This window comes from Solibacillus palustris, from assembly GCF_022549215.1.
Classification (GTDB): Bacteria; Bacillota; Bacilli; order Bacillales_A; family Planococcaceae; genus Solibacillus; species Solibacillus daqui.
On record NZ_JAKZFC010000001.1, the window covers coordinates 865,070 to 980,412 of the forward strand.

Below are 115,343 nucleotides of genomic sequence, written 5' to 3' on the forward strand. Positions count from 1 at the left end.
GTACATCAATATGAAATTAGTAATTTTGCGCATGAAGGATTTGAGTCAACGCATAATAAAATCTATTGGGATAATGATGAATACGCAGGTTTTGGAGCGGGTGCACATGGCTACTTACGAGGTGTGCGCTATTCTAATGTTGCCCCGATTAAAAAGTACATTGAACTTGTGATGGAAGGCCATCGCCCTTTATTGCAAGAGCATAGTGTTACAAAAGATGAAAAGCTTGAGGAGCAAATGTTTTTAGGCTTGCGTAAATCAGCAGGTGTAACGCATGGAGAGTTTGAACAAAAATTTGGTCAGTCAATGGCTTCGGTATATGGAGAGACGATTCCTAAGTTACAGCGGGAAGGTTTGTTAGAAACAGACGCGCAAGGAGTACGTTTAACACGCAAAGGTCGCTTTGTTGGCAATGAAGTTTTCCAACGCTTTTTAATAGAAGATGAATGACTTAATTCAGCCGAGATTCAAACCCCGGCTGAATTAAGGAACTTAGGCTAAGGACGCCGCATCGTGCGGCAACGCCTAAGTGACCAACATCGTGTTGGCCCAAGCCCCCGGCGGATGTCACAGATTTTTTAGAGGGGTTTTCAAGCAAGCTTGAAAAAAATCTGGACGCAATTACGCTGAGGCGTAATTGATTGAAAAAGATTTGAAAAAAGTTGGGCGATTTCGTTGACATCAATTTAGGGATTTGTTAATTTATATAATATATTAGCACTCCATTTGAACGAGTGCTAACAGAGGTGAAAAAGATGTTAACAAATCGGCAGTTACAAATATTGCAAGTGATTGTAGATGATTTTGTGATGTCTGCTCAGCCTGTTGGTTCGCGTCAATTATCTAAAAAGGAAGGCATTACGTATAGTGCAGCTACGATTCGTAATGAGATGGCAGATTTAGAGGAATTAGGCTTTTTAGAAAAAACGCACACTTCTTCAGGACGAGTTCCATCAGAAAAGGGCTACCGTTATTATGTAGACCATTTATTACAACCACAGATTATTACATCTGGGGAAGTTGAACAAATCCACTCACTATTTGAAAAACAAATGTTAGAAGCCGAACAACTAATTAAAGAATCGGCCAATATTTTATCAGAACTAACAACCTATACAACGATTTTACTTGGTCCAGATGTTGCTAAGCACCGTGTAAAGAAATTTCAAATTGTTCCATTAACCGAACAAACTGCGGTTGCCATTATAGTGACAGATAACGGACATGTAGAAAATCGCACATTAACATTACCACCTGGATTTAGCCCAGTTGACATTGAAAAGACCGTGAACATTTTAAATGAACGCTTAGTGGGGATTCCGTTATTTGAATTGCCAATAAAACTTCAAACAGAGGCATTGTCTGTCTTGAAACAGCATGTAAACGCATCGGAATCAGTTGTGCGCTCATTGCTATCCATTTCATCAGGTCAATCGGAAAACAAAGTGTATTATGGTGGTAAAACGAATATGTTAAATCAGCCTGAATTCCATGATTTGAATAAAATGCGCATGCTGATGGATTTAATGGATAAGGACAGCCAAGTGCAATCTTTATTTAATCCGCAAGACTATCGTATTAGTAACAACCTGGGTATTCAAATTCGCATAGGCTCAGAAAATAATCATTTGGCTATGGAAAATTGTAGCGTCATTACCGCTTCGTTTTTAGTTGGTCAAGAACAGCAAGGAGCGATAGCCATTATCGGCCCAACACGCATGGATTACCGTCGTGTTGTGACGTTACTTGATGTGATGCGCAACAGTTTATCACAGGCCTTTTTCGAACAGAAAAAATGATGTAGATCCGAGGAGGAAAAGAAGTGACAGAAACTACAAAGACACCAGAAGAATTGCAACAAGAAACAACTACAGAAACAGAAGTAGTAGAAGAAATTGTTGTAGATGAAAACGAATTAAAAATTGCTGATTTAGAAGCAAAAATAGCAGAAGAAGAAGCACGTTACTTACGTTTACGTGCTGACTACGATAACTTAACTCGTCGCAATCGTTTAGACCGTGAAGCATCAGAAAAGTATCGCGCACAAAGTTTGTTAACAGAGCTTTTACCAGTGTTAGATAACTTAGATCGCGCTTTACAAGTAGAAGTAACATCAGAGGAAGCGACTTCATTATTTAAAGGTGTAGAAATGGTCTACCAACAATTACTAGCTGCTACCGAAAAAGAAGGCTTAGAATTAATCGCATCGGAAGGGGAAGCATTTGATCCAAACTTCCACCAAGCAGTAATGCAAGAACAAGATAGCGAAAAAGAAGCCGGTACAGTTTTACGAGAGCTACAAAAAGGCTACAAGCTAAAAGACCGCGTCCTACGACCATCAATGGTTTCGGTGAATGAATAAAATTCTTTAAGAGGAAAAAACATTTGCTCCTGTGGTAAGCGTAACAAGTTACCCTTATCCTCGTCGCAAGAAAATTAACACAAACAAGTTTGAGTTAATTTTCTTGCCATGCTTAGAGCAAAGTATGGCAACATTTGAATATAAATTGTAAATAAACACAGTAGTGTTTTAATAATAGGAGGAAAACGAATTATGAGCAAAATTATCGGTATTGACTTAGGTACAACAAACTCTTGCGTATCAGTATTAGAAGGCGGCGAGCCAAAAGTAATTCCAAATCCAGAAGGTAACCGTACAACTCCATCTGTTGTAGCTTTCAAAAATGGTGAAAAACAAGTTGGTGAAGTAGCAAAACGCCAAGCAGTTACAAACCCTAACACAATCATCTCAATCAAATCTAAAATGGGTACAAATGATAAAGTAACTGTAGATGGCACTGATTACACACCACAAGAAATTTCGGCAATGATTTTACAATACTTAAAAGGTTATGCAGAAGATTACTTAGGTGAAAAAGTAACAAAAGCTGTTATTACAGTTCCTGCTTACTTCAACGATGCACAACGTCAAGCAACAAAAGACGCTGGTAAAATTGCTGGTTTAGAAGTAGAACGTATTATCAACGAACCAACAGCTGCTGCACTTGCTTACGGTTTAGATCAACAAGATGTTGACCAAAAAATCTTAGTATTCGACTTAGGTGGCGGTACATTCGACGTTTCGATTCTTGAGTTAGCTGACGGTGTATTCGAAGTATTAGCAACAGCAGGTGACAACAAGCTTGGTGGCGATAACTTTGACGACAAAATCATTGAATACTTAGTAGCTGAATTCAAAAAAGAAAACGGCGTTGATTTATCAAAAGACAAAATGGCAATGCAACGCTTAAAAGATGCAGCTGAAAAAGCGAAAAAAGACTTATCAGGTGTAACTGCTGCACAAATTTCATTACCATTCATCACAGCTGGCGCTGAAGGTCCATTACACTTAGAAATCAACTTAACTCGTGCAAAATTCGATGAGTTAACACATGACTTAGTAGAGCGTACAATCGTACCAACTCGCCAAGCATTATCAGATGCAGGTCTTTCTGCTTCAGAATTAGATAAAGTGATCTTAGTTGGTGGTTCTACTCGTATTCCTGCAGTAGTAGAAGCAATCAAAAAAGCAACTGGTCACGAGGCATACAAAGGCGTAAACCCAGACGAAGTAGTAGCAATGGGTGCTGCTGTACAAGGTGGGGTATTAGCTGGTGACGTACAAGGCGTATTATTATTAGATGTAACACCATTATCATTAGGTATCGAAACAATGGGCGGTGTTATGACAAAATTAATCGACCGTAACACAACGATTCCAACTTCTAAATCTCAAGTGTTCTCAACAGCTGCAGATAACCAACCAGCAGTAGACATTCACGTATTACAAGGTGAGCGTTCAATGGCTGCAGACAACAAAACATTAGGTCGCTTCCAATTATCTGATATTCCAGCAGCACCACGTGGTATTCCACAAATCGAAGTAACATTCGACATTGATGCGAACGGTATTGTATCAGTAAAAGCAAAAGACTTAGGTACTCAAAAAGAGCAAACAATCGTGATTCAATCTGATTCTGGTTTAACAGAAGAAGAAATCGAACGCATGGTGAAAGATGCAGAAGCAAATGCTGAAGCCGATGCAAAACGTAAAGAAGAAGTTGATCTTCGCAACGAAGCAGACCAATTAGTGTTCCAAGTGGACAAAACTATTACAGACTTAGGCGAGCAAATTTCAGAAGATGAGAAAAAATCTGTTGAAGATGCACGTGATGAGTTAAAAGCTGCTTTAGAAGCTGGTGAGTTAGAAGGCATCAAAGCTGCTAAAGAAAAATTAGAAGGCGTATTACAACCATTAGTAATGAAAGTTTATGAGCAAGCTGCGGCTGCGCAACAAGCAGCTAGTGGTGGAGCTGAAGGCTTCGATGGTCAAGCTGACACTGGTAAAAAAGACGACAGTATCGTAGACGCTGATTTTGAAGAAGTAAAAGACGATAAATAATCAACGTACACATATTTAATTGAAAGCCAAAGACCGCTCGCGGCTTTGGCTTTTAATAATTAACTTACTTCTGCAGAAGCAAGTTAGCCGAGGCGTAATTGATAAAATATGATGTATCAAATGGTATACATCATTTTTTTAACATGTTAAAATAGACGTTATGTAAATAGAGCGGAGAGTGGACTATGAGTAAGCGCGATTACTATGAAGTGCTAGGCATTAGCAAAGGTGCCAGCAAAGACGAAATTAAAAAAGCGTATCGTAAATTATCAAAACAATATCACCCTGACGTTAACAAAGAAGAGGGTGCAGACGAAAAATTCAAAGAAGTAGCAGAAGCATACGAAGTGCTTTCAGACGACCAAAAACGTGCACGCTACGACCAATTTGGCCATGAAGATCCAAATGCTGGCTTTGGTGGTGGTGGTTTCGGAGGCGGCGGTGGTTTCGGTGGTTTCGAGGACATTTTCAGTTCATTCTTCGGTGGTGGACGACGCCAAGATCCAAACGCACCTCGCAAAGGCGATGACCTACAATTCCGTATGAACATCACGTTTGAGGAAGCGGTATTCGGTAAAGAAACAGAAATTGAAATTCCGAAAGAAGAAGCGTGTGATACGTGTCACGGTTCAGGTGCAAAACCTGGAACACAACCACAAGCATGTTCACAATGTAATGGAGCAGGTCAAATTAACCAAGCGGTGGATACGCCATTTGGTCGCATGATGAATAAACGCACATGTCCAAGTTGTCGTGGTGCAGGTAAAATCATCGTTGAAAAATGTACATCTTGTCGTGGTGCGGGTAGTGTAACGAAAAAGAAAAAAATTAAAATCACAATTCCTGCAGGTGTGGATGACGGTCAACAATTACGTGTAGCGGGTCAAGGTGAAGCCGGCTTTAACAATGGCCCAGCTGGTGATTTATACATTATTTTCTCTGTTCGTAAGCATGAATACTTTGAACGTGACGGTGACGATATTTTATATGAGTTAAATTTAACATTCTCACAAGCTGCATTAGGAGATGAAATTGAAGTCCCAACAATTCACGGGAAAGTGAAGCTGAAAATTCCAGCAGGTACACAATCAGGAGCACAATTCCGTTTGAAAGATAAAGGGGTTAAAAACGTACATGGCTACGGTCTAGGTAACCAGTATGTAGTGGTGAAAGTAGTCATTCCGAAAAAGCTAACAGAAAAACAAAAACAATTATTACGTGAATTCGCAGAAATTAGTGGCGACATTCCTGAAGAACATGGAAGCTCACTTTTCGATAAAATTAAGAAAAAAATAAAAGGTGACTAAAAGGGGAGATTGCAAGTGAAATGGACAGAACTTTCGATTTTAACAACGCATGAAGCTGTTGATGCTGTGACGAACATTTTACATGAAGCCGGAGCAAGCGGTGTAGTTATTGAAGATTCAAAAGAATTAGATAAAGAAAGAATCGATAAATTTGGTGAGATTTATGCACTAAATCCAGAGGACTTCCCAAAAACAGGTGTAGTTGTTAAAGCGTATTTATCAGCCTCTAGCTTCCTATCGGAGACAATCGAAGAAATTAAGCTTGCAATTGCCAACCTTGTGAACTTTGATATTAATATCGGTGAAAACATTCTGACAATGTGTGAAGTAGATGATGAAGATTGGTCTACAGCGTGGAAGCAATATTACCATCCTGTAAAAATTTCTGAGCGATTTACAATTGTGCCGACATGGGAAGACTATGAGCCTGTTTCAACAGATGAACTGATTATCGAACTTGACCCAGGTATGGCATTCGGTACAGGTACGCACCCAACGACGGTGATGTGTTTACAAGGACTTGAAAAGGTCGTAAATGAGGGGAACACAGTAATAGACGTTGGTACGGGTTCTGGTGTACTGTCAATTGGTGCAGCGATGCTTGGTGCAAAAAGCGTACATGCATTAGATTTAGATGAAGTGGCCGTTACAGCAGCACGTGAAAATGTTGAGCTAAACAAAATGGAATCAATCGTAGAAGTATTCCACGGTAACTTATTGGATACGGTAAAAGAACCAGCAGATGTTGTCGTAGCGAATATATTAGCAGAAATCATTATGTCATTTACGGACGATGCGTTTTCAATCGTAAAACCAGGTGGCGTTTATGTGACATCTGGTATTATTGGCGCGAAAAAAGACGATGTAAAAGCAGCATTAAAAGCTTCAGGCTTTGTTATTGAAGAAATATTAATGATGGAAGACTGGGTAGCGATTATTTCTCGCCGACCATAAAGTGAAACTTTGCTTGGTGGGGGGATTCTCATCCACCACTTAACTGTCTCTTAATGCGGGATAAACTCTAGCAACAGCTGTTTTATACAGCTGTTGCTTTTGTATAAAGGAGAATGACAAACTAATGCAACGATATTTTGTAGAGCAGCAAAACAATGAGCAAAATGAATTTATTATTGCGGGTGAAAATGCAAGGCATATTAGCAAAGTGATGCGTATGTCCGTTGGCGATGGAATCATTATCGTTCATGACAATACAGCAAACATATGCGAAATAACAGTAATCGACCAAGAAGTTACAGCAAAAAAAACAGGGCGAACAATTCCCTCTCCTGAAATGCCAGTAAAGGTCGATATTGCTTGCGGGTTACCAAAGGGCGATAAACTTGAACTGATAGCACAAAAAGCAACAGAATTAGGCATGCATGCATTAGTTCCTTTTGCGGCAGAGCGTTCAATCGTAAAATGGGATGACAAAAAAGCAAAAAAAAACCAAGAACGCTTACAGAAAATTGCGCAAGAGGCAGCAGAGCAATCTCATCGTACACATATACCTGAAATCCTTCAGTCCGTAAGCTTTAAGCAGCTGGTACAAACTTTCGGAAACTATGACGCAGTATTTATCGCCGATGAAGAAGATGCAAAATTAGCTGAACGTACAAGCTTTAAGCAAAAGTTACAGGTATTAGATACTTCTCTAGAGCTGAGAATCTTATGTATTTTTGGTCCAGAAGGTGGAATTTCACGTCAAGAATCAACTGCAATGCTTGAGGCAGGAGCACAAACAATGTCACTAGGACCACGTATTTTACGTGCAGAAACCGCTCCTTTTTATGCATTAGCCGCTATTTCCTATGAATTTGAATAATGAGTTTTTGAAAAAATAAAAGAGCCGTGTGATAAATCAGATTCGAATCTGACTTTCACACAGCTCTTTTTATTATTGTGCATAATCGCCTGTATAGTTGACTAGTGAACAAGAATGCACGCCATCGATTTTATCAATGAGGGTTAAGAAATACGTATTATCATCTACTAAACGAATTTCGACAGTCATTTCAATTAATCCTCTACGTACCGTTTTTGATTTTAGTTTCGTATTTAATTTGGCTAATACTTTCTTCACATCGCCATGTGCCGTGTCAGAGTATTGAACGACTAATAAATATGTTTCTCCACGGATTTTTTTCTTTGAAAGCCATGCTAATGTCGCACCAAATGCTATAGAGCCAATTAATGCTAGTGGGTACATTCCAGCACCAATTGCAATACCAGCAGCAATTGCCCAAAACATATAAACAATATCGAGCGGATCTTTTACAGCAGTTCGGAAGCGTACAATACTTAGTGCACCGACCATACCTAAAGAAAGCACAATATTTGTACTAATAGTCATAATGATGACGGCTGTAATCATTGTCATTAAAACAAAGGAAACATTGTAATTATAACTATAAACAACGCCTCGAAAACAGATTTTATAGACGTAAAAAATGAACATGCCGACTGCAAAAGAGCAAAGTAAACCTAGGAAAATATCAATATAAGATACACTTGTAAATGACTCTAAAGAAAGAACACTTTTCTTTATTATATCTTGGAAATTTAAAGACTCATTCATTATAAAATCTCCTTACTTAAAATATTGTATAGTACGTTCTCGGCAAAGTACGTATTTTGAAATGGAGGAGCGCACAAGACGCTCTGGTTGAACGAGTTGTCGAATCACATCGGGCAAAAATTTATCGAACTTTACTTCTAATACAAGCTGCTCTGGATACAAAATATTTTCATATATATTACGGTCATCAAATAAATCGATACCGTTGACGCCGGCTTTTAGTTCCTTATCAAACGTAACGCGGACATTGCCTGGTTCGAACGTATAAGCAGCGCGAATATAATCGACAATAACGCGTGGTTTAAAATTTCGATATTGTAATGCATGGTAGAAATCTCGAATTAATGGTTCAGTTCGATTACCAATTTGCTCATATTGACCATTCAATATAGCATCATATTCATCTCGAGAGATTGGTACAGATTCCTTTGAAATAAAATCTCCGTATTTACTTTTGCGTTCTAGGTTAATAATGCTGTCAGAACCATTATAAATACGAATTCGATATTTTTCTCGACCGAAAATGCCTTCGTTTTTATCGTAAATCGCATGATCGTGAACGCCATCAAAATAAAGACTTCGAATATTGTAGCCTTCTTTACTTAAAGAATGCTTATCCATCTTCATAATTGTGGATATACGTGAAACGAGCGGAGGCATTTCTAAATAATTAATATAAAATTTGAGCTCATGCCGAAATTTTTTCTCTATAAAATTCATTATTTTACCTCCACTTGGATTGTCCCGAAGAAGTTATTACCCTCGTCGTCGGTATACATATCAAATGCAGAATTTGTATGGCCTGATTTGTCTTCAACCCTAACGGATAAATAGTAAATTCCAGGTGGCAATTCAGTTACTTTTATTTCTGTTTCTCGTATTTTTTCAGCTTTTGCCACAACGTCGGTTAATGCTGGGTCTTTCGCTATCACTACATTGTAGTAAAGAGTTTCTCCTTGTAAGTCGAATGAAGGCTCCCAACTAAAGATGTGTTTGTTATTTTCTAATACAACTTCTTGATGCATATAAAATGGTTTTGGCTTTTCAAGATCAGCATAATAACGGTCAAGTGCTTGCTTTGGTGTTTGAACGATTTCAGTTAATTCTTGGTCTAAATTTGATATTTTACCGCCTAAATACTGAATATCGGGCATGCGTGAAAGATATTTTTGAGTAGCTGTATATTTTGCTAATTGTTGTTCTACAGTTTGCTCGTTAATATAAGTAGCATATAGTTCTTCAATTTTATTTGTTAGCTTATCAACATTTTTTTGGTCACGGAAATAGCGATTGAGCAATATATTTCCCCAATAGTTACTAATGCCCGATTGGTGAGGTTTAATGTTTAATGTTTTGCGTCCAAGATTCCATCCATCATCGTAATCCCAAGGTAAAATTAGCCAAGTGTTAATATTTAATGGTGAATAGAGATAGAAGTTATTTGCATCTGTATCCATATTGTCCATTAAAATATTGACTCCTACCCAAGTTAATAGATTTTCTTCATCGAAATGGTGGTCTATGACATCGTTTATTGGAATTTCATAATTATTAATGTCATTCAATAACTGGATTAGTTTGTCATGTTCTTCGCGCCCTTTAATTTCTAAAATGGATTCGAACTTTTGCTTATCATAGGTTGGATCCGTTTCAGATTTAATTTGCTCAGGATAGCGTGCAAATTCGAAAAATGTAACTTTATATAAATAACCATTTGGGTCGAATAGATGGTTGCGTAAAAACTTTTTATTAGGCTGCTCCACATGTGTATATAAACCATAGTCTTCGTAAACAGTGGAGCCGGCTGTAGTATCTTTCACATACAGGTGTACAAATTGAGTACGCAAACTTGAAATGTTAGGGATATTTTCCATTAAGTCGAAGCTTAATTTGTTACGCACTTTTGTTAAGTCTTTGAAATGCTTATTTAAATTAAGTGTCGTTTGGTCATTCCAAGTACCAGCGCTATCAAGCAAATCAATTTTATAAGATTTTTGTGGTTGGTTACGAGCTGTATTACCTCGCAAACTGATTTTTGCATTGGCATCAGTTGCATCATAGCCAAACATGCCGTTTTTGGGGCCAGCACCATTTGGTAGCCCTTCTTGTAATATAATTCGTAAATTATCCTCACTGTATCGTTCGATAACTCGGTTTAAGCCATACCAATCTAAGTTTGGTTTTTCTGAATCAGGTAGCACGGTCATATAAAATGTTTTAATAGAAGAATCCTCATCTCGTTCATAAATCCGTTTATCATCAATCGTTATTGTATTAATGACACTAGGGTTTTGAATTTCTTCTAGATTGGATTCAGAGTCTATGTTTTCATTTGAATCGCTACATCCTACTAATAATACGACAAATGATAAAACCGCTAAAAATTTCACCTTATTTTGTTTAAATGGTTTGAATTTTTTTGTAAGACCAAGTGTCAAACTTGCTTGAGGACAATACGTGTAATAGTCAATATTGGTTAAAATATAGTACAGGCGCAATAACGAACCGCATAACACGATAAATGACGCTAAAAAAAAGCCTACCCCATGCATGGATAATTGCATTGAGAAATAGGTGAGGGTCGCACATAATACGACGAATGCACCTGATAATAATAAAATCCCTTTTCGATCATCAAAATACATCAATAAATGGAAGGCTACGAACATTAAAATAAAGAAAAAGTAACCTAGGCAAAGCATGATAAACACATCAAGCTGCTCCATTGTGAAACCGATTCGAGATAAATACAATATCCCAAGAGCAATTGCGAGTGTGGTAAATAATAATTGGATTTCTGCTAAAAAACCAATTCTTTTTAAAAGGACTTTTTGCATTTTTTTCTTCGCAGTTTGAATATTATCATATGTTCCACCTTCTGTAACATTTTTATAATAAAATAAAAAGCGCTCGTAAAAATCGGTTTCAATAATAACGACAAAAAAGATTAAAGAAGGCAATACGGATAAATAAGCATAAAAGACTGGGACATCGTAAAACGGCATTAATAAATAGTGTCCTGCTATTACTTGTGAATTATCGGAGAAGAACCAGTACACTAAATTATGAATATAAACACCAGAATAAACAAGGACGCCGCTAATAAATATAGATGGATACTTTTTAGCAATGGAGAAAAATGCAAAATAATTTTTTTTCGCATTGCTAGGAAATACTTGCTCAAAATGATAGCCAGAAAATATAACAATACTTGCAAAACCTATATCCATGCCAAGTAAAGCGATAATTACAGGTGAGAAATCACTGTATTGAAATAATAAAAAACTAACAATGATAGATAATAAAGCAGCAATAGCAAAGCTTCTAAAAATGCGTTTATAATCCTTTAATGCAGACATAAAAACATTTTGTGTCCATATGACAACAAGTTCTACAAAGAAAAGATACGCCACTAATTTATAGAAACTACTTTCTTCTAGAAAAAATAGAAAGATTGCTGCAATGATTGCTGCAATTGGTAAAACTACTAATATACTTCCGTAATACGCATTTATGATATCCTCGTATTTTTTTTCATAAATACGGTCTGCGATATAGCGCGTAACGAGTAAAGTAATTCCAGATGTAAGAATAATCGAAAATACAAAACAATAGGCAAGTGTGGCAATAAATAATTCATTTTCTAAATAGGTAACGCCATTTTGCTTCATTAATAATTGTTGAATGAACACGAGGATTAAACATAAAATCATCGGGCCAATCGTCGTCATTGTCGAATATGCATAGGCTTGTAGATTATTTACTAACCCTTGCTTTCTATAGAGTTTTCGAAGTTCAAATCCGATTCCTGCCATTTGCTAATCCCCTCCTAATCGAGCATAAATCTCTTTGTAGCTATTAATAAAATCTGAACGCTTATACAAATTGGCAACTCGTTGGAAAGCATTTGAGCCAAATTTCTGACGTAAAGTTTCATTTTTACATAGTGTGATGACATAGTTCGCCATTTCTTCATAGTGCATAACCGGCACAATATAGCCTGCTTGTCCGTAAATATCATTTGTTCCTTCGATTAACTCGCGACATCCGCCAACATTTGTACAAACAAACGGTTTCGAACAAGCAAAGCCTTCTAAAATAGCTAAAGGCTGACCTTCACTAATACTTGATAAAATTAAGATATCAAGATTAGCTAAATAGTCTTTTATTTGTACCATACCTGTAAAATGAAGGTTTTTCAAATTTAAAATTGAAACCAATTGCATACATTCTTCGTAATAATCTGAATCCTCCTCGGTAGGTCCCATAATATAAAGTTCTACGTTTGGCAACTTTTGCTCAACTAAGGCAAACATTTGAATCATCATTTTAATATCTTTAATTGGTACAACACGAACAATGGCGCCAATTCGGATTTTATCATTTGGTAATGTGCGTTGGATATTTTGAAAGTCACTCACTTCAATCCCATTTGGAATAATACTAATTTTTTGAGGGTCACAACCAAGCTCAATTTGAATTTCTTGATTGCGTTTAAATAACGTAATTACCTCATCTGCAAGGTTGTATATGGAATTGGATAATGTGTAAAAATAATTAATCCATAAATCTTTGAAATAGCCCTTTACCCAGTTGGCCTTAATAATTTCTTCCTCGCGTTCACGGGAATAAATACCATGCTCAGTTAAGATTAAAGGCTTGTTATAAACAGCTTTTGCGAGCGCTCCTACGACACCCGCATAGCCTGTTGAAACAGAATGATATAAATCAGCTTTTGGAATGTCCCCACGAATAATTAAAAATAAGGGTAAGATCATCGAGCTTACAGTCCAAAATAATTCTGTATAAGGAACTTGTGAATATTTTGTCTGAGCCAAATCTTGAATGATGTCATAGAAATCTTTACTGGATAAAAATTCGGCAACATTTCGATATTGGTCACTACGAATAAATTGAAATAAGTTTGGCCAATTTACTTGCTCCTCACCACTTACTAAAGCGTATAAATCTTGTTTTTGTTCAGGGGTTAATCCTAATCGTTTTCCCCATTTTGCTTGCTCATTTAAATGAGCATCTAGAAATACTTCATGTACTTGAATAAGGTTTGGTGGCAATTGATATTTGAATTTACCTTGTTGTTTCTTTTCCGCAGCAATTGCAAAAATAATAAATTCGGTATCGGGCATTGCGTTCATTAGAGAATGAATCCAACTGGAAACGCCACCTGCTACATATGGATATGAACCTTCAGCAATTAAACAAATTCTCATATTTGTACCTCATTTAAAAATAATTTCAAAATTCTCTGAAGTTGCTTTAATTAAATACGTATTATCGTCTATTTTTTCGTAAGAGATGTTTTTCGTTGTTTTAATGGTTTTCTCTGTACGAAGGATAAAGTCGAGCTGTGAAAAGAATGGTTTAATATGCCCAATAATTTGCTCTTCAGTTTGTTCGAATGTTACGGATGAATTAAGTGTGCTCGCTTGTTTTAACGCAGCATTTGTTGCTGTTGTAGCATGTAACCAAGGATAACGTTCATGAATATCACCAAAAAATTGTTCAAATTCTTCAAACATACTCGTCCAACCACCTTTACTGCGGTCTTCACTAATTACATCATCCGGATGGATAAAATGAGATAATACACCTAAGCTCGTAATGGCGTTTACAATTTCCCATTCATTTGTTTCGGTAGGGAAGTAGCCTGAAGAAATTCTAGGCATTTCAACGATGGCATCTTCGCTCACTTCGAACTCTTGAACATAGGATCGATTCGTTATGTCTTCGGAATAAAGGGATGCGATTGTAATCAAGTTAGGGAGCGCTTCTTTTATAATACTTCGTGCTTCTTTAGATAAAACATTGGAAGGTGGAACATATGAAGAAACCGTATATGAAGGAAAGGCCTTTTTGGTATACGTCTCGACCTCTCTAAGTGCTTGCTTCATATGATCAATGGATTGCCAATGATTATAACCGAATGTTTTCGAAACGGCTGAGTCCAACGTTAACGACTGGTGATTATAGCCATGATAGCCAATTTCACCACCACTATTAATAAGTTCGCGCCCAAAGCCTACTAAATATGTAAGCTCAATATCTTGCGAGTTATTGAAGGGGGGGGTGACTTTGTCTTCATAGGATTCGATTAATGCGCCTGTATACACTAAATTAAATTTTTGGGAAGCTTCCAACATATCGGGCCACCAAACATTTCGATAAAAGTTAGGTAAATCTAGTTCAAATTCCTTGTAAATAATTTCATTTCTTCCTTTAGCAATGGGTGCGGGGAAATCATCGATAAAAAAGGTTTTTGAGTTAAAGATAGGATAGATAAAAGGATCTCCCGGCATGCTTAACATCCCGGCAATTACCCCACGAGAATATTTTTCAGCCGCAATATTCAAGTTAAGTATAATAAAATTGCCCTCACCAAATTCTTTTTTCCATAAAAGAGGTACACCAGATAAATTTTTCATAGCAGGTTCAATCGTACTTTCAATCGTTACGTTTAAGCTACTATCGTTTAGGCTTCCTTCTAAAAATACTCTTCCTTTTGCCCCAATTAGTACATTGGATGTTACTTCAATACCTGTTGTTGTTGTAAAATCCGAGTAATCAATGATCCCTAATTGGCGGTTAAGAATTTCGAATAGGGCATCAGGCTCAAGTGTTGTCATTGAAAATAAATTGCCACCTGTTTCGACAAAGCTTTCAATTTCATCGATTGTTCCAACATCATCTAAATATGGTGTTGCAAGTAAAATATTAGGACACTTATTGAATTCAACTTTACTCAGCTCTGCATCGTATGTTTTATATGGTTTTTTTAAATATTGAAGTGTTTTTTCAATATTGGATTTAAGCTTTTCATATTCTTCGTTATACAAAATACAGTATTCTGCATTCGAAATTGCCTGTACGTGTTTTGTAGTAGGTTGTAATACTTTAGAGCTAACGGTTAAATCCAGCTCATTCTTCACAGAATTTAATATAAAATCTGAGCGCGAAAGTTGTAAAATAACCCCACATAGAAATATTAGTATTAAAATGTAAAAAATCTTTTTATTATTTAATAATCCGTTCATTTGCGTTAAACACCCCAGACCAATATCGTACATAATTAAGAGCTTCATAAGAAAGCGTAATTGGCGCAGCTTTTAACGCCTCAATTTCGTGCCTTAGATTTTCAACAGCAAAAGTTTCAAAATAAATTTTCATCGCTAAAATATAGGCTTGTTCATTTAAAGGGTATTGCTGCTTGAATAATTTCACTGTTTGTTCTGCAGCAATGGTATCTTGAAATGCGAGTTCCATGTGTATTTTGTCAATAAACGTTTTTTCTGTCGCATCTTCATTGTTAATGATTTGCTCCATTATTTGAATGAACTGTGCTTGGTATTTTTTTGTCGATTGCCCATCTAAAAATCCACTATTTAAATATTCTTTTATAATGTTTGCGTATGTGTGAGCCAAAGTTGAATTGTTTCGGTTTTGGCTGTATTCTACCTCTAACTTTTGCATGAGTAAGGTTAACTTTCGTTTTACTTCAATAACTGCGGTTACCGCATAGTGAGATGTTTCCGTATCTTCATTGACTACTGCTGTTTTTAAGACATCGATATATTGGAGTGCATCTTCCTTTAATATATCGATTAATACTTTTCTTCTAACCGATACATTATTTACAAGGAGTGCTTCTTCGATGGAAATAATATTTAATTCGTTTTGCTTTTCAATTTTGCTGATCGAATTTAAATCCTCAAGTTGGAGGTCTTCAACTTGGGCATCCAAATAATTACCGAAAAAGTGCTCATCTTTTTTTAACCATTTATTTGGCCAAACGGTAGGGATGAACCAACCGATAATTGGCAAAAAAGTGACGATCGCCAATTTTAATAGCCATTCCTTTATATTTCCTTTACTTATAAGGAATGTAGCGATGATCGATAATAATAAATAGATTCCAAAATAAATCATAGATTATACACCTTCTCATCTACTGCGTGCTCAAAGCCAGCATTATAGAAGCGTTTTAATATAAAGGGTAAATCGACTTCATTTGTATTCGAAAGTAATACATGTAATTTTGAATGATTGTACCCTAAGTAGTCTGTTTCTCGTAGCATGTTCCCTAATGTTTTGGATATATCTATTAAGTTTGCCTCTTCTACAGTGAATGTTAATAAATGATAGGGGATGCCGTAAAGGTCCTTTGCCTCTTTTTTTGCAGCCAGGATTTCTTTAAATGTATTCATTTGCAATATATTCGTACTTTCAATATAGCGATTGTCTTCTGAAAGTTTAATAAACTCAAATGCACGCGATAATGAAGATTGGATTAATTGTTTCACTACGATAAAAAGATTTTCATAGTACTGTGAAAAGTTCTCAAAAGGTAATTTTCCAATTGAAATAATGGCTCTAATTTCTTGATCGTAAAAAATTGGAGCTACCATTAATGGTACGTTTGGCTCTAATGCACGATTAATAAAAGGTTGACCAGTCGCAATAATTTGCTGGATATAAGGTGTTTCATCAACTTTTAAAGAAGTTTGAAGCTGCTCATTTCTAGTGAACTCCGAATGTGCCGTTAAGCGTAAATAGGTATGATTTTTATTTAAAACATAAATGGAAACATCTTTACTATTCATGACACGTTCAACGACCATTACAGTATTCGTAAAGATTTTTTCGGGTTCTAAATTATCCAATTCTTTAATTAAAGAATAAATTTTACCGAAGCTGTCTTCGTTGTTTTTCACTCGAAACTGTAATTCCTCATTTACTTCACGTACTTCAGTATGCACGTCTTCTAAAAACTGATAGCGTACTTGTAGTTCTTGAAGCTGCTCATATTGTTCGGAAATTTTGTCGTTTTTTCGTTGTACAGAATAGCCAACTAAGAGACCGATGAATAGAAACGTAACGATTTGGAATAAAAATGTCGAGTCATAGAGCAAGGATATGGCTTCACGACCACGATGAAGATAATCGTAAACTAATAATAAAAATGAAAGAACAACACTTGTAAATGATTGTTGATTCCCATAAATAGAACCAATCGCCATAATATAAAAGACTCCAAAAATAAAAATAGACATAGAAGGTAAATTTAATTGCAGTAACAAAAAGCTAATAAGAATGAATATTAATGTATTTTCTAAGTACGATTTTGATTGAATTAACCAATTAGGAAACTTATATTTTTTTTTTGCCTGCCGAGTTTCCTTTTTCTTTCGTTTTTGCTGTTGTTCTTGTGCCCAAAGATATGTATTGGCTAATCCCTCATCAATTGTGTACATTGGAACCCAATCTAAAGTAGTTTTTACTTTAGTATTATTTAATGAAGAATGAAGAATATCTCCTTCTCTTGCATTTGTATAAGTTGTTGTAAGAGACATACCTTGAGCTTTCAATATTTCTACTAGCTGAAACACACTTGTTTGAGTATTTGTTGATAAATTATATGTGCCTGTAATAAAACTTTGTGTGGCGCGGAAAATGGCATATGCGACATCTTTTACATAAATAAAGTCGCGTGTTTGTGAACCATCACCATGTATTTCAAGGGTTTCGTTTTGATGTGCCTTTGCAATAAATGTTGCAACGACACCTCCTTCACCTTCGCTTGTTTGTCTCGGGCCATAAACATTCGAAAATCGGAAATTAATGACGTCAATCTTGTGTTGGGTTTCCCAGTTAGAACAATATTGTTCGCCAACCCATTTGCTCAGTCCATAAGGTGCTATCGGTTGAGGGATTTCCGTTTCGTTTAAAGGTAAATTCGTATTGTTTCCATAAATAGCTGCGGATGATGCAAAAACAAATTTTTTAACATTGTATTGTTGGGCCAGTTGTAACATATTAATTAAGCCAAGTATATTTGCTTCAGCATCATATATCGGGTTTTGAATTGAATTTGCAACACTAACTTGTGCAGCAAGATGAATAACAAAATCGAATTGGTAAGATGCGAAAATCTCTTTACATTTAGGGTCTGTAATCGAAGTGATATGTTTTTTATGCTTTATCGATACATTATCTTGTTTTCCAGTGGAAAGATTATCAAGAATATGTACTTCATAACCTTCTTTATAAAATTGCTCGGCAACATGCGAACCAATAAAGCCATATCCTCCAGTTATGAGCACTTTCATTAGCAAATCCCTCCTATCGCTTTAATACAATTTACAGCTTGCAAAAGAAAAAAGAAATGATTCTTTATTTTGTGTAAATGAAATTTTTGGATTACTAGTATCATTAATGTGGTGACTATAACGGCACATGCGATACGTGTTTCCTGTTAATGACAAATTTTTAATGTTTTGTTGTAAAGTGATTTCATAGTAGCCTTGTTTTTTTGTATCATTCGCAAAAAACTTGTTGTTTTTTACTTCAATATTCGAAGCTCCACCATTGCTACTGCTTTTAGAACCGCCAATTACGAGCCCAGCCTTATCATTGCGTTTTATGGTGTTATTTTGAATAATAATGTTCGTTGTAGCACTTGATGTATTTTCACTACCGATAGAAATTCCGTAGTTATTGTTTTCGACATAATTATTAAGAACTTTTATATGAGCACCACCATCTACATAGATTCCAGCCGCAGAGTCATCCCCCTTATAAGCAGGATTATTTTTAGAAGAGTGTCGAGTCACCTTGTTATTAGAGATTGTTCCGTAGCGGGCAAAATCTGTACAACCTTTTTCACTACAAGCATTGTAGTAACCAGCAACATCAATCCCAATATTATTATTGTTATATAAAGTGTTTTTGTCGATTAAAAAATTTGTGACATTCCCACTAAGTGTTAGACTTTCACTGCTCCCTAGGGTTAAGTCGTGCAGTCGGTTGTTTTGAATTACAATATTTTCAATAGGGTTTGGACTATTGCCGTATACTAATATTCCATGGGCATTTCCTTTTATATGGTTGTTGGCAATATCGTGAATTATATTGTCTGTTAGGTAGATGTGATTACCGAATCCCTGGATTAATATGCCTGCTGGATAAAAATCATCATCATCGGTCGTAATGTTTCGTATTTCAAATCCTGAAATTTTCAAGTAGTTACTATTACGAATAGAAAATGCGGCTTGTTTTGACTCGTTTTGATCCCGCTTTGCTCCATCTAGTACTACTTTTTCGTTTTGATAGGGACGAATTGTAATAAACTGTTTTGAGTCTGTGAATTTGTTTTCTATTGTTAGCAACTCATAATAAACGCCATTACGAACTAAAATTTCATCTCCATGATTACTCTCATTAATCGCATGTTGAATTGTTTGGTAAGGTGAATCAATTGAACCATTTCCCTTTATATCGCTACCATTTGTTGCAACAAAAATTGATTTAGTTGCAAAAGCAGAACTAGGGATTAAAAAAAGCATAAGGATGAAAGCTACGTTAATTACAAAACTACGAATAATAATCTCCTCCTAAAGATGTTTAATGAAATAGTTATTGTTTTACAAGTCCTTGGCAATAAACGTTTAACAAACATAAAAAAGAAGTCCCTACCCAAGTCTTGTATAATGATAATGGACTAAAACATCATTAGAGACTGGCGGGTTACTCCATTTGAACATTATACGACATCTAAGTATATTTAGCATTGAGGAACTATTCGAAAAGGAACCTACCTTAAAATTAAGAGATTTATACCAAACAGAGAATCATGCCTTTGTTTGTATTTTATATATGAGAAATTATGAAATAGACTCATTTGTAAATTTAATAGAATTATGTAAGTTAATTCGAATCCAATGAAGAGTTAGTTGATCAAATCAGGTCTTTTGTAATGTACCTGAACAGTTAACCTTTTATTTTCGGTTAAAACATAAGTCTTATGGATAATGATATATAAAAAATAACGTTTAGACAATCCTTTTTACCTAGTTCGGCGGAAAAAATTAGAAATATATTTATTGATCTTCAATCGGATTTGGGGAACTAATGGAAAATGTGAACCATATTGAATTTCGTGTCTCTTTATTCAAATTCAAAAATCATAGTAAGAAAGAAGATGTTTACGACTTCGGCTAAGGGTTAATCGCTAATCTTCCAGAAATAAAAGCTGAAATTATTGATATTAATTAGAAGTCGCTAATGGAAGATAAGTTAAAAAAATAGGCTTTAACTGGCGATTTATGCTATGATTAAAAACGTTGATATTTATTCAGTATGTGTCTAAATGCTAGTAGATAGGATTAATTTTGAACGTCAAGCTAAAGCCTCCGGCGGATGTCACAGATTTATTAGAGGGGTTTTTCGAACTAGCTTGAAAAAAATCTGGACAAAATTATGACATGGCGGAATTGATTGAAGTTAAATGCAATCTTGGGCACAATTACTATGAAATGTAATGGATATATAAATGAAGTGTAACCTTGAAAGGATGATATAAATTATGAGTTACGAGCAAGTAAAAACCGTATCTCTACATACATTAGGGTGTAAAGTAAACCACTATGAAACAGAAGCAATTTGGCAATTGTTCAAAGAGCAAGGGTATGAACGAGTTGATTTTGATCACCAATCGGATGTCTATGTTATTAATACATGTACAGTAACAAATACGGGGGATAAAAAATCTCGCCAAGTGATTCGTCGTGCAATTCGTCAAAATCCAGATTCGGTTATTTGTGTAACAGGCTGTTATGCACAAACATCACCAGCTGAAATTATGGCAATTCCAGGCGTAGATATCGTTGTTGGTACACAGGACCGTGAAAAAATGCTTGGTTATATTGACCAATACCGCGAAGAACGTAAGCCGATTAATGCAGTTCGCAACATTATGAAAAATCGTGTATACGAAGAGTTAGACGTACCAGCGTTTACTGACCGCACACGTGCTTCTTTAAAAATACAAGAAGGCTGTAACAACTTCTGTACGTTCTGTATTATTCCTTGGGCGCGTGGTTTAATGCGTTCTCGTGATCCTGAAGAAGTAATTCGCCAAGCGCAGCAATTAGTTGATGCAGGTTATTTAGAAATCGTCTTAACAGGTATCCATACAGGTGGCTACGGACAAGATTTCAAAGATTATAACCTAGCACAATTACTGCGTGATATGGAAACGCAAGTGAAAGGATTAAAACGTTTACGTATTTCTTCTATTGAAGCATCTCAACTAACGGATGAAGTAATCGAAGTGTTACAAAACTCAGAAATCGTTGTAAATCACTTACACATTCCGATTCAATCGGGTTCGGATACTGTATTAAAGCGTATGCGTCGTAAATACACGATGGAGTTTTTCGCGGAACGTTTAGAAAAACTTAAAGTTGCTTTACCCGATTTAGCTGTCACTTCTGATGTAATCGTAGGCTTCCCAGGTGAAACAGAAGAAGAATTCATGGAAACATATAACTTTATCCGTGATCACAAATTCTCTGAGTTACACGTATTCCCGTATTCGCAACGTACAGGTACTCCAGCAGCTCGCATGGATGACCAAATTGATGAAGAAGTGAAGAACGAACGTGTTCACCGTTTAATTGCTTTAAATGACCAATTAGCTAAAGAATATGCTTCTCGCTTTGAAAATGAAGTAGTAGAAGTAATCCCAGAAGAACGCTTTAAAGATGGTGACAATGAAAATTTATATGTAGGTTACACAACCAACTACTTAAAAGTTGTCTTCGAGGGTAATGAAAACATGGTCGGTCAATTAACAAAAGTAAAAATTACAAAAGCAGGCTATCCATACAATGAAGGACAGTTTGTGCGTGTATTAGAAGAACAGAATCATTAATTTAAGGCTCATTAAAATTGTAATTTATACAATTAATCCAATCATAAAATTAGCGGCATCTCTTTTAGGTACAACCTATAGGAGATGCCTATTTTTTCTCTAAAAAGAAAGATGTCCTAAGATAATTACATTCCTCTAAAAAAAATCATCTTTTCCGAACGAAATAATTGGAAAAGATGATTTGTGATAAGTATTACTTGTATAAATTCTTAGTATAAGTTAGTTTTTAGTTGGCTGTGGTTTTTTCTTCCACTCAATTCCGCTAGATACGCAACCAAATGTTACGATTAATAATAAAACAAATAATGTGTTGTGTAACCAATAAGGCATAGGAAATGCTCCTTTTCTATTTAGTTGCTTGCACTTATGGTGCGTAGTCATTATTTTAGCATATTAATATGTATTAATCTATTATTCAATCACTCACTCGGTTATCTTAGTTGACGATGGAACATCCCCATAGGTACGTAAATTTGGGGATTCGGTTTCTGATAATAGTAACAGTAGTGAAATAGCAAATTGTACTTCCAAACTACTTTTACGAGAGAATAAAATAAGAGGTTCCTCATTATCAACTCCTTACGGTAGAGGCACGTATTGCGTGGTGTATAAATCTAATTATTGTTGAATTTTTTCTCTTTTGATTATTTTTATAAAATCAGGGTAATAATCTTTAATGGTGTGTAGGGGGCGAAAAAAAGTGAAGCAAAATCTTTCGAATGAAAAATTCACCAAATTATCTATCGTAGAAGTGCCAGATGGTGTTATTGGGAACATTCATCAATTTAGAAATTTTGATCCTTCTCGAATTGTACATTATGAAATAAAAAGTGAGCGTTTGCTACTATTTATGGATGAAGAAATGCGTGTAGAGGCAATGACTGAATTTCGAAGTACAGCCGAGGCCTTTCATTATGAGGTAGGGCGAGGAGTTCGTCCAGAGGTGGAGGCTTTTTATCGATTTGATTATAAAGATGATTTTTCGGAATTATTATTTACCGTTGATCGAATTAAATATGAGCAAGATATTTCAGCGGAAATGATTGAAATGAGTATTGTCGAGGATGCAATAAAATATCAAATTTATAGCAGAAGGCCTATCCATGTGCAGGTAAAATATATTGATTATGCAACAAATCAAATTTTTGTACAGCGAAATTATCCAGTGGAGCGATAAAAGTTATGTTTTGGTTCCTATGAGCAAGAAAATTGAGTTGTCTGATAATTTATCTCGTAACAATAACATGCTAAACTATAGAGGTACGGACAACTAAATAAATGTAAAGGGAGTAATTTAAAATGACTCAAAACTATGCAGCAATGATTGACCACACGTTATTAAAGGCAGAATCTACACAAAAGCAAGTAGAACAAATTTGTGCAGAAGCAAAACAATACGGCTTTGCTTCAGTATGTGTCAATCCAACTTGGGTGAAATTTTGCTCACAGCAATTAGCTGGTACAGAGGTAAAAGTATGTACAGTAATTGGTTTTCCTTTAGGTGCTAATACTTCAGCTGTAAAGGCTTTTGAAACAAAGGATGCTATTGCTAACGGTGCTGGCGAAATTGATATGGTTATTAATATTGGTGCTTTAAAAGAGGGTAACTTTGATTTAGTTCGCGATGATATTAAAGCGGTAGTTGATGCAGCAAATGGTACACTTGTTAAAGTAATTATTGAATCTTGCTTATTAACGAATGAAGAAAAAGTAAAAGCTTGTGAATTATCAGTTGAAGCTGGCGCTGATTTCGTAAAAACTTCTACTGGTTTCTCAACTGGTGGTGCGACAGCGGAGGATATTGCTTTAATGCGTAAAACAGTAGGTCCAGACCTTGGTGTTAAAGCTTCTGGTGGCGTTCGTAGTTTAGAAGATATGCAAACAATGATAGAAAATGGCGCAACTCGTATTGGTGCTTCATCAGGTGTTGCAATCATGAATGGATTAAAGTCAGATTCGAACTATTAATTGTAATAGTTTCTGTTGACTCTTATGGAACTATGCGTTATACTACTTTAGTACACATTAGCTAGATGTTAATGTTGTATTGACGTGTGTTCGGAGGGAGGGAAAGAGAGATGTCAAAAACTGTCGTTCGCAAAAACGAATCGCTTGAAGATGCTCTTCGTCGCTTCAAACGTACTGTATCAAAATCAGGTACAATTCAAGAAGTTAGAAAGCGCGAATTCTACGAAAAACCTAGCGTAAAACGTAAAAAGAAATCAGAAGCTGCACGTAAACGTAAGTGGTAATTTCCCTGTAAATCCCTACGTTCATAACACGCAATTTTCAGATTCAATTGAGCAAATCAATGATATACCCCGCAGTTGCCTTTAGGCAACTGCGGGGTATTTGTATTTTTCTGAAATAAGGTGTCTTTCGAGCAAACTCGAAAAAATCTGTCGCAATTACACCAAGACATAATTGATAAAGCTATAGCCAATCACGTATAATGAAGATGTCTAGAAAAAATATCCGAAAAATTGAATAATTTAACTTCATCTTTAATATTTTGAAACTTTTTGTTCTTTGCTCCGTATAGTTAATGTACATAAAATTCAATGCTAAAGTGAGGTGATAGAAAATTAAACGAACAAAAGTAGTTAGTTGGCTTTTTCTAATGGTGATGTCACTTGTCTTAGTTTTTCCATCGATAACAGCCTTTGCCAAAGGAACGGTTTATGAAATATCTGTTAATGATGAAATTGAAATGGGGCTGCATGAATATTTAAAACGGAGCTTTCAAGAAGCAACAAATGCTGGTGCGGATATGATTATTTTAAATATGCATACACCAGGTGGTTCTATTAATGCAGCCGTTGAAATTGGGAAGCTTATTGATTCGACGGAAATTCCTGTAATAGCGTTTGTCAATACGAATGCGATCTCAGCTGGAGCATATATTGCACTGCATGCCGATCAGATTTATATGATGCCTACAGCGACAATGGGTTCTGCTGCGCCAATCGATACATCAGGTAATACAGCTGGTGCTAAGGTGGAAAGCTATTGGTTAAAAGAAATGACAGCTGCCGCACAAAGTTCGGACAACAACCGAGATCCAAAATTTGCTCAAGCAATGGTTGTGGATACAATCGATTTGCCAGAACTAAACCAGCCAGCCGGTAAATTGTTAACATTAACGGCACAAGAGGCTGAAAAAGTTAGGTATTCAGAAGGAACCGTTTCTTCTTTTAACGACCTTCTAAAGAAATTAAATTTGGCTGATAGTGAAGTTGTTCAAGTCGAACAAACATTTGCTGAAAAGTTAGCGCGTTTCATTACGAATCCGATTATTGTACCAATCTTACTGTCAATTGGGAGTATTGGTTTAGTTGTTGAATTGTATTCACCTGGCTTCGGGTTTCCAGGTACGATGGGGCTAGCTGCACTTGGGATGTTTTTCTTTGGGCATATGGTTGCCGGATTTGCGGGCTATGAATCATTGATTTTATTTGCGATTGGTCTGATTTTAGTTGTCGCCGAGTTAGTTGTTCCAGGGGGTATTATTGGGATAATAGGTGGTGTATTAATCATCGGGAGTTTACTTTTTGCAGGGGAAAGCTTTGTCCATATGGCCTATTCAATATTAATCGCAATGATCATTGCTGGTATAGGAATGGTGATACTTATGAAATTCTTCGGAAAAAGACTTCATCTGTTCAACCGTCTCATATTAAAAGATGCGACGACAACAGAGGAAGGCTATGTATCCAATACAAACCGAATTGAATTAATTGGCAAGCAAGGGAAGTCTATTACACCATTACGTCCTTCTGGTACAGTTGTACTAGATGGTGAACGTCTGGATGTAGTAACAGAAGGTAGCTATGTCGATGGTGGTAAAACAGTAGAAGTTATAAAAGTTGAAGGTTCGCGCATTGTTGTGCGAGAAATTTAAGGAAAAGGTGGAGAAGTAGTATGTGGTCTGACGCAACTTTAATTTCGTTAATTATCGGAATTGTAATCGTCTTTCTAATTTTAGCAGTTTTCTTCACATTTGTTCCGGTTGCACTATGGATTAGCGCACTGGCAGCAGGTGTAAGAGTAAGTATTTTCACATTAATCGGGATGCGCTTACGTCGTGTAATTCCTTCACGTATCGTGAATCCGTTAATTAAAGCGCATAAAGCAGGTATAGAAATTTCAATAAACCAATTAGAGTCACACTATTTAGCAGGTGGTAATGTTGACCGCGTAGTAAATGCATTAATCGCTGCGCATCGTGCAAACATTGAACTAACATTTGAGCGTTGTGCAGCAATCGACTTAGCTGGTCGTGATGTATTAGAAGCGGTTCAAATGTCGGTAAATCCAAAAGTAATCGAAACACCATTTATTTCTGGTGTTGCAATGAACGGGATCGAGGTAAAGGCAAAGGCACGAATTACGGTACGTGCAAACATCGAACGTTTAGTCGGTGGTGCTGGTGAAGATACAATCGTGGCACGTGTTGGTGAGGGGATTGTATCAACTTTAGGTAGTTCTGAATCGCATTCAAAGGTTTTAGAAAACCCAGATTTAATTTCTCAAACAGTACTTTCTAAAGGATTAGACTCTGGTACAGCATTCGAAATCTTATCGATCGATATTGCAGATGTTGATATCGGTAAAAACATCGGTGCGGAATTACAAATTGAGCAAGCACAAGCAGATAAAAATATCGCACAAGCAAAAGCAGAAGAACGTCGTGCAATGGCCGTTGCCAATGAGCAAGAGATGATTGCGCGCGTACAAGAAATGAAGGCAAAAGTAGTAGAAGCTGAAGCGGAAGTACCAATGGCGTTAGCGGAAGCTTTACGTTCAGGGAACTTCGGGATTATGGATTACATGAACTACAAAAATATTCAAGCGGATACGTCGATGCGTGATTCGATTTCAAAAGCATCGAATACTGATCATCAAGATCCGAAAAACAAATAATCGAGGAAGGGAGTGAGCACTAAATGGAAGCGTTAATTATTGCAATTGTCATTGGGATTATTAGCTCGTTATTTAAGGATAAAAACCAAAAACAACAGCCTAATAAAAAGCCGACTAAACAAATGCCGCCATTTAGCAGTCAACCTGCTCCTCGAAAACAAAATACACGACCAGATACAAAACGGCAAAATCGCCCAAAAACATTGGAGGATTTTGCGAATGAAGTATTTGGCCAGTTAAATGAAAAAACAAAGCCGGTTGTGCAGAAGGTGGAGCCGCCTCTTGAAGTAGTATTACCTCAAGAAGTATCAGTTCCACAAGTGAAAGAACGTCCAAAAATGGCAGAATCAACGCGTACTTTAAAAGAGCGACCAATCGTTGAAAAGCTAAAGCAACAATCTGAAGGTCTACAAGTAGTGCCGAAAAACAATAAAGAGCTCATGCAGGCGTTTGTCATGGCAGAAGTGCTAGGCCCCCCTAAAGCTCGTCGTAAATAATGGAAAAGGGAATGTTGAACTTGGTTTCAGCATTCCCTTTTTTACGATCTGGAAAATACCTAATACAAATGCATGTTCATGTCCCTTTTAATCACTGCATATAGTGCATAAAGGGGGAAATTTTTTTTGAAAAAATTATTCGAAGCACAAAATATGTTGTCGATGAAGCAATTTGAACGGCTGAGATTTGATGGAATGTATGCACTTGAACAAATTACAGAGCATCAATATGCATGTCAGACAGATCGGTTTCACATACTAATTGAAGCTAAGAAAATTAACGTGCAGCATTTATTTGATTCGGGATTTTTATTGGACTGCGAATCATTACAAAAACTTGTAATTGAGCGCATTTCATGATGAATCATCAAATAGTTATCATTTCAGTAAAACAAAGTGAAAATGTCTCTAAGTTTTTACAACAACTAAAATTACAACATATTCCTATACGTAAGCTGGGATTTTCAAAAGAACATTTGATGTTTGAAATTGATGTGCAGCATTTGCGAGCATTACGTAAAATTCGAAAACGCTATGCTGTGAAACTAACAATTCGGTACAAAGCGCCACATAAAATTTTGCAAAGAGACGGGACTACGCTTATCGGGTTACTATTATTAACGATTGTTCCGATTATTTTAGCACAATTTATTTGGCGAGTAGAGATAGATGCAAATACAGTGGAGTTAGTGGATGAAATGGACAACTATTTGCAAAGTGAAATGAAAATAACCATGCCCATTTTTAAACGACAGTTTTATTCGGATCGGGAATTACGTCAACAGCTAATGGAACATTTTCGACAATTTTCTTGGGTACATATTACAAAGCAAGGAAGTAGAGTGACGCTTACACCACAGTTAGCACCAAAGGAAACGATATCTTTAAAACAAAGCATGAATCAGCATTTAATTGCATCGAATAGTGGCGTGATTACGCATTTTGATATTGAGCGCGGTGTACGTAAAGTAGAACCAAATATGACAGTTTATAAAGGGGATACACTTGTATCAGGTGTATTGATGCGCGATGATGAGGTGTTTGTTGTGGGTGCGCAAGGTGAAGTTTATGCGGATTATTGGCTTGAAACAACCTTTTCAATTCCAAAAACGATTGAAATGCAAGTACTGGATGAGATTAACTGGGATATAGAAATAAATTGGAATCAATTAGCTAGTAGTTGGAAAGAAAAATCGCTAACCCCGTTAAAGTCGCTTATTGTGCATACGCCATCTCGTGTATTTCATAACAAAACGGAAACAATAAGCGAAAATGATATAGAAAAAGTAATTTTACCATTATTACATGAAAAAATGATCCGTTCTTTGCCGCTAAAATCTACGATAAAATCCGAAAAACTTTTGCACGTCTACGCTGATGATGATACAGTAAAGGGGAAAGTCCTATATTTGGTAAATGAAAATATTGCAACACCACTACCAATTCACCAAGGAGAATGAGTATGTCACTAAAATTTATTGAGCTTCAAATCGACAATCCAAATGAAGCGGTCATGCTGTTAGGAATATCCGATGCAAATATAACATTAATTGAAGAAACGTATGGTGTTCAAATTATTACGCGCGGCGAAGTAATTCAAATCGCGGGTGAAGATGAAGTGAAGAAAAAACATGCATATGACGTATTAGCAGCGCTATTGAAGGTCATTCGGAAAAATATTAATATTGACCAGCGTGACGTTTCTACGGCTATTGAAATGGCGAATAAAGGCACGATTGAGTATTATGCAGAACTTTATGATGAAGAAATTGCACGCAACACAAAAGGCAAGCCAATTCGTGCAAAAACGATTGGACAACGTGAATATATCCGTGCGATTCGTCATAAAGATTTGATTTTTGGAATTGGGCCAGCTGGTACGGGAAAAACGTATTTAGCTGTTGTAATGGCAACACAGGCATTAAAAAATGGTCATGTGAAGCGGATTATTTTAACGCGTCCAGCAGTTGAAGCCGGGGAATCTCTAGGCTTTCTACCAGGGGATTTAAAGGAAAAGGTGGACCCGTATTTACGTCCACTATATGACGCACTGCATGACATTTATGGTCAAGAGCAAACACAGCGTCTTATTGAACGTGGAACAATTGAAATTGCGCCACTTGCTTATATGCGCGGTCGTACATTAGACGATGCTTTTGTAATTTTAGACGAGGCTCAAAACACAACACACCAGCAAATGAAAATGTTTTTAACGCGATTAGGCTTTGGTTCGAAAATGGTTATCACTGGCGATAAAACGCAAATTGATTTACCTAAAAACACGCAATCTGGTTTAATTATTGCCGAGCGCACATTAAAATATGTAAAAGACATACACTTCCAAATTTTAGAACAGGGAGATGTTGTCCGACATCCGCTTGTTGCAAAAGTGATTCAAGCATATTCGGATCAAGAATTATAAAATCGACCACCCAATTTCAAAATAAGTTGGGTGGTTTTTCTATGAGTAGATACATAAATTTGAAAAACATGTAACCTTTTCGTCAACAGAGAGTAATAAATTTGATAGAATAAAAACTATAGAGAAAAAATGGAGGTGCCTGATGAAAGAAAAGTTAAACAAGCTCATCCAGCTCGTTAGTTTTCGGACATTATTGATTGTCGTTTTGTCGATTACTGCTGTCCTGCAATTTTCACTGATGGTTGAAAATGTACGTGGGGTTACATATGATATTAAGCTGACGGAATTATCGCCAGAAACAATCCGTTCAATGAAAACGGTTGAAGATACAGCGAAAACTGAAATTGATAAGGATCATGCAGAAGAGGCTGTAGAACCTGTTTACGTTTTTAAAGAAGACATAGCTGATCATCGTGCCACATTTGTAACAACGATTTTTGATATAGTATTAGAGGCGAAAAAAGATATAGAAGAAGATGGCGAGTACACGCAAGAAGAGCAAGAGGAATTATTGCGTGCAGATTTAAAAAATATTTTAGAAAATCAGCAATCACTAACGATTTCAGATGCACAGCTGAAAAATTTGTTAGCTGCAACAACCGAACAAATAGAAGCTACACGTGATACACTAGCGTCTTTAGTAGAAGTAAACTTAGACCGCCCATTACGTAAAGAAAATTTAATCACATATCGTAATGATTTAGAAAGTAAAATTCGTCAACAGCCTGCTATTTTAGACAGCTTAATGAGTGTTGCAGTTATTGTTGGACGAGCAGCAGTTGTTGAAACAGAAATTTTAGATGAAGAGAAAACGGCAATTGCTAAGCAACAAGCTCGTGAAGCGATAGAACCGACGCGAATTTTACAAGGACAAATTATTGTGCAAGAAGGGGAAGTCGTTACACGAGAAATTTATCGCCAACTTGAGTTACTTGGAATGCTTGATAATAAAGTATCTATCAAGCCGATTATTGGTCTTTTGTTTTTAATTTTATTGCAAATGGCATTTTTATTTGTACTATTCGATCAATCAAAAAAAGAGGTATCAAAGAAACGCAAAGATTTGTTTGTGACAGTAATTGTTTATGCTGTTGCACTTGTGACGATGAAGATTATTGGGTTAATCGCTTCCAATTTCGATGTAATGTTGGCGTTTATCTATCCGTCAGCTATGGCGACAATGCTTGTTCGTATTTTAGCAAATGAAAAGGCGGCTAGTATTGTAACGGTAATAACAGCAGCATCAGCGGGAATCATCTTCCATGAAGGTTATGCGGCAGTATTACAAATGGATGCAGCCCTTTATATTTTGTTTGGTGGCTTTGCTGCGTTGATATTTATGCGTAGCTTTGAAAAGCGTTCTGACATTTTACAGGCAGTAGCGATTATTACACTAGTAAATTTGATTTTTATTGCGTTTTATTTATTGATGTCTCAAACCGGTTTTGAATTTAAGGAGATTTCCTTTTATATTGGAGCAGCTATCATTTCAGGATTACTATCTGGTGCACTGACGATGGGGCTGTTGCCGTACTTTGAATCGGCCTTTGGTATATTATCGACGATGCGCTTAATTGAACTATCGAATCCGAATCATCCATTATTGAAAAAAGTACTAACGGAAACGCCTGGTACGTATCATCATAGTATTATGGTAGCGAATTTGGCTGAGGCAGCTTGTGAGGCCATTGGTGCGGATGGCTTGCTTGCGCGTGTTGGTTGCTATTATCATGATGTAGGGAAAACGCGCAGACCGCTATTTTTCATCGAAAATCAAATGGGCACTAATCCGCATGATTCATTACCTCCTGAAAGTAGCGCAGAAATCATTATTGCGCACACAACAGATGGTGCAGAACTCCTGCGTAAATACAAAATGCCACAAGAAATTATTGATATTTGTTTGCAACATCATGGGACAAGCTTACTAAAATACTTCCTGTTTAAAGCAAAAGAAGAAGGGAAACAATTGGATGAACAAACATTCCGTTATCCCGGACCGAAGCCACAAACAAAGGAAGCCGCAATTATTAGTGTAGCAGATAGTGTGGAGGCAGCTGTGCGTTCGATAAAGGAACCAAACGCACAAAAAATTCAAAAGCTTGTGCAGTCGATTATTCAAGACCGTGTACAAGATGATCAGTTTGACGAATGTGATATTTCATTAAAAGAATTAAAAATGATTGAAGATGTATTATGTGAAACATTGAATGGGACGTTCCACTCGCGTATTGAATATCCAAAATGATTGTAGGAGGGAACAATAATGTTATTAATCGATTTTTTAGATGAGACCAATAAAGTGCAAGATACACATATTGAATTAGTAGAAAAATTATTACAGCACGCGGCACAAATGGAAGGTATTGAAGACGGTTCGGAAGTGTCGATTACATTCGTAACGAACGAAGCCATTCATGATATTAATCGTGAATATCGTGATAAAGACCAACCAACAGATGTTATTTCCTTTGCTTTAGAAGAAATGGGTGAAGGGGAAGTACAAATTATCGGAGAAGGCATTCCACGAATTTTAGGTGATATTATTATTTCGACAGATCGTACACGTGAACAAGCCGAGGACTTCGGTCATTCATTTGAACGTGAATTAGGCTTTTTAGCGGTGCATGGTTTCTTACATTTATTGGGCTATGACCATATGGAGCCAGAAGATGAGAAGGTTATGTTCAGGAAGCAAAACGAAATTTTAGAATCATACGGCTTAGGTCGTGATACGAATGAACGCGAGTAAATTTTTCAAATCGTTTCGTTATGCGGTGGCAGGTATAGTGACTGCAACAAAGGAGCAAAATTTACGTTTTCATTTATTGAGCGCAGTCATCGTTTTACTTGCAGGTATTTTTACCGGCTTAAACATGATAGAATGGCTCATCATTATTTTAGTTATAGTACTTGTCATTGGTGCGGAAATGGTCAATACTGCAATTGAACGTGTAGTTGACCTTGCTTCACCGGAAATCCATCCATTAGCGAAGCAAGCAAAAGACATCGCAGCTGGAGCTGTACTTGTTTTTGCCATGGCAAGTGTTATAATCGGACTACTCATATTTTTACCAAAATGGTTATAAGATGAATAATTTGTACTGGCGGAAGGAGCCACCTTTAATGACAATGGAACAATTAATCGAGCAATCGAAATTAGCCCGTGAATTTGCTTATGTGCCTTACTCAAAATTTAAAGTAGGGGCAGCGTTACTTGGTGAGGACGGTAAGGTTTATCAAGGCTGTAATATCGAAAATGCAGGGTATAGCATGACAAACTGCGCAGAGCGTACAGCGTTTTTCAAAGCAGTTTCAGAAGGTAATATGAAATTTAAAGCACTTGCGGTTGTAGCAGACACACCAGGTCCATGCTCACCATGTGGTGCTTGCCGTCAGGTAATGAGTGAATTTTGCGCACCAGACATGCCCGTTTATTTAACAAACATGAACGGTGACGTACAACAAACAACTGTGGCCGAGCTAATTCCAGGCGCGTTCACAACGGAGGATATGAAAAATGCAAGAAAATAAAGGATTCAAGTCGGGATTCGTCTCGATTGTTGGTCGTCCAAACGTCGGCAAATCAACATTTTTAAACCGAGTAATCGGGCAAAAAATCGCGATTATGTCAGACAAACCACAAACAACACGTAACAAAGTACAAGGTGTATTAACACAAGAACATTCACAAACAATTTTCATCGATACACCAGGGATTCATAAACCGAAGCATAAGCTGGGCGAATTCATGTTAAAAACATCACGTAACGCACTTAAAGAGGTGGACGTGATCATGTTCATGGTTAACGCAGAGCAAGCAATCGGTAAAGGTGACGAGTTTATCATCGATTTATTAGAAGGCAACAAAACGCCAGTATTTTTAATCATCAACAAAATCGATTTAGTGCACCCTGATGAATTAATTAATATTATCGCATCTTATAAAGATAAATTTGATTTTGCAGAAATTATTCCGATTTCAGCATTACAGGGTAATAACGTTGAAAACTTACTTTCAACAATCGAAAAGTACTTACCTGAAGGGCCACAATATTACCCAGCAGACCAAGTAACGGATCATCCGGAGCGCTTCATTATCTCAGAGTTAATTCGTGAAAAAGTATTACACTTAACACGCGAAGAAATTCCGCATTCAATCGCAGTCGTAATTGACCGTATTAAGCCGCATGAAGAAAAAGAAAACATGATTCATGTACAAGCAACAATTATGGTAGAGCGTGATTCACAAAAAGGGATTGTTATTGGAAAACGCGGTGCCTTATTAAAAGAGGTAGGCTCAAAGGCGCGTAAAGATATCGAAATGCTACTTGGCTCAAAAGTGTATTTAGAACTTTGGGTAAAAGTGCAAAAAGATTGGCGTAATAAACAAACGCATTTACGTGATTTCGGCTTTAGAGAAGACGAATACTAATAGTTTAAACAGATGTGACGTATAATTGTCATATCTGTTTTTATTTTCCTTTGCATAAATAGTTATGTTTGATACTATTTATTAGGTAATAATTTACATAAAAGGTAGGTGAGAGATTGAGTAAGTTAAATCAATTTTTATTAGGTTTATGGATAGTTTCCCTATCCGTTTTAATATTCGTTATATTGACGATGGATAATGGACATGAAATACAAGTAGTAGAGGGGCATATGAATAATGAATCTGAGCAGGTAGCAGACGGGAAAGAAGACTCAGATGAAATTGCATCACAACCATCAATGGTTGAACAAGAGCCAGAACAAGAGCATGAACCAGAAACAGTACCAGAGCCAGAACCAGAACCGGTTCCTGTTGTTACAAAAGAGACTGTTCGATTAGCGATGATGGGGGATGTGCTGCTGCATTATCGTTTGGCGCAGTATAAGGATTTTACATCATCCTTTGCAGCTGTTGGGTCACTGATGCAAAGCTATGATTATTTAGTAGCGAATCAGGAATCGCTCCCTGTTGGTAATAAATATGCGCTAAGTGGCTATCCACAATTTTCAAGTCCGCCTCATATTTTACGAGATCTTCAACAGGCTGGTGTTGATATGGTGACGGTTGCGAATAATCACACAGTTGATAAGGGTGAGGGTGGTATTCGAACATTATTTGAAAATTTGGATGCACAACAGATGCCCTACGTTGGCGCATATAAGAATCAAGAAGATAAAAATACAAAGCGCATCATTGAATTAGGCTCGATAAAGATTGGTATGCTTGCGTATACATACGGCACAAACGGTTTGTATTTACCAAAAGGCTCACCATTTATCGTAAATTATATCGATGAAACAACAATGAAATCAGATATAGAAGCTATTCGTAGTGAGGTAGATGTGCTTGTAGTTTCGATGCACTGGGGTTCTGAATATGCATATGAAGAAAATGATTATCAGCGCACTTATGCCAAAATGTTAAATGAGGCTGGTGTGGATATTGTATTTGGTACACACCCACATGTATTGCAGCCTTATAAAAAGTGGATAAGTGAATCTCAGCATGAAACACATGTCTTTTATTCGCTAGGTAACTACTTCTCAACAATTTTAACGGTTCCAAATACAATGATTGGCGGCATTGCGAGTATGGAAATTACAAAGGAAGGCAATGTAATAACGATTAATAATCCTACAATGGATGCTACATCAGTCTTATTGGATGCTGATGGCGTGTATCGTGTTTACCCGCTAAAGGATGTAGAGGCGCGTTCTGTGAAAAATTTAGAATGGGTGAAGCAAGTTGTTGGCTCTGAAGTAAGCGTCTATTAGCCCCTTTTATCTTGCTTCAGCGAGGGTTCACCCCCCGGTGGATGTCACAGATTTTTTTTCGATCTAGCTGAGTAGTAATTTATCGAATGCAATAGATCTTGCTTTACGAGAGTATATTGCCAAGTTTAGTAGTAATTACACCGATGCGCTATTGCTATCATTTGAAAGCAAGCTTTTAGAGTCCGAATACATTATAATGAAAACTATGATAGTTAGTAAAGGATGTGCAAACGATGCTACATAAATGGGAAGGCATCATTTTAAAAGCGCGTGCTTACGGTGAATCAAATAAAATTGTTACTCTAATGACACGTGAAGCTGGCAAGGTAGCTTGTATGGCGCGTGGTGCAAAAAAACCAACAAGTCGATTAGCGGGGGTCACACAGCCCTTTATGCATGGTTCATTTTTGGTACAGCGAACATCTGGAATGGGGACACTACAGCAAGGTGAGCACTTTAATACGATGCGCCATATTCAAACGGATATTATGGCAACAGCCTATGCGAGCTATATTGTCGAACTTGTTGATCGCTTAGTTGAAGAGAGCGGACCAGTACCACATGCATTTGAAGTATTGCTACAAGCATTAAATGCAATTGAAGAAGGTCATGATCCTGAGGCAATTACACTATTTGTCGATTGGAAGATGCTCCCGTATGCTGGGGTACAACCAATTCTACATGCGTGTGCAGGGTGTGGTGCGGTTGATGGGGAATTTGCATTTTCATTTCCACAGGGTGGTTTTTTATGTCATCGCTGCTTCCATTTAGACCCTTATATTATCCGTTTATCACCTACTCAATTGAAGTTGATTAGAATGTTTTATACGGTGCCAATTGAACAAGTCGGAAAGCTAGAGTTAAAGCTGCAAACAAAGCAATTTATAAAAAAAATTGTTACAACAATTTATGAAGAACAAACAGGCATTCGTCTGAAATCGCGAAATTTCATCGAGCAATTAGAGCGAACACCGCTACTACAGCCTAAACCGAAAAAAGAAGAATAAGAGATTGAGCCAGTCCGTTTGTACGGCTGGCTTTTAACTTGCTACAGCAAGTTAAAAGCCTCTGGCGGATGTCACAGATATTTAAAGGGTTTTTTCGAGTGTTCTCGAATAAGATCTGGACGCATTTACGCCGAGGCTTAAATGATATGGAGGGAAGCTCAATGATTCAATATCAAAACGAGCAATTGACGGTATTTCAAAGTGCGCTTTATCAAACGACATGCGCTGTAATACAAACGGAAAAAGCAATAATTATAACTGACCCAAACTGGTTGCCTCATGAAGTTGAGGTGATTAAAGCTTATGTAGAGAGCAGAATTGGAAATCGTCAACTATATGTGATTTTTACGCATAGTGATTTCGATCATATTATCGCTGCAGGGGCATTTCCGCAGGCGATAAAAATTGCGAGTGAAGCATTTGTTAATCTTGCAGATAAGGAAAAGGTGCTCAACGATATTGTTGATTTTGATGCACAATATTATATAACTCGTGATTATCCGATTACTTATCCAACCATTGATATTGTGATTCGACAAGATGGGCAACAGGAAGTGCTTGGTGATGCGATGTGTAGCTTTTATCTTGCACCAGGGCATACCGAGGATGGGGTTTTTACAATTGTCGAACCCCTAGGCATAATGCTAGTAGGAGACTATTTGTCGAATGTAGAATTTCCGTTAGTTAGTAATATAGCGGAATATGAATCGACCTTACAAAAGGCAAAGTACTTGTTAGAACAGTTTGAAGTGCATGCTTTAGTACCAGGGCATGGACAGATGACAACCGACCAATTAGAAATGGAAAATCGTATTGAGGATTCTCAGGGTTATTTAACGAATCTACAGCAAGGTGTAAATCAAGAACACGCACTAGAAGCAAGGTATTCTTATTATCGCTCGTTAAAGGAGTTGCATGATGCGAATAAAAAAGTGCTGTAAGACGTTTTACAGCACTTTTTTATGTTAATCGATAGCCTCATTTAAACGTTCTAGTACACGGCGTTTTCGATAAAGCATCATGCCTGCTTCGGCAATATCTTCAATCATGGATTTATTGATAAATGCTCCGAAAATCATACCGGCAATCGGAATCATTTGGAACAGCTTTTTCATTCCGAAATTGTCGCGATATGTGTAAAACACCTCTTGCCAGCCTTTTAATTGAGACATCATATTTTCACCAGAACGAGCATTTTCAAAGGTATTCGTTAGCTCTATTAAAATTTTCTCTTTTCCAACGATATCTGATGAGGCGAATTGAATACACTTGACGATAAAAACTCGTTCTTGTTTTTCATTCGGATCGTAACCATGAATAATAGCAATTTCCTGTAAAGTTTTTAACGCAATTCCTAAAATAACAGGAATATCAATTGCTAGTGTGAAAATGCCGCCAAAGCCAGTGGAAGCACCTTGGACAGTTGCGATATTTGCGCGGCTTTTTTGCAGTTTTGCACTGAGCTCTACCATATCGCTAAGCGGCATTTGCTTGATGTCTTCAAGTGAAGTGACGTTGTGCAATGTATGCTTTTGAATATGGCGTATCGTTGATTGCTGGCTTACTAAATATTTGCCACCATTTTGAACGTAACTTACAAGTTCGTCGATTAATAAGGCGATTTTCTCATGTACAAATTTTGGTGTTAGTTTATCTAATAGTTTAAAAGGGATACGACCGAGTTTTTCCCAAAACCATAGGCCGCTTTGATCTTTCTCCCATTTTTGAATATCAGTTAAATATTGTTGTAGCTGTTGTTTAGTTTCCACAGTAGCCCTCCTATTGGATGCGTTTTTTACTATACGTTTCCAAGTGAGAAAGGTTTCAAAAAGTTATTCGAATTGTGTTAATAGTGGTGCTACATCATTTTTTAAGTGCTCATAAAATGATGTTTCAAGCTGTAGCTGCTTATGAATGTCCTTATTTGAAAATAATGCATGAAATGTATCGATTTTTTCTTTTGAAAAACGAAAATGATGATTAAAATGCTCGCGCTGCGTATCATCGCTTAAGTACATATAACCACGAATAATCGTATACAGCTGATTGTATTTTTGATTTGCGAGTTGATAAGCTTCGCGACTGAATTGACCGAGTGTGGTACTAGGATCATCAAATGGACGGTAGAAATCACGTGCCTCACGATAGCTTTCAAGTTTTGAATTGGCACTATATAAAATATGATGATTTGCGCGATGGTCAGGGCATTCAAAATAGAGAATAGCACATACAAGCTCGGAAATTTTATCGTATGTATCAAGTGTTTTTTTGGGAGCTTCCTTCAATTGAAAAAACATGTATATCCCTCCAAACGTGGTTGTCAGAAAATTATAACTTATTTTCGGGTTATATTGTTCATTTTGTTCACAAAAAATGGATAAAAAGTGTAGTAGCATAGTAATCGGACTAAATGGAAGGGATGGTGGCATTGTGGAATATGAAGTTGTGTTATTTGACTTGGATGGAACGATAATCGACCCGAAAGAGGGTATTACAAAAAGTGTGCAATATGCATTAGGAAAAATGGGAGTGGCGGTGGAAAACTGTAAGGCGTTAGAAAGTTTTATCGGTCCACCTTTGCAGCAATCATTTAAAGAGCAATTCGGTTTTAGTGACCACCAAGCAAATGAGGCCATTAGTTATTACCGAGAGCGTTATAAACCAACAGGTATTTATGAAAATACAGTTTATATAGGTATGAACGAATTATTAGCTGAACTAAAATCTGCTGGCTGTCGGTTGGCAATTGCGACATCAAAGCCAACAGTGTTTGCACAAAATATTGCAGAACACTATGATTTTGCACGTTATTTTGATGTGATCATAGGAAGTGAGTTGGATGGTTCACGTACATTAAAGGCAGAAGTAATTGAAGAGACATTGAATCAATTAGGGAACCCTGAAATCTCAAAATGTGTCATGATTGGTGACCGTAAATATGACATTATTGGTGCAAAGACAAATGATATGGAAAGTGTGGGGGTGGAGTTCGGCTATGGCTCGAAGCAAGAATTAGCCGAAGCGAATGCAACCTATATTGTGCAAACAGTAGCGCAATTACGTGACGTACTAATGAAATAAACGTAAAAAGAAGCTGTTCTCCGCAAATGGGGAACAGCTTCTTGTGGTTTAGTTTAGAATTGTAAATGCTTCTCGATATAAGCTTTTACATCAGCGATCGGCATGCGTGTTTGTTCCATTGAATCGCGGTGGCGTACTGTTACTTGTCCATCTTCTTTTGAGTCGAAGTCGTAAGTGATACAGAATGGTGTACCTATTTCGTCTTGACGACGGTAGCGTTTACCGATTGATTGAGATTCATCAAAATCAACTGGGAATGCTTTACGTAATTCAGCCCATACGTCGCCAGCTTCTTCTGATAATTTTTTTGATAATGGTAATACCGCTGCTTTGAATGGTGCTAGAGCAGGGTGGAAGCGTAATACTGTACGTGTATCGTCGCCTTCTAATTGCTCTTCTTCGTAAGCGTCGCATAAGAATGCTAACGTTACACGGTCAGCGCCTAAAGATGGCTCGATGCAGTATGGTACATAACGTTCGTTTGTTATTGGATCAATGTAAGTGAAATCTTCGCCTGAGTGCTCCATATGTTGTTTTAAGTCGAAATCTGTACGGTCTGCGATACCCCATAATTCGCCCCAACCGAATGGGAAGCGGAATTCGATATCAGTTGTTGCGTTCGAGTAGTGAGATAACTCATCATCTTCGTGGTCACGTAAACGCATAGAATCTTCTTTCATGCCTAAGTTTAGTAACCAATCTTTACAGAAGTTTTTCCAGTAAGTGTGCCATTCTAAGTCTTCACCTGGCTTACAGAAGAATTCTAATTCCATTTGTTCGAATTCACGTGTACGGAATGTGAAGTTACCTGGTGTAATTTCGTTACGGAATGATTTACCAACTTGTGCGATACCAAATGGCGTACGTTTACGCATTGAACGTTGAACATTTTTAAAGTTAACGAAAATCCCTTGTGCTGTTTCAGGACGTAGGTAAATTTCATTTGATGAAGATTCTGTTACACCTTGGTGTGTTTTGAACATTAAGTTGAATTGACGGATGTCAGTGAAATCGATTTTACCGCAGTCTGGACAAGCTACTTCTAGCTCTTCCATTTTGGCTTTCATTTGGTCGAATGTCATACCATCAACGATAATTTCTTTACCTGTTTTTGTTAATGAAGCATCTTCAATTAATTTGTCGGCACGGTGACGCGCTTTACATGCTTTACAGTCAATCATTGGGTCATTAAAGTTACCAACGTGACCAGAAGCAACCCAAGCTTTAGGATTCATTAAAATTGCTGAGTCAAGACCTACATTGTGTTCAGATTCTTGAACGAATTTTTGCCACCATGCTTTTTTAACGTTGTTTTTTAATTCCACACCTAGTGGACCGTAATCCCAAGTGTTTGCTAAACCGCCGTAAATTTCAGAACCTGGGAATACGAAGCCACGGTGTTTTGCTAAAGATACGATTGTTTCCATTGATTTTTCTGCCATGAAAAATTCCTCCTAAATAAATAATCTATTGTGCCTCTGCATCATTGCTTCCAGAGGCTTATCTATATTCATCAAATGGCTAAGCAATTGGATGGATATAGATAAAAAGCACCCGTCTCCGGGCACAGAAGCTATGCCCGGGGACGAGTGCGTCAAATGTGATTTACCCGCGGTTCCACCCCGCTTGTTTTTATGTAAAATAAAAACCTCTTTAAAAAAATAGCTCGGGGGTGCCGTTTCTCAAATCCAATTGTAGGCTTACACTATCCCTACTCGCTTGTGTTAGAATTGATACTTATTATTCCCGTCATCGCTTACATATAAAATTAAATGTTAGAACAACTTTTTCGTTCGCTCATATTGTAACAAAAGATTCTTTTCTTCGCAATATAGAACAATATAGTATATAATAATTAAGGAATAAGTATAACATTATTTTGAAGCGGGTGAGTCTAATAGAACTCAATAAACGTCAAGATGCGATCTTGCAAATTGTAAAAGAAAACGGCCCTATTACGGGTGAGCATATAGCTGAGCGCCTCGGTTTAACACGTGCAACTTTGCGACCGGATTTAGCAATATTGACAATGGCGGGATTTTTAGATGCGCGACCAAGAGTCGGCTATTTTTATGCGGGGAAAAAAAATGCAGTTGTATTAACGGAGTCAATGCTTAACTTAAAAGTAAAAGATTTTCAAGCATCTCCTGTAGTCGTATTTGACCAAATGACGGTTTACGATGCGATTATTCATATGTTTTCAGAAGATGTCGGAACACTATTTGTCATTGATCGTGATGAAATCTTGCAAGGTGTATTATCGCGTAAAGACTTGTTACGCTCAAGTATCGGTTCTCAAGATTTAAATAAAATCCCTGTGCATATGATTATGACACGTATGCCAAACATTGCCTATTGCAAGAATTCAGATACCTTAGTTGATGCAGCTAAAAAACTAATTGAACGTGCAATTGACTCGATGCCAGTTGTTAAAGAAACAGAAGCAGGAGTTCAAGTTATTGGTCGAGTGACAAAGACAAATATTACTCGTGCCTTTATTTCTTTGGCAGAAACTCATGATTTATAGGTGAACTATGAAAAAGATTACGATATTCGTTGTTTCGGACTCAGTCGGTGAAACAGGGGAAGCGGCAGCAAAGGCAGCGGTTAGCCAATTTCGTCCAAATTTTGAGAATGTAAGAATTCGCAAGTTTCCTCACATTAATAATCAAGAGTTGTTAGAAAAGATTGTTCATATTGCGGTATTAAATGAAGCGACTATTGTTTTTACATTGGTTTCTAGGGAGATGCGTAGGGAAATGCGGGAGCTCGCACAACTGCATCAAATTTCAGCTATCGATTTATTAGGCTCGATGATGGATTTAATCGAATCATCAACAGGGGAAGAGCCACTACAAAGACCTGGTCTTGTACATAAACTTGATGATGATTATTTCAAAAAAATTGAAGCGATTGAATTTGCAGTGAAATATGATGATGGGCAGGACCCACGTGGGATTCCATTAGCTGATATTGTATTGATTGGAGTTTCGCGTACATCTAAAACGCCGCTCTCTCAATATTTAGCTCATAAGAGTTATAAAGTTGCGAATGTACCACTTGTGCCTGAAGTAACACCACCAGAAGAATTGATGCAAATCGATCCGAAAAAATGCTTCGGTTTAGTCATCACGCCAGAAAAATTAAACAATATTCGAAAAGAACGTCTCATTACACTTGGTCTTACAGAAGATGCCTTTTATGCGCAACAGGCACGAATTGAGCAAGAAATTAGCTATTTTTATAGTATTGTTGATAAAATAGGGTGTCAGGCAATCGATGTTACAAATCGTGCGGTTGAAGAAACGGCTCATAAAATTATTGATTTATATGAACGAGAATATAAATAACTTCGAAAACCACCTCGAAAAATATTTTGTGAGGAGGTTTTTTAAGGTTTTAAGCGAAACAATAAAAGACACTATATATGTAGAAATTTTATAATTCTATATCTGGTTGTTATCGTTTTCTCAAAAAAATATAGCAGTATAAGCCTTTTTGTTTTATAATAATAAAATTGTGGTAAAAATATTAATTATAGGGAAGTTACAATAATTATTCTTAAAAAATTTGTCGAAATTTAGAGGATTTTTGTAATAAGTCTCGAAATATTTAGATGGTGATAAAGTGGCTGGGAAAATACCTGAACATGTAATTGAGCAGATTCGTTCACAGTCTGATATAGTCGACGTCATTAGTGACTATATGCAGCTAACGAAAAGAGGGCGCAACTATTTTGGATTATGTCCATTCCATGGGGAGCAAACACCCTCTTTTTCCGTGTCTCAAGAAAAGCAAATTTTCCACTGTTTTGGCTGTGGTGCAGGTGGAAACGCCATTACATTTGTTATGGATATTGAACACATTCCATTTCCCGATGCACTTGTAAAGTTAAGCCAGCGTGCAGGAATTCCACTCGAAGTGGAACTTGTAGGGGAACAACAGACGGAAAACAATCCTTTTTCGAAAAAAGAACAACAAATGCGAGAAGCACATGCATTTGCGGTAGAGTTTTATCATCATATATTAATGAATACAGAAGATGGAGAGCAAGCGTTAAATTACTTGCTTGAAAGAGGATTTACACGCGACCAAATCGAAACACATCAAATAGGATGGGCAATGCCAAATTGGGACACACTGTCTATACTATTGGATCGTAAAGGATTTGATTTAGAAGATATGGCAGAGAGCGGACTTATCATCCATAAAGAGAATGATAATAGCTATTTTGATCGCTTTAGAGGGCGCATTATGTTCCCGATTCGTGATGAAAATGGTAAAACAATCGCTTTTTCAGGTCGGATTTTAAATACGAATGGCGACGATGCCAAATATTTAAATAGTCCAGAAACGCCAATTTTCCATAAAAGTCAGGTGCTTTACAATTTAGATAAAGCACGTGCTTCGATTCGTAAGACAAGACAAGTAATTTTAATGGAAGGCTTTATTGATGTTTTAGCAGCAAATCGAGCAGGTGTATATAATGCAGTTGCGACGATGGGTACGTCTCTTACATCCCAGCATATTACAAAGCTAAAGCGCTTAGTACAGCAAGTTACAGTTTGCTATGATGGTGATAATGCTGGTTTTGAGGCGGCCAAACGTGCAGCGCAAATGCTTCACGAAGAGCAATTGAAAGTGGAAGTTTCGGTATTACCAGATAAACTTGATCCAGATGAATTTATTCGAGCAAATGGTGCTGAAGTTTTTAAAAATCAAATTATTGATAAGCCGCATGCCTATATTGCATTTATGATGATGCATGCAAAGCGAGGGAAAAACTTTCAATTTGAAAATGATACATTGCAATATATTCAGGAAGTATTGGAAACGTTAAAAGGTGATACTTCTCCAACAGAACGAGATTTATATATTCGTCAAATCGCAGCAGATACTAACATTTCACCTGAGGCTATTAATGCACAGCTTCGAAAATTAACAGCTGATACTGTGAAAGAACAAAAGCGAAGTCAAGTTGTATTACAAACGCCACAAAGTGAACTCGCGATGCAAGAGCGTAAAAAAGATGCAACAGATCGCGCGGAAAGTTTGTTATTAGCGCATATGCTACATGATGTAAATATAGTCAATAGGGTGCTCAAAAGTGGAAACAATGAGCCCTTTATTCACGAAGAATATTTAGCAGTTTTTGTTCGTTTAATTGGTTTTTACGAAGAATATGAATTGGCAGATTTTCACCGTTTTGTCGAGGTGTTAAACGACGCTGAGTTGCGCAAAATTGTAATGGAAGCAGCTTATATTGATCGTAATCCTGAACACGGTGAAGCTGAAATCACGGATTGCCTAAAGCAAATCGAAAAGCGTCGCCTAGAATTACAAATTGAACAATTAAAACACAATCAAAAAGAAGCGGAAAAGATGCACGAACATAGACGGGCTCTTGAAATCGCCCAACAAATTATTGACCTTAGCAGAAAAATAAAAATGGGCATTTAACGCGATTTGTTTTTAGAAGGAGGAAGGTTTATGGCGGACAAGTCAAAACATTCAAAAGATACGATGGTAAACGGTGTTTCATTAGAACAAATTAAAAAACAACTATTAGCAAAAGCAAAATCAGTTGGCGAAATTTCGATGAAAGAAATTTCAGATACTTTAGCATTTTTTGAATTAGAAAACGAAGAAATTTTCAACTTTGCAGATGAAATCGAAAAAAGTGATGTAACAGTTGAAGGTAAAGAAGAATTTGAAGAAGAAGCACTTTCAAAGCAAGAATCAAGCGAGGAAGTTTTTGATTTAAATGATTTAAGCGTTCCTCCTGGCGTTAAAATTAATGACCCAGTTCGTATGTATTTAAAAGAAATTGGTCGAGTAGATTTACTTTCTGCTGAAGAAGAAATTCGTTTAGCAGAACGTATTGAACAAGGTGACGAAGAAGCGCGTAAACGATTAGCTGAAGCGAATTTACGTCTTGTAGTTTCGATTGCAAAGCGTTATGTAGGACGCGGAATGTTATTTTTAGACCTAATTCAAGAAGGAAATATGGGGCTTATTAAAGCAGTTGAAAAATTTGACCACCGTAAAGGGTTCAAATTCTCAACTTATGCAACATGGTGGATTCGACAAGCGATTACTCGTGCGATTGCTGACCAAGCGCGTACAATTCGTATTCCAGTACACATGGTAGAAACAATTAACAAGTTAATTCGTGTACAACGTCAACTTCTTCAAGACTTAGGTCGCGAACCATCTCCAGAGGAAATCGGAGAAGAAATGGATTTAACTCCTGAAAAAGTACGTGAAATTTTAAAAATTGCACAAGAACCAGTTTCGCTTGAAACACCAATCGGCGAAGAAGATGATTCACATTTAGGTGATTTTATCGAAGATTCAGAAGCCCAATCTCCAGCAGATCACGCGGCTTACGAATTATTAAAAGAGCAATTAGAAGACGTGCTAGACACATTAACAGATCGTGAAGAAAACGTATTACGATTACGTTTCGGTTTAGATGATGGCCGTACACGTACATTAGAAGAGGTAGGGAAAGTATTTGGTGTTACACGTGAGCGTATCCGTCAAATCGAGGCTAAAGCATTACGCAAGCTACGCCACCCATCTCGTTCAAAACGCTTAAAAGATTTCTTAGAATAAAATTGGTTTAACTTTTTTGGCGGAATCTCCCTATTTCTATAAGTGGGGATGAATGGTGAGAATGTACTTAATTCAGTAGAGCTTCAAACTCCCGGCTGAAAAGGTAAACTTAAGCTAAAGGAACAAAGTCTAAGAGCGTAAAGACCTGTGACAGCGCCTTTGTGACTACCATCGTGTTGGCACAAAGCCACGGTAGACGCCTTGGTATAATTGATAAGAGATTGTTTGGAAAGGAATTTCTGAACAATCTTTTTTTGAGGATAATTTGAATTTGTTAGTATAAAGGTAATGGTTTTTGGATCTATGATGCTACTTTTTACTGATGATTCGTTGACATTAATTACTTACAATAAAAGGGATAATAAAATACATATTACTAGATTTGGAGCGAAATTATGTCAAATCAAAAAAAGCAAATTATTATGAATGAAATTACATTTTGGAAACAAAATAAGCTATTACCCGGGCATTATTGCGATTTTTTAATGACGCTCTATTCAGAAGGCAATCATAGTGAAGAAATTGAAGGCAAAGCTAAAAATGCGGTAATAAGCATTGAGAAACGTAAAAAGCTTAGCATGGCAACATTTTTTCCAATAGTTGCGGCTGTAATCGTTTTGTTGCTTTTCACAATCCAATATGAGTGGGTAGTAATTGGCGTTGCCGGTGTTTTTGCCGCCTGCTGCCTAGTTGGAGCGATGTATTTCGCCAAGAAAAATAAGATATTAGCGACGATGCTACAACTAGCGACTGCACTTGCCGCACTAGGTGTTACATTAAAAGCTTGTACTTCTTATTTTGATGGCAATAATGAAATGCTCTATATATTACTGCTTGTGAACTGTGTATTTTGGTTATTAAGCGGAATTATTATGCGTATTATTTATTTTTCCATTTCAGGCGTGCTTGGCTTAATTATTATTATTGGCACGTGGATGTATTTTTAATAATGAATCAAGGCTCGTTTCATTTCCAAATAAGGAATGAAACGAGCTTTTTTTCTAGAAATATTTTAGGTAACCTGCAAAGATTTGTGTCACGCCATTAGAAAAGAAGAGGATCGAATGATAAGTAGCTCCACTTCGTATGGCAACGCATTCGTAACTAACATCGTGTTGGATTCCCCTAGCACAACAAAGCGTGCCTTATAAAAATAACCTTAGTAAACAAAAAATATTCAAAATAATAATGTCTTTAAAATTATGAATATGACGAATATTTCTCTTAAATGTATGTATTTTTCTGTAAAAATAACAATTTTTAGATTACAATAAACTTGTAAACTACGTTGGTTGAGAGGATGAATACAATGCATTTTGATTTATCGACAGAGCAAGCAATGTTACAAAAAATGATTCGGGAATTTTCAGATGAAGTGGTAGCACCAGGAGCGGTAGAACGTGATCGAACAAAAGAATTTCCACTTGAAATTTTTAATGAGCTTTCGCAAATGGGCATTATGGGCTTACCGTTTTCTGAAGAATATGGTGGGAGTGGTGCAGATACGATTAGCTTTGCGATTGTAACGGAAGAATTGAGCCGTGTATGTGCATCAACTGGTATTACGTATTCGGCGCATATTTCTTTAGGTGGTGCGCCTTTGAATTTATTTGGCACAGAAGCTCAAAAGCAAAAATACTTAGTACCGATTTGTACAGGGGAATCATTTGGCGCATTTGGATTAACAGAACCAAATGCGGGATCAGATGCAGGGGGAACAGAAACAACGGCCACGCTTACTAATAGGGAATACGTAATTAATGGTACGAAGGTGTTCATTACAAATGCGAGCTATGCCAAGCATCTAGCATTGACAGCTATTACAGATCGAGTTGGCGACCAAAAAGAAATTAGTTCGATCATTGTACCGACCGATGCGCCTGGTTTTACAATTAAATCAAATTATGAAAAAATGGGCCTACATGCCTCGAATACGACTGAATTGATTTTGCAGGATGTGCATGTACCAGAGGAAAACTTGCTCGGTGTTCGTGGCAATGGATTTAAGCAATTTTTAACAACGCTTGATGGTGGACGAATTGGTATAGCCGCAATGGCAGTTGGGATTGCGCAAGGTGCATTAAATAAAGCGCTACAATATTCGAAAGAGCGCAAGCAATTTGGCAAAGCATTAGCAGACTTTCAGGTAACGCAGTTTAAACTTGCCGATATGGAGGTAAAAATCCAACTAGCAAGAACGTTTGTTTATAAAGCGGCATGGCTTAAAGATCAAGGGCGTCCTTTTAGTAAAGAAGCAGCGATTGCCAAATACTATGCTTCAGAAATGGCCATGGAAGTGTGTGATGAAGCAATTCAAATCCATGGTGGCTATGGTTATATGAAAGAATATGAAGTGGAACGCTTTATGCGCGATGCAAAACTGCTTGAAATTGGTGAAGGGACTTCCGAAGTTCAAAAAATGGTTATTGCAAGACATATCTTATAATGTTATATAAAAATGGAAGAAATGTTACAAAGCTAGTAAAACTTGTTGGTTAGGTCTTTTCGTTTTTTAGAGAATCAAGTACAATTAGAATTGTTTACTAGACTTTTGTTTAGTTAGAAAAACATATTTCGTGTCAAAATGGCTCGAAATATCGTCTTTTCTGATGTGGATTTACTAGAAAAGTTTATACTTTTTTATCCACAAAAAAAGAATAATTAATGAGGGAGGGGAACTCAATGAAAAACAATCCACTTATTCCTTACGTTCTTATCATGGTATTCGGTATCGGTCTAATTTTCTTCATGTCATTTGAGGGTGCTGCTGATAAAAACAGTGCGGATGGGGAAGGTTCAGGTGCAACAGCTGAAATCAGCGGTGAAGAAGTTGCTCAAAAGAACTGTATCTCTTGTCACGGTGGTGACTTACAAGGTCAAGGTCCTGCGCCTGCAATTGCTGGTTTAGATGCTGCTCATATTCAAGAAGTAGCGTTAAACGGTCAAGGTGCGATGCCTGTTATCTTAAAAACGGAAGCAGAGGCTCAAGCAGTAGCTGAATATATTTCAGGACTATAATTGTAGAAAGTGTAGAAGTAGAACAATCTATTTCTGCACTTTTTTGTTTTGTAAAAGACTTAAGCGAGACGTGTCATAGAAATTTTTATATAATGAAAGTAATTTGTTATATAGAAAAGAGGAACTATTTTTATGAACGCTCAAAAATTATCAAAACGATTGGAAACAGTGGCGTCATTTGTACCAACAGGAGCAGTCGTAGCAGATATCGGCAGTGACCACGCTTATTTACCATGTTACTTAGTACATAAAGGAATTGCAGCACGCGCAGTTGCGGGTGAAGTCGTAAAAGGTCCTTACGATTCTGCCGTACGTCAGGTGCGCACAGAAGGGCTAACAGAAAAAATTACGGTACGTTTAGCAGATGGCCTTGCAGCAGTAGAAGAAGCAGATGGTATCACAGCTATTACAATTGCTGGTATGGGTGGTCCATTAATCGTATCCATTTTAGAAAAACACCCACAAGCCTTAAAAAATGTGACGCGTCTCATTTTACAGCCGAATATACATGCAAAGGCGATCCGCGAATGGGCACTCGAACATGGATGGGCGTTGCAGGATGAAGTGATTTTACAAGAAGACGGCAAAGTGTATGAAGTACTTGTATTGCAACGCGGCTCGATGGATTTAAATGAAGCACAAACATTACTTGGACCAAAGTTAATGAACACAAAAAGTGCGGTATTTGTGGAAAAATGGTCACGAGAAGTAGCAAACTGGCAGCGTGTACAACAAGCGATTAGTAATGCCGAACAAACAGAGGAAAATAAAGCAAAGTTTGATGAATTAACACATTTAATTGCGTTGGTACAGGGGGCGATTGCGTGAAAACCGTAAACGGTAACGAAATCATTCAACTTTTTGAATCATGGTCACCAAAAAAGTATGCCTGTATGCCGAATGACCCGATTGGCTTAGCGATTGGAACATTAAATAAACCGGTATCAAAGGTGTTAGTGACATTAGACGTTACGCATGAAGTCGTAGAAGAGGCAATTGCACAGGGCTGTGAGTTAATCATTGCCCATCACCCACCGATTTTTATGAAACTATCCAATTTACGTACAGATAATCCACAAGGTGCGCTGTACGAAAAGTGTTTAAAAAATGATATCGCAGTTTACGCAGCGCATACAAATTTAGATGTCGCTCCAGGCGGTGTTAATGATTTATTAGCGGATGCCTTACAACTAGAAAATCGACAAATTTTAGATTATTCTTATGAAGAAAAAATGATGAAGCTCGCAGTATTTGTACCAGTTGCAGAAAGTAATAGGATGCGTGAAGCGTTAGCAAAAGCTGGAGCAGGACAAATCGGAAATTATGAGGCATGTAGCTACACAGTTGTAGGTGAGGGACGTTTCCGCGCATTAGAAGGTGCGAACCCAACAGTTGGAGAAGTGGGCGAATTGCATGTGGAGAGCGAAGAAAAAATTGAAGTAGTATTCCCACAATCAATAAAAAATAAAGTATTGAAAGCGATGTTAAATGCACATAGCTATGAAGAGCCGGCCTATGATTTATTTGTGATGGACCTATCTACAAATGAGCAGGGGTTAGGGCGAATTGGTAAGTTGAAAGAGCCGATGACATTGCAGGACTTTGCAGAGTTTGTGAAGATTCAGTTAAATGTACCTGCCTTACGTGTAGTTGGACCATTGGATCGCACCGTTCAAAAGATTGCGGTTGTTGGTGGAGACGGCAACAAATACATTAAAACGGCAAAATTTGCGGGCGCGGATGTTTTTGTCACTGGGGATATTGGCTTCCATATGGCGCAAGATGCAGAGGTGAATGGCCTAAGCATCGTCGACCCAGGACATCATGTGGAAAAGGTAATGATTAAAGGGGTAGCAGAAAAAATGACCGCTTTATGTGCGGATAAAAAAATACCAGTAACATTCATTCAATCAACAATCCATACAGAGCCGTTTAAATTTATATAAAAGTTAAGCGCTTTAGCCTATACACTTTGAAAAAATTATACTTTCATATATTTTAAAAAAGTTGTTTACTCGATTTGTTTGAGTAAACAACTTTTTTCTATTAAACTTTTTGTCTTGTTAAATGTGAATAGGATAATACTAAGCCGACAACATAAAGCACACATAAAAAATAGAGTGGTACTAGATGTATGAAGCTTGTGTATCCAATTGCAAAATGTGTTCCAATCCCCGCTAAAAACGCAGGAAGTGCACCAAAAGCAAAGGTAAACCATAGCCAGCGTTCGCCTGCGCGGAATCCCCAAAGTGATAGGCAAAGTACAAGTATACCAACACTGACAAGCGCACTACCAAAACCAGCTCGGTCATGGGCAATTACAGGAATTAAACGGTTGCTAATAGCTTGTAGCGTAGCTGAATCCATGCATAAAAAGCTAATATCTGTTGTAACGAAAACGGTTGTAATACCAATAATCGAAATGACCAAGCCACCGATTAATAATGAAAATCCTAGTATGACAAATAAAAGTTGTCCATAAACAGCACGTTTCCATGCAAGGTCATTTGTGTCATGCCAACTTTGCGGACTGGCTTTGAGATTCTTTCTCTCACGCCAGCTCATAATGTATATAGGGAGTAGTGCCAACCAAAATAATCCATGTAGCCAATCAAAATAACCGTATCCGATGAATAGTGAAATACCTAAAAAGCCAATGATTGCGGCACTATGAAAGGTTACATTCGCCCAATGAAGCTGCCGACGTAATCCAAAATAGGCTAGTGTCATATACAAAATGCCTGCAGAAATCATCGTCCCCGCGAGCGACATCCGATCATGTGCCATAAATGCGATTATTTTGGGATTAATTAAAATTAATTGACTACTCGTTAGTCCAATAAATTTTTCATCGTACTGTAAAATGACAGTTGTTAGTGCAAAATAGAGTGCAATGAAGCCACCAATAAAAATCGCAAGGCCAAATATAAAGGACCAATGCCATTGCGATGTAGAATGGGAGGGCATTTTATCTACTAAAAGCCGTTCGTGAATTCGCTTTGGCAAACCCGGACCTGTATTTACAAAGCCTTCTGTTAGCATCATTAAATCTGCTCCCGCTTTATTTAAAATAAGTGCATCTGAAGGAGCGTTTATTGCTCCATTCGTAATGATTGGGAGATTTGAAAATTGCTTTTTCATGAGCTGGACGGCTTCCTGAAGTAAATATAACCCATCTCCTTGTTCGATTAGGCGGTCTCCACTATTTAAAAAAGGGGCGTCAATTACAACGCCAGATATGGATTTTGCAAGCTGAATCGAGGAATGTACCTGATTTGCCGAGAGAATTTGATAGATCGGTACGCCAACTTCATAACGAAGCAACTCAAGCTGTTTTGAATATAAAAAGAAACCATCAACAAACGGTGAAAGATGTTCCATACAGCGCTGTAAATCTACTGCACATAAGCCTTCATCTAAGCGAGCAAATAGCGGAACATGAAATTTATTTGCAACAACGACCTGTAATGCTCGGTTTAATGTTACCTTTTCACTCGAAGTTGAAAAGGCAATCTGATTTTGCTGCCATTGTGGGGCGATTTGGGTAGTAGGTGCTCGGAAAACAATCGGGCCAATTTCAATATAGCCAAAGCCCAGCTCTTGAAAGGCCTTGGTTCCGGTTAATTCAGGATCAAGCATGCCACTCAAACCAATGGGCGACTTAAAATTTGTGTTGTTTAACTGTTTATGCAAAAGTGAGCTTGTTGCATTATGCCCTAAAAATTCAATAACATGTTTCCCACCTGGCAGAGAAGCTATGGTACTCATGGAATAATGAATAAATTGCCGGCCTTTTTTAGCTTCAATTTTAGAAAATAAGATTTTTTTTAAAGGATGATATGACCAATCAGGCATAAAATTTCACCTCAATTTTTTCCAATTATCTAATAGTTTAACATAGCTACTGTTAGAAAAGAAAAACAGGGAAAATTAGAATGCAAAAAAGCCCCTCATTGATGCCTGAGGAGCTTTTGTAGTTATGCTTTCACAGGAATTGCTTTTGCAGCCATTTCCTCGTCAAAGTCATTTTCTGATTTAGATATAACGACACATGCTACCCCATTACCAATTAAGTTGGTTACAGCACGCGCTTCTGACATGAAGCGGTCAACCCCGATTAATAATGCAATCCCTTCAACTGGAACCATTGGGAATGCGGCAAGTGTTGCAGCTAATGTGATGAAGCCTGAACCTGTTACACCAGCAGCCCCTTTAGATGTAATCATTAATACCCCTAAAAGTGTTGCAATTTCTAACCAAGATAAATCTACACCGTAAGCTTGTGCAATGAATAATGCCGACATTGATAAGTAAATAGAAGTCCCGTCTAAGTTAAATGAATAGCCTGTAGGGACAACTAAACCAACAACTTGCTTTCCACAGCCATAGTTTTCTAACTTGCGCATCATTGCTGGCAATGCCGATTCAGAAGAAGATGTACCAATTACGATAAAGATTTCTTCTTTAATGTATGCGATGAAGCGGAAGATGTTGAAGCCGAAGTATTTCGCGATTAAACCTAATACAATAACAATGAATAAGAACATTGTAATATAAACGGCTGCCATTAATAAACCAAGTGATTTTAACGAATCCAAACCAAAGTTACCAATTGTGTATGCCATTGCACCGAATGCACCGATTGGCGAGAATTTCATTACAATCCCTACGATTTTGAAGAAGATTTCGGATACTTGCTCAAAGAACGTAATAACTGGACGAGTTTTTTCACCTAAAGATGCAGCAGCGATACCGAATAGTACAGCAGCAAATAATGTTGGAAGTAATGCACCTGATGCAATCGCACCTACGAAGTTTTCTGGAATAATGTCATAAATGAACCCACCTAAACCAGCTTCACTATTCGCATCCGCAGCTTCTGTATATTTAGAAATATCCGCATCCGCAGCTTTTGATGTGTCAATTCCAGCACCTGCGTTTACGCTAACAGCAACTACAATACCGATTGCAAGTGCGATAGTTGACACGATTTCGAAGTAAAGTAATGCTTTCCCTCCGATTTTCCCAACCTTTTTCATATCGCCCATGCCACCAATACCGATAACAACTGTTAGGAAGATAATTGGTGCAATTAACATTTTAATTAACTTTATGAATAAATCAGCTAAGATTTTTAAGCTTGCCCCAAATTCAGGCCAAATTGCCCCTACGATTACCCCTAAAATAATCGCGATTATCACTTGGACAGTTAGATTTTTTAATAGTTTCACGATTGCTTCCTCCTAGAAAAAATTTGGTAGATAAGTAAGTATAAATTTCTCAAAGAAATCTACATAAGAAAAGCGGCATTTTTCGTTAAGCAAAGCGAAATGTAATTTTCTTATATGATAACGTTTACATTTGCAATGATAGCGTATGATTATTCAAAATATTTATTTTGATAATAAAAAACTTATCGTTCTTTTTGTTCAAAATTGCTCGAAAAATACGGGAGCTATTGATACATAAGGGGTTTTGTTGTTATATTACTGATGTTTCTAAAATTGAATTTGTACTATAACAAAATAAAAAAGCTACTTATTTTGATAAGTAGCGAAGTTTTGTTCATTATGATCAATTACGCCTTGGCGTAATTGAGTCCAGATTTTTTCGAGTTTAGGGCCACAGGACGTGGGTCAGTCAGCCGTTTTCACAGGATGTGATGCTCTTAGGCTGATCTCCTCTTTAAAACTCCGCTAAAAATCTGTGACATGCGCCAGAGGCCTTAACTTGCTTCAGCCGAGGTTACAAACCTCCGCTGAAGCAAGTTAAGTTATTTTACTTCTGAAAGTTCCTCTCGAAGCTGTTTTAAATAGTTTTTTGAAATTTGACGCTCATAGTATTGATAAATTGGTTGCAATACTTCTTTCCATTCGTTACGTTGTGCTTCTGTTAATGTATAGAGTTGTGCTTGACCAGAGCGTTGAAGCTGTTGTAAATTTTCGGCATTGAGTTTGACTGCCTCGTCATGCTGCCAGCGTTGAAGCTCATTGATGGATTCCGTTATTATTTGTTGTTGTTGCTTTGTTAGGCTGTTCCAAAAATCTTCGTTCATCAAAACGCTATATGCCAAAATCCCATGATTAGATTGTGTAATATGTGGGTGCATCCTGTAATAGCCTTTTGAGTAGATGTTAGAGATTGTGTTTTCCTGACTGGCAATAGTGTCATTTTGAATCGAAGCATACAAATCATTAAATGACGTTACAATAGGCTCTGCATGTAGTAATTGGGTTTGTTTAATCAGTACTTTACTTGGCATTGAGCGCATCGTTAGACCTATGAAATCAGAAGTTTCTAGCAACGGACCATTTTTTGCTGCCATTTGTTTAAAGCCATTGTGCCAAAATGTAAGTCCATGGATATGTATAGATTCGAGTTCTTTTAGAAGCTGCTCACTTAAGGGACCATGTAGCACTTCATATACTTGTTCATTATTTTCAAATAAGAAAGGTAGGTCAAGTACTTGCCATGATGGGAGCTCTTCTGTCAGTTTTGAAAAGGTTGGTGCAATCATTTGGATGTCACCATCTTTCAATGCAGCAAGTTCGTTTTTATCATTGTATAAAATTCCGTTTGGATAAATATGAACAATCATATTGCCGTTAGATTTTTCATTAATTAGTTCGGCAAATTTACTCGCAGCAAGTCCCTTTGGGGTATTTTCAGCAACAACATGACTAAAGTTGATAACAATTTGATCCTTAAGTCCGATTTGTTCATCATCATAGGGAAGATCGCGCTGATTCCAAAAATCAAAGCGAAATGAAATGGAAATAATTAGTGCAGCAATTGTTATAAAAGCTGTAATGATATAAAAACGCATAATAATCGCCTCTTTTTTCTGGAATTTTAAAAATAGTTTGCAAAATTGACTCCAAATAGAAATTGTTTGTTATATTATATAGCAAAAAAGGAGGCGGAAAATGAAAACAAAACAATTAACGATGAATGGAAAAATTGTGTTACTGACTTTTTTCATTATCGCCTTTTCCTTTTTAGTTGCGGGAACATTATTATTAAGTAATTTAGCGCAAAATAATGAAGAAACATTAGGGCAGCGCGCTATGCTTGTTGCACGTACGATATCTGATTTGCCGGATATCCATAAACAATTAGAGCAAGATAATTTACAGCTCGCTCAAACCAATATTAATAAAATGATATACGATATTAAAATAATAAATAAAGCAGAGTACATAGTTGTCATGAATATGGACCGCATCAAATTATCGCATCCATCTCCAAATCAGCTTGGACAAAAAAGCAACTCGACGGATATTGACGCAGCATTTAGTGAAAATTATTATATTTCAAAAGCAATAGGGGAACAAGGGGAAATGGTGCGAGCATTTGTACCCATCTTAAATGATGCAAGAAAGCAAATTGGTGTCGTAGTTGTAGGCTTTGCGCTCCCTACGTTTTTAGATATATTAAAACAAAATGTAAATGAAATTTTTGTAACAGTCGTGCTGTCCATTTTATTTAGTATTTGGGGTGCACATACATTAGGGCGTCATATTAAGCATCAGATGTTTGGCTTAGAGCCTCAAGAAATTGCGAAGGTATACGTAGAACTTAATGAAACCTTTAACGCGATGCATGAAGGAATTATCGCTGTCGATAAAGATATGATTATTACGATTTTCAATAAAAAGGCGAGCAATATTTTAGGAGTTAGGGGTAATCCGAAAAAATATATAGGAAAGTATATTTTTGACGTGTTACCTGATACACGTTTGCCTGAAATTGTGGAAAGTGGTCGCACTGTGTATAACCAAGAAATTTATGTAAATAGTCATAGTATTTTAAGTAACCGTATACCCATTTTTGTAAACGGTAAAACGGTAGGTGCGGTCGCGGTATTCAAAGATTTAACTGAATTTAAGCAGCTTGCAGAAGAATTGACTGGCGTAAAGGCGTTTGTACAAGCGCTTCGTATCCAAACACACGAATATAAAAATAAACTACATACTATCGCCGGATTACTGCAGTTAGGGCATCATCAGCAAGCGCTTGATTATTTATCTCAAGTGAAAATTCAGCATGATGAAGTAACAAAATTTTTAAACGAGCGTATTTATAATGAAAATATTTCGGGACTGTTACTGAGTAAAATTAGCCGTGGTAAAGAACTAGGAATTGACGTAAAAATTGACGAGGAAAGTCAATTAACCCATTTTCCAGCGCTTTTAGACCACCATGATTTTGTACTGTTGTTCGGGAATTTGATTGAAAATGCATTTGACGCACTAGTAGGTGTCGAACGTGAGTATAAGGAAATACTCATTTCGATTGATGATAACGATGGGATGCTAGCCATTATGGTATCGGATAATGGAGTAGGCATACCGCAAGAACATCAGGAACACATTTTGGAAAGCGGTTTTTCAACAAAGCAAAATGCTAATCGGGGAATAGGTTTGTTTTTAATTAATGAAATTGTTAAAAAAGTTAATGGGACAATTGAAATATCAAGTGAAGTAAACAAGGGGACAACATTTATTTTGACATTCGAGTTTTAACTTGATTAAGCTGAAGTCCCGTTACTTCTATATGTGTGGGATGAATGCTAAATATGGAATTTTATTCAGCGGGGGGTTCAAACCATGCTGAATCAAGTTAAGCCCCGGCGGATGTCACAGATTTTTTAAGGGAGTTTTTCAAGCTCGCTTGAAAAAAATCTGGACGAAATTACGCCGAGGCGTAATTTATAAAGGGGGCTTTTCACTTGAAAACGATTCAAGTATTGTTAGTAGAAGATGATCCTATGGTACGCGAAGTGAATCGCCAGTTTATCGAGCGTGTTGAAGGGTTTAAAGTTATGGATATGGCATCAGATGGTAAAAAAGGAATCGATAAAATTAAAGCGTTGAAGCCGGATTTAGTTGTGATGGATATTTTTATGCCAGAGCAAGACGGTATCGAGACACTGCATCAAATTCGTTCTGAAAATTTAAACGTGGATTGTTTAACGGTGACTGCAGCGAATGATGTACAGACGATTCAGCAAATTTTACATCTAGGTGTGTTTGATTATATTATGAAGCCGTTTACGTTTGAACGTATGGAGCAAGCACTAATTCAATATCGCAAATTCAAAGAAAAGATGTCTTCAACAAGTGATGTATCGCAAGCCGAGCTGGATGAAATGATTGGACAAGCGTGGCAGCCAATAAATGAAGAACCAGAGCAATTGGTAAAAGTATCGCAGCATTTACCGAAAGGCTTTAACCGCGCGACGATGGACAAGGTGCTTATATATTTAATGAAATGTGAAACAGGGGCATCTGCTGATGATGTGGCATCAGGAATTGGAGTAGCGCGTGTTACAGCGCGTCGTTATTTGGACTATATGGAAAAAAGCAAAATGATTCGTGTAGACATCCAATACGGCAGTGTAGGGCGTCCTGTAAATCAATATTTTTTTGGTGAATAAGTAAAGAGATTAAAAAAGTGTCCGAGAAATAGTTCTCGGACACTTTTTTAATATTAATGGGGCATTATTTTTTCAACAGGCTTTGGTTCTTTAATTTTCGGTAGAATTTTGTCGAGTGTTACTGAACGAACGATAGTATGTGTGGAAGGATCATTTTTGTCGTATTTTTCGATGAAAGCAATCACTTCTTTTACGATAGGTGTTGGTGTTGATGCACCTGCCGTAATCGCAACCGTTTCAACATTATCAAACCATTCTAGCTTTAACTCTGAAATATCAGAAATACGGTACGATGGTGTACCGGCGATTTCTACAGATACTTGTGTTAAACGATTGGAGTTGTTTGATTTTGGGTCGCCTACTACGATTAATAAATCAGCGGCACCCGCTTGTTCTGCAACCGCTTCCTGACGAACTTGTGTTGCTAAGCAAATTTCTTTGTGTACTTCGATATGCGGGAACTTTTCTTTTAAACTATCCATTAAAAAAGCAACGTCCCATTGACTCATTGTCGTTTGGTTCGTAACTAAAATTTTATCGCTGACAAATGTCAAATTGTCGATATCACGTGTTGATTGAACAAGGTGAACGTGTTCAGGAGCAACCCCGATTGCGCCTTCTGGTTCTGGGTGTCCCTTTTTACCGATGTAAACAATTTCATAACCTTCCGCTGTTTTTTCACGAATTAAATCATGTGTTACCGTAACATCAGGGCAAGTTGCATCAATTGCAACAAGTCCTTTACGTTTTGCAATTTCACGGATTTCAGGTGATACACCGTGAGCAGTGAAAATAACAGTCCCTTGTTCAACTTGCTCAATAATTTCTTTACGGTTTTCACCGTCTAATGTAATAATTCCATCTTGTTCGAATGCATCTGTTACATGTTTATTGTGCACAATCATACCTAAAATGTAGATTGGTCTTGGTAATGTTTTATCAAGTGCTGCATTTCGTGCAATAACCATTGCATCTACAACACCATAGCAATAACCACGTGGGGTAATTTTTAAGACTTTCATTGTACGAAACTCCCTTCAAAGCTCTGTAATATTTATTATATAGGACGTTATAGGATTATTCAAAGTTCGGTTACTAATAATAGTGGTATTTGCGTAATTGATTAGTAGCAAGCTTCGTAAGAAAATTCATTGATTGTTCAAAACTTTGTAATTTTTTGCTTTATTAAAAGAAAATTGTACTGGATGTTTTGTATAATGATAGCAATAGTGTTTTGGAGGGATGAAATATGGCATTTTCATTTTTTAAAAGAAAGAAGGACTTAAAAAATCAAGTGGAGTTTTGTATGACGAATATTTCACTTGGTTCGGCCGATGTTTATGATATTTTACTGGAACGTAATGATGTAGAAATCACAGAATCAGGCTGTACATCAAACTGTGAAATATGCGAGTGTCAGCTATTTGCAATTGTTAATGGTGAATTGATAGAAGAGGAAACAGCAGAGCAGTTATTAAAAGCGATTGAAAAAGAATTAGAGGAAAGTTCAGTTATCGCATAAGGCGAAAGCTCTAATGCGTGTACATTAGAGCTTTTTTTATTTGACTCAATACTTAATATAAAAATTTATTTTTAATATTATGGAGGTGCTAAAGACGCCAGGCCGATTTTTCTTGAATTTTGTTGCAAAAAGTAAAAATAATCGAGGGGATTTTCCAATTCACAAAATTTTATGTATCATTACTGTGTGAGGTGAAAATATGATTTTTGTATTTGATTTAGATGGTACTATTTGTTTTCAGGGGGCACCGTTAGATAAGCAAATTGTGAACGCATTACATACGATTCAGGCGCAGGGGCATGAAATCATTTTTGCATCGGCACGTCCGATTCGTGATATGTTGCCGGTGCTTCCAGAATCTCTACATCGTTGTCGCATGATTGGCAGTAATGGTGCATTTACATATGTTGATGGGCATATAGAAGTGGAATTTTTACAGTCGAATATTCAAAAGCAAATTATTGAGCTTGTTGAAAAGTATCAGTTAGCGTATTTAGCAGATAGTGATTGGGATTATGCGTATACAGGAAGTGTCGATCACCCAATGTATAAAGGCATTGATAGTGCAAATAAGGCAACTAAACGCTCGATTTATGAGCTAGAAGGCTTTTCCAAGGTGTTATTATTTGATCCGCCAACAAACGTTATGCAGCATGTAAAGACATGGCCAGTGACAACATTTGAATATACAGAAGAAGGAATTCTGGATATTTTTTCACTGCATTTAAACAAAATTAAAGGGCTTGAACGTTTAGGTGTGTCACAATATATTGCATTTGGTAATGATATTAATGACCGTCTAATGTTTGAACAGGCACTTCACAGTGTTTGTGTTGGCATGCATAGTGTTGGAGAAGTGGCGACCGAGCGAATAGCGGAAGCAGATGTGCATTTGAAAATTGTAGAGCTAGGTCAAATTTGGGGCAACCAATAGGGGTGGAACAATGATTCGCCAAGTGTTTGAGAATAAGGAAGTATATATGGATTTACTGTTATTAGCAGATGAACAGGAAAGTATGATTGCTCGTTATTTAAAGCGCGGGGAGTTATTTGTTTTAGAGGATATACAAGTTGATGTAAAAGCGGTGTGTGTTGTAACTCATGAAGGAAATGGATTGTTTGAATTAAAAAATTTAGCGACGAAGCCTAACGAGCAGCGTAAAGGCTACGGCAAGCAAATGGTGGATTTTGTTTGTGAACATTTCAAAAAGCGTGGTCATACAATGCAGGTTGGAACTGGAGATAGTCCGCTAACGATTCCCTTTTACGAGGCATGTGGGTTTATCAAGTCACACCAAATTGATAACTTTTTTATCGATCACTACGATCATCCCATTTTTGAAGCAGGTCAGCAGCTTGTACATATGATTGTATTAACGAAAAAATTAAACTAAAAATGTAGCTACCCCAAAAAAATATTGGTGTAGCTATTTTTTTATGGATAAATATATAAATTTTTCAGGTGCGAATTGTGTTTTTCTAACGGTTAAGCTAAACCGGTACTAAAACACTTTTAGATTCATTCAAACGGAGGTTGGAAAATTTTAGGTAAGGATGGTTTTGGTGTTCTTGGTTCACTTGGCTGTTGTGGTTGACGTGATCCCCGTTGCTGTCTAGGTGGTGGTTCTACAGGAGCGACAATCGTTGAAGATTCTAGTATATCTGGGGAACTTTTGAAACCTCGGTACATTCTCCATAGTGCTGGAAGATTTTTAAGCATTGGCGTTGCTTGTTGGATATAAGGTGTAAATTTTTGCGCATTTTCAAATAGGCTATTGGCACCTGATAAAAAACCTTCCAAGCGAGGTGCTCCAGCAGCAGTGTTTGCTACCGGCATCTGTGGCGGCGTCGGAGGCATAGAGTTCATGGGCATAGAGTTCATGGGCATAGAGTTCATGGGCATAGTATTCATAGGCATGCGCGTATTCATAGGCATGTTCGTCATATACGGTGCATACATCGGAAAGCGTGGGGTAACGGGCATTTGCGGCATCATTCCCCCGGGAGGCATGTAAAATGGTCGTCGCATAATGAGCTCCTTCCTCAATTTCGTCATGAAATGTTGCATTTCTTTTGAAATTTTGTCTTAACTGTTTGACGGCAGTTCTATTTATCGTTATGATATGCAGATGGTCACTAAAATGTACGAAACATGGTACAATAGGACAGATGTAAGGAGGTACGAAAAATGTCAAAATATACTGATTATCAATTCAAGCCATTTTTGCAGGACGCCATTGCAAAACTTGGATTTACAGAGCCGACACCTATCCAAAAAGAGATGATTCCACTCGTATTAAAAGGTAAGAGTGCAATTGGACAAGCGCATACAGGTACAGGGAAGACACATAGTTTTTTATTACCCATCGTACAGCGTATTGTAGAAAACAAACAAGAAGTACAAGCGGTGATTACTTCACCAACTCGCGAATTAGCGCAACAAATTTTTGATGCGTTAAACCAATTAGTAGAAGGTACAGATATTTCTACTAAGCTATTTATTGGTGGTACGGATAAGCAACGTACAATCGATCGTTTAAAGACACAACCTCAAATTGTTGTAGGTACGCCAGGTCGTATTAAAGACTTAGTAAAAGAAAACGCGCTTTTAGTACACACAGCGCCGATCTTAGTAGTCGATGAGGCAGATTTAGCATTCGATATGGGCTTCATTGAAGAAATTGATGGCTTTGCTTCTCACATGCCTGAAAAATTAGAGATGTTCGTGTTCTCAGCAACAATTCCAGAAAAATTAAAGCCGTTCTTAAAGAAATACATGGATTCACCAGTTCATATTCATATGAACGACAAACGCCCTGTTGCAGAAGGTATTGATTTTGTATTAGTACCTGTGCGTTCAAAATCACGGAATTCTCGTTTAATGGAAGTTATTAAAGGGATTAACCCATTCTTAGCGGTTATTTTCTGTAACACACGTAAAACAGCGGAACATGTTGCTGGCTATTTAGCAGAGCAAGGGATTCGCGCGGGTCAAATTCACGGGGATCTTTCTCCACGTGATCGTAAAAAAATGATGAAGCAAATTCGTGATTTAGAATTCCAATACATCGTAGCGACAGACTTAGCTGCACGTGGTATTGATATTCAAGGAATTTCACACGTGATTAACTATGAAATTCCAGAAGATTTAGAGTTTTTCATTCACCGTGTAGGTCGTACTGCACGTGCTGGTTCGAAAGGTACTGCGATTACGTTATTCCAACCAGAAGATGAAGATGCATTAGTACGCGTAGAAAAAATGGGTATTCCTTTTGTTCAAAAAGACGTAAAAAATGGTGAATGGACAGAATTAAAAGACCGTCACCAACGTGCTAGCCGTAAAGGTGAGCGCCAAGAAGACGAAATTGATACAAAAGCTAAATCAATGGTTCGTAAGCCAAAGAAAGTAAAACCAGGCTACAAACGTAATATGCGTTGGGAAATGGACAAAATCAAGAAACGCGAACGTCGTATTAAACGTCGTACAAATAAATAAAATTGCGAATACGGCTGCTTAGAAAACTCTATGCAGCCGATTTATTCGTTTAGGAGGAAAAAAGGATGTTATTAGGATCACACGTTTCGATGAGCGGTAAAAAAATGCTGCTTGGCTCAAGTGAAGAGGCACTAAGTTACGGTGCCAATACATTTATGATTTACACAGGCGCACCTCAAAATACGCGTCGTAAACCAATCGAAGAATTAAACATTATGAAGGGCCTACTGCATATGCAAGAAAACGGTATGTCAAATATCGTTGTACATGCACCTTATATTATCAATTTAGGAAACACAACAAAGCCTGAAACATTTGAGCTTGGTGTTAACTTCCTACAAGAAGAAATCAAACGTACGGCGGCACTTGAAGCTACGCAAATCGTTTTACATCCAGGTGCTCATGTGGGTGCAGGTGTTGATGCAGGGATAGCTAAAATTGTCGAAGGTTTAAATGAAGTATTATCGCAAGATTACCCAGTTCAAATTGCACTAGAAACTATGGCAGGGAAAGGTACTGAAATTGGTCGTAACTTTGAAGAACTAGCACGAATTATTGATGGCGTGACTAATAATGAACGACTTTCGATTTGTATGGATACTTGCCACATTCATGATGGTGGATATGATATCGTCAACGATTTTGATGGCGTGTTAAATGAATTCGATAAAACAATCGGCTTAGATCGTTTGAAAGTATTACACATTAACGACTCGAAAAATGTGCGTGGTGCGGCGAAGGACCGTCACGAAAACATTGGCTTTGGTGAAATTGGCTTTGACACATTAAAATATATCGTACATCACCCACAGTTAATGCACTTACCGAAAATTTTAGAAACGCCATTTGTAGGTAGTGATGCGAAAAACAAATTAGCGCCGTACAAACATGAAATCGCCATGCTACGTGATGGAGAATTTCGTCCAGAGCTAATCGATCAAATGCGCGGATAATTTGAAAAAACACCTTTTGCACTAATTTAACGCAAAAGGTGTTTTTTTACTTTTCATAACTAAGTTTTTGATATAATTAATTGTATATGAAAAATATTAGAGTGGGGGCAATTTATGAAGAAAGTAATTCAGCTGATGGTACTTAGTATTTTGTTTTTAGCATTACCATTGCAAAGCTTTGCATCAATTAATAGTGCAGTGATTTCAAATTTAGGTTCAGGAGATGCTGCGGTGACAATTCGTGATATTGATACAGGGAAGATTGTTTATTCACATAACGGAAATAAATTAATGCGCCCTGCTTCGAATATGAAGCTCGTATCTGGTGCGGCTGCATTAGGTATTTTGGGTGAGGATTATCGCTTTACAACTGACCTTTATATTGATGGTAAAATTCAAAATAACGTACTCAACGGCAATGTATACATAAAAGGCAGTGGCGATCCTACATTAACGAAGGCAGATTTTATTGAGTTTGTATATATATTAAAACAAAAAGGCATTCGTAAAATAAACGGTAATTTAGTAGGGGATGATAAGGCTTTTTCGGGTAGTACATTACCAGTTGGAGTTGAGAAGGTTGATGAATCGTATTATTTCGGTGCAAGAACTTCAGCAATTACCATGTCGCAAAATGAAGATTTTGATGCAAGTACAGTCATTATTAATGCAACTCCAGGCAATATTGGGGCAAAGCCAAGCTATACAATTCAACCGAATTTAAGTGGTTTGGTCATTTCAAATCAAGCGAGAACCGTGAAGAATGGTCAGAAAAACACCTTAAAGATTGAACGAGTTTACAATTCAAACAAAGTCATCATTTCGGGTGATTTACCAAAAGGTAGTAGTAAGAAGGAATGGGTTACATTACAAGATCCATCTGTGAACACAATGCAAGCAATAAAATTAGTTATGCAAGGATCAGGGATTACATTTAGTTCAAATTCAAAAATTGTATTAGCACCAGTAAAAGATGATGCGAGATTATTGTACACAAACAAATCAAAGCCATTAGCAACGATATTCCCTGCTTTTATGAAGCTAAGCAATAATAGCATTGCCGATATTTTAGTGAAAACAATGGGAAGACAAGAATTGGAAGAAGGAAGTACAACAGCAGGTACAAAAGTGTTAAAATCATATAGTCAATCCATTGGTTTGGCAGTAGATAACTGGCGCTTTGTAGATGGATCTGGTTTGGCTAATTCAAATCGAGTAACGTCAGACGGTTTATCGCAGTTATTATTTGCCGTGCAGCAAGAGCCGTATTTTAACACGTACTTTAACTCGCTTCCAGTAGCGGGGAATAGTGAGCGTATGGTGGGTGGTACATTGCGAAAACGGTTAACGGCAACAAATTTACAAAATCGTATTTTTGCAAAGACGGGCTATATTCCTAATGTCTACACATTATCAGGTTATATTAAGGGGAATAGTGGTAAGCAATATATTTTCTCTATTCTTTTAGAAAATAAAGCGAATGGAATAACGTACATTGATCGTACAGTGACGGAGCTTGTAAAAAATTTATAAGGTAGGTAATAAGTTATGCAGAAGCTTTTATTAACTGGATTTGAACCATTTCTGTCGAATCCAATTAATCCAACAAAGGATATTGTAGAGGGACTAAATGGCAAAGTTTTTGGGGAATATGAAGTGATTGGCAGCGTGCTATCGGTTGACTTTAAACAAGCACCACAACAGTTTTTAGCTTTGATAAAGGAAGTAAAGCCGACCATCATTGTTTCATTAGGCTTAGCAGCAGGCAACACACGCATAATGCCTGAGCGTGTCGCAATTAATGTCAAGGATGGCGAGAAGGATAATAGTGGTGTTGCATTTGTAGATGCACCAATTCATGAAGATGGAGACGCTGCTTATTTTTCAACATTGCCAATCCGTAATATCGTCAATCGTTTAAATGAAGCAGGCTACCCAGCAGCTATTTCTAACTCTGCTGGTACGTACTTATGTAATAATATCATGTATGAAGGATTAAATTATGCAAAATCTCATTGTGATGTGCAGGCAACGGGCTTTATTCATATTCCTGCTTCGTTTGAATTAGCCATACAAAATGGACGAATTGCAGGTTGGTCACAGGTGGATTTACAAGCTGCAATCGAACTAGCAATAACAGAATGCATCGCAAAAGATTAAAAATTGTCATAATTAGCAAGGTAATCAGCTTGCTTGAATGTTGATTTGGCGCTTTATACCAAAATTCGATAAAAGTCTTCGAAAAACGATATGTAAAATTGAGAAATAAATTATTGTTGTATAACGTCTTCCTGTTGTAATTTTATTAGTAGATAACAGGAAGGCGGGGAGAAATACGATGAAAAAAGATTATCGAAAAGCAATGCCGATTTTACCAATTCGTACGGTGATGCAGATTACGAATTTATCAGCTCGACAAATTCGCTACTATGAGGAGCATGAATTAGTGGAGCCAATGCGAACTGATGGCAATCGTCGTCTATTTTCGCTCCAAAACGTCGATGAATTATTAGAAATTCAAGAGCTATTGGAAGAAGGCGTCAATATCGCGGGTATTAAAAAAGTATTTGCGTTGAAGCGTACGAGCAATAGCCATACATATCGCGGTAAAACAATTAGCAATGGAGAGTTACGCGCAATTGTGCTAAGAGAAATGCAGGCGTTATCGTAATTTCATGTTTTTCTTGTGAAAAAACAAAAAGGAATCGTCTACTTTGCGCCGAGGATGAAGGCTAGTTTGTTCTGTATCAGGTGCAAAAAATTTCCGAGTCCCATTCCCGTTGAATTGAAAATCCTCGAAGCATAAAACCTCCTCACTTGTGCACATTACATAGTGGGAGGTGAACATCAATGGGAAATAAAAACGGCAATCATAACAATCGAAACAGCAAGAAGACAATGAATGCAAGAACGCATAATCCTTTTGGTACCTACAAAAACAAAGATTTAGATGCCAGCAATAGTAATAATAACAACCCTAATGATAATCTAAACGAAGAATTCTCAGCAGAATTTGATGCCAAACTCAAAAATGCAAATAATAAAACGAATCATGACAAAAATCAACAATCCAATAAAAATAAATAGCCAAACCTATCTTTTGAAAAAAATCAGGACATCATTACACTGTGGCGTTATTGATTAAATAATGGAGGTGGACAAGAATGGCGAAGAAAGGTAAAACAAGCTTTAAAAAGAAAAAGAAAGATGATAAGCCTAAAACTAACAACAAGCGTGAAGAATATGCACCAGAATTCAACGCAGTAATTCATAATAATGTTCAAAAACCTAAGCAGTAAATAAAAATGGTAAGAAAATAGATGCTCCAAGAAGGAAAGGTAAAACTTCAGGAGCATCTATTTTTGTTGTTATTTCTGAGCGAACGCTAGTTTAACTTGATTCAGCTAATTCTTTTTGTACCGTAAGCAATGCGACAGGTACAGAAGTCCCCGATTGATTTCCCCTAAGTTGCGCAAGCTATAAAAGAGGCGAGAAGGTCAATGATATTCAAAAAAAATGTTGTACGTATTGTTTTTATAACGGCTTTATTTATTCCATTACACACGCTACCAATAGTTAATGCCCAGCAAGAAGCACCTGCCTATGCGAAGTGGGGCATACTCGCCATGAAAGAAACACAAAAAAGATATCCTGATGCGAAAATTATTGATTATTTGCATCAAGGAAGCGAATTAAAAGAAACCGTAACTATTGAAAAGTTTAAGTTATGGTTAAAAAAGGGCGACAAAGAATTTGGTGTATTTGTAAGCATAGTGTTTGTTACTAAAACAGAAAAGTTGGTTATGATTGAATGATAACTAGCGTTGTTATATTGAAGTATGTGCAATTGCTTTAATTTTTTTCATTGATTTCCTTATAATTTGTACTTTTATTTGGTTGGGGTTTATGAATTAAATCCCAACTAGCCTCATTAATTTTTTATAGCGTTTTTCACCAAGTAACTTATGCAATTTTTGTAATACTTCATTTGGAATACCGGTAATTGCCCAGCTAATATTGGCGTGCTTCATGATTTTACGCAGTTTTTTAATTTCCTCCAATGTTAATTCAATATCTTTTTTTTGGGCGAATTGCTGAAGTTGTTCATCACTCATTTGGTGTAATTTATTTAACAATTCCAAATTCTTCATTATAGCTCTCCTTTCAAGTTTCTTTCCTTTACATTGTAAAAAAAGTCTACTATACTAATTTGATGTAAATCGTAATGATTTTGAATTAGAAAGAAGCGAAAAAAATGAACAAACCATTGATTGAATTGAAGGATGTTTCCTTTCAATATGAATACACACAAGTATTAAAAAACATTTCTTTACGCGTGAACGAGGGCGATTTTTTGGCGTTAATCGGTCAAAATGGCTCGGGTAAATCGACGCTATTAAAATTGATTTTAGGGCTATTAAAGCCGATGTCTGGGGAGATTAAATTATTTGATGAGCCAGCAAACCAGTTTAAACACCGCGAATGGATTGGCTATGTGTCACAGAAATCTAATGCCTTTAACTCTGGTTTTCCGGCAACCGTTGAAGAAGTAGTAAAAAGTGGCTTATCACAAAAGGTTGGACTGTTTAAGCGTTATCCAAAAGATGCAGACCTTTTAGTGAAGGCGGCCTTGAAAGATGTTGGCATGGAGCAATTTATGAAGCGGAATATTGGACAGCTTTCAGGAGGACAGCAGCAGCGTGTATTTATTGCGCGCGCATTAGTAGCTGATCCAAAGCTACTTATTTTAGATGAGCCAACTGTTGGGATTGACCGTGAAAACGTGCAAGCATTTTATGATATGCTCGCTCATTTAAATAGGCATCATAAAATGACTATGATTTTAGTAACACATGATGTCGATACCGTATCTGACCGTGTAAGCCACGTGGCATGCTTAAATCAAACGATTCATTTCCACGGTTATAAAAATGATTTTGATACGATTTCGGAAGAACAGATTGAAAGCTGGAACGGTCACACTGTTCGAAAGATTCATTAAGAGGAGTAGGCCATTATGATCGAAGCAATATTAAACTATGAATTTTTACAAAACGCCTTTTTCTCAGGGCTCATTATTGGTGTCATTGCCCCGTTACTGGGGGTATTTATTGTTGTTCGTCGCCTGTCACTAATCGCGGATGCGCTGTCACATGTAACGCTTGCAGGCATTGCTGGGAGTCTTTACATAAGTCAGTCTTTTGCCGGATTGGCGCTGCTTAATCCGATTTATTTAGGAATTGTGGCGTCGGTAAGTGGTTCAATCTTAATCGAGCGCTTGCGACGTTTGTATAAACACTATGAAGAGCTTGCAATTCCAATTATTATGTCGGGTGGTATCGGGGTTAGTGCGATTTTAATTTCACTAGCAAGTGGCTTTAATACAGATTTAATGAGCTATTTATTCGGCTCGGTATCGGCTGTTTCGAGACAGGATTTATTTGTTGTCATTGCGATTGCGATTGTCGTGGTGATTTTCTTAGTATTATTTTTCAAAGAATTATTCGTTCTATCTTTTGACGAAGAATATGCAAAAGCAAGTGGATTGCCAGCAAAATGGATTCATTTGTTATTTATGGTTGTTGTGGCACTTGTCATTGCGGCTAGCATGCGTATTGTTGGGATATTATTAGTATCTAGCTTAATGACATTACCGGTAGCAGCAGCAATGCGTTTAGCACATGGCTTTAAACAGGCGATCATTTTAGCGATTGTATTTGGTGAACTAGCGGTATTAATAGGATTAGTTAGTGCATTTTATTTAAATTTAGCGCCAGGTGGTACGATTGTCGTAACTTCAATTATCATTTTATTGTTTGTCATAATCATTAAAAAAATGGTTTTAAAATTATCAACTAAGGTGGAAGGGGAAGAAGCACAGTGAATACAACACGCGCGTGGGAAATATTAAAAGACAATGGCTATAAAAAAACAGATAAACGAGAGTTGATTTTGGGTATGTTTGCGGCTACGGATAAATATTTGACTGCCCGTGATTTACTGCAAGTGCTGAAAAAAGACTTCCCAGGCATGAGCTTTGATACGATTTATCGTAACTTAGCAACATTTGTTGAATTAGATATTTTAGAAGAAACTGAGCTAAATGGTGAACGTAATTTTCGCATGCATTGCGAATCGGATCATCACCATCATCATTTTATTTGTCGCGATTGTGGGAATGTGAAGGAATTATCACTGTGTCCGATGGAGATGCTCGGAGAAAAGCTGCCAGGTTATGCAATAGAAGCTCATAAATTTGAAATATATGGAAAATGCCCAAGCTGCTTATAAAGGTATAAATTTTATGTATTAATCCATGAAATCGATGTGAATTTAAAAACTATTTGCATAATTTCATCAGTATGATAAAGTAAGCTTTACAAATTGAATAGTTTGCAAGAAAGAGATGCCTAGTGCATAAATGGGAATTCGGTGTAAATCCGAAGCTATATCCGTAACTGTAAGCGTAGATGAAAGTAAGCAAAATACCACTGCTAAAAGCGGGAAGGTGCTTATGTTTAAAGTGAAGCGCTAAGCCAGGAGACCAATCTTTTTCTGATCGTAACACACCTCTTCGGAATTAAAGAGAATGTACGGCAGCCATACATCAAATGAGCGTTTTTAAATATACCTTTTTGATTTTATGAAGCCATCCATTTTCTGGGTGGCTTTTTTCATTCCACTTAAGATTTCAAAGAGCAATGAATTTGAAGTGAGGTTGAGAAAGTTGAAGAAGGATATTCGTTATTCGTGCTATCCATTCATGCGTGAAAAATCGAGTTGTGTTGATTATGAAATTCGTACAGATTCACTAACGACACGTATTGGTGCGGTTATTCCGACATTAGTGGATGATGAACGCGGTCGGATTGTATTAGAAGATTTACGTCTCATACAACCGCTTGCTTATCACGTAAATGGTTCAGTGCGCGGAAAATTAGCGATTACAGAAGATGACTTACAGTGGTTAAGCGATCGTTATGATTTTTATGTTAGTGAAGTAAAAGAATCCATACAGCAGTTTTTATTACCTCAAGGGGTAGAAAGCGCGGCCCGTCTTCATATTTGCCGTAGTGAAGCGAAAAAATCATATCGCGCATTACATAAAGTAAGTGAGGAAAGAGATGTTCCTGAAATTTTATTCGACTTTTTAGGCTTACTTGCCAATGTATTGTTTGTGATGGCTGTGTACATGAACAAGCAACACGAATGTGATGAAATTGTCTTTACCTCAAAATCTTATCCAATGAAAAAGAAAAAGGAGCAAAACAATGAACTTTAAAATGAAATGGGTTGCACCTGTTGCAGCAGCACTACTTTTAGCAGCATGTGGAGCAGACGAAGAAAAAGCATCAAAAGATCCAGTTAAGCAAACTGAGGTGGATGGTCCCTACACAGTTGTAGATGACCGCGGTATTGAAGTAACTTTCGAGGAAGTACCAGAAACAATCGTATCATTACAGCCAAGTAATACAGAAATTTTATTTGAGTTAGGTGTCGGTGCTCAAATTGTTGGTGCAACAGATTATGATACATATCCAGAAGCGGCACAAAAAATCGAACGTGTTTCTACGTCAACAGTCATTAACGCAGAACGTATCGTTGAGTTAAATCCAGACGTAGTCGTAGCTTACACAGCCGGTGATGAGGCACAAATTGCACAGTTAGAAGACGCGGGCTTAAAGGTGTTTGTCATCGGTTCAGCTACATCATTTGACGATGTCTACACAGATATCATTCAGCTTTCTGAAGTAATGGGCGTTGAGGAAAAGGGAAATGAAGTCGTAGCAGACATTAAAGGACAAATTGCAGCAGTTCAAGAGAAAACAGATACAGTAGATGCAAAGAAAAAAGTGTACTATGAAGTATCACCAGCTCCAACCATTTGGACAACTGGTAGCGATACATTCCAACAAGAAATTATGAATACAGCCGGTGTTGAAAATATTTTCGCAGATCAAAATAGCTGGTTAAGCGTAACAGAAGAAGATGTAATTACACGTAATCCGGAAGTAATTATTACGCCAGCAACTTATATGGAAAATGCAGTGGATGAAATTTTAGGTCGTGCAGGCTGGGATCAAATTCAGGCTGTTTCAGATAAGGCTGTTGTGTTAGTAGATGGAGATGTTATGTCTCGCCCGGGGCCACGTATAGGTGAAGCGGTAGAAATTATGGCAGAAGCCGTATACCCAGAATTATTTAAATAGGCTTATAATAATAGAACATGCCTGATTGTAGGTGTGTTCTTTTAATTATTTGCAAAGGTGGACTACAATGATCTTTATAACTGGCGGAGTACGTAGTGGTAAAAGTGCCTATGCCGAGCAACGTGCCCTGGCTTTGGGGGACGAAAAACACTATTACTATTTTGCAACGGGTGCCGCGTTTGACGAAGAAATGAAAAAGCGAATTATACGACATCAGCAAGACCGCATGCAGCAAGAAATCAATTGGACAACAGTGGAAATGCAAGTGGAAATACCCCAACAAATTAATCAAGTATCATCAAATGATGTTGTATTATTTGAATGTGTTACGACATGGCTTTCAAATGTGCTCTATTTAAGTGAACAGCAAAAAAATCGTAGCGAATATATCAATAACTGCATCGAATCCCTACAAAAGCAATTGCAAAATTGGCAAGTACAAGGTGCTACAATAATAGTTGTATCGAATGAAGTATTAGACGAGCTGCCTTCAAAATATGAGGAAGTGAATTTATATCGCAAGTTGTTAGGAAACTTGCATCAATGGCTTGTGCAGCATAGCCATGAAGCTTATGAAGTACAGTTTCAACTTGTACAACGATGGAAATAGGGGGTGAGCAGGTTGAAAAATGCAAGTCAAGGTTTCTTATTAGCGTGGCAGTTTTTTTCTTTCATACCGATAAAAAAGCAATTAGATATGAATAAAAGCTCGATTACGTGGATGTATGCGAGTTTACCGCTCGTTGGTTTAGTAATTGGTGCAATGATAAGCTGTGGTGCGTATTTACTTGTTAGCTATAGCGACATATCCAATTTATTATTGTCGATTTTACTTGTAATTGGCATGGTTATTTTTACTGGTGGGTTACATTTAGATGGCTTTATCGATATGTGTGATGCCTTTTTTTCATATGGTGATAAAGATAAGCGATTGCAAGTGCTAGATGATCCCCGCACAGGCGCTTTTGGTGTGTTAGGGATTGTATCATTACTTTTGTTGAAGCTTGGTTTTGTTTATGAAACACTAGCGCAAGGGCAGTTAGGAATGCTTGTGTATATTGTCATTATTCCATATATTGCGCGCATCGGGATGCTTGTGTATTTTGTAACAATGAATACGTCGAAAAAAACAGGTTTAGCCGCCTATTTTAAAGAGCAGGTAGTAAGAAAGCAGCTCATTATTTATAGCGCAGTGCTGTTTACACTAATGAGTGCAGCGCTGATATATACTGGGATTTATAGCTTCTTTATTTTAGTAGCCATAATGCTAGCTGTAGTTGTAATTTACCGTAAATGGTCGTATCGGAATTTTGGGGGTATGAGTGGGGATTTACTCGGTGCATTAGGTGAAAGCTTGGAGGTTGTTTTATGGCTAACAGCGTTACTGTGCATTTAATTCGGCATGAAAAAACGGATGCTAATATAAAGCGCAAATATATCGGCTGGACGGATGAGCCAATTGTTGAAAATGTAAATATGAGACCGATTTTGCAGCCAGACATTGTCTATGGTAGTGATTTAATGCGCTGTGAACAAACTGCCAATCGCTATTTTCCGCAGGCAAAATTTAAAGCATACCAAAGTTTACGTGAGCTTCATTTTGGCGACTTTGAAATGAAGACGTATGAAGAATTACAACATAATAAAATGTATCGTGCATGGATTGATGATCCGTACAATGTAACACCGCCAAATGGTGAAAGCTTTGAACAATTTAAGCAGAGAGTAGTTCAGACGTTTATGCAAATCGTTGAAGCACAACAAGACTACACTTTCATTGTGCATGGTGGCGTTATTCGAATACTTCTTTCGCAATTTGGACTTAAAGAAAAAACATTTCAACAAGTGATGGCCAATCATCGGACCATTTATACGTTACAATGGGCAACACTTGAGGATTTTATTGGGGGTACGAAATGCACGTCATACTCGGAGGCGCACATAACGGGAAACGTGCGTATGTAGAAAGAGAAGTCTTAAAATTCAAACAAAGAGAAGTAGTGTTTTTTGAAGGAATAATACCCGATTCATCGTATGAAAATGCAGGGAAAGTACTTGTTATTAGTGAATTTGAAAAAATCATTGCACCTTTTTTAAATCAACCCGAACAAATTATTGCGCAGGAAATATTTGAGCAAATTGAACATCTGGCACAAAATAATTTATTGTACTGTATATGTACGGATACGAGCCGTGGTATTGTACCAATAGAGAAAGAGGCACGTCAATTACGAGATACATGTGGACGTTTGTATCAATTACTATGTGCGCACGCCGACACGGTAACGCGGGTATGGTATGGAATTCCTCAGCAACTAAAAGGAGATAGTTATGGAGAAAAATAAATTACGACTAATTATTTTAACGGCTTTAATTGCCGCAATTTGTGTGATTGGCAGCATGATTAAAGTGCCAGTAGGAATGATTACAACTGCGGCACTTGATTCGGCCCCGGCTTTTATTAGCGCGGTATTTTTACCACCTGTTTTTGCAGGAGCAGCAGGTGCGTTTGGACATATTGCCACAGGATTAACTTCAGGATTTCCACTTGGCGTATTTCATGTTTTAATTGCGATTGAGATGTTTGTTGTTGTAGCTGTTTTTGCATGGTTACATCGAAAAGGGTATCACTTTTTGAAATGGGTTTTTGCAATTGTAGCGAATGGCATTATTTCACCGTTACCGTTTTATTTCTTAATTTCGCCAGCATTTTATATCGGTGCATTGCCTTCATTATTCATTGCGACTGTAATCAATGTTGCGATTGCGGCGGTTGTCATGCCAGTTCTTAAAACCGTGATTCATCGTGTTGGGGTGAATGCATGAGAAATGCAATTGAAGTGAATGAATTCATCGTGACGATTGATAATTCTGGCTGTATTGGTAGTAAAGATTTGGACGCAGTGCACGTACCAGACGAAATTACTGCCTATTTCACTGCGCGTACGGCAATATTAGAACAGCTTTGTGCAGGTGCTCAGCCAATTCAATTATTAATGGCCAATTTTTCGGGGGATGCGGTTTGGGCAAGTTACGAACAGGGCTTTCAACGTGCATTTGATGAAATGAAGCTTGCCATGCCACCACTTACTGGTTCGAGTGAGTCCAATTTTCAAGCGCTACAATCGGCCGTGTCTTTAACGATTATTGGTCAGAAAAAATTTCAACGCACGGTACAAGACTGTGTTTTTTTTGTTGTAGGCGAGCCACTTGTTGGAAATGATGTGTTAGCTAATCCAAATAAAGTAGCAAAATTACATGAGCTTTATGAGGGCTTAGTAGATGAAACCATTGCAGCAATTTGGCCAACTGGGTCGAAGGGCATTGCAACGGAAATCGAACGCTTTATCGGCAAAGGCTATACAAGTGATGTGGAGTTACATACTTCTGCCGGGCCATCCTGTGCAGTACTAGTCGCGGTACAACATCAAAATATACAGTCATTTAAAGAGAAAATCTCTGCGCCAATATATGAAATTACTGCTCTAAAAAAATATTTTAAATAAATATTGAAAAATTATAAATTTTCTAAAAATAAAGTGGTAAGATAGAGTGTATCAATCTATTTTTAGTTAAGGAGCATGAACAATGACAACGTACCAAATTTCAACGGAGTTAATAACAAATAAAAAAGAGAAAACGCCTGCTGATCAGCTTGGCTTTGGTCAAGTATTTACAGATCATATGTTTGTGATGGACTATGTGGAAGGGCAAGGCTGGGTAAACCCAACAATTACTGCATATGCTCCAATCGAATTAAGTCCTGCTGCAATGGTTTTCCATTATGGACAAGCGGTATTTGAAGGCTTAAAGGCATATTTGACAGAAGATGGGGAAGTACAATTATTCCGTCCAGACCGCAATTTCAAACGCTTAAATGATTCAAATAAGCGTCTATGTATCCCAGCAATTGATGAAGAACTAGCATTAAATGCGTTAAAAGAATTAATTCGTGTAGATCGTGATTGGGTTCCTTCTGCACCAGGTACATCACTCTATATTCGTCCATTTATTATTGCGACGGAGCCATATTTAGGCGTAAATCCTGCAAAGAACTATAAATTTATGATTATTCTGTCGCCGGTAGGTTCTTATTATAAAGAAGGCATTAATCCGGTGAAAATTTTAGTAGAGCAGCATTATGTACGCGCTGTTGTAGGTGGTACAGGTGAAGCCAAAACAGCAGGTAACTATGCGTCAAGCTTAAAAGGTTCTGAATTAGCGGCACAACAAGGCTACTCACAGACACTTTGGCTAGATGGTAAAGAAAATAAATATGTTGAAGAAGTAGGAAGCATGAATATCTTCTTCAAAATTGATGGTAAAGTGATTACACCAGCATTAAACGGTAGTATTTTACCAGGGATTACACGCGACTCGATGATTCAAGTGTTAAAATCGAAAAACATCCCAGTAGAAGAGCGTGCGATTGCGTTTGAGGAAGTATTAACTGCAGCGAAAAACGGTACGCTTGAAGAAGTATTTGGTACAGGTACAGCAGCTGTTATTTCTCCTGTAGGCGAGCTGAAATGGTTAGATGAAATTATTGCTATCAATGATGGACAAATCGGGGAAGTAACGCAGATGCTATATGATACATTATTAGGTATTCAATATGGTACATTAGAAGATCCATTTGGTTGGACAATTAAATTATAATCTACACAATGCAAGTCGCTTTAAAATGTGGCTTGCATTTTCTATTGCTAAAGTTACGAAAGGGGATAAAGACTTTGAAAAAGCTTCTATTCTTCATCTTATGTCTACTCATCGTAAGTGGATGCACAAATGGCTCCACAACTTCGATATCCATCGAAAAAAAGGTACCAAATAAAATAGAAAAAATTTTAAAAGATAATCCCATTGAGAAGGACACCGGGCTACAGTTATTTTCAAATGGAAATGATACCTATTATATTATTTACGAAACAACAAAACAAATGGATTTCATACCGGGAATGCGTGAAGGGGGAGGTTCGGAAATGACGTTTTTATTTCGTGAAGGTGAGGAACAAAATAAGCTAACTCGCTATGTTTATAAGTTTAAATCTGATAATACAATTAAAACAATAAACATTTCATTGAATGGCGTACCAACCTCCTTTGATAGAGTGTCACAATATTAATTAGCATATCTGAAAAGCCCGAAAACACGGTAGAACTTGTGCTTTCGGGCTTTTCATTATTTCTTCTCTACATAACTTTCAATTAGCTGTTTTACATCTATACCTGATGATGCTTTTAAGGATTCTTGAAGAGAAGCCATTAAATCTGTGGCATAGCCTGCCACTTTTCCGGCACCGCCATTTGCTCCCTCATACATTTACTTTTTCAAATCAACTTCTGGAATTGATAGAAGTAATGTTTAGGGTGGATAAAAGACAAACTAAGTAACAAGATAGTATCAAAAATCAACAGTGTTGTAAGAGCAGTTAACTAAGGGTAATTTAAATTTCCTATAAAAACAATAGCTACCTGACACAGTGTATCAGGTAGCTATTTCCATTATTGCCCCACTGTTTCTTTTTCCTCTACAACTGTTACAGGTGTTTGTTTTTTCTCAAGCCCATAAGCAATTTTCTCTAGCTCCGGACGTAGCGTATGTTTGCCTGCATAACTTTCAATCAGCTCTTTCACATCAAGCCCAGACGTTTCTTTCAGAGTTTCTTGCAGTGTTGACATGAGGTTCGTCGCATATGACGTAACTTTATTGGCACCACCACCGCTTTCACCGCCGCCTGTATCAACTACTGTAATCTTATCGATATTCGCAAGTGGAGTTGCAATTTGTTTTGCGTATTCAGGCATCATTTTCACAACCATATCTAAAATAGCCGCTTGACCGTATTGCTCAAACGCTTCGGCAATTTTTTGTTTAGCATCAGCTTCTGCTAAACCACGAAGGCGGATAATTTCTGCTTCCGCAGTACCTTGAGCACGTTCAGCTTCAGCTTTGGCAAGACCATCTAAGCGTATACGCTCAGCTTGTGCTTGTGCTTGTGTCTCAACGCGATATTTCTCTGCATCAGCTTGTGCAAGCTCTTTTCTTTTTTGTGCTTCTGCGTTTTGCTCGATGGCATAACGATCAGCATCTGCCTTTTTCTTAACTTCAGAATCATATTGCTTTTCACGACGTAAAATTTCTTTTTCTTCTAGTTCGATTTGTTTTTGACGTTCAATAATCTTCACTTGCATTTCTTGCTCAGTTACTTCCTGTTTCGCACGTGCTGATTCTAATTCATATGCTTGGTCGGCACGAGCTTTTGCAATATCTTGCTCTCTACGATATTCAGCAACTTTTAATTGATTTTCTTTTTCTGCTTCTGCAATCTCTGTTGCACGTTCAAGTTCCGCTTTTTTAGCTTCTTGTGCCGCTTGCGCACGTTTAATTCGTGTTTCTTTATCTGCTTCCGCTGTCGCAATATCAGCATCACGTTTTACTTGTGCGATACGAGGTTTACCAAGAGAATCTAAATACCCATTATTATCTTGTACATCTTTGATTGTGAACGAAACAATAATTAAGCCCATTTTCGCTAAATCTTGAGAGGCAACGCGTTGTACTTCTTGTGAGAATTTATCACGGTTTTTATAAATTTCTTCAACAGTCATTGAACCTAAGATTGAACGTAAGTGACCTTCTAACACTTCACGTGCTTCACCTTCACGCTCGCTTTTTTGTTTTCCTAAAAATTGTTCCGCAGCCGTTGCAATTTCAGAAATTGATCCGCCGATTTTAATAATTGCAGTGGCACTTGCCATTACTTTAACACCTTGTTCTGTATAAACTTCGGGTGTAGTTACTTCTAACTTGCTTGAAAGTAAGCTAAGCGGTTTTGCTTGCTGGAACACAGGGAACACGAATGTACCACCGCCACGGATAATTTTAATTTTATTCCCCGAATCATCTGTGTGTACATTTTTGCCACCTAAATAACTACCTGTTACAATTAATGCCTCATCTGCTCCCGCTGTTTTATATTTTGAAACGTATACCGCCACAATAGCAATAATTAAAAAAACAACAACACCTACTGCAATTAAACTACCTAATCCGACTAACTCATCTAACATAAATCATTTCCTCCTTAATTTTTATTTAATTAGAAGAACCTTTGTAATTGGGCTGAACAAAGGTTATTCTAAATATTTAGATAATTAAAAATGGAGTATTATATGTTTTTTTGTACTTCCACTTTTAACTATTGTTTCTAAAGACATCTTGTAATTACGTAAATTTAGAGGTATTCACATAATAAATTGTGAATTATAGTATTTATACGGTTTGAATTACATTTGGTTTCAAAATATTTCTAAAAAAAGAAAAAATTAGAGGTTTTGATGAAATGATTGGGATGGCCAAAATGTCTTTTATCGTTATCAATTGGCTGGAAATGAATTTGTTGTGAATCCGAAACTTGTACGATGATATAATGTTAGTAGGAAATTTTCATAATAGCGATAATATGCTTTTAATTTAATTTCAAAAAGGAGTTAAGAACCCTTTTAATTAAGGTGTTCTAAGCTCCTATTAATTGCTTCTTTTTATTAGTATTCGCCTTCAAGTTTACTTGACAGCAAGCTTAAAGGCTGAGCTTGTTGGAAAACAGGGAATACAAATGTACCACCACCGCGGATAATTTTAATGCGGTTGCCCGATTCATCGGTATGTACATTGTTACTTCTTAAATAGCTACCTGTAACAATAAGTGCTTCATCTGGACCTGCTGTGCGGTATTTCATAATATAGACTGCTACAATTGCAAGAATTAAAAATAAGACAACCCCAATGGCAATAAGTGTACCTAACATAAACATCTACCTTGTATTTTAAAATGTAAATTCTTCGTTTTCATAGATTGCTACAAAAGCTGTTCCTTCACGAATTTCTATGATTAAAACGTGGGTATCATAAGGAATTTCGACATTATGATAACTAGCAGCCCGTTTTGCAATAATGCCGTTTACCCCTTCTATCACGATTTCTCCATAGCCGTCTAACGGAATTGGGACAATTACTCGAGCAACCTGACTTTCAAGTGAAGCATCAGTATAGGCTAATGAAACTTCGGCGGAGCGTAGTGGAACAAGTAAGAAAAAATAAAGTAGTGCGGTAAAAATGCTCGAAATAATTAGAGAGATAGCAAGATTGATAATACTTGAAAGGGATAAAAAGCGTTCGAAAATGTATCCAGCGGCGGCTGTAAAAGTAATGAAGGATAAAATAATGGATGGATCAAAAATAGGAATTGTGTCCAACGAAACATCTGCCATGTCTGCGAAAAATAAATACAAAACCGTACAGCAGCCGATGGCGATTAAAATAGTTAAGTAAATCACTTCTAATGAGTACCCAAACATTTTAACACCTCCTTTGATTTCATTACTTACTTATACGGAATAAAATGGATAAAGTTTCAGAAAAAACAAAATTTTTTATATTAAAACAAAAATCATTTCCGCATTCGGAAATGATTTTTTACTTGTGTTTGTATGGGACTATTTTTTTGAATGTATGCCATCATTAGTTTTGGGACAAATTCGCTAGTTTCGTAAATAGGATTTTTATGAAACATAGCATAATCATGTGCACCAGTTGCTCGGTAGCTATTGATGACAACACTAAATATTTCGTTGTCTTGCATTTCATGTCCATTATATTCACATGAGACAACTCGCTGACCAACAGGATGTCTTAAACAAATTTCATAGTCCAAGCCTCCCCAAAGATCATAAACAAAAGGGTGTGGCTGTGGGTAATGGACATTCATACTAAAGTCGATTTCGTCTTGCGTATTGATAGCGAATACACTGGCACTTAGTTCGAGTGCTTCGCGAATTTCAGCACCCGTCATTTCAATTTTTACAAGTCGATTTTGGCGCGGTAAATTATGTAACACATCTTTTCGAGTAATTTGCTTTGGGAATCCACCGTTTTGATGATACGGAAGCTCGATAACTGATAGCTGTGCCTTCGTATAGTGCATTTGCATGTCATGCAGAAGCTGTACATAATCAGTTTGCATTGTGCGAGGTGTGAAAAAATTGCTGTATTGTAAATCACATGCGCTCTCGCCAATCATTTCATTTTTCCACTTATCAAATGCGGCATCAGTAAATGAAGGTAATGAGTCATCCACGTAAACTAAAGTTGGTTTATGGTTAATATTGCCGCCCTCGATTGTTACATCGATTTGTGCAAAACATTTAGCATTGGCTCCAGGTTGAACGACAGAGATACCATTTATTTTAGTAGCAATTTCTAAATGCTGATGTCCGGTGATGAAAAGGTCAATACCATCAATTTCATGAAGCATGCGATAACCCTCATTTTCGCCTTCTAGCAAATCAATCAGATGACCGGTCTGCAAATCTCGTTCAAAGCCCCCGTGGTAGCATAAAATAACGAAATCTACCTGCTCGTGTGCGCGTACATGTTTCACAGTTTTTTGTGCAGCGTCAAAGGCTTGCTCAAAATGTAAAGATTTTGTTGCTGTGCCTTCATCCCAAAGTGGTGTGAAATGTGTCACAACACCGATGACCGCCACGCGAATTCCATGAATGTCTTTTATAATATAGTCTTTTGCGAATGCTTGTATATTGGCTGCGATCCAAGGGAAATTACAAGCATTACGCATCGCTTCAATTGCAGGAAGGGGATAATTGAATTCATGATTCCCGAAAACCGCCACATCATATCGTAGGGCATTGGCCATGCTGATTTGTGGGTGCTCACAACGTTGTATATTTTCATAAAAATAGCTTAAATGACTTCCTTGCAAAAAATCGCCATTATCGATTAAAAGCTCGGGCTGTCGGTCATTAATCATAGAGGCGAGCTGTGAAAAATGTTCGGTATGTCCGTGTATGTCACTTGTCGCGATAATTGAAAATTTCATGTACATAACTTCCTTTGTGCTTCGTTGTTGCTATTATAGCGCGAATTATTGCGCAATAGTGGTGAAAATGATTAAATGAAAAGGAAGAGAAAATTTGGAGGAGTGATTTTCATGATTACAGTAACAAATCGCATTAAAGTAAAAAAAGGATTTGCAACAATGATGGCTCCAAAATTCGTACAGCCAGGACCATTACAACAATTTGAAGGCTTCCAAAAAGTTGAAGTATTAATTGCAACTCAATTTGAAGAGTACGATGAGATGAGCGTTGTGATGTATTGGGATACGAAAGAGAATTTTGCTGTATGGCGTGAAAGTGATGCCTTTAAAGAATCACATAAACGTCCAGCGGGTGGACCTAGTGCACAGGGCGAGTCACCGATGCTAGGCTCTGAAATTGTAATTGCTGAAGTAGCAGCTTCCATTTCAAAATAAGAAGCAACAATTTTGTCTAAGAATAAAAATAGCCTGTCGATTTGTAAACGACAGGCTCCTTTTATAATGTTTGATGCGATTTATTATTGATAAAGTCTTGGTAGAAGAAACTTGCTTCGTCACAACATTTTTTGACGAGAAGTTCAAATTCATTGGAAGAATTCAAATGCTGAATCAAAATTTTCACTAGAATCGCTTGATCTTTCATAAAGGGTTGTAATAATTCCTTACTTTGCAAATGCATTAAATAATAGTGACATTGCTGATTGCGTTTAATTAAAGGGCGCTGATTAGCAATTTTTAAGATTTTTACATACCAATTATTTATTTGCTTTGTTAGTAGGATTGATAAAATATAGATATGTTCTAATGTAGTGTCCGGATGAGAGCGGAAATAATTAATATAGTAATCATTTTTCAACGCATTAAACATTATATGGTTCGAAGAATAGTAGAGTATTTTATCGAAAGACTCGATAATATCTTCTTCTTCGCGATGTAATAGCACCCAAAAATTAAATGCAGAAATCCACATATCTTTCATATTATAATAACTAGTATCATCAATCGGTATCTTCAATAAGGGATTCATTTTTTCAGCTAATTGCTGGAAATCAAAGACATACTGCTCATTGATAAAAAATAAACTGTGCTCAAATGTGATTTGATTATACATAGATTTTCCACCTCATTTAACTTGCTTCAGCAAATTCTTTTTTTAACATAAAATTGCTACTAGTTTTGGTGAAGTTATGATCTATTGTCTAAACTTCCTATGAAATATCAATAAAACCAACAATTAGGTCTTACGATTGTTCTTATTATCGCCAACTTTAGATAGATTATTATCTAAAAAGCAATATATAGTTCAAATGAATACTAGAAATCCTAATATTGTATGATGTTGAGAGATTAATATTCATCAAATACTCACATCAATAATTTTGAAATTACAAGGTAAAAGGTAGGAGAATACGACTTATGATGAACATGGAGCAATACTTTTACGATGGTCAATTTTTAAAAAGCTATAAAGCAGCACTACAGGATCTAACAAATGAAAGTAGAAAACAGTATTTAGTAATATTCGAGAAGTATGAGTACGCAAATTTCCCTCAACCAACTGCACAGCTTCAACAGAGTATAGAACGTGCTAATGAAAGCTATGAGGAATTAGATGAGGTCGAACAATTACGTGCGATTCAAGATGAAGGACAATTTGCACAAACTATTAAAGAACTTGAAAATGACGCGCGTACATCAGATGATGTGCGAAAAGCGGAATCCTTTTTCGTACAAGCGCAGTTATTTTTAATGGCACATCATTACGATGAAAGTATTCATTGCTTTATGCAAGCAGTAAAGCATAATCCAAATAAGGCATTATATTATGGCTTTGCAGGGCAAACGATGAATCGTTTTAGTTGGTCGCCGTTTGATACATTACCTTACATAGAACGTGCCATTGATCTGGACCTACAAAATGCACGTTGGTATTGGAATAAGGCACTGGTTTTAACCCAGTTATATAAAGATTTGCAAGCAGAGCCGTTTTTAGAAAATGCGCTGATTGCGATTGAGAAAGCAATTGAAGTTTGTCGTGAAGACCAAATATCATTACGAAATGGTATCGACTCAACGTTGGAAAATTTAAAGGAATATTTATTTAATTAACCGGGGGCACAGCATGAAGAGCAAAAAGTTTTTGTCATGGAAAGGTATTTCGATTTATTTAACGATTATTTTATTTTTAGTCATTTTCATTCAAATGATGGATCAAAATAAGCGTGATGAAAAAGAGGGGCAGTACTTAGCTGAAATCGAAAAGTCATATTTACAGCTTGTTGATTTTCAAACGTATATTATAAATGATGAAGTGCAAGTAGATTCCAACAAGCATGTATTAGTGATGGCGCAGAGGGATTTCCAATACCAGCTAAGCCTGTTTATCGATATTTTTGGTAATAAGGAAAAAGGTGAGTATAGCTTGTATGACTTTTATGCTGAAGCAGACAAAGCGTTGCAAGCCTTTTATGACGCCTCTACAAAAGAGCAACAAACGGCTGCACACGAACAGCTACTTGCAATCAAACAGCCTCTATTTACACTGATTGGCGATCAAAAATAAAACGAAAAAAGCTCACGGGACGAAAATTCGTTTTGTGAGCTTTTCATTATTTTTTCTTTGATTTGACAAACGCTATCACGAAGCAAACAACTTGAATTACCACTATGGCAATTAACATATAAAAGTCTTTTCTTGAGCCGCCTAAGTTCAATTCATCAACTAAAATTCCTGAAATATAGAATAGCTGTGCACTTAGAAGGATGATAAACGTGCCAATAAATAGCATAATTTTGGGATTAATCGCAAAACGCAGTACGATAATAACAAATAGTGCACTGAAGATTAATATCAATGTGAATAATGGATCGAGTAATGTTAAAGTACCGTCCTTGGCAAAGTTTTCGTACGAATAATTCATAAAGGCAACTCCTTATTTTACAAGTCCATTTTGGAACGCATAGACAACGGCTTGGGTGCGGTCTTGAACTTCTAATTTACTTAAAATATTACTAACATGTGTTTTTACCGTTTTTAAGGCAATAAATAATTCCTCGGCAATTTCTTGATTTGCTAATCCGCGCGCCATACATTGCAATACTTCCATTTCGCGCTCTGTTAAATGGTCATGTAGTGCAGGAGCAATTCCACGCATACGCGCCATGACCTTTGTTGTTGCTTCGGGTTCTAGTACCGTTTCACCTGCAATCGTTTTACGAATCGCATCGGCAATTTGCTTGGCATTACTTGTTTTTAAAATATAGCTTACGGCACCAGCTTCTAATGCAGGATATAGCTTATCATCATCGATAAAGCTAGTTACCATCATCACTTTTGCTTGCGGCCAGGTTGCTAAAATTTCGGCAGTTGCTTGTGCCCCATTTTTAATAGGCATGACGTTGTCCATGAGTACAATATCAGGCTTTAGGGAAAGTGCTTTTTCTATTGCTTCTTGGCCATTCGATGCTTCTCCGATTACTTCAATATCCGGTTGCGCAGAAAGATAAGCGGCTACACCAATACGAACCATTTCATGATCATCTGCAATGACTACTTTAATCATTTGTTTGTTCCTCCTTCTTTAATGGAACTTTTACTTCAACAATTGTCCCTTTGTTTGGAACAGATACAATTTTATACGTACAACCAATTTCAACCGCACGTTCTGCGATATTGCGTAGGCCGTAAGAGGATGTTTTATCACCGTCATTATCGAAGCCAAGGCCGTTATCTTGAATGCGTAAAATGGCTAAGTCGTCACGCGCAATAAATAATAGCTCGACTTCATTCGCTTTTGCATGACGCAGCGTATTGGATAATGCTTCTTGGGCGATGCGGAAAAGATGGTCTTCTTCGGCTTTTCCTAGTGTAATTTCTTCGATTTGATAGTCAATATTAAAGTACACTTTTTCCTGAAGTTCAACAATTAAATCCTCTAATCCTTCTGCCAAGCTTTTATTGCGCAGTGCGACAGGGCGTAGATGTAACAGCAACGCGCGCATTTCAAGTTGGGCTTGCTGTACGACTTTCTCGACTTGGGCTAGCTGTTTTTGTGAATGTTCGTTCGCTTCTTGCTCAGTTAATGCAGATAGAAGCATGGATGCCGCAAAAAGCTGCTGTGATACAGAGTCGTGTAGCTCACGTGCTAAACGCTGGCGCTCGGCAAGTAGGCGTTCTTGAACAATCGCATCGTTTGTTTCAACCTTTTCACTTGCTAGGCGCTGTAATGATGAACGCTGTGTTTCGATCAGTTCGTTTGCATCATGCAATGCTTTTTTTAAAGAGCTATTTGCATGTTTCACTTTTTGAGGAAAATCTGGCTGTGCCACCTTTTTAACAAGACGTGTCGTTTGATTTTCCTTTAGTTTTACGGCAATAGTCATCCAAATGGCAATAAAAAAGCTAAAGCTTGCTGCGACAATGACCATTATTGCAGCGAGTGGCAGATCAAATTCGCGATTATCTATTAAAAAGCGCCAAGTATCCTCCCGCGGTGCGCCATATAAAAAAACTAAAATATTGAAGGCAAAAGATAGAAAAAGTAATAAGAGAATCGTTAAGCGGACTAAAAAGGCAATCATGCGCGTTGCACCTCCACATCTCCAATCCAAGTAGTCACATAGATGACAAGTATACGTTTTGCATCTTGTGGGCCGTCGTCAAATTTTAATTGCTCATTCACACATTGTTTTGGTGCATAGCTGAAACATGTCGCTTGGCCGTATAGTGTTGAATAATTCAATTGAACGGTTACTTCGTAGGGTACGACAATCCGAATTTTACCAAGTGACTGCTGAATGACGATAAGTGACTTTCCAGGTGGTAAAATGGTTTCAGTCGCATCAATTGTTATATCTCCAATAAAACGTTGTATATGCACATCCTGCCACTGATAGCTTTCTGTTGGTGCATTTGTAGTACCGATTAACTGATTTTGTTGCGCAATAGACGTTATATGTTTTTTGATTTCTAGTACTTGCTCTTTTTTCGTTAAATATTGATACAGTAAAAAAATAAGAGTACCAATAATCAGTAGGCGCAATGTCCAAATGTTAATGACAGCTAGAAATAAAAAGAAAAGTCCAGCCCATAGTAAGTATTGCTTTTTCTTTTTAAAGCTAAAATACAATAGGGCTGCACCAATAATCAGTAAAAACACCGTACCATTATTGAATAATGTCAATTCGATTAACACGACAAGGGCAAAGCAAATCACAATGATAGCAAGGTGATCGGTTGTAATCTTCGGCATGATGTCCCTCCTTAACGTACAAAATGGAGAAAGCATTTTAAGGCTTTCTCCTTGAACTTGATTCAGCAAAAATTTTTTGTACCAAAAGCAAAGCGACAGGTACAGAAGTCCTCCACTTAAATAAGTGGGGGAGACTCTTAGTTTAGCTAAAGCGCTAGTATATTTGCTCTAGTATACCATTATTTTGGTTGTTCGATTAGTTTTTGCTCTTTATCTAATTGTGCTAAGCGCGCTTCAAATGATGTGACTTCATATTTACGCTCGATGTTTTGTGATAAGTCGTCAATATAGCTTGATAGCTCATCAAAATTATCGGCATTATTTGTTGTTAACACTTTATCCATTTGATAGTTGGCACGTACGACATTTTCTTTACCCATTAATTGCAGTTGGCGTACTTTCATGTCTTTAATTTTATGCTTCATTGTTTCGAATTTACGCTCAAGTGCGAAGTATTCGTTGTTTGCTGCATCAATACTTGTTAGTAATGCTTGTTTGCGTGTAGTATAGGCAGCTACTTCATCTTGTGCAAAGGCAATTAACTCAGCTTCTTCTGTGCTTTGAGCAAGTGTTAATTGTGATTCGCGTTTTTCAAGCATATCAATTGTTTGTGAAAATTGTACTTCTAACTCTTTTTTCAGTTGACCTTGGCGTGCCAGTAATTTACCTGTTTCTTCTGTTTGTTTCTCTGCTTCACGAATGTATTGGTTTAACATTTTGATTGGATTTTTTTCTACCTTTTTATCGAATAATTCGTGTAAGTCTGCTTGAATTGAGTATTTGAACTTTGTTAATAAATTTTTCATTGTGCATTCACTCCTTATTATTTGTTTAAGTTAGCCCATTCGCGTTCGAAATTTGTAAACGGATCGTCATCTTTTTTAGAGAGAATTTCGACCTTTTCGTTATTACGTGATTTGTAAATGTAGAATACAATTCCGATTGCGACTAAACCGATAAAGCCTGGGATGTTTGATAATGCGCTTATTAACCCAGCAAGTGCGACAACTAAGCTCATTACTTTTCCAAAAGTACTTGTGCTTTCTGTGTAATAATGTAAGCCTGCTGCAAGTAGTAAGCCTGATACTAGTAATCCGGCAACCGGTGCTAATAAACCAAACGCGATAATCGCTGCTACAAAGCCTGCTGAATATAAGAAAAACTTCTTCATTGTATTGTTCCTCCTTGTATTTGATGTCTTAATAGTACCGTGTATGCAACTCTTTCATAACGACCTGTAATTGTATTTTCATCTAGGTCTAGAGGCTGAGGGTGTCTAAGTCTAAATTGTTCAAATTAAATATATAGAAAGACTATTCTTTTTAGTGTATAATCCTTCATGGAGAGTTTTTCTCGGTACATAGGTAGCGGAGGAGGTTGGACAAGTAATGACATGGGCATGGATTTTAGGTATTATTATTGCTTTAATCGCGGGTGTTGCAATCGGTTTCTACGCAGCTCGTCAATATATGATGAAGTATTTAAAAGAGAACCCACCTATTAACGAACAAATGATTCGTGTAATGATGGCACAAATGGGACGCAAACCATCTGAAAAGCAAGTACGTCAGATGATGTCGCAAATGAACAAATTCCAAGATAAATAATAAAATGACAACTACCAGTAGTGCTGATTGATGAGCTACTGGTAGTTTTTCTTTTTGTAACTAAAAGAATCTGAATATTCTATTGATTCAGTCTGAAAACTAGTCTAAGCTAGATACAGTATATTTTTGGAGGTTTTAGTGATGGCGACTGAGAAAACAAATGTAGAGAGCTTCGATTTAGATCATACGAAAGTTGTTGCACCGTATGTCCGTCTTGCTGGTACAAAACAAGGCGTAAAAGGTGACATTGTAACAAAATATGATATTCGTTTTAAACAACCAAATAAAGCACATATGGAAATGCCAGCGCTTCACTCATTAGAGCATTTAATGGCTGATCGCATTCGTAATCATAGCGACGCAGTAGTAGACCTGTCACCAATGGGCTGCCAAACAGGTTTTTATGTATCATTCATCAACTATGATGACTATGAAGGAATTTTAACTATTTTAGAAAAAACAGCTCAAGATGTGTTAATGGCTACTTCAGTCCCAGCATGCAATGAGGTGCAATGCGGTTGGGCGGCGAGCCATAGTTTAGAGGGGGCACAGGCGTTAGCGAAAGAGTTTTTAGACAACCGTGCGGAATGGCATATCATCTTTAATGAAGACTAAAAAAGCTGAACGTTACGATAATGAAATCGTAGCGTTCAGCTTTTATTTATGATAATGTGTCCGTTTCATCGCGGTAAGCAGGTACAAAATCATGTAGAAACTTTGCGACTTCTTGTTCATAATCATCGGGATTTTCATTAAATGACTTCGCATGCGGCCCTTGATCAAATAATTTAAGTCTTTTTGGCTCAGGTTTTGCTTCGTATAATTCCTCGGCCATTCTAGAAGGAATGAAATCGTCCGGTGTACTGTGGATGAACAATACAGGCTTCTCAATATGTTTGACAGCATCGACTGGCATTATTTCTTTTACGGAGTAGCCATCTCGAATACGCATGAAAAAATCTGCGAATGAAATCGTATATTTGGCATCAATCTTTACCGTATTTTCAAAAATCTCCTTTAACAAAGCGGGGAAGTTTGAAAAGGCACAATCCGAAATATAGAAGTCCGCATCGTCAGCAATTGACCCCGCATATAGTAACGTTGTCGCAGCGCCCATGGATTCACCGTGAATACCTAAAATTCCATCAGGACCAATTTCTTCACGTACTTTGTCAACAACAGCTTGTAAATCAAATTTTTCATAATGCCCATAGCTCGTCGTTTTTCCTTCTGATTCGCCATGACGACGATGGTCATATACAACCGCGTTAAAACCAAGATGTTCAAACATACGGGCATAGCGCATCGAATTGATTTTGTTTTCTGTAACGCCATGACAGATGATCACTGTATTTTTCGTTTCTAACGGTTTTAAAAAAATGCCTCTTATCATATAGCCGTTTGGTGATTCGATTGATAGTATTTCTTTTGGACAGCCTTCATACCATACTTCATCAAAACGTTTTGATGAAATTTCACGTTCTAAAATGAACGCATCGTCCTTTTTCTTAATGTACATAATGCGGTTTGTCATTACAACACCTGTTACCGTTGTCGCAGCGGCAAGTAATGTTGTCACAATACTTCCAGATAAAAATAACGTCCGTTTTTTCATATGAAGTCACTCCCTTGATAATTTTATTATTCAATGAACTCCGAACAGAAATCAACTAAAATGTACCAAAAAATGCTAGTAAACTTTGGTGTTAAAAATGGAAAATGTTTGATAGAATTTTTACTAAGCAACATTGTTTGCTATGGGGTGGAGTATGAAAGGGGAACGGATTTATGACACAAGAAGTAGTAATTGTAAGTGCAGTACGTACCGCAATTGGTGCGTTCCAAGGAACATTAAAAGATATTGCAGCACCAACATTAGGTAGTATCGTTATAAAAGAAGCTTTACAACGAATTAAATTAGAACCAGCACTTGTTGATGAAGTCATTATGGGTAATGTACTAGCAGCAGGCACAGGTCAAAATCCAGCGCGACAGGCGAGTATGCAAGCGGGAATGCCATCTGCTGTACCCGCTATGACGATTAATAAAGTATGTGGATCAGGCTTAAAGGCAGTCCATTTAGCTGCGCAGGCAATTTTAGCAGGAGATGCAGAAATCGTTGTCGCAGGTGGCTTTGAAAATATGAGCCAGGCACCCTATGTTATGCAAAATGCGCGAGAAGGCTTCCGAATGGGCGACCAAAAAATTATTGATACAATGATTAAGGATGGTTTATGGTGCGCATTTAACGATTACCATATGGGCATTACTGCTGAAAATTTATGCGATAAATATGACATAACGCGTGATGAACAAGATGCATTTGCAGCACGCTCACAACAACGAGCGGCACAGGCAATTGCAGATGGGAAGTTTGCACAGGAAATCGTACCAGTTGAAATTCCTCAGCGTAAAGGGGAGCCGATTGTATTTGCGCAAGATGAATATGTGAAATCTGGCACAACAGCTGAAAAATTAGGTAGCTTACGTCCAGCATTTAAAAAAGATGGTTCGGTAACAGCTGGAAACGCATCTGGGATTAATGACGGCGCGGCTGCAGTTGTTGTTATGTCTAAGCAACGTGCATTTGAGCTCGGCATTAAACCAATGGCAACCCTTGTTGCAAACGCAAGTGCAGGGGTAGATCCGTCAATTATGGGCATTGGTCCGGTTCAGGCAGTAAAAAAAGCTTTAGCAAAAGCAAATTTAACACTAGACGAAGTAGATTTAATTGAAGCGAACGAAGCATTTGCAGCACAATCAATTGCTGTGGATCGCGAATTAGCATTCAATCATGATAAACTAAATGTTAATGGCGGTGCGATTGCGCTTGGACACCCTATTGGAGCAAGCGGTGCACGTATTTTAGTAACGCTTTTACACGAAATGCAAAAGCAAGGCGCAAACTATGGTTTAGCCACACTATGCATTGGTGGTGGTCAAGGGGTAGCAACAATCGTACAACGTTAACAAATGAAAAAGGTGAGTACAATGGCAAAAAAGAAACAACAACGTCAAACTTCAGAATTTGAATTACCAAAAGAAAAAGCTGCAACATTAGCCGATCAACTAGGTGGAGATGTACTAGCAAAATTAAAAGCGGCGAAGCAGGAAATGGTTGCCGATGAGCAAGCAAAAGAGGAAGAACGTATTGCAAAAGCGAAGTTCGAGAAAAAGCAACGCGAAAAAAATATGAGCTTTGAAGAATTATTAAACCAATTCGGTGACCAAGGCTCGAAATTTTAACGAAAAAAGGATTATCGCCAAATTATAGGGGTGACAATTTGTAATAGGTATGCAAGTTGATTGGAATGAAGGGGAGGCGAGTGTAGCTGACGGCTAACGCCTTTCGCTACAGAGCAAAGCTTCCTACGGGAACAGCAAATGTCTATTTGCGACGAAAGCAAAGCGACAGGAGCACGACGCCTGAGACGTTCGTGTAAGGCCGTGCCCACGGAAAGCGTCCGACCCGTAATGGAAATCTCACACGATTTATGGTGATGGGCCAAAAAAAGGTAGTGCTGAAAAAAATCAGCGCTACCTTTTTACATAATGATACATAACAAGAATGAGTTTTGCGATGAGTAAAAATGTCAATGCGCCACTCGCGTCTAACATAACATCATCCACAACACCTATTCGTCCAGGTATCATGCTTTGGCGATATTCATCTAAACTTGCAATGACCACAACGCTTATAAAGCTAAGTATCATTGGAAATCGCCATTTTAACCGATTGTAAAAGCTAAATAAAATTAGTGCTAAAAGCCCGTACCCAAAGAAATGAGTACCTTTACGAATCAAAAATTCAACAAATTTAAAATAACCTTTCGTCTCAACGGAAACAATGCTACCCCAATAATGAAACTGGAGCTGACTAAGCCAATGCTCTAACGGTTTATCCTGTAAAACATCTTGCAGGAAGGGAAGAAGTGATTGCTGTTCGTAACTCATGTTCGACATGATGGCGACAACAATCAAACCAGTCACTACGAAAAAAATCGATTTTCTCATCGGTGATCCGTATAACGGTCCTGACGCGTATAATGAGCCAATTGATAGATATTGTCGATTGATTGAGCTTTTTCATACGCTGCTAAGTTTTGCTGCAATTGCTGTATCGTACGAGCACCAATAACGGTTGAACTAACTGCACTATATTGCAAGTTAAACGCAATTGCCGCTGCATGTACATCTCCGTAAAGTGCTTCAATTTTTTCTAAAAGTAATGTTGCCTGTGCTTCATCGTAGCTCATAAATGGTTTTAAGCGTTTACGCCATTCATTTGTTAAGAGCCCTTTTGCGACAGAGCCGCGCGTCACTACAGAAGCTCCATTCTGCTCGATTTGCTCGAAAAACTCACTTGCACGCTCATCAAGAATGTTAAATTGCATCATATTGCTTATCGCAGCGCTATTTTGTAAAAATGGTACGAAAACGTTAGGACGAATTGATGAAATCCCGTATTCACGAATTAACCCTTCTTTTTTTAACCCTTCAAATGTATCGATAATTTCTTCCCAATTATCATCTAGTGTGCCGCCATGTAGCTGATAGACGTCAATATAATCTGTTTGCAAGCGACGTAAGCTATCTCGCACAGCCTTGTTAATATAGCTTGCTGACGTATCCCAGCACCAGCTATCCTTGCCGTCTTGCCAGCGATTACCTACTTTTGTTGCTATAATAATGTTGTTACGGTGCGCTTTCAATGCTTCACCTACAACCTTTTCATTTTCTCCACGGTCATATAAATCAGCTGTATCAAAATAATTAATACCTGCATCGATTGCGGTATCAATGACTTGCTTGGCTTCCTGAGCGATAGGAGGAAGAGACATACAGCCTAGACTGACTTCTGAAATTTTGATTGCGCTATTTCCTAAAGTACGATTTTTCATTGGAACACCTCTATCATTTCTTTATTTTAGAATTTCCATTTCTAATGGTACAATGAAAACAAGTTGCAGAACAAGTGGAGGCGATATGATGAATAAGTTTGAAGAGCGCACAATCCAATCAACTCCTATTTTTAATGGGAAAGTAATTTCATTAAAGGTGGATGATGTGACATTGCCAAACGGGGCTACATCAAAGCGAGAAATTATAAATCATCCAGGCGCAGTTGCAGTCATTGCGATTACTGAGGATAATAAATTACTTCTAGTGGAACAATATCGAAAAGCATTAGAGCGTTCCATTATCGAAATTCCAGCAGGCAAGCTCGAAAAGGGCGAGATGCCAATTATGACAGCACGTCGCGAACTAGAAGAAGAGACAGGCTATACAACAGACGACCTAACATTTGTCCAAGCGTTTGCAACCTCTCCTGGTTTTGCAGACGAAATTATTCATATTTATGTTGCAAAAAATTTAACAAAATTAGAAGTCGCAGCAGAGCTCGATGAAGATGAATTTGTTGAGTTAATGGAAGTTACCGTACAAGAGGCTGAGGCAATGGTCGCAGATGAGCGCATTTATGATGCCAAAACGGCCTTTGCAATTCTTTGGATGAAATTACAACAATAAAAAATAATGCATACCGTCTGTCAATCTGCATAAGTTGTATGGACAAGGGGGCGGTCTGTGTGCGAAATTATTTAACAATTCAATACACATCGATGATTGTCATATGTTTTATATGTGGTGTATTGTGTTATCAACTATTTGAAATGGCTCAAATCAAGCAAGTGATTACAATTTTTGATCAACGATTGTTATCATTGGAAAAGCCTACAATCTTTTGGAATGTAGTTCCTTTTCTTGTGAGCATAATTATTGTATTATTCTTTTCAACACATCAATATTTAGCAAAAATAGCACTCATTTTTATTGCTATAAAAATGACATTTTTAGGACTGAGCTCTGTTTTTTTATTAGTGCAGCATGATTCTATAAAAATGTACGCGTATTGGTGGTTTCCGTTTCAGTTGTTGTATGGTATTTTACTAATCATGCTTTATGAAGTGATGAAACGCCAACAATCTAGTAGGGCACTTAAACGGACATTACCTTATAATAGAGTGCTTATTTTATTATTTGTGTTTGTTTTGATAGGGGCTTTAGAAAATTTCGCAATAACTTACTTATTTAAATAAATCATTGTCTTGTAATAAGATTTAGACATTTGGTATAATGGAGTGAGTTTAGGAGGGCGTCACATATGGAGAGCCGAATTGATCGAATTAAAAAGCAACTGCATAGTGCGAGCTATAAGCTGACGCCACAGCGAGAAGCGACAGTAGCGGTATTACTTGAGCATGAGGAAGATCATTTAAGTGCTGAAGATGTTTACTTATTAGTAAAAGAAAAAGCACCTGAAATTGGTTTAGCAACAGTGTATCGTACGTTAGAGCTTCTAACAGAGCTGAAAATCGTCGATAAAATTAACTTTGGTGATGGTGTATCTCGTTATGATTTACGTCAGGAAGGTGCAAAGCATTTCCACCACCATTTAGTTTGTATCGAATGTGGCGCAGTAGATGAAATTCAAGAAGATTTATTAGAAGATGTAGAAGCAATCGTGGAAAAACGCTGGAACTTTATGATTAAAGATCACCGCCTAACATTCCATGGAATTTGTTGGCGTTGTCACGATAATAGTGATGACTCTGGAGAAGACAAATAGTAATCTATGATCAAAAAAGGGGGTGTCCGAGAAGTGATTCTGGGACACCTCCTTTGCGCTGAGGATGGAGGCCAGCACGATGCTGGTCATGAATACGTTGTCACACGATGTGACGGTTTTAGCATTCGTTCCTATTTCGACCACCGCAGAAGCACCGCCTGCAGCGGATAATTAATACACGAACGAAGAAATGCGCGAGAAGTATTTACTTTTCGCGCAGCCTTTTTTTCTGCTTAAATATTGTTAGCAGGGAATAGGTGAAAAAAATTTATAACAGTTCTAAAACGTCATGAAGTTTTTTCACATCTAAATATTGAATTTGTAATCCATCAATCTCGTGGATTTTAAATTCATAGTTTTCGAATATAAATGATTCGTCCGAGTGTAGTTCAGGCATGTTCGAAAAGTACCAACCACCGATTGTATCGATATTAGGATCTTCAATATCTAAGTGTAACAACTTACGAACATCGTCAACTAACACTTTCGAATAAATTAAGTAATGGTCATCACCAATTTTACGAATGTCTGGGATTTCATCATCGTCAAACTCATCGCGAATTTCTCCAACAAGCTCTTCTAAAATATCTTCTACTGTTACCATACCACTAGTTCCACCATATTCATCTAACAAAATCGCAATATGAATACGTTTCTTTTGCATAATTTGTAGTAAGTTTTGAATTGGTGTCGTTTCTATAATACGAATCATTGGATTGATATAGTCTTCTAGTTTAAAAGATGCAGAAACAATACGATTGTTCATTCCTAACGTTAGGAAGTCTTTAATATTTAAAAAACCTAAAATATTGTCGCGGTCACCGTCGTAAACTGGGTAACGAGTGTAGCGTTCTTCTGAAATTTGCGTTAAAACCTCTTCAAAAGTTGCCGTTACTTCAAAGCCAACGATATCAGTACGTGGTACCATAATTTCACGTGCGATCTTGTCATCGAACTCAAATACGTTGTTTACATATTTTAATTCGGTCATGTTAATTTCGCCAGATTTGTAGCTTTCAGATAACAGCAAACGCAATTCTTCTTCTGTGTGAGATAGTTCATGCTCACTTGCTGGTTGCATGCCGAATGCTTTTAATAAAAGTCTAGCAGAACCATTTAGTAGCCAAATTAATGGGAACATCAGTTTATAGAATAATTGAATTGGTTTTGCAAATGCTAATGTAATCGCTTCAGCTTTTTGAATGGCAATTGTTTTTGGTGCTAATTCACCAACAACTACGTGGAAAAATGTTGCAAGGAAAAATGCGCCACCTAATGTAAACCAATGTACATAGTCAGTAGGAATACCGATTGCGTCAAACAGCGGATGTAAAATAAACTCAAACGTTGATTCCCCGACCATACCAATACCAAGTGCTGTTACAGTAATCCCTAACTGACACGCTGATAAATATTCGTCCAAATGAGTTGTCACATTTTTGGCTGCCAATGAGCCGGTTTTTCCTTCAGCAACAAGCTGATCAATACGAGATTGACGGACTTTTACAATCGCAAACTCAGTTGCAACGAAAAAGGCTGTCAAAGCGATTAATACCGCGAAAATGATTAAGTTAATGACTGTGGTCAAACAAGCGTTCTACTCACGAAGTAGAACGTTCACCTCCTAGTTATTTAAAATTAATAATAGTGATTGCATAAGTGCAACACTTTCAGGTGACACTTTTTTACGCAATTTTTTGCGCTCTGTGTCATCAAGATGCTCCATTAAAATCGTGACGTCGTGCTCAAGCTTGCGCATTTGTAGACGGATGTCCTGAACATCGATTTCTTCTGGTGTATCCTCTGTAGGTAATAGCATTTTATGAATTTCTTCTAAACATTTACCTTGTTGTTTTTGCTGTTCAATCCAATGAATACGTTCGATCATTGTTTTATCGTAGTAGCGATAATTGGACGCCGAACGCTCTACAGTAAGCAGATTTAAATTTGTATAATAATCGATAGTTCGTTTTGTCACACCTGTCGCAGAGGCAAGTTCACCAATTTTTAATTTGTCGATCCCAAGTTATCACTCCTATCCAAAACGTTATACTTGTAAGGATAACGTATAATATTCAAATTGTAAAATAAACATTACGGTGGAAAATTTTTGGTAGATAAACAGTTTCAAGATGAATTTATGCGGCGCTTAAATAATTGGAAAGTGTTAAAATAATAAGACTAAATAGTAAGTGAGGCGATAAATATGCAAGCATTGAAAGATCCAATTGATGATTACCTTCATTTTATAAAAGTAGAACGCCAATTATCAGACAATACATTGCAATCTTATAAAAGAGATTTAGTATCTTATGCGCGTCATTTGTTTCATGAGCAAAAGCTTGCTGACTTCAATCAAGTGCTACGCGATAATATTTTATTGTATTTAGATAGTATGCGTGCAGTAGGAAAATCAAGTAAAACCGTTTCGCGACAAATTTCATCAATTCGTTCATTTCACCAATTTTTATTGCGTGAAAAAGTATGTGACCAAGATCCGACGGTGCATCTAGAAATGCCAAAAAAAGAACATACTTTACCGAAAGTTCTTTCAATAGAAGATATTGATGCACTCATTTCAGCACCATCAATTGAAAAGCCTCAAGGAATACGAGATATTGCGATTTTAGAGATGATGTATGGCTCAGGTATGCGGATTAGTGAACTGATTGCATTAAATCTTGAGGATGTGCATATTACGATGGGATTTGTGCGTGTATTTGGTAAAGGGGGTAAGGAACGAATTATTCCACTAGGGCGTGGTGCACTTACAGCATGTACCAATTATTTAAATGAGGCAAGACCGCAACTGCTCGGAAATGCCCCGAAAAATGATGCGTTTTTTATTACACAAAGAGGGAAACGATTCACTAGACAGGGCTGCTGGAAAATTATAAAAGAACATGCACAGACGGCAGATATCACAAAAGAAATTACACCTCACGTGCTGCGTCATTCATTTGCGACCCATTTAATTGAAAATGGAGCAGACCTACGTGCGGTACAGGAATTATTAGGACATTCCGATATTTCCACAACGCAAATTTACACGCATGTAAGTAAAACAAGATTATCTGAAGTATACAAACAATTCCATCCGAGGGCATAAAGCATAGAAATTAATGAAAACCTTTTCAAAATCGGATGTCTGACCTTTATTTGTTGCAAGTTATTATGTAAAATAAGAGTGTAGAAAGAGGAGTGAACAGTATAATGCAACCTTTTAAAAAAATACATGTAATCGTAATGGACTCAGTAGGCATTGGTGAAGCACCAGATGCAGACAAATTTGGTGACGTTGGCTCACATACATTAGGACATATCGCAGAAAAAATGAACGGCTTAAACATGCCAACAATGGAGAAAATGGGCTTATCGAACATTCGTGAGCTACAAGGAATCGCAAAAAGCGAATCACCATCTGCTTATTACGGTATGATGCAAGAAGCTTCTGTTGGGAAAGATACAATGACAGGGCATTGGGAAATCATGGGCTTAAACATCGACAAGCCATTTAAAGTATACCCTGAAGGCTTCCCACAAGAGCTAATTACAAAACTAGAAGCAGCTACAGGACGCAAAGTACTTTGTAATTTACCGTACAGCGGTACAGCAGTGATCGATGATTATGCGAAAGAACATATGGAAACTGGTGCAATTATTGTTTATACATCGGCGGATCCAGTCTTACAAATTGCGGCTCACGAGGAAATTATTCCAGTAGATGAATTATATAAAATTTGTGAAATCGCACGTGAATTAACATTAGATCCAAAATTTTTAGTGGGTCGCGTTATTGCACGTCCATTCATAGGGGAGCCAGGGAACTTTACACGTACTTCGAATCGTCATGATTATGCGTTAACGCCATTTGGTCGCACAACGATGGCTGAAATGAAAGATGAAGGTTTAGATGTTATTGCAATCGGTAAAATTTCAGACATCTTTAATGGTGATGGTGTCACAGAAGCCATTCGTACGAAAAATAATACAGACGGAATGGACAAAATGGCGGATGTCGTTCGTCGAGACTTCCATGGGTTGAGCTTCTTAAACCTAGTAGATTTCGATGCAAATTTCGGCCACCGTCGTGATCCAATCGGTTATGGCGAAGCGTTAGAAGAGTTTGACCGTCGTTTACCAGAAGTGCTTGAAGCATTATCTGAAGATGATTTATTAATAATTACGGCTGACCACGGCAATGACCCAACTTTCCCTGGTACAGACCATACCCGTGAATATGTTCCGTTAATCGTATACTCACCACGCTTTAAACAAGGTGCTGAATTACCATTACGCGAAACATTCGCAGATATCGCAGCAACAGTTGCAGCAAACTTCAACATCGCTGCACCGGAATTCGGAAAGAGCTTCTTAAATGAGTTGAAATAAGGGGGAAAATCAACATGAGAATGGTTGACATTATTGAAAAAAAGCGTAATGGCGAAGAACTATCTACACAGGAAATTCGCTTTTTTGTAGAGGGCTATACAGATGGGTCTATTCCCGATTATCAAGCAAGTGCTTTATGTATGGCGATTTATTTTAAAGACATGACTGATCGTGAACGCGCGGACTTAACAATGGCAATGGTAGAATCAGGCGACCAAATCGATCTATCTTCAATTGCTGGTGTGAAAGTAGACAAGCACTCAACTGGCGGGGTAGGTGATACAACAACTTTACCACTTGCAGCAATGGTAGCAGCAGTCGGTGTTCCAGTTGCGAAAATGAGTGGTCGTGGTTTAGGTCATACAGGTGGTACGATTGATAAATTAGAATCAATTGAAGGGTTCCATGTTGAATTATCGAGCGAACAGTTCTCGAAACAAGTAAATGAAATTGGCATGGCGGTTATCGGACAATCTGGTAACTTAACGCCTGCTGATAAAAAGCTATACGCCTTACGAGATGTTACTGGTACCGTTTCAAGTATTCCTTTAATCGCTGGTTCTATTATGTCGAAAAAAATTGCAGCTGGCGCAGATGCTATCGTTCTTGATGTGAAAACAGGTGACGGTGCATTCATGAAAACAGTGGAAGATTCAATCAAACTTGCACAAGCAATGGTGAAAATCGGAAACAATATTGGACGTAAAACAATGGCCATTATTTCAGATATGAGCCAACCATTAGGCTTTGCAATCGGTAACGCACTTGAAGTTCAAGAAGCCATCGATACGTTAAAAGGTAACGGTCCAGCAGACTTAAACGAGCTTTGCTATACATTAGGTGCTCAAATGGTTGTTGTTGGCGGTAAAGCTGAAACAATTGAAGAAGCACGCAAAATGCTCGAAGATGTTGTAGCGAACGGCGCAGCATTAGAAGTGTTAAAAAAATTCATCGCTGCTCAAGGTGGCGATGCTTCCGTAGTAGACGATCCATCTCGTTTACCACAAGCAAAATTCAAAATTGATGTACCGGCAAAACAAGCTGGCTATGTTGCAAAAATCGAAGCAGATGATATCGGCACAGCTGCGATGCTACTTGGTGCAGGTCGTGCAACGAAAGAATCTGAAATCGATTTAGCGGTTGGTTTAGTACTGCACAAAAAAGTAGGTGACCAAGTGGCACAAGGGGAGTCATTAATGACGATTCATGCCAACACTGAAAATGTAGAAGACGTATTAGAAAAAATCTATGCGCATTTCCACATTTCTGCTGACAAGGTAGCAGCACCAAAATTAATCGAAGCGATTATTACAGAGTAGTTTAAAAAAAGCTTATTGCGAAGAAATTTCGCAGTAAGCTTTTTTGCTCTTTGAAAAAATTTTAAATGTGATAAAATGTGTATATTAATACTGTTTTATGAATAATATTTTCTGTTTTAATCATTAATTTGTAAAGAAGGGGTCTTATGCAATTGAAGTGGTCGGGGAGATTTGAGGGGTATACATTTGCACATTTTAAAAAGGATTTAATTTCGGGAACAATTGTTGGGATTATCGCAATTCCACTGGCGATGTCTTTTGCAATTGCATCAGGAGTAAAACCCGAATATGGCATATACACCGCGATAATTGCAGGGATATTAATATCGCTATTAGGTGGATCAAAATACCAAATAGGTGGGCCAACTGGTGCCTTTGTTCCGGTTTTACTTGGGATTGTGCTCGTCTATGGCTATGAAAATTTGCTGATTGCTGGACTCATGGCGGGGGTTATGCTTGTTTTAATGGGTGTATTTAAGCTTGGCACACTCATAAAGTTCATTCCGAGACCTGTGACAGTTGGCTTTACAGCAGGGATTGCGGTCATCATTTTCACCGGACAAGTTGGTAATTTTTTTGGTCTATCGAATATGCAACAGCATGAAAAGTTTCATATGAATGTGCTAGAAATTGCTTCAAACATGAGCACATTCAATTATTATAGTGTGCTTGTAGGGGGAATTAGCCTTGCGCTTATTTTACTAACACCTCGCCTATTACCAAAAGTTCCAGGTGCGCTTGTGGGCATTATTGTGTCTACTATTATTGCAGTACTGTTTTTACAAGGACAAGTAGCGACAATCGGCTCCACATATGGTGAAATACCAAATACGTTACCGCATTTTCAAATACCTGAAATTACATTTGAACGAATCTATTTGTTAATTGGTCCTGCATTTGTTATTGCTATGCTTGGCGGGATTGAGTCATTATTATCGGCTGTTGTCGCAGATGGAATGACAAACAGTAAGCATAATAGTAATCGTGAACTAATCGGACAGGGAGTTGCTAATATTGTGACGCCGTTATTCGGGGGGATTCCTGCGACTGGTGCGATTGCACGTACGGCTACAAATATTAAAACAGGCGCAACTTCACCAATGTCCGGCATCATCCACGGGGTATTTGTACTGTTAACATTAGTATTGCTCGCACCGCTTGCCGTGCATATCCCACTTGCGAGTTTAGCACCGGTGCTAATGATGGTGGCATGGAATATGAGTGAACGTCATCATTTTTTACATATTGTAAAGCTCAAATCAGGGGATTCGCTTGTACTTATTATTACGTTTTTATTAACGGTATTTACGAGCTTAACATTTGCGGTGCAGGTAGGCTTAATTTTAGCGGTTATCCTATTTGCGAAACGAATGAGTGATATGCTAACGGTAACAAAGGTGCTACCGAATTTAGAAGAGCGTGGTGGGAAGTTGCAATCGCAAATGGTGTCAGATACACATGATTGTCCGCAAATTAGTGTTTATACAATTGATGGACCATTATTTTTTGGCGCGGCTCAAACGTTTGAACAATCAATATTAAATACACTTCATTATCGACCAGCAGTATTTATAATGCGCTTAGGAAAGGTACCTTATATTGATTCAACCGGTGAGGAATATTTCCGAAGCATCGTACGTGATTTCCAAAACAATGGTGGGATGATACTTGTAAGTGGAGTACAGCCAAGTTTACAAATCATGCTTGAACGCAACGGATTACTTGAATTGATTGGTGCGCATCATTTTTATGCATCAACTGGTGAGGCAATTTCTGAAGCCATTTCAATTATTAATCAAAATAAATGCTTTGGCTGTAAGCATTTTGCGTTTCATGAATGTCAGCAACTTGCAAATGGTGAGCAATTAGAACAACCAAAACAACTTATAGAAACAACCATATAACTTGTTTTAGCAGGGGTTAAAACCCTGGTTGAAGCAAGTTATTGTGTCACAGATTTTTTGAGGAGTTTTTCGGGCAAGCTCGAAAAAAATCTGGACGCAATTACGCCGAGGCGATCGAAGCAACTGTCTAAAAGGGTAGCATCCTTTTTCAGACAGTTGTTTTTTTTGTTTGGTGGATAAAAAAGTATGAGTTTTTTAGTGTAACCCACATAAGAAAAGACATCAACTCGCGCTATTTTGCGCGAGTTGTGTTTTTCTAACCGAAAATGATTAAAACATAGAATTTTTACCTATACTGCATCTAGCTGTCGTAAATCCACTACTTATAGCGAACTTGCACTTGTTTTGTCAACGTGATAGGAAAACGACTTCAGTTGCCGAATATCGAAGCTAGAAGGAGGCGGCATGTATGAATTTTAATGTAACAATGTACCCGAATCAGCTATTAATTGTGAAGCTTTATGGAGAGCTCGATCATCATCAAACCGAAAAAATACGCGGAGATATTTCGAATGCGATTTTGCAAGGAGATGTACGGCTGCTTGTTTGGAACTTAGAGCATTTGCAGTTTATGGATAGCGCAGGAATTGGATTAGTACTAGGGCGAATGCGTGAACTAAGGGCAGTAGATGGAGAAACAATGCTGCTTAACCCATCACCAACAATGCAAAAAATCTTTCAATTTTCAGGGTTATCAAAATTTATATGCTTTGCGACAGAGGAACAGGTCATTTTACGTAGCAAGGGGGATTTTCAATGGATAACGAAATGACACTTACATTTTTAGCGCGTAGTGAAAATGAAAGCTTGGCACGTATTGCGGTAACAAGCTTTATGGCGCAATTAGATCCGACCGTTGAAGAACTGTCTGAATGCAAGACAATCGTATCAGAGGCAGTATCGAATGCGATTATTCATGGCTATGCAAATAATCCAAACGGCATGATTACAGTGCATGCCACGCGCTTTGGTGCAGAAATTAGTGTGGCAATTAAGGATGAGGGCTGTGGAATTGCCAACATTGAGCAAGCACGCGAGCCATTATATACTACAAAACCAGAGTTAGAACGTTCAGGCATGGGCTTTACGATTATGGAAAGTTTTGCTGATTTTTTACAAATCGAATCAACGCTTGGTGAAGGAACAATTATCACTTTTACAAAGCAAATTTCCCCACTACAAGCATTTGTGACGTAACGACTATAGGGGGGTGGAGAGTATCGAACAGTCATCTGAAACGTTATTAACACAAGCACATATGCGTGAGCTTATCGCAATGTCTCAAGAAGGGGATACAGAGGCCAGAAAACGGATGATTGAAGGCAATACGAGGCTCGTGTGGTCAATTGTACAGCGCTTTGCTTCAAGAGGTGTAGAGCTTGAAGATTTATTTCAAATTGGCTGTATAGGGCTTATGAAATCTGTAGATAAGTTTGATTTATCCTATGAGGTAAAATTTTCGACCTATGCCGTACCGATGATTATCGGGGAAATTCAACGTTTTTTACGAGATGACGGAATGGTGAAAGTTAGTCGTTCAATACGCGAGCTTAATTTTAAAATTCGTCATGCGACGGATGAATATTTAAAAACAAATGAAAAATCACCGTCAATTGCGGAGCTCGCTGCGATTTTACAAGTATCACCGGATGAGATTTTAATGGCTACAGATGCAATGCGTGACCCAGCGAGCCTACACGATCAATTGTTTGAAAATGATGGGGATTCGATTACGCTTATGGATCAAATGCGTGACGATAAATCGCAGCTTGCTTTTGATTATATTACGCTCAAAGATTTATTGAAACGTTTAGGAAAACGAGAACAATCGATTATCTATTTCCGCTATTATTTAGATTTAACACAGACGGAAATTGCGGACAGGCTCGGTATTTCACAAGTGCAAGTATCACGTTTGGAAAAAAAGATTTTAGCACAATTAAAAACATGGATAGAACTACCACTATCAAGTAAGCGGTGAAAAAATGAAGAATCAACTATTTACATCAAAAGAGATTGCAAAAGGATTCTTAGAATCACGCTTTGACACGGATCACACTTTTGACGTATGCGTAAAAGAAATTACAATCAAAAATCTCCCGACACTGACAGTTTATATTAGTGGATTAGTAAACGGAGACAGCTTGACCAAATTGTTAGCGAATTTGCAAAGGGAATATGATGAAGAAATAGATGATGAAAATGTCTATTTTGAAGAGCATTTTAACTATCACGATAAAGAACCAGTAACATCAATTGATGATTTTCTACTAGGTATTTTAAGTGGCCGAATAGGATTTATCACGTTGAGTGGCTATGCATTTTTAGCGGAGTTTCGCCAATATCCAGGCAGAAGTCCAGAAGAACCGGATAATGAAAAAGTAATTCGTGGTTCTCGCGACGGCTTCGCAGAAAATGTCATCCAAAATGTAGCGCTTATTCGTCGGCGTATTCGCAGTACAGAGCTTCGCTATCAAATGCACCGTGTGTCAACTTATGGTCAAACCGATGTTGTTATTGCTTATATGGGCGATTTGGTGAATGAGGATCACTTACAATGGATTATCGAACGACTACAACAAATTAAGCATGATGGTCTAACGATGAGTGATAAATCTTTAGAAGAATGGCTGTTTAAGCAAAGATTCCATCCGCTACCATTTGTTCGTTACACAGAAAGACCTGATATTGTTGCTGCACATTTATTAGAAGGGCATATTGCGATTATTGTGGATACATCTCCTTCAGTTATGCTTATGCCAGTGACGATGTTTCATTTATTACAGCATGCCGAGGAATATCGCCAAGCACCTCTAATTGGCACGATGATGCGTTTATTACGTTTTGGAGCAGTGCTATTAAGTTTTTTACTATTACCATTTTGGTACTTGCTCATAACAAATGAGCATATAATACCTGAACAATTATCGTATATAGGTATTAGTGATAAAAGTGAAGTACCGCTATTTTTGCAACTTATGATAGCAGATACCGGGATTGAATTTTTGCGAATAGCTGCTATTCACACCCCGACGCCATTATCGACCGCAATGGGTTTAATTGCTGGGATTATAATTGGTCAAATTGCAATTGATGTTGGATTATTTTCTAGTGAAGTGGTACTATACACGGCCATTAGTGCGATATTTACGTTTGCAATACCCAATTATGAATTAAGTATTTCGGTGAAGGTATTCCGTTTATTGCTACTTTCGGTAACAGCACTATTTGGAATAAATGGATTTTTTATTGGAATTTTTGCGATATTCACGTATTTATGCGCATTAAAACCGATGAAAGTCCCTTATTTATGGCCGCTTGTTCCATTCTTCCCTAAAGCATTCTTACGAGTGTTTATTCGCTTTCCAATGTCAGATGACGCGTTGCGACCATATATCATTGGTGCTAAACAGCGAAAACGCGCATGAACGCACATTGCATGACACACTTTCCTATGTTAAAGTTCTCATATAATATTTTGTGATTTTTATGAATATTAGTGCGACTAATCGTAGTTAGGGGAGAATGACATGCATTTTTATGGTACACAACAAGTAAACGAACAAGGAAATTTAATGATTGGTGGCGTTGACACAGTAGAGTTAGCAAAACAATATGGAACTCCTTTATTCGTTTACGATACTGCGTTAATCCGAAAACGCGCGCGTGGCTTTATTGATACATTTGAAAAATTAGGTGTAACAGCACAAGTTGCATATGCTTCAAAAGCATTTGCTTGTGTAGCAGTGTATCAATTAGCTGCACAAGAAAATTTATCGCTTGATGTTGTATCAGGAGGCGAATTATTTACTGCCATTAAAGCAGGATTCCCAGCAGAACGCATTCACTTCCACGGTAACAATAAATCGATTGCTGAACTTGAGTTAGCATTCGATACGAAAATTGGCTGTATCGTAGTAGATAATTTCTATGAAATCACTGTTATAAAAGAAATCGCGCAAAGAAAAAATCAAAAGATGAACGTATTATTACGTGTGACACCTGGTGTTGAAGCACATACACATGACTTTATTACAACAGGTCAAGCAGATTCGAAATTTGGCTTTGACTTAAATAACGGTCAAGCAGATGAAGCATTTAAACTAGTTGTTAATGATGAATTCATCAACCTTTTAGGATTACACTGTCATATCGGTTCGCAAATTTTCGAAACAGAGGGTTTTAGCTTAGCGGCTGGCAAAGTAATGCAAAAAATGGGTGTTTGGAAACAAGAACATGGCTTTGAAGCAACAGTACTAAACTTAGGTGGCGGCTTTGGTATTCGCTATACAGCAGAAGACAAGCCGCTTGAACCTCATGAGTATGTAGCCGATATGATTAAAACTGTGCAAGCAGAAAGCGAAAAATTAAGCTTAACAATGCCTGAAATTTGGATTGAGCCAGGCCGTTCGTTAGTAGGAGATGCGGGAACGTCTCTTTACACAATTGGCTCGCAAAAAACAGTACCTGGCTTGCGCGAATATATCGCGGTTGATGGTGGGATGAGCGATAATATCCGACCAGCATTATATGATGCAAAATATGAGGCTGTTATTGCGAACAAAGCGAACAACGCAAAAACAAGTACATATACTGTAGCAGGAAAGCTTTGTGAATCAGGTGATAAATTAATCATCGATGCTGCCTTACAAAAGGTGGAGACAGGTGATATTTTAGCAATGTTCTGTACTGGGGCATACGGCTATTCAATGGCATCAAACTACAACCGTGTTCCACGTCCTGCAGTAGTATTTGTAGAAAATGGGGAGCATCAATTAGCTATTCAACGTGAAAGTTATGAAAATTTAGTTGTAAATGATCTACCGTTAACATTAAAAAAGGGTGAGTAATCGTTGAAACTATCGAAGCAGGCGAAATGGGGTTTGGGGCTGTTAGTAGGTATTATTATGTGGTCTCTACTTTTCATTTACGTAATTAGTCCATTAGTTAATAAAATGTCAAATTAGTAAACTGTCACTCGCATTGTAACGTTGGAAAATTGTGTTATTGCATTTCTTGTTATCTTTTGATAGGATTTGCAATGGTAGAATTGAGGGAATGTGAAAATGTTAGTTCGGTATAAAAAAGCACTTGAAAAAATTGCGATGGGATTAATTTCATTAATGCCACAAGAAAAAGATATCAAACGCTTAATGGAAACCATTCAACAATATGATCAAAACGAGAATTGGACATTGTATTTGTGGAAAAAGGATGACGAATATGTAGGTGCTGTCGGGATTGTGGAAGAAAACGATGTAGTAACATTGCAACATATTACGGTAATCCCATCTTATCGTGGCGAAGGTGTAGCTTTAAAAATGTTACAAGAGCTTAAAGAAATGGGCTATGACAAAATTGTTGCCAATGATGAGACACATTCATTTGTTCAAAAGTGTAAACCTATATTAAATAACGAAGCAGATAATTAACTTTGCTTCAATATAAAAAGATGAAATGGTACATAGGCCATTTCATCTTTTTCATTTTCCTATTGGTTCCTTGATGTTTTATCATTTGTGTTTTTTAACTTATTCACTTCACGCAAAGCGATAATATCGGAACGGTCACGTAGCATATGTTTATTAAGTAGGAAGTGTGGGTCAAGTGGTGGTGTTGCTATGATTTTATCAAGCACAGCTATGTGAAGCTCTGGATGGTTAATCGGAATTTTAATACGCGTGAACTTTTCGTGAGCTGTTATACGTTTATGTTGTAGCTGCATGTCCGCTATCAATTGTTCAAAGTAGACATAATCAAAATATGGTGAATTTTTATTGCTTTTAAAATTGTTGATCGCTTTTTGAAATATCCGATCGGCGCCATTGAAATTTTCGCGACGCCAATGATACATACCTGTAGCAAGCTGGACATAGCCTACAAGTGAGTGAAGTTTTTCACCAGGTGCGACTTCCTTCCAATATTCTTCTAATACTTCATGGCATTCAAAATAGTCCTCATTGCCATTAAAATAAGCACAGTACTCAATAAACAGTGGGTGAAACAAAGGATGCATTGTGGACTCCTTTCGAATATACTTAATGATGGATTAAAACAAATGATACCAATGATAACTGTAAATTTTAGTATAGCATGTATCAAATAATTATAATGTATGGTGTGTTTTGAGCTTCGAAATCTATTAACGATACTCGTATGTTTAATTATACAATTAATCCAATTTTAAAAGATAGGTGACTTGAATATGTCTTATGAAGTAAAGCTAGAGGCTTTTAGTGGGCCACTGGATTTATTGTTACATTTAATTAACCGCCTGGAAATTGATATATATGATATTCCAATGGCAGAGCTGACGGAACAATATATTGACCATATCCATGCGATGCAAACGCTTGAGCTAAATGAAGCAAGCGAATACTTAGTTATGGCGGCAACATTACTTGCTATTAAAAGTCGCACGCTCATTCCGATTAATGAGGGCGAAATAGATGCAGAAGAATTCGAAGTCGATGAAATGGATCCACGTGACGAATTAGTAGCACGTTTAATCGAGTATAAAAAGTATAAGGAAGCAGCAGTCCAATTACAAGAACTTGAAAGTGAACGTGGGCAAGTATTTACAAAAGCTCCTGCTGATTTATCGGATTATATGCCGAAAGAGCAAATGACATTATTCGATACAAATGTCAATGTATACGATATGTTAAGCGCATTCCAAAAGTTATTGCGTCGCAAACAGTTGAAAAAACCATTATCAACAAGAATAGCACGTCAGGAAATTTCAGTAAAAGAACAAATGCATACGGTCGTCAATATTTTAAAGCAATCAGGTGGGAAAATGTTGTTTTCACAGTTATTCGAATCAGATGACAAACCAATGCTTGTACTGACATTTTTAACATTACTGGAGCTGATGAAACGTCAAGTTGTTTTTGTAGAACAAGAAAATAACTTTGATGATTTATCTGTATTGCTAAAGAAGGAGGAGATTGACGATGAACTCGAACAAATTATTGAGCCGAATTGAGGCATTATTATTCGTGGCAGGCGATGAAGGTATGACAGCAAAACAGCTTGCACAATATATTGAAGTGGAAATAATGGATATTGAAGCAGGGTTAAGCGAGCTACAATCACAATATGATGACGAAGAATCACGCGGCATCACATTAAAAGAGCTTGCGGGTACCTACCAACTTACAACAAAACCGGAAGTAGCTGATACATTAAAAAGATTAATTGAAAACCCGACCAACCAAGTATTAACGGCAGCTTCCTTAGAAGTACTTTCAATTATTGCGTACAAGCAGCCGATTACTCGTGCAGAAGTAGAAGATATACGTGGGGTAAAAAGTGAGCGACCAATTGCGACGCTTGTATCCCGAGCATTAGTGCAAGAAGTAGGTCGAGCAGAAGGAACAGGCCGTGCGATTTTATATGGTACAACGAAGGAATTTTTAAATTACTTTGGCTTAAAAAATATTAATGAGCTTCCACCATTGCCAGAAGATGTGGATGCAGATGATGAACAACCGACTGATTTATTTTTAACGAAATTCCAGGAAACATTTAATCAAAATTAAAAGGAGTGGTCCGTTGAAAAAATGGATAGTGAGTTTAGTAATTATTCTGTTTGTTGGCTTTCATTCAAATCAAGTAAATGCTGCCTATGCAAGTTATGTAGTTATTGATGCCGAAAATGGTCGTACATTGGTCGGACAAAATGAACACGAGCGCTTACCAATAGCAAGCTTAACAAAAATTTGGACGGCTTTAATCGTACTGGAACGTAGTGAGTTAACGGATTTAGTGTATGTTTCAAGTCGGGCAGCTTCAGTGGAGGGTTCTTCAATTTATTTAGAACAGGGACAAACCTATACAATCGACTATTTAGTACATGGCCTTATGATGCAATCAGGCAATGACGCAGCAACTGCATTAGCCGAGCATGTAGGAGGCTCTATTGAAGGCTTCGTCTATTTAATGAATGAAAAGGCAAAATTGCATCAACTTACAAACACCTATTTCACCAATCCAACGGGCTTACATGATGATAAGCATTTATCGTCTGCCTATGATACAGCAAAAATGTTACAAATCGCAATGCAAAATGAGGAATTTCAAAAAGTTGCCTCAACAAAAGTTTTTTCGCAAGGAATGACGTGGAAAAACAAGCATCGCTTACTTCACGAAGATGTTGGGGCAATCGCTGGAAAAACAGGGTATACAAAAGTAGCAAGCCGCACACTTGCTACTTTTTTTAAACGGGAACAAAAATCATTTGTGGTCGTCACATTAAATGAAGGGAATGATTGGCATATTCACAAGGAATTGGCTAATTATATAGATGCAAATTTTTCGAATGAAGTTATTGTAAAAAAAGGTATTTACAAAACGAATGGCCTGTCCGTTTCGGTTGAAGAACCAATCCAAATGCTTTTAAGAAAAGGAGAGCACCCTAAGCTTCAGCACATACTTCTTGTATCTAGGCATCCTGAGTCAAAGCGAGCAGCTTGGCGCGTATTTGAAGGTGATCGTGTCGTCGCATCAAAACTTGTACAAATTAAGACGCGTTAGGGTGTACAAATTATTAAGATGAATTTAGATGCTTAACTTTCGATATGCAATCGACAAGATGTAATCAAATATAGCATATTCTCTTTTCTAATATAACGAAGTATGACATAATCAAAAACGTAAAAACTGTGAATACGTACGCTGTGAAGCTTGCGTTATTTGCGAACTATCAATCAATGAGGTGAACTTATGGAACGATTACAGAAAGTGATTGCATACGCAGGTGTAGCATCACGTCGTAAAGCAGAGCAATTAATTTTAGAAGGTAAAGTAAAGGTAAACGGAAAAGTTATTAAAGAACTTGGGACAAAAGTTTCGAATTCGGATGATATCGAAGTAGAAGGCGTGAAATTAGAAAAAGAAGACAAAGTGTACTTCTTGCTCTATAAACCACGTGGCTATATTTCGGCTGTCACGGATGACAAAGGTCGTAAAACAGTAACAGATATTTTCAAAAAGCATGTACATCAACGTATTTTCCCAGTTGGTCGTTTAGATTACGATACAACAGGCTTACTATTATTAACGAATGATGGGGAGTTCTCAAACCTAATGACGCACCCAAAATTCAAAATTGATAAAACGTATATCGCGCGTGTTAAGGGTGTACCAACGAAGCAAGGGTTAATGAAGCTACAGGGCGGAGTTAAGCTTGAAGATGGTAAAACGGCACCAGCGAAAGTAAGTATGACAAGCTTCGATGAAAAAGCAGGCAAAGCGATTTGTGAAATTACCATTCACGAAGGCCGTAACCGCCAAGTACGTCGTATGTTCGAAGCAATTGGTACACCAGTTGTGAAATTAAAACGTGAGCGCTTCGCATTCCTAGATTTAACAGGTCTTTCACCAGGTGAATACCGTCAGTTAACGAAGCACGAAGTAAAATTATTACGCGTATTAGCTGAAACTGGTAAAATTGATTCCAATAGATAGGTAGTGGAAACGTTCATAAAGGATTCAAAATAAAGCAATTTTAATTTTGTAATAATTTGCTATAATTACAAACAGTAGTTGCGAAAAAGGAAGGAGGTTTTCTATTTGGAACAAAAGAAAAAGCGTTCGATTATGCGCGGTGTGATTCTTGCAATTTTAGCTTTAGCCATTGGATATACTATTTATGCCGCCGTAACGAAAGATAAAATAGAACTGATTACAGCTGGTGCTGAGGCACCGGACTTTGAAGTGGTCGATTTAAATGGTGAAAAACATCGCTTAAAGGAATATAAAGGTCAGGGTGTGTTACTAAATTTCTGGGGTACATGGTGTGAGCCTTGTGAACGAGAGTTTCCTGCAATGGAACGTCAATACGAGTCATTTAAAAAGCAAGGTGTAGAAATAATTGCTGTGAACTTTGCGCAATCTGAATTTGAAGTAAGCAAATATGTGACGAATATGGGCATGACATTCCCGGTTGCTATCGATAAAACAAAAAGTGTATTCACTGCCTATAATATCGGCCCACTACCAACTTCGATTTTTATTAAACCAGATGGTACGATTGACCGAATAATAACAGGTGAAATGAGCGAGGTAGAAATCATTCAATATTTAGAATCAATAAAGCCGGAATAGGAGTTTTTACGCAATGAATAAAATACTTTGTGAATGCGGGCATGAAAATTCAGAAGGCACGAATCTCTGTCAAAAATGCGGTTCTCCTTTAACGGAAGAGGAAAAAAGCAAAAAAATTGCAGACATGCGCTATGAAGGTACAGCCATTCGTTCAAAAACTTATAACAAGTCAATTATTGATAAAATTTGGAATTTCTTTTCGAGTGTTAAAGTAGGGATTGCACTCATTATCATCAATTTAATAGCAGCATCGATTGGTACGATTTTACCGCAGGAGTTTTACATTAGTGTCGCAACAGACGCGGAAAAAAAGCAGTACTACTCAGATGTTTATGGTTGGTTCGGTGAAATTTACTATGCGTTAGGTTTATCGGATCTTTATTCATCCCTATGGTTCCAAATACTTGTATTAATGTTAGGTGTGTCCATAATTATTGCCAGTATTGACCGTGGTTTCCCGTTACATAAATCTTTAAAAAATCAACGAGTAAAACGACATATTAATTTCATGAGGCGTCAGCGAGTAGTTGCAAACGGTGTTGCTACTGGGCAACAAGAGCAGACATTAGAACTAGTTGAACAAAAATTAAAAAATTTAAAATACAAAGTACGCCGTGAAGATAACGCAGTCATGGCTGAAAAGGGCCGTTTCTCTCGTTACGGTGCCTATGTCAATCACGTCGGCTTAATCGTCTTTATAGTTGGAGTTATGCTGCATTTAGTACCAGGCTTTTACGTTGATGAATCCATGTGGCTACGTGAGGGCGAAACACGTGCAATTCCAGGTATGGACGGTTATTTCTTGAAAAATGATAAATTCATTTTAGAAACGTATGACAATGATCCGCAAGGTGAGCAACTAAAGCAAGGTATTAATACGATGGCGAAAAACTATCAAACAAATGTTACCTTGTACAAGCAAGCTGATGACGCGGTTCCTGGACAAGCTGATAATTTACAAGAAGTGAAGTCTTATGAAATCCGTGTCAATCACCCATTAAAGCATGATGGATATGGAGTATATCAAATGGATTACCGTTTAAATGAGTTAAAAACGATGATTTTTGATTTATCGAATAAAGCAACTCAAGAATCGCTTGGTCAGATTAGCATCGATTTAACAAACCCGCAAGATGAGTACGATTTAGGAAATGGTGCAAAGGTACGCTTAATGGGCTACTACCCTGACTTCTCAGGCTTTAAAGAGGGCGTACCGCAAACAGCGACACAAACTCCAAATAACCCAGCGTTCATTTTCAAAATG

121 protein-coding genes, 1 pseudogene and 1 riboswitch (2 of these 123 running past the window's edge) are annotated in these 115,343 nt (G+C 37.4%); of the genes and pseudogenes, 87 read left to right on the plus strand and 35 right to left on the minus strand.

Annotation, left to right across the window (positions count from 1 at the left end; translation table 11 throughout):
• The 7 genes from hemW to LZ480_RS04040 form a co-directional block, all read left to right on the plus strand.
• On the plus strand, window positions 1–450 hold the 3' portion of the coding sequence (gene hemW / locus LZ480_RS04010; RefSeq protein WP_241368089.1) for a radical SAM family heme chaperone HemW. The gene continues 699 nt to the left of window position 1, outside the view; the window shows 450 of its 1,149 coding nt (coding positions 700–1,149); its start codon lies beyond the left edge, outside the window; the stop codon is at window positions 448–450.
• Window positions 451–755: 305 nt separating this feature from the next.
• Window positions 756–1,799, plus strand: coding sequence for a heat-inducible transcriptional repressor HrcA (hrcA, locus tag LZ480_RS04015; RefSeq protein ID WP_241368090.1), 1,044 nt, complete (start codon window positions 756–758; stop codon window positions 1,797–1,799).
• A 23-nt stretch (window positions 1,800–1,822) separates the two neighbouring features.
• Window positions 1,823–2,362, plus strand: a complete 540-nt coding sequence (grpE, locus tag LZ480_RS04020; RefSeq protein WP_241368091.1) for a nucleotide exchange factor GrpE — start codon at window positions 1,823–1,825, stop codon at window positions 2,360–2,362.
• A gap of 192 nt (window positions 2,363–2,554) precedes the next feature.
• Complete coding sequence (dnaK, locus tag LZ480_RS04025) at window positions 2,555–4,402, plus strand: molecular chaperone DnaK (RefSeq protein ID WP_241368092.1); 1,848 nt, start codon at window positions 2,555–2,557, stop codon at window positions 4,400–4,402.
• A 185-nt stretch (window positions 4,403–4,587) separates the two neighbouring features.
• The gene (gene dnaJ, locus LZ480_RS04030) at window positions 4,588–5,709 is read left to right on the plus strand and encodes a molecular chaperone DnaJ (RefSeq protein WP_241368093.1); all 1,122 of its coding nucleotides are present in this window, start codon (window positions 4,588–4,590) and stop codon (window positions 5,707–5,709) included.
• 15 nt (window positions 5,710–5,724) lie between these two features.
• Window positions 5,725–6,663 carry a 50S ribosomal protein L11 methyltransferase gene (prmA, locus tag LZ480_RS04035; RefSeq protein ID WP_241368094.1) on the plus strand — a complete coding sequence of 313 codons (939 nt, stop codon included), beginning with the start codon at window positions 5,725–5,727 and terminating at the stop codon, window positions 6,661–6,663.
• 124 nt (window positions 6,664–6,787) lie between these two features.
• Window positions 6,788–7,531, plus strand: coding sequence for a 16S rRNA (uracil(1498)-N(3))-methyltransferase (locus tag LZ480_RS04040; protein WP_241368095.1), 744 nt, complete (start codon window positions 6,788–6,790; stop codon window positions 7,529–7,531).
• Between the two features lie 72 nt (window positions 7,532–7,603).
• Here the strand turns inward: LZ480_RS04040 and LZ480_RS04045 are convergent, their stop codons facing one another.
• The 8 genes from LZ480_RS04045 to LZ480_RS04080 are packed head-to-tail and all read right to left on the minus strand — an operon-like array spanning window position 7,604 to window position 19,644.
• Window positions 7,604–8,284, minus strand: coding sequence for a DUF4956 domain-containing protein (locus LZ480_RS04045; RefSeq protein WP_241368096.1), 681 nt, complete (start codon window positions 8,282–8,284; stop codon window positions 7,604–7,606).
• A 12-nt stretch (window positions 8,285–8,296) separates the two neighbouring features.
• Window positions 8,297–9,004, minus strand: coding sequence for a polyphosphate polymerase domain-containing protein (locus tag LZ480_RS04050; protein WP_241368097.1), 708 nt, complete (start codon window positions 9,002–9,004; stop codon window positions 8,297–8,299).
• On the minus strand, window positions 9,004–12,099 hold the full coding sequence (gene pelG, locus LZ480_RS04055) for an exopolysaccharide Pel transporter PelG (RefSeq protein ID WP_241368098.1): 3,096 nt from the start codon (window positions 12,097–12,099) through the stop codon (window positions 9,004–9,006). Before pelG ends, LZ480_RS04050 begins: the two co-directional genes overlap by 1 nt.
• Before the next feature lie 3 nt (window positions 12,100–12,102).
• Entirely contained in the window at window positions 12,103–13,515 is a 1,413-nt protein-coding gene (gene pelF / locus LZ480_RS04060) for a GT4 family glycosyltransferase PelF (RefSeq protein ID WP_241368099.1), read from the minus strand.
• Between the two features lie 9 nt (window positions 13,516–13,524).
• On the minus strand, window positions 13,525–15,336 hold the full coding sequence (locus LZ480_RS04065; RefSeq protein ID WP_241368100.1) for a DUF2194 domain-containing protein: 1,812 nt from the start codon (window positions 15,334–15,336) through the stop codon (window positions 13,525–13,527).
• Window positions 15,317–16,228: a hypothetical protein gene (locus tag LZ480_RS04070; RefSeq protein ID WP_241368101.1), complete on the minus strand. Its 912-nt coding sequence runs from the start codon at window positions 16,226–16,228 to the stop codon at window positions 15,317–15,319. The genes LZ480_RS04065 and LZ480_RS04070 overlap by 20 nt, the downstream gene beginning before the upstream one ends.
• Entirely contained in the window at window positions 16,225–18,408 is a 2,184-nt protein-coding gene (locus LZ480_RS04075) for an NAD-dependent epimerase/dehydratase family protein (RefSeq protein WP_241368102.1), read from the minus strand. Before LZ480_RS04075 ends, LZ480_RS04070 begins: the two co-directional genes overlap by 4 nt.
• A gap of 21 nt (window positions 18,409–18,429) precedes the next feature.
• Window positions 18,430–19,644, minus strand: a complete 1,215-nt coding sequence (locus LZ480_RS04080; RefSeq protein WP_241368103.1) for a right-handed parallel beta-helix repeat-containing protein — start codon at window positions 19,642–19,644, stop codon at window positions 18,430–18,432.
• Between the two features lie 1,019 nt (window positions 19,645–20,663).
• Between LZ480_RS04080 and mtaB the strand changes: the two genes are divergently transcribed.
• The 18 genes from mtaB (at window position 20,664) to LZ480_RS04170 (ending at window position 37,572) form a co-directional block, all read left to right on the plus strand.
• The gene (gene mtaB / locus LZ480_RS04085) at window positions 20,664–22,013 is read left to right on the plus strand and encodes a tRNA (N(6)-L-threonylcarbamoyladenosine(37)-C(2))-methylthiotransferase MtaB (protein ID WP_241368104.1); all 1,350 of its coding nucleotides are present in this window, start codon (window positions 20,664–20,666) and stop codon (window positions 22,011–22,013) included.
• A gap of 700 nt (window positions 22,014–22,713) precedes the next feature.
• Window positions 22,714–23,190, plus strand: a complete 477-nt coding sequence (locus tag LZ480_RS04090) for a hypothetical protein (protein WP_241368105.1) — start codon at window positions 22,714–22,716, stop codon at window positions 23,188–23,190.
• A 122-nt stretch (window positions 23,191–23,312) separates the two neighbouring features.
• Window positions 23,313–23,981, plus strand: a complete 669-nt coding sequence (gene deoC / locus LZ480_RS04095) for a deoxyribose-phosphate aldolase (protein WP_241368106.1) — start codon at window positions 23,313–23,315, stop codon at window positions 23,979–23,981.
• Between the two features lie 110 nt (window positions 23,982–24,091).
• On the plus strand, window positions 24,092–24,265 hold the full coding sequence (gene rpsU, locus LZ480_RS04100; RefSeq protein ID WP_004227078.1) for a 30S ribosomal protein S21: 174 nt from the start codon (window positions 24,092–24,094) through the stop codon (window positions 24,263–24,265).
• Window positions 24,266–24,597: 332 nt separating this feature from the next.
• Entirely contained in the window at window positions 24,598–25,914 is a 1,317-nt protein-coding gene (locus tag LZ480_RS04105) for an NfeD family protein (RefSeq protein ID WP_408641596.1), read from the plus strand.
• Window positions 25,915–25,934: 20 nt separating this feature from the next.
• Window positions 25,935–26,936: a flotillin-like protein FloA gene (gene floA, locus LZ480_RS04110; protein WP_241368107.1), complete on the plus strand. Its 1,002-nt coding sequence runs from the start codon at window positions 25,935–25,937 to the stop codon at window positions 26,934–26,936.
• Window positions 26,937–26,959: 23 nt separating this feature from the next.
• Window positions 26,960–27,433: a hypothetical protein gene (locus LZ480_RS04115; RefSeq protein WP_241368108.1), complete on the plus strand. Its 474-nt coding sequence runs from the start codon at window positions 26,960–26,962 to the stop codon at window positions 27,431–27,433.
• Window positions 27,434–27,559: 126 nt separating this feature from the next.
• Window positions 27,560–27,793, plus strand: coding sequence for an RNA methyltransferase (locus LZ480_RS04120; protein ID WP_241368109.1), 234 nt, complete (start codon window positions 27,560–27,562; stop codon window positions 27,791–27,793).
• Entirely contained in the window at window positions 27,790–28,893 is a 1,104-nt protein-coding gene (locus tag LZ480_RS04125) for a sporulation protein YqfD (RefSeq protein WP_241368110.1), read from the plus strand. Before LZ480_RS04120 ends, LZ480_RS04125 begins: the two co-directional genes overlap by 4 nt.
• 2 nt (window positions 28,894–28,895) lie before the next feature.
• Window positions 28,896–29,855 carry a PhoH family protein gene (locus tag LZ480_RS04130; RefSeq protein ID WP_241368111.1) on the plus strand — a complete coding sequence of 320 codons (960 nt, stop codon included), beginning with the start codon at window positions 28,896–28,898 and terminating at the stop codon, window positions 29,853–29,855.
• Between the two features lie 142 nt (window positions 29,856–29,997).
• Window positions 29,998–32,103 (plus strand): HD family phosphohydrolase, encoded by a 2,106-nt coding sequence (locus LZ480_RS04135; protein WP_241368112.1) that lies wholly within the window; start codon window positions 29,998–30,000, stop codon window positions 32,101–32,103.
• 15 nt (window positions 32,104–32,118) lie between these two features.
• On the plus strand, window positions 32,119–32,607 hold the full coding sequence (ybeY, locus tag LZ480_RS04140; RefSeq protein ID WP_241368656.1) for an rRNA maturation RNase YbeY: 489 nt from the start codon (window positions 32,119–32,121) through the stop codon (window positions 32,605–32,607).
• Complete coding sequence (locus LZ480_RS04145; protein WP_241368113.1) at window positions 32,594–32,944, plus strand: diacylglycerol kinase family protein; 351 nt, start codon at window positions 32,594–32,596, stop codon at window positions 32,942–32,944. Before ybeY ends, LZ480_RS04145 begins: the two co-directional genes overlap by 14 nt.
• 37 nt (window positions 32,945–32,981) lie before the next feature.
• The gene (locus LZ480_RS04150; protein WP_241368114.1) at window positions 32,982–33,389 is read left to right on the plus strand and encodes a cytidine deaminase; all 408 of its coding nucleotides are present in this window, start codon (window positions 32,982–32,984) and stop codon (window positions 33,387–33,389) included.
• Window positions 33,376–34,290, plus strand: a complete 915-nt coding sequence (gene era / locus LZ480_RS04155; RefSeq protein WP_241368115.1) for a GTPase Era — start codon at window positions 33,376–33,378, stop codon at window positions 34,288–34,290. The genes LZ480_RS04150 and era overlap by 14 nt, the downstream gene beginning before the upstream one ends.
• A gap of 116 nt (window positions 34,291–34,406) precedes the next feature.
• Window positions 34,407–35,624 (plus strand): CapA family protein, encoded by a 1,218-nt coding sequence (locus tag LZ480_RS04160; protein ID WP_241368116.1) that lies wholly within the window; start codon window positions 34,407–34,409, stop codon window positions 35,622–35,624.
• A 233-nt stretch (window positions 35,625–35,857) separates the two neighbouring features.
• Complete coding sequence (gene recO / locus LZ480_RS04165; RefSeq protein ID WP_241368117.1) at window positions 35,858–36,631, plus strand: DNA repair protein RecO; 774 nt, start codon at window positions 35,858–35,860, stop codon at window positions 36,629–36,631.
• Window positions 36,632–36,792: 161 nt separating this feature from the next.
• Complete coding sequence (locus tag LZ480_RS04170) at window positions 36,793–37,572, plus strand: MBL fold metallo-hydrolase (protein WP_241368118.1); 780 nt, start codon at window positions 36,793–36,795, stop codon at window positions 37,570–37,572.
• Between the two features lie 24 nt (window positions 37,573–37,596).
• Here the strand turns inward: LZ480_RS04170 and LZ480_RS04175 are convergent, their stop codons facing one another.
• Window positions 37,597–38,400: an EcsC family protein gene (locus tag LZ480_RS04175; RefSeq protein WP_241368119.1), complete on the minus strand. Its 804-nt coding sequence runs from the start codon at window positions 38,398–38,400 to the stop codon at window positions 37,597–37,599.
• 63 nt (window positions 38,401–38,463) lie between these two features.
• Complete coding sequence (locus LZ480_RS04180; protein ID WP_241368120.1) at window positions 38,464–38,928, minus strand: hypothetical protein; 465 nt, start codon at window positions 38,926–38,928, stop codon at window positions 38,464–38,466.
• Between the two features lie 133 nt (window positions 38,929–39,061).
• Between LZ480_RS04180 and LZ480_RS04185 the strand changes: the two genes are divergently transcribed.
• Window positions 39,062–39,712, plus strand: a complete 651-nt coding sequence (locus LZ480_RS04185) for an HAD family hydrolase (protein ID WP_332844012.1) — start codon at window positions 39,062–39,064, stop codon at window positions 39,710–39,712.
• A 53-nt stretch (window positions 39,713–39,765) separates the two neighbouring features.
• Here LZ480_RS04185 and LZ480_RS04190 read toward each other — a convergent pair whose 3' ends face one another.
• Complete coding sequence (locus LZ480_RS04190; RefSeq protein WP_241368121.1) at window positions 39,766–41,154, minus strand: glycine--tRNA ligase; 1,389 nt, start codon at window positions 41,152–41,154, stop codon at window positions 39,766–39,768.
• A gap of 446 nt (window positions 41,155–41,600) precedes the next feature.
• On the opposite strand from LZ480_RS04190, the gene LZ480_RS04195 reads away from it, so the two are divergent.
• The 9 genes from LZ480_RS04195 (at window position 41,601) to LZ480_RS04235 (ending at window position 51,294) form a co-directional block, all read left to right on the plus strand.
• Window positions 41,601–42,239: a helix-turn-helix transcriptional regulator gene (locus LZ480_RS04195; RefSeq protein WP_241368658.1), complete on the plus strand. Its 639-nt coding sequence runs from the start codon at window positions 41,601–41,603 to the stop codon at window positions 42,237–42,239.
• Window positions 42,240–42,246: 7 nt separating this feature from the next.
• Window positions 42,247–43,062: a pyruvate, water dikinase regulatory protein gene (locus tag LZ480_RS04200; protein WP_241368122.1), complete on the plus strand. Its 816-nt coding sequence runs from the start codon at window positions 42,247–42,249 to the stop codon at window positions 43,060–43,062.
• Window positions 43,063–43,339: 277 nt separating this feature from the next.
• Window positions 43,340–45,172: a DNA primase gene (gene dnaG / locus LZ480_RS04205; RefSeq protein ID WP_241368123.1), complete on the plus strand. Its 1,833-nt coding sequence runs from the start codon at window positions 43,340–43,342 to the stop codon at window positions 45,170–45,172.
• A 30-nt stretch (window positions 45,173–45,202) separates the two neighbouring features.
• Window positions 45,203–46,330 carry an RNA polymerase sigma factor RpoD gene (gene rpoD, locus LZ480_RS04210; protein ID WP_241368124.1) on the plus strand — a complete coding sequence of 376 codons (1,128 nt, stop codon included), beginning with the start codon at window positions 45,203–45,205 and terminating at the stop codon, window positions 46,328–46,330.
• A 395-nt stretch (window positions 46,331–46,725) separates the two neighbouring features.
• Window positions 46,726–47,277 (plus strand): hypothetical protein, encoded by a 552-nt coding sequence (locus LZ480_RS04215; RefSeq protein WP_241368125.1) that lies wholly within the window; start codon window positions 46,726–46,728, stop codon window positions 47,275–47,277.
• A 362-nt stretch (window positions 47,278–47,639) separates the two neighbouring features.
• Window positions 47,640–48,776: an acyl-CoA dehydrogenase family protein gene (locus LZ480_RS04220; protein WP_241368126.1), complete on the plus strand. Its 1,137-nt coding sequence runs from the start codon at window positions 47,640–47,642 to the stop codon at window positions 48,774–48,776.
• Between the two features lie 236 nt (window positions 48,777–49,012).
• On the plus strand, window positions 49,013–49,348 hold the full coding sequence (locus LZ480_RS04225; protein WP_241368127.1) for a c-type cytochrome: 336 nt from the start codon (window positions 49,013–49,015) through the stop codon (window positions 49,346–49,348).
• Between the two features lie 132 nt (window positions 49,349–49,480).
• On the plus strand, window positions 49,481–50,176 hold the full coding sequence (locus tag LZ480_RS04230) for a tRNA (adenine(22)-N(1))-methyltransferase (RefSeq protein WP_241368128.1): 696 nt from the start codon (window positions 49,481–49,483) through the stop codon (window positions 50,174–50,176).
• Window positions 50,173–51,294, plus strand: a complete 1,122-nt coding sequence (locus LZ480_RS04235; RefSeq protein WP_241368129.1) for a Nif3-like dinuclear metal center hexameric protein — start codon at window positions 50,173–50,175, stop codon at window positions 51,292–51,294. Before LZ480_RS04230 ends, LZ480_RS04235 begins: the two co-directional genes overlap by 4 nt.
• Before the next feature lie 100 nt (window positions 51,295–51,394).
• Here the strand turns inward: LZ480_RS04235 and LZ480_RS04240 are convergent, their stop codons facing one another.
• The 3 genes from LZ480_RS04240 to LZ480_RS04250 all read right to left on the minus strand — a co-directional run bounded on the left by LZ480_RS04240 (window position 51,395) and on the right by LZ480_RS04250 (window position 56,174).
• Window positions 51,395–53,203 carry a dihydroorotate dehydrogenase gene (locus LZ480_RS04240; protein WP_241368130.1) on the minus strand — a complete coding sequence of 603 codons (1,809 nt, stop codon included), beginning with the start codon at window positions 53,201–53,203 and terminating at the stop codon, window positions 51,395–51,397.
• Between the two features lie 122 nt (window positions 53,204–53,325).
• Window positions 53,326–54,579, minus strand: a complete 1,254-nt coding sequence (locus tag LZ480_RS04245; protein WP_241368131.1) for a dicarboxylate/amino acid:cation symporter — start codon at window positions 54,577–54,579, stop codon at window positions 53,326–53,328.
• A gap of 542 nt (window positions 54,580–55,121) precedes the next feature.
• Window positions 55,122–56,174 (minus strand): DctP family TRAP transporter solute-binding subunit, encoded by a 1,053-nt coding sequence (locus tag LZ480_RS04250; protein ID WP_241368132.1) that lies wholly within the window; start codon window positions 56,172–56,174, stop codon window positions 55,122–55,124.
• A gap of 100 nt (window positions 56,175–56,274) precedes the next feature.
• On the opposite strand from LZ480_RS04250, the gene LZ480_RS04255 reads away from it, so the two are divergent.
• Together LZ480_RS04255 and LZ480_RS04260 are read left to right on the plus strand one after the other, a co-directional pair.
• On the plus strand, window positions 56,275–57,873 hold the full coding sequence (locus LZ480_RS04255) for an ATP-binding protein (RefSeq protein ID WP_241368133.1): 1,599 nt from the start codon (window positions 56,275–56,277) through the stop codon (window positions 57,871–57,873).
• 206 nt (window positions 57,874–58,079) lie between these two features.
• On the plus strand, window positions 58,080–58,787 hold the full coding sequence (locus tag LZ480_RS04260; RefSeq protein ID WP_255731182.1) for a response regulator: 708 nt from the start codon (window positions 58,080–58,082) through the stop codon (window positions 58,785–58,787).
• Window positions 58,788–58,840: 53 nt separating this feature from the next.
• Here LZ480_RS04260 and LZ480_RS04265 read toward each other — a convergent pair whose 3' ends face one another.
• Window positions 58,841–59,809, minus strand: coding sequence for a 4-hydroxy-3-methylbut-2-enyl diphosphate reductase (locus LZ480_RS04265; RefSeq protein ID WP_241368134.1), 969 nt, complete (start codon window positions 59,807–59,809; stop codon window positions 58,841–58,843).
• A gap of 227 nt (window positions 59,810–60,036) precedes the next feature.
• Between LZ480_RS04265 and LZ480_RS04270 the strand changes: the two genes are divergently transcribed.
• From LZ480_RS04270 to LZ480_RS04280, 3 genes are all read left to right on the plus strand, one after another.
• Window positions 60,037–60,309, plus strand: coding sequence for a DUF1450 domain-containing protein (locus tag LZ480_RS04270; RefSeq protein WP_241368135.1), 273 nt, complete (start codon window positions 60,037–60,039; stop codon window positions 60,307–60,309).
• A gap of 199 nt (window positions 60,310–60,508) precedes the next feature.
• Window positions 60,509–61,243: an HAD-IIB family hydrolase gene (locus tag LZ480_RS04275; RefSeq protein ID WP_241368136.1), complete on the plus strand. Its 735-nt coding sequence runs from the start codon at window positions 60,509–60,511 to the stop codon at window positions 61,241–61,243.
• Between the two features lie 10 nt (window positions 61,244–61,253).
• A complete protein-coding gene (locus tag LZ480_RS04280; RefSeq protein ID WP_241368137.1) occupies window positions 61,254–61,703 on the plus strand; it encodes a GNAT family N-acetyltransferase in 450 nt (149 codons plus the stop codon).
• A gap of 125 nt (window positions 61,704–61,828) precedes the next feature.
• Here LZ480_RS04280 and LZ480_RS04285 read toward each other — a convergent pair whose 3' ends face one another.
• Entirely contained in the window at window positions 61,829–62,338 is a 510-nt protein-coding gene (locus LZ480_RS04285; RefSeq protein WP_241368138.1) for a YqfQ family protein, read from the minus strand.
• Window positions 62,339–62,497: 159 nt separating this feature from the next.
• On the opposite strand from LZ480_RS04285, the gene LZ480_RS04290 reads away from it, so the two are divergent.
• From LZ480_RS04290 to LZ480_RS04320, 8 genes are all read left to right on the plus strand, one after another.
• Window positions 62,498–63,805, plus strand: a complete 1,308-nt coding sequence (locus LZ480_RS04290) for a DEAD/DEAH box helicase (protein ID WP_241368139.1) — start codon at window positions 62,498–62,500, stop codon at window positions 63,803–63,805.
• A gap of 65 nt (window positions 63,806–63,870) precedes the next feature.
• Window positions 63,871–64,758, plus strand: coding sequence for a deoxyribonuclease IV (locus LZ480_RS04295; RefSeq protein ID WP_241368140.1), 888 nt, complete (start codon window positions 63,871–63,873; stop codon window positions 64,756–64,758).
• 114 nt (window positions 64,759–64,872) lie between these two features.
• Complete coding sequence (gene dacB, locus LZ480_RS04300) at window positions 64,873–66,291, plus strand: D-alanyl-D-alanine carboxypeptidase/D-alanyl-D-alanine endopeptidase (protein ID WP_241368141.1); 1,419 nt, start codon at window positions 64,873–64,875, stop codon at window positions 66,289–66,291.
• A 15-nt stretch (window positions 66,292–66,306) separates the two neighbouring features.
• The gene (locus LZ480_RS04305) at window positions 66,307–66,918 is read left to right on the plus strand and encodes a pyroglutamyl-peptidase I (RefSeq protein WP_241368142.1); all 612 of its coding nucleotides are present in this window, start codon (window positions 66,307–66,309) and stop codon (window positions 66,916–66,918) included.
• A gap of 178 nt (window positions 66,919–67,096) precedes the next feature.
• Window positions 67,097–67,429 (plus strand): MerR family transcriptional regulator, encoded by a 333-nt coding sequence (locus LZ480_RS04310; protein WP_241368143.1) that lies wholly within the window; start codon window positions 67,097–67,099, stop codon window positions 67,427–67,429.
• 179 nt (window positions 67,430–67,608) lie between these two features.
• Window positions 67,609–67,845 carry a hypothetical protein gene (locus LZ480_RS04315; protein WP_241368144.1) on the plus strand — a complete coding sequence of 79 codons (237 nt, stop codon included), beginning with the start codon at window positions 67,609–67,611 and terminating at the stop codon, window positions 67,843–67,845.
• A 77-nt stretch (window positions 67,846–67,922) separates the two neighbouring features.
• Window positions 67,923–68,057, plus strand: a complete 135-nt coding sequence (locus LZ480_RS19845; protein WP_255731186.1) for a hypothetical protein — start codon at window positions 67,923–67,925, stop codon at window positions 68,055–68,057.
• Between the two features lie 201 nt (window positions 68,058–68,258).
• The gene (locus tag LZ480_RS04320) at window positions 68,259–68,573 is read left to right on the plus strand and encodes a DUF3889 domain-containing protein (RefSeq protein WP_241368145.1); all 315 of its coding nucleotides are present in this window, start codon (window positions 68,259–68,261) and stop codon (window positions 68,571–68,573) included.
• 96 nt (window positions 68,574–68,669) lie between these two features.
• Here LZ480_RS04320 and LZ480_RS04325 read toward each other — a convergent pair whose 3' ends face one another.
• Window positions 68,670–68,909, minus strand: coding sequence for an isopropylmalate synthase (locus tag LZ480_RS04325; RefSeq protein WP_241368146.1), 240 nt, complete (start codon window positions 68,907–68,909; stop codon window positions 68,670–68,672).
• Window positions 68,910–69,013: 104 nt separating this feature from the next.
• Here LZ480_RS04325 and LZ480_RS04330 point away from each other — a divergent pair, with 104 nt between their 5' ends.
• The 13 genes from LZ480_RS04330 (at window position 69,014) to LZ480_RS04390 (ending at window position 78,094) form a co-directional block, all read left to right on the plus strand.
• The gene (locus LZ480_RS04330) at window positions 69,014–69,760 is read left to right on the plus strand and encodes a metal ABC transporter ATP-binding protein (protein WP_241368147.1); all 747 of its coding nucleotides are present in this window, start codon (window positions 69,014–69,016) and stop codon (window positions 69,758–69,760) included.
• A 15-nt stretch (window positions 69,761–69,775) separates the two neighbouring features.
• Window positions 69,776–70,642 carry a metal ABC transporter permease gene (locus LZ480_RS04335; protein ID WP_241368148.1) on the plus strand — a complete coding sequence of 289 codons (867 nt, stop codon included), beginning with the start codon at window positions 69,776–69,778 and terminating at the stop codon, window positions 70,640–70,642.
• Window positions 70,639–71,049 (plus strand): Fur family transcriptional regulator, encoded by a 411-nt coding sequence (locus LZ480_RS04340; RefSeq protein ID WP_241368149.1) that lies wholly within the window; start codon window positions 70,639–70,641, stop codon window positions 71,047–71,049. Before LZ480_RS04335 ends, LZ480_RS04340 begins: the two co-directional genes overlap by 4 nt.
• 96 nt (window positions 71,050–71,145) lie before the next feature.
• Window positions 71,146–71,325, plus strand: a riboswitch (cobalamin riboswitch).
• Window positions 71,326–71,485: 160 nt separating this feature from the next.
• Window positions 71,486–72,040, plus strand: a complete 555-nt coding sequence (locus LZ480_RS04345; RefSeq protein ID WP_241368150.1) for a hypothetical protein — start codon at window positions 71,486–71,488, stop codon at window positions 72,038–72,040.
• A complete protein-coding gene (locus tag LZ480_RS04350) occupies window positions 72,030–72,968 on the plus strand; it encodes an ABC transporter substrate-binding protein (RefSeq protein ID WP_241368151.1) in 939 nt (312 codons plus the stop codon). The genes LZ480_RS04345 and LZ480_RS04350 overlap by 11 nt, the downstream gene beginning before the upstream one ends.
• 67 nt (window positions 72,969–73,035) lie before the next feature.
• The gene (locus LZ480_RS04355; protein WP_241368152.1) at window positions 73,036–73,578 is read left to right on the plus strand and encodes a bifunctional adenosylcobinamide kinase/adenosylcobinamide-phosphate guanylyltransferase; all 543 of its coding nucleotides are present in this window, start codon (window positions 73,036–73,038) and stop codon (window positions 73,576–73,578) included.
• A 3-nt stretch (window positions 73,579–73,581) separates the two neighbouring features.
• On the plus strand, window positions 73,582–74,364 hold the full coding sequence (gene cobS / locus LZ480_RS04360; RefSeq protein ID WP_241368153.1) for an adenosylcobinamide-GDP ribazoletransferase: 783 nt from the start codon (window positions 73,582–73,584) through the stop codon (window positions 74,362–74,364).
• Complete coding sequence (locus LZ480_RS04365; protein WP_241368154.1) at window positions 74,337–74,933, plus strand: histidine phosphatase family protein; 597 nt, start codon at window positions 74,337–74,339, stop codon at window positions 74,931–74,933. Before cobS ends, LZ480_RS04365 begins: the two co-directional genes overlap by 28 nt.
• Window positions 74,885–75,313, plus strand: coding sequence for a bifunctional adenosylcobinamide kinase/adenosylcobinamide-phosphate guanylyltransferase (locus tag LZ480_RS04370; protein ID WP_241368155.1), 429 nt, complete (start codon window positions 74,885–74,887; stop codon window positions 75,311–75,313). The genes LZ480_RS04365 and LZ480_RS04370 overlap by 49 nt, the downstream gene beginning before the upstream one ends.
• Window positions 75,300–75,794 carry an ECF transporter S component gene (locus LZ480_RS04375; RefSeq protein ID WP_241368156.1) on the plus strand — a complete coding sequence of 165 codons (495 nt, stop codon included), beginning with the start codon at window positions 75,300–75,302 and terminating at the stop codon, window positions 75,792–75,794. Before LZ480_RS04370 ends, LZ480_RS04375 begins: the two co-directional genes overlap by 14 nt.
• Window positions 75,791–76,474, plus strand: coding sequence for a hypothetical protein (locus tag LZ480_RS04380; protein ID WP_241368157.1), 684 nt, complete (start codon window positions 75,791–75,793; stop codon window positions 76,472–76,474). Before LZ480_RS04375 ends, LZ480_RS04380 begins: the two co-directional genes overlap by 4 nt.
• A gap of 82 nt (window positions 76,475–76,556) precedes the next feature.
• The gene (locus LZ480_RS04385) at window positions 76,557–77,627 is read left to right on the plus strand and encodes a branched-chain amino acid aminotransferase (protein WP_241368158.1); all 1,071 of its coding nucleotides are present in this window, start codon (window positions 76,557–76,559) and stop codon (window positions 77,625–77,627) included.
• A gap of 74 nt (window positions 77,628–77,701) precedes the next feature.
• Entirely contained in the window at window positions 77,702–78,094 is a 393-nt protein-coding gene (locus tag LZ480_RS04390) for a hypothetical protein (protein ID WP_241368159.1), read from the plus strand.
• A gap of 56 nt (window positions 78,095–78,150) precedes the next feature.
• Here LZ480_RS04390 and LZ480_RS04395 read toward each other — a convergent pair whose 3' ends face one another.
• The 5 genes and pseudogenes from LZ480_RS04395 to LZ480_RS04415 form a co-directional block, all read right to left on the minus strand.
• Window positions 78,151–78,291 (minus strand): hypothetical protein, encoded by a 141-nt coding sequence (locus LZ480_RS04395; RefSeq protein WP_241368673.1) that lies wholly within the window; start codon window positions 78,289–78,291, stop codon window positions 78,151–78,153.
• 182 nt (window positions 78,292–78,473) lie between these two features.
• Window positions 78,474–80,042 carry a flotillin family protein gene (locus LZ480_RS04400; RefSeq protein WP_241368160.1) on the minus strand — a complete coding sequence of 523 codons (1,569 nt, stop codon included), beginning with the start codon at window positions 80,040–80,042 and terminating at the stop codon, window positions 78,474–78,476.
• Window positions 80,043–80,528: 486 nt separating this feature from the next.
• Window positions 80,529–80,786, minus strand: a pseudogene (locus tag LZ480_RS04405) (flotillin family protein); the annotation flags it as partial.
• Window positions 80,787–80,798: 12 nt separating this feature from the next.
• A complete protein-coding gene (locus LZ480_RS04410) occupies window positions 80,799–81,329 on the minus strand; it encodes a hypothetical protein (protein WP_241368161.1) in 531 nt (176 codons plus the stop codon).
• 92 nt (window positions 81,330–81,421) lie between these two features.
• Window positions 81,422–82,867, minus strand: a complete 1,446-nt coding sequence (locus tag LZ480_RS04415) for a bifunctional metallophosphatase/5'-nucleotidase (protein ID WP_241368162.1) — start codon at window positions 82,865–82,867, stop codon at window positions 81,422–81,424.
• A 111-nt stretch (window positions 82,868–82,978) separates the two neighbouring features.
• On the opposite strand from LZ480_RS04415, the gene LZ480_RS04420 reads away from it, so the two are divergent.
• Window positions 82,979–83,302: a heme oxygenase gene (locus tag LZ480_RS04420; RefSeq protein WP_241368163.1), complete on the plus strand. Its 324-nt coding sequence runs from the start codon at window positions 82,979–82,981 to the stop codon at window positions 83,300–83,302.
• Between the two features lie 61 nt (window positions 83,303–83,363).
• Here LZ480_RS04420 and LZ480_RS04425 read toward each other — a convergent pair whose 3' ends face one another.
• The gene (locus LZ480_RS04425) at window positions 83,364–83,978 is read right to left on the minus strand and encodes a hypothetical protein (RefSeq protein ID WP_241368164.1); all 615 of its coding nucleotides are present in this window, start codon (window positions 83,976–83,978) and stop codon (window positions 83,364–83,366) included.
• A 305-nt stretch (window positions 83,979–84,283) separates the two neighbouring features.
• Here LZ480_RS04425 and LZ480_RS04430 point away from each other — a divergent pair, with 305 nt between their 5' ends.
• Window positions 84,284–84,976 (plus strand): O-linked GlcNAc transferase, encoded by a 693-nt coding sequence (locus LZ480_RS04430; protein WP_241368165.1) that lies wholly within the window; start codon window positions 84,284–84,286, stop codon window positions 84,974–84,976.
• Between the two features lie 13 nt (window positions 84,977–84,989).
• The gene (locus LZ480_RS04435; protein ID WP_241368166.1) at window positions 84,990–85,430 is read left to right on the plus strand and encodes an iron ABC transporter substrate-binding protein; all 441 of its coding nucleotides are present in this window, start codon (window positions 84,990–84,992) and stop codon (window positions 85,428–85,430) included.
• A 46-nt stretch (window positions 85,431–85,476) separates the two neighbouring features.
• Here LZ480_RS04435 and LZ480_RS04440 read toward each other — a convergent pair whose 3' ends face one another.
• The 6 genes from LZ480_RS04440 to LZ480_RS04465 form a co-directional block, all read right to left on the minus strand.
• Window positions 85,477–85,788 carry an acyl-CoA dehydrogenase gene (locus LZ480_RS04440; RefSeq protein ID WP_241368167.1) on the minus strand — a complete coding sequence of 104 codons (312 nt, stop codon included), beginning with the start codon at window positions 85,786–85,788 and terminating at the stop codon, window positions 85,477–85,479.
• A 12-nt stretch (window positions 85,789–85,800) separates the two neighbouring features.
• A complete protein-coding gene (locus tag LZ480_RS04445) occupies window positions 85,801–86,430 on the minus strand; it encodes a response regulator transcription factor (protein ID WP_241368168.1) in 630 nt (209 codons plus the stop codon).
• Window positions 86,423–87,448, minus strand: a complete 1,026-nt coding sequence (locus LZ480_RS04450) for a sensor histidine kinase (RefSeq protein WP_241368169.1) — start codon at window positions 87,446–87,448, stop codon at window positions 86,423–86,425. The genes LZ480_RS04445 and LZ480_RS04450 overlap by 8 nt, the downstream gene beginning before the upstream one ends.
• A complete protein-coding gene (liaF, locus tag LZ480_RS04455; RefSeq protein ID WP_241368170.1) occupies window positions 87,445–88,119 on the minus strand; it encodes a cell wall-active antibiotics response protein LiaF in 675 nt (224 codons plus the stop codon). The genes LZ480_RS04450 and liaF overlap by 4 nt, the downstream gene beginning before the upstream one ends.
• Window positions 88,120–88,298: 179 nt before the next feature.
• Window positions 88,299–88,925: a PspA/IM30 family protein gene (locus LZ480_RS04460; RefSeq protein WP_241368171.1), complete on the minus strand. Its 627-nt coding sequence runs from the start codon at window positions 88,923–88,925 to the stop codon at window positions 88,299–88,301.
• A gap of 17 nt (window positions 88,926–88,942) precedes the next feature.
• Window positions 88,943–89,290 carry a lmo0954 family membrane protein gene (locus LZ480_RS04465; protein WP_241368172.1) on the minus strand — a complete coding sequence of 116 codons (348 nt, stop codon included), beginning with the start codon at window positions 89,288–89,290 and terminating at the stop codon, window positions 88,943–88,945.
• Between the two features lie 217 nt (window positions 89,291–89,507).
• Between LZ480_RS04465 and LZ480_RS04470 the strand changes: the two genes are divergently transcribed.
• On the plus strand, window positions 89,508–89,726 hold the full coding sequence (locus tag LZ480_RS04470) for a YneF family protein (RefSeq protein ID WP_241368173.1): 219 nt from the start codon (window positions 89,508–89,510) through the stop codon (window positions 89,724–89,726).
• Window positions 89,727–89,867: 141 nt separating this feature from the next.
• Entirely contained in the window at window positions 89,868–90,341 is a 474-nt protein-coding gene (locus tag LZ480_RS04475) for an S-ribosylhomocysteine lyase (protein ID WP_241368174.1), read from the plus strand.
• 46 nt (window positions 90,342–90,387) lie between these two features.
• Here the strand turns inward: LZ480_RS04475 and LZ480_RS04480 are convergent, their stop codons facing one another.
• On the minus strand, window positions 90,388–91,341 hold the full coding sequence (locus LZ480_RS04480) for an alpha/beta hydrolase (protein ID WP_241368175.1): 954 nt from the start codon (window positions 91,339–91,341) through the stop codon (window positions 90,388–90,390).
• Between the two features lie 173 nt (window positions 91,342–91,514).
• Between LZ480_RS04480 and LZ480_RS04485 the strand changes: the two genes are divergently transcribed.
• Together LZ480_RS04485 and LZ480_RS04490 are read left to right on the plus strand one after the other, a co-directional pair.
• Entirely contained in the window at window positions 91,515–92,696 is a 1,182-nt protein-coding gene (locus LZ480_RS04485; protein ID WP_241368176.1) for an acetyl-CoA C-acetyltransferase, read from the plus strand.
• 21 nt (window positions 92,697–92,717) lie between these two features.
• Window positions 92,718–92,972 (plus strand): YqkE family protein, encoded by a 255-nt coding sequence (locus tag LZ480_RS04490; RefSeq protein WP_241368177.1) that lies wholly within the window; start codon window positions 92,718–92,720, stop codon window positions 92,970–92,972.
• A gap of 291 nt (window positions 92,973–93,263) precedes the next feature.
• Here LZ480_RS04490 and LZ480_RS04495 read toward each other — a convergent pair whose 3' ends face one another.
• Window positions 93,264–93,740 carry a VanZ family protein gene (locus LZ480_RS04495; RefSeq protein ID WP_241368178.1) on the minus strand — a complete coding sequence of 159 codons (477 nt, stop codon included), beginning with the start codon at window positions 93,738–93,740 and terminating at the stop codon, window positions 93,264–93,266.
• The gene (locus tag LZ480_RS04500; protein ID WP_241368179.1) at window positions 93,737–94,627 is read right to left on the minus strand and encodes an aldo/keto reductase; all 891 of its coding nucleotides are present in this window, start codon (window positions 94,625–94,627) and stop codon (window positions 93,737–93,739) included. Before LZ480_RS04500 ends, LZ480_RS04495 begins: the two co-directional genes overlap by 4 nt.
• Window positions 94,628–94,715: 88 nt before the next feature.
• Between LZ480_RS04500 and LZ480_RS04505 the strand changes: the two genes are divergently transcribed.
• From LZ480_RS04505 to fur, 3 genes are all read left to right on the plus strand, one after another.
• A complete protein-coding gene (locus tag LZ480_RS04505) occupies window positions 94,716–95,255 on the plus strand; it encodes an NUDIX domain-containing protein (protein WP_241368180.1) in 540 nt (179 codons plus the stop codon).
• Between the two features lie 59 nt (window positions 95,256–95,314).
• A complete protein-coding gene (locus LZ480_RS04510; protein ID WP_241368181.1) occupies window positions 95,315–95,824 on the plus strand; it encodes a hypothetical protein in 510 nt (169 codons plus the stop codon).
• 65 nt (window positions 95,825–95,889) lie between these two features.
• Window positions 95,890–96,354, plus strand: a complete 465-nt coding sequence (gene fur, locus LZ480_RS04515; protein ID WP_241368182.1) for a ferric iron uptake transcriptional regulator — start codon at window positions 95,890–95,892, stop codon at window positions 96,352–96,354.
• Between the two features lie 268 nt (window positions 96,355–96,622).
• On the opposite strand, the gene LZ480_RS04520 is transcribed toward fur, so the two are convergent.
• Complete coding sequence (locus tag LZ480_RS04520) at window positions 96,623–97,942, minus strand: hemolysin family protein (protein ID WP_241368183.1); 1,320 nt, start codon at window positions 97,940–97,942, stop codon at window positions 96,623–96,625.
• A gap of 36 nt (window positions 97,943–97,978) precedes the next feature.
• Complete coding sequence (locus LZ480_RS04525; RefSeq protein ID WP_241368184.1) at window positions 97,979–98,332, minus strand: MerR family transcriptional regulator; 354 nt, start codon at window positions 98,330–98,332, stop codon at window positions 97,979–97,981.
• Window positions 98,333–98,560: 228 nt separating this feature from the next.
• Between LZ480_RS04525 and xerD the strand changes: the two genes are divergently transcribed.
• From xerD to LZ480_RS04575, 10 genes are all read left to right on the plus strand, one after another.
• Window positions 98,561–99,463: a site-specific tyrosine recombinase XerD gene (gene xerD, locus LZ480_RS04530; protein ID WP_241368185.1), complete on the plus strand. Its 903-nt coding sequence runs from the start codon at window positions 98,561–98,563 to the stop codon at window positions 99,461–99,463.
• 104 nt (window positions 99,464–99,567) lie between these two features.
• A complete protein-coding gene (deoB, locus tag LZ480_RS04535) occupies window positions 99,568–100,746 on the plus strand; it encodes a phosphopentomutase (RefSeq protein ID WP_241368186.1) in 1,179 nt (392 codons plus the stop codon).
• 14 nt (window positions 100,747–100,760) lie between these two features.
• Entirely contained in the window at window positions 100,761–102,065 is a 1,305-nt protein-coding gene (locus tag LZ480_RS04540; protein ID WP_241368187.1) for a pyrimidine-nucleoside phosphorylase, read from the plus strand.
• Window positions 102,066–102,211: 146 nt separating this feature from the next.
• Window positions 102,212–103,969: a SulP family inorganic anion transporter gene (locus tag LZ480_RS04545; protein WP_241368188.1), complete on the plus strand. Its 1,758-nt coding sequence runs from the start codon at window positions 102,212–102,214 to the stop codon at window positions 103,967–103,969.
• A gap of 409 nt (window positions 103,970–104,378) precedes the next feature.
• Window positions 104,379–104,741, plus strand: a complete 363-nt coding sequence (locus LZ480_RS04550) for an STAS domain-containing protein (RefSeq protein ID WP_241368189.1) — start codon at window positions 104,379–104,381, stop codon at window positions 104,739–104,741.
• On the plus strand, window positions 104,726–105,166 hold the full coding sequence (spoIIAB, locus tag LZ480_RS04555) for an anti-sigma F factor (RefSeq protein WP_241368190.1): 441 nt from the start codon (window positions 104,726–104,728) through the stop codon (window positions 105,164–105,166). The genes LZ480_RS04550 and spoIIAB overlap by 16 nt, the downstream gene beginning before the upstream one ends.
• 13 nt (window positions 105,167–105,179) lie before the next feature.
• Window positions 105,180–105,950 carry a SigF/SigG family RNA polymerase sporulation sigma factor gene (locus LZ480_RS04560; RefSeq protein ID WP_241368191.1) on the plus strand — a complete coding sequence of 257 codons (771 nt, stop codon included), beginning with the start codon at window positions 105,180–105,182 and terminating at the stop codon, window positions 105,948–105,950.
• 4 nt (window positions 105,951–105,954) lie between these two features.
• A complete protein-coding gene (locus tag LZ480_RS04565; RefSeq protein WP_241368192.1) occupies window positions 105,955–107,397 on the plus strand; it encodes a spore germination protein in 1,443 nt (480 codons plus the stop codon).
• 102 nt (window positions 107,398–107,499) lie between these two features.
• Window positions 107,500–108,819 (plus strand): diaminopimelate decarboxylase, encoded by a 1,320-nt coding sequence (gene lysA, locus LZ480_RS04570; RefSeq protein ID WP_241368193.1) that lies wholly within the window; start codon window positions 107,500–107,502, stop codon window positions 108,817–108,819.
• Window positions 108,820–109,035: 216 nt separating this feature from the next.
• Window positions 109,036–109,401 carry a GNAT family N-acetyltransferase gene (locus LZ480_RS04575; protein WP_241368194.1) on the plus strand — a complete coding sequence of 122 codons (366 nt, stop codon included), beginning with the start codon at window positions 109,036–109,038 and terminating at the stop codon, window positions 109,399–109,401.
• A 59-nt stretch (window positions 109,402–109,460) separates the two neighbouring features.
• On the opposite strand, the gene LZ480_RS04580 is transcribed toward LZ480_RS04575, so the two are convergent.
• Window positions 109,461–109,985 carry a DUF309 domain-containing protein gene (locus LZ480_RS04580; RefSeq protein ID WP_241368195.1) on the minus strand — a complete coding sequence of 175 codons (525 nt, stop codon included), beginning with the start codon at window positions 109,983–109,985 and terminating at the stop codon, window positions 109,461–109,463.
• A 189-nt stretch (window positions 109,986–110,174) separates the two neighbouring features.
• Here LZ480_RS04580 and LZ480_RS04585 point away from each other — a divergent pair, with 189 nt between their 5' ends.
• From LZ480_RS04585 to LZ480_RS04610, 6 genes are all read left to right on the plus strand, one after another.
• On the plus strand, window positions 110,175–110,957 hold the full coding sequence (locus tag LZ480_RS04585) for a segregation/condensation protein A (protein WP_241368196.1): 783 nt from the start codon (window positions 110,175–110,177) through the stop codon (window positions 110,955–110,957).
• On the plus strand, window positions 110,926–111,513 hold the full coding sequence (gene scpB / locus LZ480_RS04590) for an SMC-Scp complex subunit ScpB (RefSeq protein ID WP_241368197.1): 588 nt from the start codon (window positions 110,926–110,928) through the stop codon (window positions 111,511–111,513). The genes LZ480_RS04585 and scpB overlap by 32 nt, the downstream gene beginning before the upstream one ends.
• 13 nt (window positions 111,514–111,526) lie before the next feature.
• On the plus strand, window positions 111,527–112,507 hold the full coding sequence (locus tag LZ480_RS04595) for a D-alanyl-D-alanine carboxypeptidase family protein (protein WP_241368198.1): 981 nt from the start codon (window positions 111,527–111,529) through the stop codon (window positions 112,505–112,507).
• A 189-nt stretch (window positions 112,508–112,696) separates the two neighbouring features.
• Complete coding sequence (locus LZ480_RS04600) at window positions 112,697–113,440, plus strand: pseudouridine synthase (protein WP_241368199.1); 744 nt, start codon at window positions 112,697–112,699, stop codon at window positions 113,438–113,440.
• Window positions 113,441–113,545: 105 nt separating this feature from the next.
• Window positions 113,546–114,079 (plus strand): thiol-disulfide oxidoreductase ResA, encoded by a 534-nt coding sequence (gene resA, locus LZ480_RS04605; RefSeq protein WP_241368200.1) that lies wholly within the window; start codon window positions 113,546–113,548, stop codon window positions 114,077–114,079.
• 13 nt (window positions 114,080–114,092) lie between these two features.
• Window positions 114,093–115,343, plus strand: partial view of a cytochrome c biogenesis protein ResB gene (locus tag LZ480_RS04610; RefSeq protein WP_241368201.1) — the 5' portion only. It continues 408 nt past the right edge of the window; 1,251 of the gene's 1,659 nt are visible here — the first part of the coding sequence; its start codon is at window positions 114,093–114,095; the stop codon falls past the right edge of the window.

Bases quoted from the DNA above. Each gene is read 5' to 3' on its own strand.
- LZ480_RS04200 (WP_241368122.1), top strand. From the start codon at position 42,247: ATGAAAAAGATTACGATATTCGTTGTTTCGGACTCAGTCGGTGAAACA.
- LZ480_RS04365 (WP_241368154.1), top strand. From the start codon at position 74,337: ATGGCTAACAGCGTTACTGTGCATTTAATTCGGCATGAAAAAACGGAT.
- rpoD (WP_241368124.1), top strand. From the start codon at position 45,203: ATGGCGGACAAGTCAAAACATTCAAAAGATACGATGGTAAACGGTGTT.
- LZ480_RS04355 (WP_241368152.1), top strand. From the start codon at position 73,036: ATGATCTTTATAACTGGCGGAGTACGTAGTGGTAAAAGTGCCTATGCC.
- LZ480_RS04290 (WP_241368139.1), top strand. From the start codon at position 62,498: ATGTCAAAATATACTGATTATCAATTCAAGCCATTTTTGCAGGACGCC.
- LZ480_RS04350 (WP_241368151.1), top strand. From the start codon at position 72,030: ATGAACTTTAAAATGAAATGGGTTGCACCTGTTGCAGCAGCACTACTT.
- LZ480_RS04445 (WP_241368168.1), bottom strand. From the start codon at position 86,430: ATGATTAAAGTAGTCATTGCAGATGATCATGAAATGGTTCGTATTGGT.
- floA (WP_241368107.1), top strand. From the start codon at position 25,935: ATGTGGTCTGACGCAACTTTAATTTCGTTAATTATCGGAATTGTAATC.
- LZ480_RS04150 (WP_241368114.1), top strand. From the start codon at position 32,982: ATGACAATGGAACAATTAATCGAGCAATCGAAATTAGCCCGTGAATTT.
- LZ480_RS04385 (WP_241368158.1), top strand. From the start codon at position 76,557: ATGACAACGTACCAAATTTCAACGGAGTTAATAACAAATAAAAAAGAG.
- LZ480_RS04400 (WP_241368160.1), bottom strand. From the start codon at position 80,042: ATGTTAGATGAGTTAGTCGGATTAGGTAGTTTAATTGCAGTAGGTGTT.
- LZ480_RS04505 (WP_241368180.1), top strand. From the start codon at position 94,716: ATGAATAAGTTTGAAGAGCGCACAATCCAATCAACTCCTATTTTTAAT.
- LZ480_RS04115 (WP_241368108.1), top strand. From the start codon at position 26,960: ATGGAAGCGTTAATTATTGCAATTGTCATTGGGATTATTAGCTCGTTA.
- recO (WP_241368117.1), top strand. From the start codon at position 35,858: ATGCTACATAAATGGGAAGGCATCATTTTAAAAGCGCGTGCTTACGGT.
- LZ480_RS04125 (WP_241368110.1), top strand. From the start codon at position 27,790: ATGATGAATCATCAAATAGTTATCATTTCAGTAAAACAAAGTGAAAAT.
- spoIIAB (WP_241368190.1), top strand. From the start codon at position 104,726: ATGGATAACGAAATGACACTTACATTTTTAGCGCGTAGTGAAAATGAA.
- deoB (WP_241368186.1), top strand. From the start codon at position 99,568: ATGCAACCTTTTAAAAAAATACATGTAATCGTAATGGACTCAGTAGGC.
- deoC (WP_241368106.1), top strand. From the start codon at position 23,313: ATGACTCAAAACTATGCAGCAATGATTGACCACACGTTATTAAAGGCA.
- LZ480_RS04500 (WP_241368179.1), bottom strand. From the start codon at position 94,627: ATGAAAAATCGTACTTTAGGAAATAGCGCAATCAAAATTTCAGAAGTC.
- pelF (WP_241368099.1), bottom strand. From the start codon at position 13,515: ATGAGAATTTGTTTAATTGCTGAAGGTTCATATCCATATGTAGCAGGT.
- LZ480_RS04295 (WP_241368140.1), top strand. From the start codon at position 63,871: ATGTTATTAGGATCACACGTTTCGATGAGCGGTAAAAAAATGCTGCTT.
- LZ480_RS04250 (WP_241368132.1), bottom strand. From the start codon at position 56,174: ATGCGTTTTTATATCATTACAGCTTTTATAACAATTGCTGCACTAATT.
- LZ480_RS04475 (WP_241368174.1), top strand. From the start codon at position 89,868: ATGGCGACTGAGAAAACAAATGTAGAGAGCTTCGATTTAGATCATACG.
- LZ480_RS04225 (WP_241368127.1), top strand. From the start codon at position 49,013: ATGAAAAACAATCCACTTATTCCTTACGTTCTTATCATGGTATTCGGT.
- LZ480_RS04430 (WP_241368165.1), top strand. From the start codon at position 84,284: ATGATGAACATGGAGCAATACTTTTACGATGGTCAATTTTTAAAAAGC.
- hrcA (WP_241368090.1), top strand. From the start codon at position 756: ATGTTAACAAATCGGCAGTTACAAATATTGCAAGTGATTGTAGATGAT.
- LZ480_RS04480 (WP_241368175.1), bottom strand. From the start codon at position 91,341: ATGAAAAAACGGACGTTATTTTTATCTGGAAGTATTGTGACAACATTA.
- LZ480_RS04145 (WP_241368113.1), top strand. From the start codon at position 32,594: ATGAACGCGAGTAAATTTTTCAAATCGTTTCGTTATGCGGTGGCAGGT.
- LZ480_RS04230 (WP_241368128.1), top strand. From the start codon at position 49,481: ATGAACGCTCAAAAATTATCAAAACGATTGGAAACAGTGGCGTCATTT.
- LZ480_RS04305 (WP_241368142.1), top strand. From the start codon at position 66,307: ATGCAGAAGCTTTTATTAACTGGATTTGAACCATTTCTGTCGAATCCA.
- dnaJ (WP_241368093.1), top strand. From the start codon at position 4,588: ATGAGTAAGCGCGATTACTATGAAGTGCTAGGCATTAGCAAAGGTGCC.
- LZ480_RS04490 (WP_241368177.1), top strand. From the start codon at position 92,718: ATGGCAAAAAAGAAACAACAACGTCAAACTTCAGAATTTGAATTACCA.
- LZ480_RS04545 (WP_241368188.1), top strand. From the start codon at position 102,212: ATGCAATTGAAGTGGTCGGGGAGATTTGAGGGGTATACATTTGCACAT.
- LZ480_RS04330 (WP_241368147.1), top strand. From the start codon at position 69,014: ATGAACAAACCATTGATTGAATTGAAGGATGTTTCCTTTCAATATGAA.
- LZ480_RS04370 (WP_241368155.1), top strand. From the start codon at position 74,885: ATGCACGTCATACTCGGAGGCGCACATAACGGGAAACGTGCGTATGTA.
- rpsU (WP_004227078.1), top strand. From the start codon at position 24,092: ATGTCAAAAACTGTCGTTCGCAAAAACGAATCGCTTGAAGATGCTCTT.
- lysA (WP_241368193.1), top strand. From the start codon at position 107,500: ATGCATTTTTATGGTACACAACAAGTAAACGAACAAGGAAATTTAATG.
- LZ480_RS04265 (WP_241368134.1), bottom strand. From the start codon at position 59,809: ATGAAAGTCTTAAAAATTACCCCACGTGGTTATTGCTATGGTGTTGTA.
- LZ480_RS04255 (WP_241368133.1), top strand. From the start codon at position 56,275: ATGAAAACAAAACAATTAACGATGAATGGAAAAATTGTGTTACTGACT.
- LZ480_RS04080 (WP_241368103.1), bottom strand. From the start codon at position 19,644: ATGCTTTTTTTAATCCCTAGTTCTGCTTTTGCAACTAAATCAATTTTT.
- LZ480_RS04065 (WP_241368100.1), bottom strand. From the start codon at position 15,336: ATGAACGGATTATTAAATAATAAAAAGATTTTTTACATTTTAATACTA.
- mtaB (WP_241368104.1), top strand. From the start codon at position 20,664: ATGAGTTACGAGCAAGTAAAAACCGTATCTCTACATACATTAGGGTGT.
- LZ480_RS04170 (WP_241368118.1), top strand. From the start codon at position 36,793: ATGATTCAATATCAAAACGAGCAATTGACGGTATTTCAAAGTGCGCTT.
- LZ480_RS04045 (WP_241368096.1), bottom strand. From the start codon at position 8,284: ATGAATGAGTCTTTAAATTTCCAAGATATAATAAAGAAAAGTGTTCTT.
- LZ480_RS04565 (WP_241368192.1), top strand. From the start codon at position 105,955: ATGAAGAATCAACTATTTACATCAAAAGAGATTGCAAAAGGATTCTTA.
- LZ480_RS04580 (WP_241368195.1), bottom strand. From the start codon at position 109,985: ATGCATCCTTTGTTTCACCCACTGTTTATTGAGTACTGTGCTTATTTT.
- LZ480_RS04460 (WP_241368171.1), bottom strand. From the start codon at position 88,925: ATGAAAAATTTATTAACAAAGTTCAAATACTCAATTCAAGCAGACTTA.
- LZ480_RS04600 (WP_241368199.1), top strand. From the start codon at position 112,697: ATGGAACGATTACAGAAAGTGATTGCATACGCAGGTGTAGCATCACGT.
- xerD (WP_241368185.1), top strand. From the start codon at position 98,561: ATGCAAGCATTGAAAGATCCAATTGATGATTACCTTCATTTTATAAAA.
- LZ480_RS04575 (WP_241368194.1), top strand. From the start codon at position 109,036: ATGTTAGTTCGGTATAAAAAAGCACTTGAAAAAATTGCGATGGGATTA.
- LZ480_RS04070 (WP_241368101.1), bottom strand. From the start codon at position 16,228: ATGATTTATTTTGGAATCTATTTATTATTATCGATCATCGCTACATTC.
- dacB (WP_241368141.1), top strand. From the start codon at position 64,873: ATGAAGAAAGTAATTCAGCTGATGGTACTTAGTATTTTGTTTTTAGCA.
- LZ480_RS04130 (WP_241368111.1), top strand. From the start codon at position 28,896: ATGTCACTAAAATTTATTGAGCTTCAAATCGACAATCCAAATGAAGCG.
- LZ480_RS04420 (WP_241368163.1), top strand. From the start codon at position 82,979: ATGATTACAGTAACAAATCGCATTAAAGTAAAAAAAGGATTTGCAACA.
- LZ480_RS04540 (WP_241368187.1), top strand. From the start codon at position 100,761: ATGAGAATGGTTGACATTATTGAAAAAAAGCGTAATGGCGAAGAACTA.
- LZ480_RS04215 (WP_241368125.1), top strand. From the start codon at position 46,726: ATGTCAAATCAAAAAAAGCAAATTATTATGAATGAAATTACATTTTGG.
- LZ480_RS04240 (WP_241368130.1), bottom strand. From the start codon at position 53,203: ATGCCTGATTGGTCATATCATCCTTTAAAAAAAATCTTATTTTCTAAA.
- LZ480_RS04470 (WP_241368173.1), top strand. From the start codon at position 89,508: ATGACATGGGCATGGATTTTAGGTATTATTATTGCTTTAATCGCGGGT.
- era (WP_241368115.1), top strand. From the start codon at position 33,376: ATGCAAGAAAATAAAGGATTCAAGTCGGGATTCGTCTCGATTGTTGGT.
- LZ480_RS04075 (WP_241368102.1), bottom strand. From the start codon at position 18,408: ATGAAAGTGCTCATAACTGGAGGATATGGCTTTATTGGTTCGCATGTT.
- LZ480_RS04180 (WP_241368120.1), bottom strand. From the start codon at position 38,928: ATGTTTTTTCAATTGAAGGAAGCTCCCAAAAAAACACTTGATACATAC.
- LZ480_RS04440 (WP_241368167.1), bottom strand. From the start codon at position 85,788: ATGAATTATTCGTACGAAAACTTTGCCAAGGACGGTACTTTAACATTA.
- LZ480_RS04465 (WP_241368172.1), bottom strand. From the start codon at position 89,290: ATGAAGAAGTTTTTCTTATATTCAGCAGGCTTTGTAGCAGCGATTATC.
- LZ480_RS04435 (WP_241368166.1), top strand. From the start codon at position 84,990: ATGAAGAGCAAAAAGTTTTTGTCATGGAAAGGTATTTCGATTTATTTA.
- LZ480_RS04310 (WP_241368143.1), top strand. From the start codon at position 67,097: ATGAAAAAAGATTATCGAAAAGCAATGCCGATTTTACCAATTCGTACG.
- LZ480_RS04285 (WP_241368138.1), bottom strand. From the start codon at position 62,338: ATGCGACGACCATTTTACATGCCTCCCGGGGGAATGATGCCGCAAATG.
- LZ480_RS04375 (WP_241368156.1), top strand. From the start codon at position 75,300: ATGGAGAAAAATAAATTACGACTAATTATTTTAACGGCTTTAATTGCC.
- LZ480_RS04040 (WP_241368095.1), top strand. From the start codon at position 6,788: ATGCAACGATATTTTGTAGAGCAGCAAAACAATGAGCAAAATGAATTT.
- LZ480_RS04280 (WP_241368137.1), top strand. From the start codon at position 61,254: ATGATTCGCCAAGTGTTTGAGAATAAGGAAGTATATATGGATTTACTG.
- LZ480_RS04135 (WP_241368112.1), top strand. From the start codon at position 29,998: ATGAAAGAAAAGTTAAACAAGCTCATCCAGCTCGTTAGTTTTCGGACA.
- scpB (WP_241368197.1), top strand. From the start codon at position 110,926: ATGAACTCGAACAAATTATTGAGCCGAATTGAGGCATTATTATTCGTG.
- LZ480_RS04415 (WP_241368162.1), bottom strand. From the start codon at position 82,867: ATGAAATTTTCAATTATCGCGACAAGTGACATACACGGACATACCGAA.
- liaF (WP_241368170.1), bottom strand. From the start codon at position 88,119: ATGCCGAAGATTACAACCGATCACCTTGCTATCATTGTGATTTGCTTT.
- LZ480_RS19845 (WP_255731186.1), top strand. From the start codon at position 67,923: ATGGCGAAGAAAGGTAAAACAAGCTTTAAAAAGAAAAAGAAAGATGAT.
- LZ480_RS04485 (WP_241368176.1), top strand. From the start codon at position 91,515: ATGACACAAGAAGTAGTAATTGTAAGTGCAGTACGTACCGCAATTGGT.
- pelG (WP_241368098.1), bottom strand. From the start codon at position 12,099: ATGGCAGGAATCGGATTTGAACTTCGAAAACTCTATAGAAAGCAAGGG.
- LZ480_RS04450 (WP_241368169.1), bottom strand. From the start codon at position 87,448: ATGATTGCCTTTTTAGTCCGCTTAACGATTCTCTTATTACTTTTTCTA.
- fur (WP_241368182.1), top strand. From the start codon at position 95,890: ATGGAGAGCCGAATTGATCGAATTAAAAAGCAACTGCATAGTGCGAGC.
- LZ480_RS04550 (WP_241368189.1), top strand. From the start codon at position 104,379: ATGAATTTTAATGTAACAATGTACCCGAATCAGCTATTAATTGTGAAG.
- LZ480_RS04270 (WP_241368135.1), top strand. From the start codon at position 60,037: ATGGCATTTTCATTTTTTAAAAGAAAGAAGGACTTAAAAAATCAAGTG.
- LZ480_RS04380 (WP_241368157.1), top strand. From the start codon at position 75,791: ATGAGAAATGCAATTGAAGTGAATGAATTCATCGTGACGATTGATAAT.
- LZ480_RS04190 (WP_241368121.1), bottom strand. From the start codon at position 41,154: ATGGCAGAAAAATCAATGGAAACAATCGTATCTTTAGCAAAACACCGT.
- LZ480_RS04395 (WP_241368673.1), bottom strand. From the start codon at position 78,291: ATGTATGAGGGAGCAAATGGCGGTGCCGGAAAAGTGGCAGGCTATGCC.
- LZ480_RS04220 (WP_241368126.1), top strand. From the start codon at position 47,640: ATGCATTTTGATTTATCGACAGAGCAAGCAATGTTACAAAAAATGATT.
- dnaK (WP_241368092.1), top strand. From the start codon at position 2,555: ATGAGCAAAATTATCGGTATTGACTTAGGTACAACAAACTCTTGCGTA.
- LZ480_RS04315 (WP_241368144.1), top strand. From the start codon at position 67,609: ATGGGAAATAAAAACGGCAATCATAACAATCGAAACAGCAAGAAGACA.
- LZ480_RS04335 (WP_241368148.1), top strand. From the start codon at position 69,776: ATGATCGAAGCAATATTAAACTATGAATTTTTACAAAACGCCTTTTTC.
- LZ480_RS04410 (WP_241368161.1), bottom strand. From the start codon at position 81,329: ATGTTTGGGTACTCATTAGAAGTGATTTACTTAACTATTTTAATCGCC.
- LZ480_RS04585 (WP_241368196.1), top strand. From the start codon at position 110,175: ATGTCTTATGAAGTAAAGCTAGAGGCTTTTAGTGGGCCACTGGATTTA.
- LZ480_RS04275 (WP_241368136.1), top strand. From the start codon at position 60,509: ATGATTTTTGTATTTGATTTAGATGGTACTATTTGTTTTCAGGGGGCA.
- LZ480_RS04325 (WP_241368146.1), bottom strand. From the start codon at position 68,909: ATGAAGAATTTGGAATTGTTAAATAAATTACACCAAATGAGTGATGAA.
- LZ480_RS04050 (WP_241368097.1), bottom strand. From the start codon at position 9,004: ATGAATTTTATAGAGAAAAAATTTCGGCATGAGCTCAAATTTTATATT.
- LZ480_RS04320 (WP_241368145.1), top strand. From the start codon at position 68,259: ATGATATTCAAAAAAAATGTTGTACGTATTGTTTTTATAACGGCTTTA.
- LZ480_RS04425 (WP_241368164.1), bottom strand. From the start codon at position 83,978: ATGTATAATCAAATCACATTTGAGCACAGTTTATTTTTTATCAATGAG.
- LZ480_RS04495 (WP_241368178.1), bottom strand. From the start codon at position 93,740: ATGAGAAAATCGATTTTTTTCGTAGTGACTGGTTTGATTGTTGTCGCC.